The 115,343-nt window shown below is 64.3% G+C and carries 95 protein-coding genes and 1 pseudogene (1 of these 96 running past the window's edge); 39 read left to right on the forward strand and 57 right to left on the reverse strand.

The features are described from left to right. Positions 1-201 precede the first annotated feature (201 nt). On the forward strand, positions 202-1,566 hold the full coding sequence (locus tag ELEN_RS13455; RefSeq protein WP_015761349.1) for a PFL family protein: 1,365 nt from the start codon (positions 202-204) through the stop codon (positions 1,564-1,566). Positions 1,567-1,630: 64 nt separating this feature from the next. On the opposite strand, the gene ELEN_RS13460 is transcribed toward ELEN_RS13455, so the two are convergent. Beyond that, positions 1,631-2,086: a type II toxin-antitoxin system VapC family toxin gene (locus ELEN_RS13460; protein WP_015761350.1), complete on the reverse strand. Its 456-nt coding sequence runs from the start codon at positions 2,084-2,086 to the stop codon at positions 1,631-1,633. Further along, positions 2,083-2,394 (reverse strand): type II toxin-antitoxin system RelB/DinJ family antitoxin, encoded by a 312-nt coding sequence (locus ELEN_RS13465; protein WP_015761351.1) that lies wholly within the window; start codon positions 2,392-2,394, stop codon positions 2,083-2,085. Before ELEN_RS13465 ends, ELEN_RS13460 begins: the two co-directional genes overlap by 4 nt. A gap of 286 nt (positions 2,395-2,680) precedes the next feature. Here ELEN_RS13465 and ELEN_RS13470 point away from each other — a divergent pair, with 286 nt between their 5' ends. Next, positions 2,681-4,093: a helix-turn-helix transcriptional regulator gene (locus tag ELEN_RS13470; protein ID WP_015761352.1), complete on the forward strand. Its 1,413-nt coding sequence runs from the start codon at positions 2,681-2,683 to the stop codon at positions 4,091-4,093. 111 nt (positions 4,094-4,204) lie between these two features. Here the strand turns inward: ELEN_RS13470 and ELEN_RS13475 are convergent, their stop codons facing one another. Together ELEN_RS13475 and ELEN_RS13480 are read right to left on the reverse strand one after the other, a co-directional pair. Then, positions 4,205-4,828 carry a hypothetical protein gene (locus ELEN_RS13475; protein ID WP_015761353.1) on the reverse strand — a complete coding sequence of 208 codons (624 nt, stop codon included), beginning with the start codon at positions 4,826-4,828 and terminating at the stop codon, positions 4,205-4,207. An 8-nt stretch (positions 4,829-4,836) separates the two neighbouring features. Further along, a complete protein-coding gene (locus tag ELEN_RS13480; RefSeq protein ID WP_015761354.1) occupies positions 4,837-6,510 on the reverse strand; it encodes an FAD-binding protein in 1,674 nt (557 codons plus the stop codon). Between the two features lie 325 nt (positions 6,511-6,835). Here ELEN_RS13480 and ELEN_RS13485 point away from each other — a divergent pair, with 325 nt between their 5' ends. The 3 genes from ELEN_RS13485 (at position 6,836) to ELEN_RS16375 (ending at position 10,243) form a co-directional block, all read left to right on the forward strand. Beyond that, the gene (locus ELEN_RS13485; protein WP_035585673.1) at positions 6,836-8,689 is read left to right on the forward strand and encodes an FAD-binding protein; all 1,854 of its coding nucleotides are present in this window, start codon (positions 6,836-6,838) and stop codon (positions 8,687-8,689) included. Positions 8,690-8,855: 166 nt separating this feature from the next. After that, complete coding sequence (locus ELEN_RS16370; RefSeq protein ID WP_015761356.1) at positions 8,856-10,004, forward strand: hypothetical protein; 1,149 nt, start codon at positions 8,856-8,858, stop codon at positions 10,002-10,004. Beyond that, on the forward strand, positions 9,902-10,243 hold the full coding sequence (locus tag ELEN_RS16375) for a response regulator transcription factor (protein ID WP_041691672.1): 342 nt from the start codon (positions 9,902-9,904) through the stop codon (positions 10,241-10,243). Before ELEN_RS16370 ends, ELEN_RS16375 begins: the two co-directional genes overlap by 103 nt. 25 nt (positions 10,244-10,268) lie before the next feature. Here the strand turns inward: ELEN_RS16375 and ELEN_RS13500 are convergent, their stop codons facing one another. Further along, the gene (locus ELEN_RS13500) at positions 10,269-10,634 is read right to left on the reverse strand and encodes a YccF domain-containing protein (protein ID WP_015761358.1); all 366 of its coding nucleotides are present in this window, start codon (positions 10,632-10,634) and stop codon (positions 10,269-10,271) included. Between the two features lie 267 nt (positions 10,635-10,901). On the opposite strand from ELEN_RS13500, the gene ELEN_RS13505 reads away from it, so the two are divergent. After that, the gene (locus ELEN_RS13505) at positions 10,902-12,551 is read left to right on the forward strand and encodes an FAD-dependent oxidoreductase (protein WP_015761359.1); all 1,650 of its coding nucleotides are present in this window, start codon (positions 10,902-10,904) and stop codon (positions 12,549-12,551) included. Positions 12,552-12,732: 181 nt separating this feature from the next. On the opposite strand, the gene ELEN_RS13510 is transcribed toward ELEN_RS13505, so the two are convergent. The 3 genes from ELEN_RS13510 to ELEN_RS13520 all read right to left on the reverse strand — a co-directional run bounded on the left by ELEN_RS13510 (position 12,733) and on the right by ELEN_RS13520 (position 17,311). Continuing rightward, positions 12,733-14,340 carry a helix-turn-helix transcriptional regulator gene (locus ELEN_RS13510; RefSeq protein WP_015761360.1) on the reverse strand — a complete coding sequence of 536 codons (1,608 nt, stop codon included), beginning with the start codon at positions 14,338-14,340 and terminating at the stop codon, positions 12,733-12,735. After that, positions 14,337-15,083: a TlyA family RNA methyltransferase gene (locus ELEN_RS13515; protein WP_015761361.1), complete on the reverse strand. Its 747-nt coding sequence runs from the start codon at positions 15,081-15,083 to the stop codon at positions 14,337-14,339. Before ELEN_RS13515 ends, ELEN_RS13510 begins: the two co-directional genes overlap by 4 nt. A 452-nt stretch (positions 15,084-15,535) precedes the next feature. Further along, positions 15,536-17,311: an FAD-dependent oxidoreductase gene (locus ELEN_RS13520; protein ID WP_015761362.1), complete on the reverse strand. Its 1,776-nt coding sequence runs from the start codon at positions 17,309-17,311 to the stop codon at positions 15,536-15,538. Positions 17,312-17,523: 212 nt separating this feature from the next. Between ELEN_RS13520 and ELEN_RS13525 the strand changes: the two genes are divergently transcribed. Together ELEN_RS13525 and ELEN_RS16590 are read left to right on the forward strand one after the other, a co-directional pair. After that, positions 17,524-18,960: a helix-turn-helix domain-containing protein gene (locus tag ELEN_RS13525; protein WP_015761363.1), complete on the forward strand. Its 1,437-nt coding sequence runs from the start codon at positions 17,524-17,526 to the stop codon at positions 18,958-18,960. Between the two features lie 111 nt (positions 18,961-19,071). Then, positions 19,072-19,203 carry a hypothetical protein gene (locus ELEN_RS16590; RefSeq protein WP_015761364.1) on the forward strand — a complete coding sequence of 44 codons (132 nt, stop codon included), beginning with the start codon at positions 19,072-19,074 and terminating at the stop codon, positions 19,201-19,203. A 69-nt stretch (positions 19,204-19,272) separates the two neighbouring features. On the opposite strand, the gene ELEN_RS13530 is transcribed toward ELEN_RS16590, so the two are convergent. The 8 genes from ELEN_RS13530 to argF all read right to left on the reverse strand — a co-directional run bounded on the left by ELEN_RS13530 (position 19,273) and on the right by argF (position 28,549). Continuing rightward, positions 19,273-20,322, reverse strand: a complete 1,050-nt coding sequence (locus ELEN_RS13530; protein WP_035585668.1) for an aspartate-semialdehyde dehydrogenase — start codon at positions 20,320-20,322, stop codon at positions 19,273-19,275. A gap of 10 nt (positions 20,323-20,332) precedes the next feature. Beyond that, positions 20,333-21,613, reverse strand: a complete 1,281-nt coding sequence (locus tag ELEN_RS13535; RefSeq protein WP_015761366.1) for an aspartate kinase — start codon at positions 21,611-21,613, stop codon at positions 20,333-20,335. A gap of 209 nt (positions 21,614-21,822) precedes the next feature. Next, positions 21,823-22,008, reverse strand: a complete 186-nt coding sequence (locus tag ELEN_RS13540; RefSeq protein WP_009306798.1) for a hypothetical protein — start codon at positions 22,006-22,008, stop codon at positions 21,823-21,825. Positions 22,009-22,411: 403 nt separating this feature from the next. Continuing rightward, complete coding sequence (locus tag ELEN_RS13545) at positions 22,412-23,590, reverse strand: PucR family transcriptional regulator (RefSeq protein ID WP_021410797.1); 1,179 nt, start codon at positions 23,588-23,590, stop codon at positions 22,412-22,414. Between the two features lie 330 nt (positions 23,591-23,920). After that, a complete protein-coding gene (locus tag ELEN_RS13550; protein ID WP_015761368.1) occupies positions 23,921-24,910 on the reverse strand; it encodes a hydroxyacid dehydrogenase in 990 nt (329 codons plus the stop codon). Between the two features lie 27 nt (positions 24,911-24,937). Beyond that, positions 24,938-25,798: a dimethylarginine dimethylaminohydrolase family protein gene (locus ELEN_RS13555; RefSeq protein WP_009306805.1), complete on the reverse strand. Its 861-nt coding sequence runs from the start codon at positions 25,796-25,798 to the stop codon at positions 24,938-24,940. Positions 25,799-25,884: 86 nt separating this feature from the next. Then, positions 25,885-27,399 carry a YfcC family protein gene (locus ELEN_RS13560; protein WP_009609389.1) on the reverse strand — a complete coding sequence of 505 codons (1,515 nt, stop codon included), beginning with the start codon at positions 27,397-27,399 and terminating at the stop codon, positions 25,885-25,887. Positions 27,400-27,532: 133 nt separating this feature from the next. Next, on the reverse strand, positions 27,533-28,549 hold the full coding sequence (gene argF, locus ELEN_RS13565) for an ornithine carbamoyltransferase (protein WP_015761369.1): 1,017 nt from the start codon (positions 28,547-28,549) through the stop codon (positions 27,533-27,535). Between the two features lie 246 nt (positions 28,550-28,795). On the opposite strand from argF, the gene ELEN_RS13570 reads away from it, so the two are divergent. Continuing rightward, positions 28,796-30,202: a sodium:solute symporter family protein gene (locus ELEN_RS13570; RefSeq protein ID WP_009609381.1), complete on the forward strand. Its 1,407-nt coding sequence runs from the start codon at positions 28,796-28,798 to the stop codon at positions 30,200-30,202. A 22-nt stretch (positions 30,203-30,224) separates the two neighbouring features. Here the strand turns inward: ELEN_RS13570 and ELEN_RS16595 are convergent, their stop codons facing one another. Both ELEN_RS16595 and ELEN_RS16600 read right to left on the reverse strand, forming a co-directional pair. After that, the gene (locus ELEN_RS16595) at positions 30,225-30,761 is read right to left on the reverse strand and encodes a helix-turn-helix domain-containing protein (protein WP_233946839.1); all 537 of its coding nucleotides are present in this window, start codon (positions 30,759-30,761) and stop codon (positions 30,225-30,227) included. After that, positions 30,703-31,383, reverse strand: a complete 681-nt coding sequence (locus tag ELEN_RS16600; protein WP_233946842.1) for a PucR family transcriptional regulator ligand-binding domain-containing protein — start codon at positions 31,381-31,383, stop codon at positions 30,703-30,705. The genes ELEN_RS16595 and ELEN_RS16600 overlap by 59 nt, the downstream gene beginning before the upstream one ends. Positions 31,384-31,964: 581 nt before the next feature. Here ELEN_RS16600 and ELEN_RS16605 point away from each other — a divergent pair. After that, entirely contained in the window at positions 31,965-32,093 is a 129-nt protein-coding gene (locus tag ELEN_RS16605; RefSeq protein ID WP_009609324.1) for a hypothetical protein, read from the forward strand. An 85-nt stretch (positions 32,094-32,178) separates the two neighbouring features. On the opposite strand, the gene ELEN_RS13580 is transcribed toward ELEN_RS16605, so the two are convergent. Beyond that, positions 32,179-33,405, reverse strand: coding sequence for an MFS transporter (locus ELEN_RS13580; protein WP_041691673.1), 1,227 nt, complete (start codon positions 33,403-33,405; stop codon positions 32,179-32,181). 144 nt (positions 33,406-33,549) lie between these two features. On the opposite strand from ELEN_RS13580, the gene ELEN_RS13585 reads away from it, so the two are divergent. Both ELEN_RS13585 and ELEN_RS13590 read left to right on the forward strand, forming a co-directional pair. Then, positions 33,550-34,548, forward strand: coding sequence for a zinc dependent phospholipase C family protein (locus ELEN_RS13585; RefSeq protein WP_015761373.1), 999 nt, complete (start codon positions 33,550-33,552; stop codon positions 34,546-34,548). Positions 34,549-34,555: 7 nt separating this feature from the next. Further along, complete coding sequence (locus ELEN_RS13590; protein ID WP_009306820.1) at positions 34,556-35,509, forward strand: trimeric intracellular cation channel family protein; 954 nt, start codon at positions 34,556-34,558, stop codon at positions 35,507-35,509. A 125-nt stretch (positions 35,510-35,634) separates the two neighbouring features. On the opposite strand, the gene ELEN_RS13595 is transcribed toward ELEN_RS13590, so the two are convergent. Further along, positions 35,635-36,264, reverse strand: coding sequence for a DUF47 domain-containing protein (locus ELEN_RS13595; RefSeq protein WP_009306822.1), 630 nt, complete (start codon positions 36,262-36,264; stop codon positions 35,635-35,637). 11 nt (positions 36,265-36,275) lie between these two features. Then, a complete protein-coding gene (locus ELEN_RS13600; protein ID WP_015761374.1) occupies positions 36,276-37,328 on the reverse strand; it encodes an inorganic phosphate transporter in 1,053 nt (350 codons plus the stop codon). 288 nt (positions 37,329-37,616) lie between these two features. On the opposite strand from ELEN_RS13600, the gene ELEN_RS13605 reads away from it, so the two are divergent. Next, a complete protein-coding gene (locus tag ELEN_RS13605) occupies positions 37,617-38,765 on the forward strand; it encodes a nitrate/nitrite transporter (protein WP_009609314.1) in 1,149 nt (382 codons plus the stop codon). A 46-nt stretch (positions 38,766-38,811) separates the two neighbouring features. Here ELEN_RS13605 and ELEN_RS13610 read toward each other — a convergent pair whose 3' ends face one another. The 3 genes from ELEN_RS13610 to recJ are packed head-to-tail and all read right to left on the reverse strand — an operon-like array spanning position 38,812 to position 45,263. After that, positions 38,812-39,468 carry an MBL fold metallo-hydrolase gene (locus ELEN_RS13610; protein WP_009306829.1) on the reverse strand — a complete coding sequence of 219 codons (657 nt, stop codon included), beginning with the start codon at positions 39,466-39,468 and terminating at the stop codon, positions 38,812-38,814. Then, positions 39,465-41,873, reverse strand: coding sequence for a RelA/SpoT family protein (locus ELEN_RS13615; protein WP_009306831.1), 2,409 nt, complete (start codon positions 41,871-41,873; stop codon positions 39,465-39,467). The genes ELEN_RS13610 and ELEN_RS13615 overlap by 4 nt, the downstream gene beginning before the upstream one ends. A gap of 21 nt (positions 41,874-41,894) precedes the next feature. Beyond that, positions 41,895-45,263 carry a single-stranded-DNA-specific exonuclease RecJ gene (gene recJ, locus ELEN_RS13620; protein WP_015761375.1) on the reverse strand — a complete coding sequence of 1,123 codons (3,369 nt, stop codon included), beginning with the start codon at positions 45,261-45,263 and terminating at the stop codon, positions 41,895-41,897. Positions 45,264-46,133: 870 nt separating this feature from the next. On the opposite strand from recJ, the gene ELEN_RS13625 reads away from it, so the two are divergent. Next, positions 46,134-46,856, forward strand: coding sequence for a hypothetical protein (locus tag ELEN_RS13625; protein ID WP_226844191.1), 723 nt, complete (start codon positions 46,134-46,136; stop codon positions 46,854-46,856). A gap of 168 nt (positions 46,857-47,024) precedes the next feature. On the opposite strand, the gene ELEN_RS13630 is transcribed toward ELEN_RS13625, so the two are convergent. After that, positions 47,025-48,524 (reverse strand): helix-turn-helix transcriptional regulator, encoded by a 1,500-nt coding sequence (locus ELEN_RS13630; protein WP_227110054.1) that lies wholly within the window; start codon positions 48,522-48,524, stop codon positions 47,025-47,027. Positions 48,525-48,778: 254 nt separating this feature from the next. Between ELEN_RS13630 and ELEN_RS13635 the strand changes: the two genes are divergently transcribed. From ELEN_RS13635 to ELEN_RS13660, 6 genes are all read left to right on the forward strand, one after another. After that, entirely contained in the window at positions 48,779-49,165 is a 387-nt protein-coding gene (locus ELEN_RS13635) for a hypothetical protein (RefSeq protein WP_015761378.1), read from the forward strand. A 126-nt stretch (positions 49,166-49,291) separates the two neighbouring features. Then, on the forward strand, positions 49,292-49,717 hold the full coding sequence (locus tag ELEN_RS13640) for a TOBE domain-containing protein (RefSeq protein WP_015761379.1): 426 nt from the start codon (positions 49,292-49,294) through the stop codon (positions 49,715-49,717). 236 nt (positions 49,718-49,953) lie between these two features. Then, positions 49,954-50,550 (forward strand): RNA polymerase sigma factor, encoded by a 597-nt coding sequence (locus ELEN_RS13645; RefSeq protein WP_015761380.1) that lies wholly within the window; start codon positions 49,954-49,956, stop codon positions 50,548-50,550. Further along, positions 50,543-52,366 carry a hypothetical protein gene (locus ELEN_RS13650; RefSeq protein WP_015761381.1) on the forward strand — a complete coding sequence of 608 codons (1,824 nt, stop codon included), beginning with the start codon at positions 50,543-50,545 and terminating at the stop codon, positions 52,364-52,366. The genes ELEN_RS13645 and ELEN_RS13650 overlap by 8 nt, the downstream gene beginning before the upstream one ends. A gap of 195 nt (positions 52,367-52,561) precedes the next feature. Next, complete coding sequence (locus ELEN_RS13655; protein WP_015761382.1) at positions 52,562-53,200, forward strand: RNA polymerase sigma factor; 639 nt, start codon at positions 52,562-52,564, stop codon at positions 53,198-53,200. Continuing rightward, positions 53,157-54,125: a hypothetical protein gene (locus ELEN_RS13660; protein ID WP_114518157.1), complete on the forward strand. Its 969-nt coding sequence runs from the start codon at positions 53,157-53,159 to the stop codon at positions 54,123-54,125. Before ELEN_RS13655 ends, ELEN_RS13660 begins: the two co-directional genes overlap by 44 nt. A gap of 501 nt (positions 54,126-54,626) precedes the next feature. Here ELEN_RS13660 and ELEN_RS13665 read toward each other — a convergent pair. Continuing rightward, positions 54,627-57,068 (reverse strand): ribonucleoside triphosphate reductase, encoded by a 2,442-nt coding sequence (locus ELEN_RS13665; RefSeq protein ID WP_009306844.1) that lies wholly within the window; start codon positions 57,066-57,068, stop codon positions 54,627-54,629. Positions 57,069-57,430: 362 nt separating this feature from the next. On the opposite strand from ELEN_RS13665, the gene ELEN_RS13670 reads away from it, so the two are divergent. Further along, positions 57,431-58,048 carry a pyridoxamine 5'-phosphate oxidase family protein gene (locus tag ELEN_RS13670; RefSeq protein ID WP_009609416.1) on the forward strand — a complete coding sequence of 206 codons (618 nt, stop codon included), beginning with the start codon at positions 57,431-57,433 and terminating at the stop codon, positions 58,046-58,048. A gap of 3 nt (positions 58,049-58,051) precedes the next feature. Next, entirely contained in the window at positions 58,052-58,774 is a 723-nt protein-coding gene (locus tag ELEN_RS13675) for an anaerobic ribonucleoside-triphosphate reductase activating protein (RefSeq protein ID WP_009306846.1), read from the forward strand. Between the two features lie 314 nt (positions 58,775-59,088). On the opposite strand, the gene ELEN_RS13680 is transcribed toward ELEN_RS13675, so the two are convergent. Both ELEN_RS13680 and ELEN_RS13685 read right to left on the reverse strand, forming a co-directional pair. Next, positions 59,089-60,363 carry an MFS transporter gene (locus ELEN_RS13680; protein WP_009306847.1) on the reverse strand — a complete coding sequence of 425 codons (1,275 nt, stop codon included), beginning with the start codon at positions 60,361-60,363 and terminating at the stop codon, positions 59,089-59,091. Between the two features lie 245 nt (positions 60,364-60,608). Next, on the reverse strand, positions 60,609-61,286 hold the full coding sequence (locus tag ELEN_RS13685) for a TetR/AcrR family transcriptional regulator (RefSeq protein WP_009306848.1): 678 nt from the start codon (positions 61,284-61,286) through the stop codon (positions 60,609-60,611). A 151-nt stretch (positions 61,287-61,437) separates the two neighbouring features. Here ELEN_RS13685 and ELEN_RS13690 point away from each other — a divergent pair, with 151 nt between their 5' ends. Then, positions 61,438-62,652 carry a diphosphate--fructose-6-phosphate 1-phosphotransferase gene (locus ELEN_RS13690; RefSeq protein WP_009306849.1) on the forward strand — a complete coding sequence of 405 codons (1,215 nt, stop codon included), beginning with the start codon at positions 61,438-61,440 and terminating at the stop codon, positions 62,650-62,652. A gap of 152 nt (positions 62,653-62,804) precedes the next feature. On the opposite strand, the gene ELEN_RS13695 is transcribed toward ELEN_RS13690, so the two are convergent. Together ELEN_RS13695 and ELEN_RS13700 are read right to left on the reverse strand one after the other, a co-directional pair. Next, on the reverse strand, positions 62,805-64,163 hold the full coding sequence (locus tag ELEN_RS13695; protein WP_009609364.1) for an MATE family efflux transporter: 1,359 nt from the start codon (positions 64,161-64,163) through the stop codon (positions 62,805-62,807). Between the two features lie 302 nt (positions 64,164-64,465). Beyond that, complete coding sequence (locus ELEN_RS13700) at positions 64,466-64,831, reverse strand: winged helix-turn-helix transcriptional regulator (RefSeq protein WP_009306852.1); 366 nt, start codon at positions 64,829-64,831, stop codon at positions 64,466-64,468. A 132-nt stretch (positions 64,832-64,963) separates the two neighbouring features. Between ELEN_RS13700 and ELEN_RS13705 the strand changes: the two genes are divergently transcribed. Next, entirely contained in the window at positions 64,964-65,476 is a 513-nt protein-coding gene (locus tag ELEN_RS13705) for a nitroreductase family protein (RefSeq protein ID WP_009306853.1), read from the forward strand. A 121-nt stretch (positions 65,477-65,597) separates the two neighbouring features. Here ELEN_RS13705 and ELEN_RS13710 read toward each other — a convergent pair whose 3' ends face one another. After that, complete coding sequence (locus tag ELEN_RS13710) at positions 65,598-66,389, reverse strand: HAD family hydrolase (RefSeq protein WP_009306854.1); 792 nt, start codon at positions 66,387-66,389, stop codon at positions 65,598-65,600. A gap of 281 nt (positions 66,390-66,670) precedes the next feature. On the opposite strand from ELEN_RS13710, the gene ELEN_RS13715 reads away from it, so the two are divergent. Together ELEN_RS13715 and ELEN_RS13720 are read left to right on the forward strand one after the other, a co-directional pair. Continuing rightward, the gene (locus tag ELEN_RS13715; protein WP_015761384.1) at positions 66,671-67,858 is read left to right on the forward strand and encodes a helix-turn-helix domain-containing protein; all 1,188 of its coding nucleotides are present in this window, start codon (positions 66,671-66,673) and stop codon (positions 67,856-67,858) included. 125 nt (positions 67,859-67,983) lie between these two features. Next, on the forward strand, positions 67,984-69,897 hold the full coding sequence (locus ELEN_RS13720; RefSeq protein ID WP_015761385.1) for a flavocytochrome c: 1,914 nt from the start codon (positions 67,984-67,986) through the stop codon (positions 69,895-69,897). 78 nt (positions 69,898-69,975) lie between these two features. Here the strand turns inward: ELEN_RS13720 and ELEN_RS13725 are convergent, their stop codons facing one another. Further along, complete coding sequence (locus ELEN_RS13725) at positions 69,976-71,670, reverse strand: helix-turn-helix transcriptional regulator (RefSeq protein WP_231566111.1); 1,695 nt, start codon at positions 71,668-71,670, stop codon at positions 69,976-69,978. A 129-nt stretch (positions 71,671-71,799) separates the two neighbouring features. Between ELEN_RS13725 and ELEN_RS16380 the strand changes: the two genes are divergently transcribed. Further along, positions 71,800-72,003 (forward strand): hypothetical protein, encoded by a 204-nt coding sequence (locus ELEN_RS16380; RefSeq protein ID WP_015761387.1) that lies wholly within the window; start codon positions 71,800-71,802, stop codon positions 72,001-72,003. Here the strand turns inward: ELEN_RS16380 and ELEN_RS13735 are convergent, their stop codons facing one another. Next, complete coding sequence (locus ELEN_RS13735) at positions 72,004-73,833, reverse strand: ABC-F family ATP-binding cassette domain-containing protein (RefSeq protein WP_009306856.1); 1,830 nt, start codon at positions 73,831-73,833, stop codon at positions 72,004-72,006. Between the two features lie 228 nt (positions 73,834-74,061). Here ELEN_RS13735 and ELEN_RS13740 point away from each other — a divergent pair, with 228 nt between their 5' ends. Further along, entirely contained in the window at positions 74,062-76,065 is a 2,004-nt protein-coding gene (locus ELEN_RS13740; RefSeq protein ID WP_009609424.1) for a cation:proton antiporter, read from the forward strand. Between the two features lie 100 nt (positions 76,066-76,165). Here ELEN_RS13740 and ELEN_RS13745 read toward each other — a convergent pair whose 3' ends face one another. The 4 genes from ELEN_RS13745 to ELEN_RS13760 form a co-directional block, all read right to left on the reverse strand. Next, a complete protein-coding gene (locus ELEN_RS13745; RefSeq protein ID WP_009609321.1) occupies positions 76,166-77,281 on the reverse strand; it encodes a DUF1648 domain-containing protein in 1,116 nt (371 codons plus the stop codon). Then, complete coding sequence (locus ELEN_RS13750) at positions 77,281-77,778, reverse strand: GntR family transcriptional regulator (RefSeq protein ID WP_009609402.1); 498 nt, start codon at positions 77,776-77,778, stop codon at positions 77,281-77,283. The genes ELEN_RS13745 and ELEN_RS13750 overlap by 1 nt, the downstream gene beginning before the upstream one ends. A gap of 116 nt (positions 77,779-77,894) precedes the next feature. Continuing rightward, positions 77,895-79,484, reverse strand: a complete 1,590-nt coding sequence (locus ELEN_RS13755; protein WP_015761388.1) for a putative ABC transporter permease subunit — start codon at positions 79,482-79,484, stop codon at positions 77,895-77,897. Positions 79,485-79,494: 10 nt separating this feature from the next. Beyond that, positions 79,495-80,238, reverse strand: coding sequence for an ABC transporter ATP-binding protein (locus ELEN_RS13760; protein WP_009306861.1), 744 nt, complete (start codon positions 80,236-80,238; stop codon positions 79,495-79,497). Positions 80,239-80,380: 142 nt separating this feature from the next. On the opposite strand from ELEN_RS13760, the gene ELEN_RS13765 reads away from it, so the two are divergent. Beyond that, positions 80,381-80,896 carry a hypothetical protein gene (locus tag ELEN_RS13765; protein ID WP_009306862.1) on the forward strand — a complete coding sequence of 172 codons (516 nt, stop codon included), beginning with the start codon at positions 80,381-80,383 and terminating at the stop codon, positions 80,894-80,896. Here ELEN_RS13765 and ELEN_RS13770 read toward each other — a convergent pair. Then, entirely contained in the window at positions 80,893-82,011 is a 1,119-nt protein-coding gene (locus ELEN_RS13770; protein WP_009307321.1) for an IS256-like element ISEle1 family transposase, read from the reverse strand. The genes ELEN_RS13765 and ELEN_RS13770 overlap by 4 nt on opposite strands. Before the next feature lie 200 nt (positions 82,012-82,211). On the opposite strand from ELEN_RS13770, the pseudogene ELEN_RS13775 reads away from it, so the two are divergent. Then, positions 82,212-82,697: pseudogene (locus tag ELEN_RS13775) on the forward strand (CPBP family intramembrane glutamic endopeptidase); the annotation flags it as partial. A gap of 9 nt (positions 82,698-82,706) precedes the next feature. Here the strand turns inward: ELEN_RS13775 and ELEN_RS13780 are convergent. The 3 genes from ELEN_RS13780 to ELEN_RS13790 form a co-directional block, all read right to left on the reverse strand. Further along, positions 82,707-82,847 carry a hypothetical protein gene (locus tag ELEN_RS13780; protein WP_226844200.1) on the reverse strand — a complete coding sequence of 47 codons (141 nt, stop codon included), beginning with the start codon at positions 82,845-82,847 and terminating at the stop codon, positions 82,707-82,709. 593 nt (positions 82,848-83,440) lie between these two features. Next, complete coding sequence (locus tag ELEN_RS13785; protein WP_009306867.1) at positions 83,441-85,690, reverse strand: molybdopterin-containing oxidoreductase family protein; 2,250 nt, start codon at positions 85,688-85,690, stop codon at positions 83,441-83,443. A gap of 9 nt (positions 85,691-85,699) precedes the next feature. Further along, positions 85,700-86,353, reverse strand: a complete 654-nt coding sequence (locus ELEN_RS13790) for a 4Fe-4S dicluster domain-containing protein (RefSeq protein WP_015761389.1) — start codon at positions 86,351-86,353, stop codon at positions 85,700-85,702. 365 nt (positions 86,354-86,718) lie between these two features. On the opposite strand from ELEN_RS13790, the gene ELEN_RS13795 reads away from it, so the two are divergent. Beyond that, positions 86,719-87,435: a Crp/Fnr family transcriptional regulator gene (locus tag ELEN_RS13795; protein ID WP_009306869.1), complete on the forward strand. Its 717-nt coding sequence runs from the start codon at positions 86,719-86,721 to the stop codon at positions 87,433-87,435. Between the two features lie 235 nt (positions 87,436-87,670). On the opposite strand, the gene ELEN_RS13800 is transcribed toward ELEN_RS13795, so the two are convergent. Together ELEN_RS13800 and ELEN_RS13805 are read right to left on the reverse strand one after the other, a co-directional pair. Then, complete coding sequence (locus ELEN_RS13800; RefSeq protein WP_009306870.1) at positions 87,671-89,047, reverse strand: DHA2 family efflux MFS transporter permease subunit; 1,377 nt, start codon at positions 89,045-89,047, stop codon at positions 87,671-87,673. A gap of 214 nt (positions 89,048-89,261) precedes the next feature. Then, on the reverse strand, positions 89,262-90,872 hold the full coding sequence (locus tag ELEN_RS13805) for an FAD-dependent oxidoreductase (protein WP_009306871.1): 1,611 nt from the start codon (positions 90,870-90,872) through the stop codon (positions 89,262-89,264). A 414-nt stretch (positions 90,873-91,286) separates the two neighbouring features. On the opposite strand from ELEN_RS13805, the gene ELEN_RS13810 reads away from it, so the two are divergent. Then, positions 91,287-92,858, forward strand: a complete 1,572-nt coding sequence (locus ELEN_RS13810) for a helix-turn-helix transcriptional regulator (protein ID WP_015761392.1) — start codon at positions 91,287-91,289, stop codon at positions 92,856-92,858. 323 nt (positions 92,859-93,181) lie between these two features. Next, entirely contained in the window at positions 93,182-93,865 is a 684-nt protein-coding gene (locus ELEN_RS13815; protein ID WP_015761393.1) for a DUF1648 domain-containing protein, read from the forward strand. A 31-nt stretch (positions 93,866-93,896) separates the two neighbouring features. Here the strand turns inward: ELEN_RS13815 and pth are convergent, their stop codons facing one another. From pth to ELEN_RS13865, 10 genes are all read right to left on the reverse strand, one after another. After that, positions 93,897-94,454: an aminoacyl-tRNA hydrolase gene (gene pth, locus ELEN_RS13820; RefSeq protein WP_015761394.1), complete on the reverse strand. Its 558-nt coding sequence runs from the start codon at positions 94,452-94,454 to the stop codon at positions 93,897-93,899. Positions 94,455-94,461: 7 nt separating this feature from the next. Next, on the reverse strand, positions 94,462-95,427 hold the full coding sequence (locus ELEN_RS13825; RefSeq protein WP_015761395.1) for a ribose-phosphate diphosphokinase: 966 nt from the start codon (positions 95,425-95,427) through the stop codon (positions 94,462-94,464). A gap of 177 nt (positions 95,428-95,604) precedes the next feature. Then, positions 95,605-97,170, reverse strand: coding sequence for a helix-turn-helix transcriptional regulator (locus ELEN_RS13830; protein ID WP_229033353.1), 1,566 nt, complete (start codon positions 97,168-97,170; stop codon positions 95,605-95,607). A 55-nt stretch (positions 97,171-97,225) separates the two neighbouring features. Next, positions 97,226-98,110, reverse strand: coding sequence for a 4Fe-4S binding protein (locus tag ELEN_RS13835; protein ID WP_009306877.1), 885 nt, complete (start codon positions 98,108-98,110; stop codon positions 97,226-97,228). Beyond that, positions 98,110-98,745, reverse strand: coding sequence for a 4Fe-4S dicluster domain-containing protein (locus ELEN_RS13840; protein WP_009306878.1), 636 nt, complete (start codon positions 98,743-98,745; stop codon positions 98,110-98,112). Before ELEN_RS13840 ends, ELEN_RS13835 begins: the two co-directional genes overlap by 1 nt. Before the next feature lie 3 nt (positions 98,746-98,748). After that, positions 98,749-99,417, reverse strand: coding sequence for a TorD/DmsD family molecular chaperone (locus ELEN_RS13845; RefSeq protein WP_009306879.1), 669 nt, complete (start codon positions 99,415-99,417; stop codon positions 98,749-98,751). 165 nt (positions 99,418-99,582) lie between these two features. Next, a complete protein-coding gene (locus tag ELEN_RS13850) occupies positions 99,583-100,392 on the reverse strand; it encodes a dimethyl sulfoxide reductase anchor subunit family protein (protein WP_009306880.1) in 810 nt (269 codons plus the stop codon). Position 100,393: 1 nt separating this feature from the next. Beyond that, complete coding sequence (locus ELEN_RS13855; protein WP_009306881.1) at positions 100,394-100,978, reverse strand: 4Fe-4S dicluster domain-containing protein; 585 nt, start codon at positions 100,976-100,978, stop codon at positions 100,394-100,396. After that, positions 100,968-103,664 (reverse strand): molybdopterin-containing oxidoreductase family protein, encoded by a 2,697-nt coding sequence (locus tag ELEN_RS13860; protein ID WP_015761397.1) that lies wholly within the window; start codon positions 103,662-103,664, stop codon positions 100,968-100,970. The genes ELEN_RS13855 and ELEN_RS13860 overlap by 11 nt, the downstream gene beginning before the upstream one ends. Before the next feature lie 99 nt (positions 103,665-103,763). Then, positions 103,764-104,411, reverse strand: a complete 648-nt coding sequence (locus ELEN_RS13865) for a hypothetical protein (RefSeq protein WP_015761398.1) — start codon at positions 104,409-104,411, stop codon at positions 103,764-103,766. A 624-nt stretch (positions 104,412-105,035) separates the two neighbouring features. On the opposite strand from ELEN_RS13865, the gene ELEN_RS13870 reads away from it, so the two are divergent. Beyond that, positions 105,036-105,410 (forward strand): type II toxin-antitoxin system RelB/DinJ family antitoxin, encoded by a 375-nt coding sequence (locus tag ELEN_RS13870; RefSeq protein WP_015761399.1) that lies wholly within the window; start codon positions 105,036-105,038, stop codon positions 105,408-105,410. After that, complete coding sequence (locus ELEN_RS13875) at positions 105,403-105,900, forward strand: type II toxin-antitoxin system VapC family toxin (RefSeq protein WP_015761400.1); 498 nt, start codon at positions 105,403-105,405, stop codon at positions 105,898-105,900. Before ELEN_RS13870 ends, ELEN_RS13875 begins: the two co-directional genes overlap by 8 nt. Positions 105,901-105,935: 35 nt before the next feature. Here the strand turns inward: ELEN_RS13875 and glmU are convergent, their stop codons facing one another. Further along, the gene (gene glmU, locus ELEN_RS13880; RefSeq protein ID WP_015761401.1) at positions 105,936-107,306 is read right to left on the reverse strand and encodes a bifunctional UDP-N-acetylglucosamine diphosphorylase/glucosamine-1-phosphate N-acetyltransferase GlmU; all 1,371 of its coding nucleotides are present in this window, start codon (positions 107,304-107,306) and stop codon (positions 105,936-105,938) included. 59 nt (positions 107,307-107,365) lie between these two features. Continuing rightward, positions 107,366-109,204, reverse strand: a complete 1,839-nt coding sequence (gene nhaA, locus ELEN_RS13885) for a Na+/H+ antiporter NhaA (protein WP_015761402.1) — start codon at positions 109,202-109,204, stop codon at positions 107,366-107,368. A gap of 272 nt (positions 109,205-109,476) precedes the next feature. On the opposite strand from nhaA, the gene hpf reads away from it, so the two are divergent. Then, positions 109,477-110,052 (forward strand): ribosome hibernation-promoting factor, HPF/YfiA family, encoded by a 576-nt coding sequence (gene hpf / locus ELEN_RS13890; RefSeq protein WP_015761403.1) that lies wholly within the window; start codon positions 109,477-109,479, stop codon positions 110,050-110,052. Between the two features lie 84 nt (positions 110,053-110,136). Here the strand turns inward: hpf and ELEN_RS13895 are convergent, their stop codons facing one another. Beyond that, entirely contained in the window at positions 110,137-111,582 is a 1,446-nt protein-coding gene (locus ELEN_RS13895) for a response regulator transcription factor (RefSeq protein WP_015761404.1), read from the reverse strand. Between the two features lie 233 nt (positions 111,583-111,815). Here ELEN_RS13895 and ELEN_RS13900 point away from each other — a divergent pair, with 233 nt between their 5' ends. Then, positions 111,816-112,418, forward strand: a complete 603-nt coding sequence (locus tag ELEN_RS13900; RefSeq protein ID WP_009609440.1) for a Tat pathway signal protein — start codon at positions 111,816-111,818, stop codon at positions 112,416-112,418. 57 nt (positions 112,419-112,475) lie between these two features. Beyond that, positions 112,476-112,694, forward strand: a complete 219-nt coding sequence (locus ELEN_RS13905; RefSeq protein WP_009609420.1) for an acyl carrier protein — start codon at positions 112,476-112,478, stop codon at positions 112,692-112,694. Between the two features lie 97 nt (positions 112,695-112,791). Here the strand turns inward: ELEN_RS13905 and ELEN_RS13910 are convergent, their stop codons facing one another. After that, entirely contained in the window at positions 112,792-114,324 is a 1,533-nt protein-coding gene (locus ELEN_RS13910; protein WP_009609399.1) for an FAD-dependent oxidoreductase, read from the reverse strand. Positions 114,325-114,573: 249 nt separating this feature from the next. Here ELEN_RS13910 and ELEN_RS13920 point away from each other — a divergent pair, with 249 nt between their 5' ends. Beyond that, on the forward strand, positions 114,574-115,343 hold the 5' portion of the coding sequence (locus tag ELEN_RS13920; protein WP_009609331.1) for a helix-turn-helix transcriptional regulator. Its footprint extends 712 nt past the window's final position; only the first 770 of its 1,482 coding nucleotides appear in the window; it begins with the start codon at positions 114,574-114,576; the stop codon falls past the right edge of the window.

Consider the following 115,343-nt stretch of genomic DNA (forward strand, 5'->3'; position numbering starts at 1 on the left):
GCCCGCACGGATGGCCGCGCGCCGTGCGCAACCCGCACGCCACTCGATCGCGCCGATGTTTCACGTGAAACATCCGTTCCCTTCCTCGGGCTGCCCTTGAGAAGAAACGTCGAAATCGAGCGAACCGCGACGCCGCCGACCACGGGGTTTGCTATGCTGTTCCGCACGATCACACAACGCTTGAGAGAAAGACGGGGCATCATGCAGATCACGCCTGCTGAAATCGCCGAGACGCTTGCCATGGTGAGCAATCAGCACCTCGACATCCGCACGATCACGCTGGGGCTGAACCTGCGAGGTTGCACGGACGCCGACATCGACGTCATGGCACGCAAGGTGTACGACCGCATGACCACCGCCGCCGAGCACCTCGTGCCCACGGCCGAGCAGCTCGAGCGCGAGTACGGCATCCCCATCGTGAACAAGCGCATCTCCGTCACGCCCATCGCCGAGATCTGCGCCGCCACGAGCGCGCACGACCTCACCCCCATCGCCGTGGCCATGGACAAGGCCGGAAAAGAGGTGGGCGTCGACTTCGTGGGCGGCTTCAGCGCGCTCGTGCACAAGGGCGCCTCGAAAGCCGACAACAAGCTGATGGAGTCCATTCCCCACGCGCTGTCCGTCACCGACAACGTGTGCTCGTCGGTGAACGTGGGCTCCACGCGCGCGGGCATCAACATGGACGCCGTGCTCAAGATGGCCGGCATCATCAAGGCTACCGCCGAGGCCACGGCCGATCGCCAGTGCATCGGCGCCGGAAAGCTGGTCGTGTTCTGCAACGCCGTGGAGGACAACCCCTTCATGGCCGGCGCGTTCCACGGATCGGGCGAGGCCGACGAAGTGGTGAACGTGGGCGTGTCGGGTCCCGGCGTGGTGCGCGCCGTGCTGGCCGACCTGCCGAAAGACGCCGACATCACGTCGGTGGCCGAAGCCATCAAAGCCACCGCGTTCAAGATCACGCGCGCCGGCGAGCTCATGGCGCGCGAGGCGTCCAAGCGCCTGGGCGTGCAGCAGGGCATCCTCGACTTGTCGCTGGCCCCCACTCCGGCCGAGGGCGACTCGGTGGCCGAGATCCTCGAGGCCATCGGCGTGGGCCAGTGCGGCGGCCCCGGCACCACGGCGGCGCTCGCCATGCTCAACGACGCGGTGAAGAAGGGCGGCGTCATGGCGTCCTCGTCCGTCGGCGGCCTGTCCGGCGCGTTCATCCCCGTGTCCGAGGACGCCGGCATGATCCGCGCGGCCGAGGACGGCGCGCTGTCGCTCGAGAAGCTGGAAGCCATGACCTGCGTGTGCTCCGTGGGCCTCGACATGATCGCCGTCCCCGGCGACACGAGCGTCGAGACCATCTTCGGCATCATCGCCGACGAATGCGCCATCGGCATGATCAACAGCAAGACCACCGCGGTCCGCCTCATCCCCGCCATCGGCAAGACGGTGGGCGACCAGCTCGACTTCGGCGGCCTGCTGGGTTACGCCCCGGTCATGCCCGTGAACCAGTACGCCGGCACCACGTTCGCCCACCGCGGCGGCCGTATGCCCGCCCCCCTGAACTCCCTGAAGAACTAGCGCGGCGGCCGCGCTTGCGTCCAGCACGCTCTTCGAAGGCGGCCCTGCGGGGGCCGCCTTCTCGTTACCAGGGTATTTCCTCGTAGGTGAAACCCTTTTCCTCGGCCAAGTAGGCGAACAGCTCGTCGCAGTCGAACACTTTGATGGTCGACTTCTCGAAATCCTTTTGGTTGCGCGTGATGATGGCGTCGGCCTTCAACCTGAGCGCGCACTGGTACACGCACGCATCCTCCAGATCGACCCACGACGAATCGAGCGCTGCGTCAAATTGAACTTCGTTAACACCGCAGATGCGCATCCCTTGTCGCATCTTCTTGAGATCCTGCTTCAGCTGGGCAGCTTGCGAAGGCCTCCCTCCGCCAGTCAGGGTATAGAAGACGTCATTCGCTTGCGCCGAGCTGAACCAGAGTTCGTGCTCCGCGAGAAACCCCAGCATCACTAGCTTTCGAGCACTCGCATAAAAGGGCTCTCGCATTTTGATATAGTCAATCACGATATTCGAATCGAGCATCAGCCTCATGAGAAATCCTTACTCGTCGCAAGACCACGCGATATCAAGCGCTCCCGCCTGATTTCATCGTCGGTCATGGTGGAGAAGCGATCCCTCCGCGGAATACTATCCACCCAGGCGATCGCCTGCGCGATTTCCTCCTGCGTGTACTTCCGTCGCCCCTGCTGCTCGGGGAACGGCAGCTGCTTCTTCTCCAGCACGTAGTCGTACAGGCGATTCACCGCCTGCGAGGCGTTCGTGCCCAACTGCTCGAGCATGCGGTTGCCCGCCTCTTTCTTCTCCGCCGACATGCGCGCCGTCACCATCGCATCAGCCATGTTGCACCTCCAATGTTGTACGTACAACATATGATAGCATGGAGAGCAGCGGATCTCAAGGCGTGCCGAAACCGCGATCGTCTGCGCCCCACCCGATCGGGGTGGACTTTGCGCGCGCGTTGGCACAATGCACGGTATTCCCAGGTCATCGGCATAATTCCAAAAAACCTGCGCCATCGCATCATCCTTGTTCGGATCGAGTTCACCTGATAAGCTCGAAACGAGGGCGCGGCGCGGGGGAGAAACGCGAAGCGCGCGGCGCCCCTTCAAGCAGGAGGGGATATCGATGATCGACCAGCTGACGCGCGTCTACCGACCGAAACGCAATGCGCTGTTCTTGGGCCTCTGCTTCCCGCAAGCCTGGATGTTCGTGGTGAGCCAACGCGTGGTGTTCGACACGCTTGCCTTTCAACTCGCCTTCCATCTGGGCATGCTGGCGGCCCTGCTCGCCATAGCCCTGCTGTTTCGACCCGGTGCCGAACGCGACCCGCACGTCCTCTTCCATCCGCTCAGCGCCGTCGCCCTCTGCGTCACGCCGCTGCTCGGCATCGCTTCGGTGGCGCTGCCCGTTTTCGCCCAGGTCGCTGCGGGAGCAATAAGCGGGCTCGGCATCGCCTTCTGCTTCTCGTCGTGGTTCCTCATCTACAGCAGCATGAAAACCAAAGACGCCTGCGGATTCATCTTGCTGGGGTTCTCGTTCGGGGCCCTCATCTGCCTCGTCATGAGCATCTTCTCCCTGACCGGCACCGCTCCCGTCCTCGCCGTCGCCTGCGTCCTGCCGTTCGGCTCCATCATCTGCGCGCGCCGCGCTTGGGATGGGACGTCGAACCTCCTGGTCAATCGACCGGGTGCTACCACGCTTCGCAAGCAGCCGCGCCGATCGTCCTCCCTTTTCCTCGTCGTCCAGGTCATCGTGTACGCCGTGATTTTCGGCAACGGCATCATATTCAGCATTCTGCAGGGGGCCATTCCCAGCTCGTCGCACGAGCACGCGATCGCCTTCGCCAATTATGCGCTGCGCGCCCTGCTGCCCTTCCTCCTCTTCATGTGGCTCGTCGCCCGAGAGGACAACGCACGGGCGAAGGCGCTGGCCAACTCGATGCTGCTGGCGCTGACGTTCCTGCTGCTCATGCTCTGGTTCGTAGCCGGCGCCTCGTCCGCCATCGACTACATCTCGCTTTCCCTGGCGCGCAACCTCGTGCTCGTGCTGTTGTACCTCGTGCTGATCAAGCTCGCCCAGCGAAGCGCGCAGCACCCCTGCTTCGTGTTCGGCATCGGTCGCGGACTGTACGAAGCATCCGTCGCCGGCGGCATCGCAGCGTACAGCGCCCTCGCAAGCGCCTACGGGACGCTCCCCATCGAGGAGCACATCGTGCAAGCGACGGCCATCTGCGTGTTCGTGTTCCTGGCCAGCTGTTTTTTCATGACCGCCCAGAACCTGCACGACGAGCAGCCTGCACCCTCGTATCCCGTGGACGACCCCGACAGGGGATGGGGCCAGGTGAAGCATGAATTCTCTCTGTCCGATCGCGAAAGCGAGATCATGCAGCTGCTCTACCGCGGACACACTAAGAAGGGAATCGCCGACATTCTCGTCCTGTCGGAGAACACCGTGCGCTGGTACACGAAGCAGTTGTACGCAAAGCTCGACGTGCACAGCAAGGAAGAGCTCATCCGCCTGGTGAACGAGCGCCGATAGCGCATGCGGACGGCCAAGATCGCCGAGGGAAGGGCGATCTTGGCCGTCAGGCCGTACCGCGCCGCCGGGAGGGAGAGCGGCGGGCACGCGGGGTCGTTCAGCGAGACTCGCTTACTCGTGGCAGGTGTAGCACTCGTACACGTTCTGATGGTGACACTGCGTGCACGCTGCGGCCGCCGTCTCTTCAAGCGGTTTCTCATCGTGCATCGTATGGCAGCTTCCGCAGGTCAACGTGTCGTGGCTTGCGCTCTGCGGCAGGTCGTGCGGGTTCACCGTCGTGCCTTGGTCGTCGGTGAGCGCCGTCGAGGACGCGGCGGCCTCGGGTGCGCCCGCGTCGGCGTGGCAGCTCACGCACGCATCCTGCTCGACCGAAGTCTTCGACAGCTTCTTCGCTCCCTTCGTATCGGCCAGCGTGACGCCGTCATGGGCTGCGGCAAGGCCGTTTTCATCGGTGTGGCATTGCACGCATTGCAGGTTGGCATGGTTGGCCGAAACCTGGCACGACGAGTCCGTCAGCGACGACGACTGCGTCGCATGGCACAGACCGCAATCGGCATCGGCCGACCAGGAGAACGGAGCGTCGCTCGCCGCCGCCTGGGCCGTATCGCCCGCCTTGCCCGCCTCACCGCCCGCTTGCTGCGGCGTGCCGCCGCACCCGGCAAGCGACGCGCACAGCGCGAGCAAGATCGCCGCGGGAGCCAACGCGCGCATTCCTTTCTTCGCGGATACGTTCATGAGCGCTCCTACTTTCCGTCGCTCGCATCCCACGGCTCGAGATCGCCTGCATGCAGCATGGCGAAATGGCCTGTGGTCAGCGCCTCGGCTATGTTGCCCAGGTTGTAGTTGCCGCCGTTCAGCGACCCGAACTCGCCCACGTTGTACAGGCGGGGAATCACCTCGTCGTTCGTGTCGAGCGTCTGGTTGTGCTCGTTATGCTTGGGGCCGCCCTGGGTGTTGATCATGCCCATGCCCATCTCGATGGCGTAGAACGGCCCGTCGCCGAACGCCGCCATCGTCTCGGGATCGCGTTTGAAATCGGGATCGGCGCCCGCCTCGCAGCTGGCGTTCCAACGCTCCACCGTCGCCGCCAGCGCCGCGGCGTCGACGCCTTCGTACTTCGTGCCCGAAGGAGACGTGCCCACCATCGACGCAGCGAGCCCTTCGATGGTGTCGGCTTTCACGATCCACCCCTGCTCGAGCGCCCAGGCGTTCGTCCATTCCTGGCCGAGCAGCTGGTGAACGCCCGCGTACGACACGAGCGACTTCGGCTTCGTCGACTGGATGTACAGCGGTGCGGCGTCGAACGTCGCCTGGTCGAACACCATCCAGTACGGCAGGTTGGAGAACTCGTACGTGTCGGTGTCCATGTCGTACCACACCGTGCGCTTGCGCGTGTGCTGCGGTGCATGGGAAAGGTTCTTCGTCTCGTTCACGAAACGCTCGCCTTTGTAGTTGACGAAGAGCCACGACGAGGCGTCGGGGAAATGCCCCGCCGACTGCATGCTCACCGAGCACCCTACCTGCTCGGACGGCAGACGGTAGCACGGCGATCCTATCTCGGAGCAGTCCATGTGCCACAGTTGCGCCCCCGCTTCGACGCACATGCGGTGGCCGTCGCCCGTGTTGTGCGGCGTGCCCCACGGGAACAGGTGGATGCCCCATCCGGTGTACCACTGCTGCATCATGGGATTGCCCTCGAACCCGCCACACGCCATGATGACGCCTTTTTTGGCCTTGATGGCGATGTCGCCGCCGGAGCCTTCGGCGACGACGCCGAGGATTTCCTTCGTCTCGGGATTCTGCACGAGGCGTTTCGCCGGCGTGGCGAGCCGGATATCGGCCCCTTTGTCGACCGCGATTTCGTGGAAGTTCCCGAACAGCTCAGAACCGCCCGCATCGCCGCGTTCGGACCAGGCCACTTCGCCGGTCATGCGCGAGGGATCGCCGTAATCGCGCCAAACCCAGTAGATTTCGAGGTCCTCGAGGGAGTCGAGCCACGCGCCCGCCTCGATCTCCTGCTCGACGATGGCGGGATACAGCACGTCGCCGTCCTCCTTGCTCACCGACCCCTGGTTGAAATGCCGCAGCATCTCCACCATGCCGTCGGCATCGTCGGGCTTCATGCAGGTTTGGATGCAGCCCGTCGCGCATCCCAGGTTGCCGCCGTCGGGCTCGCTCGACTTCTCCAGCGTGATCACGCCCAGGCCGGCGTCCAGACCGGTGATGGTGGCGGCCACGCCAGCCGCGCCGTACCCCACCACGACGACGTCGGTTTCCTCGTCCCACGCCTCGGGCATCCACCAATCCTTTTGCTCCTGCGCGGCAGCCGACCCGCATCCGACCAGCCCGACCGCAGCGGTTCCCACTGCCGCCAGCCCTGCGCCTTTCAAAAAACTCCGCCTGCTGAACTGTTCCATCGTTCCTCCTTCGATCCGCACGGCTCATGCCGCCCTTACGCTTTCGATAGTAGGCTCGACGCGTTCGCGACAGTCCCCCCGTTGCGGGTGGAACCGCCACCCGTTCAGCAGTGACTTGCGCGCGCCCACCCTGACGAAGCGGGTGGTTGACGCGAAAATCCGCGTCATTCCTCAGGGGTGATTTTTCTTTTTTGCCGGTCGTTCGCACATTCACCTCTGAGGAATGACGCGCGATCCCACGTTGCCGGGCATGATGCACGACGAACCTTGGCAGCGCCGAGCGGCGCACAGGAGGGCCAAGATGGGGAATGAAAGGATCACGACCATGAAGCACAACGAGAACGGAACGAACGGACAGAACAAAGCGAACCGCGGCCTCTCGCGCCGCACCTTCCTCACGGGCGCAGCCGTCACCGGCCTGGCCGCGGCAGGGGCGCTGGCCGGGTGCAGCCCGAAGTCGGCCGTCGCCGAGGCCGACGCGGCCGACGGCAGCGCGAAGCCCGAGCATCGCTGGCAAAGCCAGGCGGCGGCCGACTGGCGCACCCCGCCCGAGCCGGTCGACGAGGCGAAGATCGCCGACGGCGGCACCTTCGACGTCGTGGTGGTGGGCGGCGGCCAGGCGGGAACCTGGACGGCGCGCTCGGCAACCATGAACGGGGCGAGCGTCTGCGTCGTGGAAGCGCAGCCCGAGGACAGCTTCTTCTACATCGGCGGCGAGGTGGCCATCATCAACAGCGAGTGGGCGATCGAGCACGGTGCCGACCGCATCGACAAGGTCAATTTCATGACGAACTGGCTCGTGCGCAACGCGAACCGCAGCAACCAGCGTCTCATCCGCAACTTCGTCGACTACTCCGGACAGATCATGGACTGGAGCATCTCCGAGATCGACGAGGTGGACCCCGACTTCTACCACAACACCGACCGCGTGAACATCTACTCGGCCGAAGCCGACGACCGCATGGTCATGGACCCCTCCGGCTACCAGTTCTACAAGTCCACCATCGTCCACCGTCCCGTCACGGGCGGCGGCTCCGATTGGGAATGGGGCCCGGTGGTCATGACGCATCACCGCGAGCAGGCCATCAAAGAAGGCGCCGCGTGGCACTTCAACACGTACGCCGAGTACCTCGAGAAGGACGACTCCGGGCGCGTGGTGGCGGTCGTGGCGCGCAACCAGGACGACGACAGCTACGTGCGCTACACGGGCACGCGCGGCGTGGTGCTGACCGCCGGCGACTTCCAGGCGAACGAGGACATGATCCGCGACATCAACGACGAGTACCGCCACCTGGCCGAGAACTACGGCAACATCGAGCTGGCCACCTCCGGCGGCATGGGCGTCAAGGACGGCGCGGGCATCAAGCTGGGCGTGTGGGCAGGCGGCCACGTGGAGGCCGGCCCGCGCACGGGCATGAACACGGGCCAGTCGGGTCCCTGGGAAACCGCGCCGTGGGGCCCGGGCTTCATGCTGCTCAACCAGCGCGGACTGCGCTTCTGCAACGAGTGCGCAGGCGGCACCGAGGGTTCGGGCTACCAGTCCAGCCGCCAGCCGAAGGGCGCCATCGTCTCGGTGGCCGACGCCGGCTATCTCGACACCATCGCGTGCATGCCGCCGGCGCACGGCGCCATCAACCTCACGTCGAAGGTGACCTTCCACGGCATCGACCCGCTGCAGGAGCAGATGGCCGCCCTCGACCCCTCGTCGACCGAGCCCAGCAAGGACGGCGTGTACTGCGCCAACACCTTCGAGGAGCTGCTCGACAAGATCGGCTGCTACAACGAGGAGCAGAAGGCCAACGCCCTGTCCGAGCTGGAGAAGTGGAACCAGTACGCCGAAGCCGGCCTCGACGAGGACTTCGCCGTGGACGCGCGCATCATGAAGCCGCTCACCACGCCGCCGTTCTACGCCGTCACCGGCAACGCCGAGGACATCTACGTCGGCCTCTGCCAGACCACCGGCCTCGACACCGACTTCAACGGCTGCGTGCTCGACTCCGACCTGTTCCCCATCCCCGGCCTGTACTCCGCCGGCAACAACTCGGGCAACCGCTACATCGTGAACTACTGCACGCCCATCAGCGGCATGAGCCTGGGGCTGTGCATGACCGAGGGCATGCTGCTGGGCAAGCGCCTGGCCACCACCGCGCCCGAGGACATCGAGCAGCGGAAAGCGTAGGACGGCCGGCCGCCCCTCCGCCCCACCGATCGCCATCCCTCCCCTGAATGCTCGGGCGCGCCCTCCCCTCCCCGCGCCCGAGCCACCGAACGCGGCCCCTCCGGGCCGCGTTTTGGCTATAATGGAAGCTCCGAGAAGCAGCGAAGCAGCAAGCGAGGAGGGGCGTTTGACGCGCACACCAGGGGCATCGGGAACCGCAGCATCGTGGCTGTACCTCGGCAGGGGCCTGTACTTGGCAACCCTGCTGCTCGTGCTGTCGCCCACGCCATCGCTGGGAGGCGGCTTCTCCGACACCGGCGCTCTCGTGAGCACGCGCTTCGCGTTCTTCTGCGCCTTCGCCGTATCGGCCCTCGTCACCACCGCGCTGTGGAAACGGCTGTCGCCCGCACGCCTGCATTCCGGCTTCATCGCGGCCGCCATGATCGTCCAGATCGTTGGCGGCCTCGGCTACCCGCTGACCGCCGCAGGCGTGCTGCCCCAGCAGTTCCTCACCGTCGACCTGCTGCTGTCGGCGCTCGTGCTGCCCATCATCGACCTCGCCTGGGGCGAGGCGTACGCCCAGCTTCCCCTGCGCTCCATCATCGCCCGCACCGCCGGCTCGCTCGCCCTGGCCGTCGCCGTGCTCGCGCTCATCCAGGTGCTGCCCGGCACGTGGTCGGTCTCGTTCATGAAGCTGCTGCCGCTCGGATCCATCCTGCTCATCGTCGTGCTGCGCCGCTCGCCGTCCTCCCCGCCCTACGTGGCGCTCACGGGCGGCCTAGGCACCATGCAGCCTTCGTGGAAGCTGCTGGCCGGCATCTGCTGCGCGATGGCGGCCAGCGCCATCCTGCCGGGGTCGGCCGAGACGGGCGGCTTCATCTCGTGGTGGTCCATCATCGCCGGCAACGCGTTGGCCGCGGTGCTCATCGTGGCGCTGCTCGTATCGAGGCGCCAGGGAGACTTCCAGAAAGCGCTCGTGGTGTTCGCGGGCATCATGGCCGTATGCTACGCGCTGTCGGGGCTGCTCATCGGCGCCGATTCGGGCGCGTCGTCCGAGCCGTACAAAATCGCGCAGCACTGCATCATCCTGGCCACGCAGCAGTGCCTGTCCATCGCGCTGTGGTTCATCCTGCTCGACATCGCGCAGAAGACGCGCACCAGCCCGTTTCTCGTATGCGGGCTCGGCCTGATCGCCACCGAGCTGTGGGGCGCGCGATCGGCACGGGCGTCGGCATGCTCGCGCCGCTCGACCCGGCGGCACTGTCCATCCTCGCGCTGCTCATCCTCGTGCCCGGCATGTACTTCTTCGCCACGAGCGATCATCCGACCGAGGTGATCGTCGATGCGGAGGACGTGCTGCAACGCCGTCTCGACCGCATCGTCGAAACGACCGGCCTCACGGCGCGCGAGCGCGAGATCCTCGAGCTGTGGGTGACGGGACACCGCCTCGACTACGTGGCCGAATCGCTGTTCATCTCGAAGAACACGGTGAAGACGCACCTGCGGCACATCTACCAGAAAACGCAGACCGGCAACAAGGAAGAGCTGCTCGTGCTGTTCGAGCAGCAGGCGTAAGGCGGGCGCGGCGCGCTCGCAACGCCTACTTCCCGCGCACCACCGCGCCGAAGGGCAGCAGCGCCAGCTTCGCCTGCTTGAAGCACTGCATGCCGAAGGGGATGCCGATAATCGTGATGCACAGCAGCACGCCGTTGAGCAGCGCCTCGAGCGCCAAGAACACGCCGCCGAAGATGAACCACAGCACGTTGAGGACGGCCGACCCCGCGCCGCCGCCGTACTCGACCTCCTTGCCGAACGGGAAGAACGCGAGCCCCGCCATCTTGAAGCACTGGGTGCCCACCGGGATGCCCACGATAGTGATGCACCACAGCAGCCCGACGAGGCACCAGCTCACGCCCTGCCAGAACCCCGCGAAGACGAACCACAGTATGTTGCCGATCACGCTCATGAAGCATCCTTTCGCGCCGCGGTGCCCGATCTAACGTTTTCCCAGTTCGAAAGCATACCACCCCCTGCCCCCGCATTTTGCGGGGTGCGCGCATTCCCTACCAAAACGCTGCACTTAGGGGGTGCCGCCGTAACGGCGGGCGGGATAGCATGCTCCTCGTCCGATGCGCGGGAACCATCGCAGCATCCCGGCAGCGACGGGAGGGCCGGTGGATGCGCACGGACCGGAAAGCTGCATCGCAGCACCACGGAGACAGGGAGGACCATCATGAAAGAAAGCACCCCATTCGAGCAGAGCCGTCGCACGTTCCTGAAGACCGCCGGCGTCGCCCTCGCCGGCGCCGCCGGCCTCGGCATCGTCGGCTGCGCGCCGCAGGGCTCCGCCAGCACCGGAGACGGCGGCACGGCCGCCGCGGCTGCCGGCACCGATACGAAGTGGGACGAGGAGTTCGACGTCGTGGTCATCGGCGCGGGCTGCGCCGGCCAGGCCGCCGCCATCACGGTGGCGCTCGAGGGCAACGGCGCGACGTGCCTGCTGGCCGAGAAGGGCACGATGCCCGGCGGCAACAGCCCGTACTGCAAGGGCACCGTCGTGTACGCCGAGGACGAGGAAGCGTTCAACCAGTACATGCTGGAGATGCGCGGCGAGGAGGGCACCACGCCCGACGACGTGATCGCCGCCTACGCCAAGGGCGCCGCCGAGAACTACAGCTGGGTGTTCGACACGCTGGGCGGCGTGGTCGAGGAAGCGTCGATCATCGCCCCCACCACCAAGGACGACCCGCTCAAGTCCACGCCCGAGTGGCCCGAGTTCGAGCACTGCTACGCGTTGGGCAAGCTGACCGTCGCCGGCAAGAAGGACGTGGAGATCAAGGGCGACAAGCACATCACGAAGCTGCTCGACCGCGTCATCGCCGACCACTCCGACGTCATCGAGTACCGCACGGGCGCCCCGATGAGCGAGCTCATCCAAGACCCCGGCACCAAGCAGATCCTCGGCGCGGTCATCGACGGCAAGAACGTCAAGGCCAACAAGGGCGTCATCATGTGCACGGGCGGCTTCGAGGCCAACCCCACGATGCGCCAGGACTTCATCGGCCAAGGCGGAGCCCATCCCGCCGTCGAGGAGGGCAACACGGGCGACGGCCACAAGGCCTGCATGAAGATCGGCGCCGACTTCTGGCACATGGAGCACGTGGCGGGCTTCTGGATGGCCGGCCGCGACCTCGAGAACACGAAGTTCACGAACAACCAGATCATCTCGCCGTGCCCGAAGCAGTACGGCATCACCGTGGGCGTGAACGGCCGCCGCTACTACATGGACTGGGACGGCTACAGCAACAAGTCCGACATCGCCTACATGGACGACCCGTCCGTCTCCGTCGGCAGCCGCCACGGCCATATGCAGATCGGCGGCGAGTGGCCGCACCTGGCCCAGCCGCGCAAGGCATGGTTCGTGTTCGACCAGGCAGGCCTCGAGGCCGGCGCCATCCCCGCCGACACCACGAGCGACCCCGTGGCCGACAAGCTGGCCTATTCCGCCGACACCATCGAAGACCTCGCCAGCCAGATGGGCGTGCCGGCAGACGAGCTGACCGCCACGGTGGACCAGTGGAACGAGTGCTGCGCCAACGGCAAGGACGTGTACTTCCATCGTCCCGAGAAGACGCTGACGCCCATCTCCACGCCTCCGTTTTACGCGCAGCTGTGCTGCCCGTCGTTCCTCAACACCGACGGCGGCCCCGTGCGCAGTGCCCAGGGCGAGATCCTCGATCCCGACGGCAAGCCCATTCCCAACCTGTACTCCGCCGGCGAGTTCGGCTCGGTGTGGAGCGGCGTGTACCAGGGCGGCGGCAACATCGCCGAGTGCCTCATCTTCGGCCGCATCTCCGCTCGCAGCGCCCTCGCGAACGCCTAGCGCCTCGCGCCGCACGCCACTCTCGACGACGTCCCTTCCCTCCCGCGCGCCCCGGCTGCCTCCCAGCCGGGGCGCGGTGCGTTTCGGTCGGATGCCCCGCACGGGGACAGCCCCCGTCCCCCTGGGGGACATTCACGGCGCGAGGGAGCAACGGGCGCGAGATTCCGCGACGCGCGAGCGCCTACAGCGCCTTCACGAAGTCGATGACGTCCTGCTTGGAGTGCACGTCGAGCTTCTGGTAGATGTTCTTCACGTAGCTGCGCACCGTGTTGTCGGACAGCACCAGCTCGCCGGCGATGTAGGACGAGCTGCGGCCCTCGGCCAGCAGCATGAGCACCTCGGCCTCGCGGTTCGTCAGGCCGTAGCGCTCGCGCACGTACGCCTCGCGGTCGAAGGGCGGCTCGATCGCAGCTGCCGGGGCCGTCGGGACCCGCGAGGCCGCCGAGGCTGTCGCCGCCACCGGAGCCGCGGCGGCCAGCGGGGCCGCCCCGTGCTCCTCCGGGCGCCACACGCGCTCGTCCACGCTGGTCAGACGACCTTCGCGCAGCGCCGTCTCCGTCTCGGCACGGAACCGGCAGCGCCCGCACACCTCGGCGAACAGCGGCCGAACGCGCGGGATGGAATCGGTCAGCAAGAAGCCCACGCTCACGGCCAGCAGGCAGATCATGGTGGCCACGATGAGCATCTGCTCGGCCCCGCCCGCATCGCCGAGCCACCACATCGCCAACCGACCGCTCTCGCGGAAGAACAGGTGCAGGAACCAGAAGAATCCCAGGATGAGATACGGCGGCAGCGCGCGATGGCGCGCCACGTCGTACGACACGAACCACAAGAACCCCACCTGGAACAGGTTCGTGATGGCGATGAGGGTGGCACCCACCTCGCTGACCAGCGGATCGAGCGTCGACAGCAAGATCACGCCCACCGCCAGCGCGGCAAGCTGCGCCTGCCACAGCACGGCGAACTTGAACCCGCGCCCCTTCACGAGCGTCCACCAGATGATGCCGAGGCCGGCGGCCGTCACCCCGAGGTGCTGCACGAGGTGGAACACGGGCGACAGCTTGATGGATTCGCCGAACGGGAACCCGCGCGACACGCCCAGCACGAAGCTGAACAGGGCGATGCCCACCACGAGCCGCACGATGGTGGAACGCGGCTCGGCGGCGTACACGTCGTCGGGCGGCGGCGCCACGATGCCGCGCCGCTCGCGCTCGTCGAGCGTCTTCTGCGCCTGGAAGTACATGACCAGCGTCACCATCGGCAGCAGCATGCTGACGAAGAACGCCGTGCTCTCCTCCACGATGCCGATGAAGATGCCGATGACGGTGGACAGCGCCAGCGACGCGAAGGCCGCCAGCAGCGCCTCGCGCAACCCCAGCCGGATGTAGAACGTGATCCACATGCCGCCGCCCCATGCGAGCCCCACGCCCGAGCACACGGCCGCCACCAGGGTGAACGGCAACGACGGGAACAGCGATTGCACGAAGAACAGCAGGCTGCCCAGCGTCATGAGCCCGGCCGAGATCCAGCCGAGCACGTTCTCGAACCTCGGCGAGAACGCACGGTGCAGCGCCACGGCGCCCAGCACGACGATGCACCCGCAGCGCGCGAAGTTGATGGCGACCGTCGTCAGCCCGGAATCGACCCAGATGTAGCGCGCGTACAGGATGCACTGTATCCACACGAGCACGAGGCCCGTTCCCAGAAACGAGAACGAGAAGCCCGGCAGGTACCGTGCCGCGAACGATTTGAAATCCCAAGAAGGCACCTGCTGCTCGGTCGCGCTCAATCCGCCACCCCGCTCCCCTCGAACACCGCGCGCACGAGGTATTCCACGTTGCCCTCGGGCCCCGTGATGGGCGATTCCACCACGCCTGCCACGCCGAACCCCGCAGCGACCAGCGCCGCACGCACCTCGTCCACCGTGCGCCGCCGCACGGCCTCGTCGCGCACCACGCCGTGCTCCGTCTCGTCGGGCCGCGACTCGAACTGGGGTTTCACGAGGCCGATGAACACGGTGCCCGGCTGTGAGAACCGCGCGAACGTGGGCGCGAGCGCCGCGAGGCCGATGAAGCTGAGGTCGGCCACGAGCACGTCGAAGGGCGCGCCCAGTTCGGCCGGGTCGGCCAGCTTGATGTTCACGCGCTCGAACACCGCCACGCGCGGGTCCTGCCGCAGCTTCCACGCCAGCTGCCCGTAGTTCACGTCGACGCACGCCACGCTGGCCGCGCCGGCCTGCAGCAGGCAATCGCTGAAACCGCCGGTTGACGAGCCGATATCCAGGCAGCGCAGGCCTTCGACGCGCTGTCCGAACGCGTCGAGCGCGCCCTGCAGCTTGTGGCCGCCGCGCGACACGAAGCGCTTGCGGTTCTTCACCACGACCTCCGCGTCGGGCGCCACCTTGAGCGCCGCGCTCGTGGCATACACGTCGTCCACCTTCACCTCGTGGGCGAGCACCGCGCGCAGCGCCGCGCCGGCGTCCGCGAAGTACCCCTGCTCAACCAGCAGCGTATCAAGTCTGATCTTCTTCATGGGAAACAGTATAGAGCAAACCACGTCCGCACCGACGAAGGCGGCGCATCGCCCCGGCTATCGTTTTGCGCAGGAAATATCAAGATTCGTCGCGCCCTTCGGGACCAGCTCCATCACCCGCTCCACGAGCACGTCCTCCTCGACCGTCAGCCCCTTGTCCACGAATAGCGCGGCGAGGGGGATGCGCTCTGCGTCGGCATCCGACGGCGGTGTCAGCCATCGATGCCGATTGTGGCAGAAAAATCGAGGTAGGTAAATAATTCGACCATTTTCTGCGCGCTCATATCAGAAAATCCCAGGTCGCGATTTTTCCAATGCGCATATTATTTACCTACCTCGGTTTTTCTGCCAGATTATCGAACAAGGACGACGAGAAGTCGCCGTCCTCACCGAGCCGCGGCCGCCCGAAGGCGGCCGCATGGAGGGAGGAACAGCAGGAGTTCGAGCTGCGCTTACAATGCAGCCAGGTCGCGACCCAGCAGGTAGGACAGGGTGCCGCACACGGCGCCGAGGTTCTGACCGGGCATGACGAAGTTGTAGGTGTTGGCGTAGAAGTCGCCGGTCATGATGCCCGTGTTGTACAGACCCTCGATGGGCGTGTCGTTCTCGTCGCACACCTGCATGTTCTCGTCGGTGCGCAAGCCGCCGCACACGGTGAGGAACGTGGCGCCCGTGATCTTCGTGGCGTAGAACGGCGGCGTGGAGATGGGGAACAGGATTTCGGGATTCACGTGGAACTGCTCGTCGAGCCCCTGTTCGGCGTATTCGTTGTACTGCTTGATGGTGGCCAGCGCCTGCTCCTGGTCGATGCCGTCCATCTGCTTCACCAGCTCTTCGATGGTGTCCGCCTTGTAGTACGTGGCGCCCGTGCCGATGGACTCCTTGCCGCCCTCGGCGTTCTTGTCCCACGACGCGATCACCTCGTCGGGCGTGAGCGGCATGATGCCGTTCTCGTGGTCGATGCAGCATCCGAACTGCTCCCACTCGTCCTGCGTGTAGGCGTACGCCTTATCCCACACGGCGTAGGCGGTCTTCTGCGGAAGTTGCAGCACCGAGATGGCGCCGTACGCGAAGTTCGTGCACTCGTTCTGGTAGCGCTCGCCGTGGATGTCCATGTTGAGCCCCCAGAAGTTGGAGATCACGCCGTGGGCCGGGCCCGACGCGCCGCCGTTGATCATGGGCGGCACCGGGTACGTCTTCTGCCAGGCGGCACCCACCCACAGGCCCATCTTCTGGCCGTCGCCGGGCATGAGGCCCGAGTACACGAGCTCGGCATCGTAATCCACGTCGCCGAACGAGAGCGCGTCCTTGAAGTGCTCCCACGCCCACGGGCTGTACTTCGCCATCATGTCGGGGTTCTTCGAGAAGTCGCCCGTGGCCAGCACCACGGCCTTGTTCGCCACGTACTTGACGTACGAGCCGTCCTCGCGCTGCGCCACGACGCCCGACACGCGCCCGGTGTTGTCATCCTCGCGGATGAGGTACTGCGCGACGGTTTTGTAGTGTATCTCGCCGCCGAAATCGCCCGTGAAGATATCGGCGTACGCCTGCGCTTCGAGCGGCGCGCCGTACAGGGCGCCGAAAGGCTGCTCATCGGTGTAGAAGTTGTGCGACGCGGGCGGGACGGTGATGGTGCCGTCGGGATCGTAGTAGCCCGGCTCGAGGCAGCACTTGAGGCCTTGCTTCTCCATATGGTCGATGGTCCAGTCGATGGACTCGCCCGAGTGGTTGATCCAGCGCTCCCACTTCTTCTTGTCCATGAGGTACGTGCCGGCGGTCTGCTCGGCCTTCACGATCTCGCGCGCGGTTTCGGGCGAATAATCGATGCCCTTCGCCTTCTGGTACTTCGACCCGATGGCGTGGTTCGAGCCACCGCGGCTGATGGGCTTGCTGCTAGCCGAGAACACGATGACGTCGGCGCCCTGCTCGGCGGCCGACACCGCCGTGCACAATCCGGCCATGCCCGCGCCCACCACCACGATGTCGTGCGTGATGGTCTCGGCGATGTCGGCATCGGCCACCGGCTCGGGCGGAATCTCGAAGCTCCACTTCATCTGCTGGTAGCTGTCGGCCGTCAGCACGTCGGACGCGCCCGCTGCCGAGCCCGCGCTGGCCGCGCCGGACGCAGCGCCGCCCGAAGGCGAACATGCCGCGAGCGCGCTTCCCGTAGCCGCCAACGCGCCTGTTGCCAAAGCCCCTTTGAGAAAATCTCGGCGATTCAGTTCCATGCGATTTCCCTCCTTGCGATCGGTTGCGGAACACGGGCTCAGTCTTGCACGAACGCGGGCGGCGCGCGTTCACCCGCGCTTGGTGTTTCGCTCGAAAAGGGGTCACATAGATCAGGTGAATTGGCAAATTCGCTGATCATCGGCACGCCTTTTTGGGCGTCGGCCATCGAAGCGTCCCCTGATTTCGCCTACAATATGCCTGGGGAGGGGTTATGGCGCATACGAAGAAAACTCAGCTGTTCTTGGTGGCCACGGGGTTCGCCTGCTTTTTGGCGATGAACTCGTTCTCGCTGTGGGGCTTCTCGTTCCTGCCGCAGTTCGCGTTCGGCGCGAGCGCGCAGGACAGCTGGAGCACGCCGGTGTCGCTCAGCAACATCGTCGCGTTCTTCGTCTACTTCCTGGGATCGACGCGCTTTCCGCGGCTGTTCGACCGCGCGCCGTTCTTCGAGGCCGTGCTGCTCATCGCGGCGGGCATGATCTTCCTGCTGGGGTTCTTCGTCACGTCGTCGGCCGTCATGCTCACCGTGTCGGCCGTGCTCGTGGGCGTGGGAACCACGTGCTGCTTCATCTGCTGGGAGACGGTGCTGTCGCTCAGCGAGCCGCGCGAGACGAAGAAGCAGATCATCCTGGGATCGGTGCTGTCGCTGCTCCCCTTCGGGCTGTTCTTCGCGTTCGGCCAGGCCGGGCTGCTGTTCACCGAGTCGCTGCTGGCGTTCTGCAACCTCGTGCTGCTGTTCTTCACCCTGCGGTTCGAGGGCGGCGCGCCCGCTACGGCGCCCGTCGCCACGCCCCCTGCAGGCGCAGCGCCGCGCGTGCCGCTGCTCATCCGCAGCCGCTTCTGGAAGCCCCTGCTGTGCATCGTCATGATCGGCGTGATCTCGCCCGTCATCGGATCGGTGGCGTTCTCCGACGACCTCGCGTTCTTCGAGAGCTGCGCCATCGTGTTCGCGGCGAACCTCGTATCGGCGGCGATCCTGGCCGTCGTCTGGCTGGCGCTCGACAAGGAAACGACCATCTCGAAGGCGTACGTCGTGTTGTTCCCCGTGCTCATCACCGCGTTCCTGGCGTTCCCCTTCGTGGCCGAGCAGTACCGCACCCTCGTGCTGTTCGTGGGCAGCTTCGGATTCACGCTGTTCTCCATCGTCATGATGGTGTCGTGCATCTCCATCGCGAGCGAGCGCGGCCTCGGACTCGTGTTCGTGTACGCGCTGTTCGCGGGCGTCACATACGCGTCGCGCCTGATCGGGCAAGGTTTGGCGGCCGTGATCGGACGCAGTTCGCTGTCGCAGGAGACACAGATCGTCACCAGCGTGTTCGTGCTGCTGTACGGCTGCTCGCTGGTCATGTTCATCCTCGTGCGGAAGAGCGCCGCGCGCCCGAAGGAGGCCGCCCCCAGCGGCGTCGACGTGCTGCAGCAGGCGTGCGCGCAGCTGGCCGCCGAGCGCGGGCTGTCGGCGCGCCAGACCGAGGTGCTCGACCTGCTGGCGCACGGCTACGACGTGCCGTCCATCGCGAAAAAGCTGTTCATCTCGGAAAACACCGTGCGCACCCACACGAAGAAGATCTACGCCCTGCTCGACGTGCACGCGAAGCAGGAGATCGTCGACCTGGTGAACGCCCGCTGCGGAAAGGACGCGCAGGACGAGTAGGGCGTCCGGGATGTGCGGCGTCTTTGCGCAATGTTAACGTGCGGGGCGCGTCTTTCGCATCCTCTTAACGCGCGCGTCCGTATGCTGCTTCTCGAACGGAAAGGAGCATGCATGGACGCAATCGGGATAGCATCCCTCGTCATCGCCGGGTGCGGGTACACGGCCGCGGCGCTGTTCTTGCTGGGGCTGCTGTTCGTCGACGTGACGGAAACCGGCTGGCGCATCAGGGCGCCGTGGCGTTGAAACCCTCCCGCAACGCACGGCGGCCGCCCAAGGGCGGCCGCCGGAGCAAGCTCGCTGCGCGCTCTCGCGCTACGGCAACAGCAGCTGCGCGATCTGCACGGCGTTGAGGGCCGCGCCCTTGCGGATCTGGTCGGCAACCACCCACATGGCCAGGCCGTGGTCCACCGTGTCGTCGCGGCGCAGGCGGCCGACGTACGTCTCGTTCGTGCCGGCCAGCAGGCCCGGCATGGGGTACGTGTTCGTGGCGCAGTCGTCCATGACCACGATGCCGGGGAACGCCTCGAGGGCCGCACGCGCGGCCTCCACGCTCACCTCGTCGGCGAACTCCACGTACACGGCCTCGGCGTGGCAGCGCAGCACGGGCACGCGCACGCACGTGGCGGCCACGCGGATGCCCTGGTCGCCCATGATCTTCTTCGTCTCGACGACCATCTTCCACTCTTCCTTGGTGGAATCGTCCTCGAGGAATTTGTCGATGTGCGGGATGCAGTTGAACGCGATGCGATGCTGGAACACCTCGACGGTCAGCTCGTCGTCGGGCGTGCCGCCGAGGAACTCGCGCGTCTGGTCGTACAGCTCGGCCATGGCCGGCGCGCCGCCGCCGCTGGCCGCCTGGTACGTGGACACCACCACGCGCTTGATGGGCGACAGGTCGTAGAGCGGCTTCAAAGCCACCACCATCTGGATGGTGGAGCAGTTCGGGTTCGCGATCACGCCGTTGTGCCACGCCACGTCGCCCGGGTTCACCTCGGGCACCACGAGCGGCACGTCCTCGTCCATGCGGAACGCGCTGGAGTTGTCGATCATCACGGCGCCGGCCGCGGCTACGGCTTCGCGCATCTCCTTCGACACGCCCGCGCCGCACGAGAATAGCGCGATGTCCACGCCTTCGAACGACTCCGGCGTCATTTCCTGCACCGTGAGGTCGCCCGCCGGCACCTGGCCGCAGCCCAAGAACGGCAGCGCCTTGCCCGCCGAGCGGGCGGACGCGAGCGCGCGCACCTCGGCCGCCGGGAAGTCGACGTCGTGCAGCACCTGCAAGAACTCGGCGCCCACCGCGCCCGTGGCGCCCGCCACGGCCACCACCGGGTTCGCCGGCATCCTCTTTGTCCAAGTCATCGTCAGTCCCCTATCTACCCTTGTTCATCTTCGCGGCGATTTCCTCGGCGCTCAGCTGCGTCTCCTCGAACACGCTGTCGGAATCGAGGTCGAACGCCTTGTGCAGGCAGCGCACGGCCGCCGCGGCCTGCGCGCCGTCCACCACGACGGACAGCCGGATGGGCGACGTCGAGATGGCCAGGATGTTGATCTGGTTCTCGCCGAGCGTCGAGAACGCGCGCGCCGCCACGCCGGGCGACGACTTCATGCCCGTGCCCACGAGGCTCACCTTCGCGATGTCCTCGTCCACGTCGTAGTCGCGGGCGTTGATGTCGGGTAAGATGCGCTCCACCGTCTCCTTCGCGCGGGGCAGGTCGGCACCGGGGCACGTGAAGCTGATGTCGGTGATGCCGTCCTCCGAGATGTTCTGGATGATCATGTCCACGCTCACCGTGTTGCCCGCCAGCGCCGAGAACACCTTCGCGGCCACGCCGGTCATGTCGGGCACGCCGCGGATGGTGAACTTCACCTCGGACGTGTCGTGGGCGATGCCGGTGATGACGGCTTCCTCCATCATGTCGGTCTCCTCCTTGATATAGGTGCCTTCGGCGTCGGAGAACGCCGAGCGGGAATGAATGACGACCTGGTACTTGCGCGCGAACTCCACGGCGCGCATCTGCAGCACGCCGGCGCCCGAGCTGGACAGCTCCAGCATGTCGTCGTACGAGATGACGTCGAGCTTCTTGGCGCGCGGGCACACGCGCGGGTCGGCCGTGTACACGCCGTCCACATCGGAGTAGATCTCGCACACGTCGGCGCCCAGACCGTGCGCCACCGCCACCGCCGTGGTGTCGGAGCCGCCGCGGCCGAGCGTGGTGATGTCGCCGTTGGCGTCGATGCCCTGGAACCCGGCCACCACCGCGATCACGCCCTTGTTCAGGGCTTCCATGATGCGCTCGTTGTGCACCTTCACGATTTTGGCCTTGGCGTGCATGCCGTCCGTCTCGATGCCGGCCTGACGGCCCGTGAAGCTCATGGCCTTGTAGCCGCGCGCCTCGATGGCCATCGCCAGCAGCGTCATGGACACCTGCTCGCCCGTGGACAGCAGACGGTCCATCTCGCGCGCCGGCGGGTTGTCGTTGAGCGAGGCGGCGAGGCCTACGAGCTCGTCGGTGGTCTTGCCCATGGCGGACACGACGGCAACCACCTGGTGCCCTGCCTGCTTCTTCGCAATGAGCTTCTTCGCGACCATCTGGATGCGCTCAGGCGAAGCGACGGACGTGCCCCCGAATTTTGCTACGATTAGCGACATGGTGCTCTTTCTCGTCAGGTTGAACCCAATCGGCTGTCCACTATACCAAACGGTCGCATCGTCGCCTATAGAAAGCCCGTTAACAGGAGCTTTTTACATGGGGAAAACGAAGAGAACGAGCAGTCGCCCGCATGATGCGCTCGAAACCGAGCAGATCATGCGGGCGACGTCCCGAACCGAAGACAGCTTCGACGTTGCTCTGCATACGCTTACCCCGCCTGGTAGATCGTCTCCAGCTCGCCGCTCTCAACGAGCGTGCACAACGCATTGCTCGCCTGATCGCTCTCGATGCCCATGTGCTCGAAGCGCTTCGCCAGCTTAAGGCAATACGACAGGTCGCCGGGCTCCAAAGACAGCAGGGCGGACGCAGCTTGCTCGTTCAGTTTTCCAAACATGAGATGCTCCTTTCCTTTTCGATGCATCCAGCGTACTGCACCAAGGAAAGATGGCTTTTGGACGAATGGAGAACCTCGCCGGTCGGTTTTGGCCGATCGTACAAACAAGCGTCCCGACAGCTTCAAAGCGCCTCCGTTGCCTCGTGAGACAGCGGCGCGCTGCGACTTGATTCATTACCAAAACCATCATGGACAAAATATGCCGTTTTTCTTTATTCTCATTTTGGAATAGCTTTTCATCACCTGGGGTTTCTTCGACCTCTCTTTCCTGCTCGCTCCCATTACGCGTCGAAAACTACTGAAAAGTAGTGCTTTTTGTCCATGATGATTTAAATCATATTATTGCAGGCGGACTGGCCGAGAAAGCATCGAGCGCCGCGTAGCGAGCCGCCGCCCCCTGCCCTTACGGCTGCAGCAAGGGGTTCGTGTAGTCCAGATACACGAGGCCCAGCAGGAACGCGAACTCGCGATCGGGGGAATCGGGCATGCCGAGCACGTCCTTAGCTTTGCGCAGGCGGTAGCGAACGGTGTTCGGATGCTGATGCAACGCCTCGGCCGCCAGACGCAGGTCGCCGTAGGCGCGCGCGACCGCCTCGGCAGTCGCGGCAAGCTCGGTGCCGTGAAGATCGTCGTGCTCTTCCAGCAAGGCCCTGTGCAGCGCGGCCGTGCGCCAGAACAAGCGCCCCTCGTTGGCGGCCGCACGAAACGCATCGTGATGCAGATCGGCCCAGCACACCACGCGATCGCCCTCAACCTGCGCCGTCTTCAACGCGGCAAGCGCCTCGCGCACGCTCATGTCGCCGTCGGAAAGCGGCGTCTCCTCGCCCACTCCCAGATGCACCTGGCCCGCAGCCAAAAGGCGCATCGTCAGGTCGCTTTCGGAGCGAGTTCGCACGCCGGCAGGAGGCTGCGCGTACGACACCAGCGCAAGCAACGCGCCATGGTAGCGGAAGGCGAACACCGCCTCCACCACATCGTCCCAATCGCGCTTGAACTCGGCCAACACGACGGTCATCGCGTCGAGCATGGCGTATAGGGAGCATTCGTCGTCCGCTTTCGGGGACGCCGCTATGCATTGGACGGTCGATCCGGTCGCCCCCGCCAGCTCGTACAACGCCGCACGGGCAGCATGCGGATCGTGCCCAGAAAGCAAGCCGTCCATGATGCGTCCCTTATCGGATTGCTCGCTGTCGCGCCGAATCAGATCGAGCGCCTGATATGCCACCACTTCGTGGTAGCCGCCGTCGTACAAGTACATTGGCACGCCCGCCGCCTCGCTGGCAGCCCGCACGCGGTCGCTGACGATGGGGCGATACGCTTTCTTCAGCGCAATACCCGAAACGCCGCGCGCTATCAGGACCAGAAGCGATCGCTCGGACAATTCCGGATCGTCGTGCGCGAACCCCAGGTTCGTCACGATGAACTCGCCGGGAATGTACGATTCGTAGCCGCCGTCCTTATCGGGAGCGCAATCGAGGATGCCCACGTTGTGAACTTCTCGCAACTCGGCTCCTTCGCACAGCACCAGCGGCTGCACCTGTTCGAACGCCGGCAACGCAAGTATGTCCGCAACCGTGATCACGAGGAGCTCCTTCCGAAACCTGTCACGGACATGATACGACGAGTCGCCGTCCTGCGCCACTTGGCGCATCCTGCCGTTCGACACGAAGCATCCAACCCGACTCGCGAGAAAAATGGACGCGAAAGCGCACCCATGACAATTCCCGAGGCGTTTTCATGCCGCTCGCGCCGACCGACCCGGATGACGTTCGGCATAATGCCTGGTGGCGATTTTCCGCTTCGGAAAATCGGCGGTTCGCCATGGCGAACTTTGTCACAGGGGGCCGTTTGCGCCCAGAACGCGCGCAGCGAGGGAGGGCCGTACTTGCGACGGCCCTCCCCCCGTTTCGCCCTACACCTCGTTGACCAGCTTGAATACCTTCTCCTTCTCGCCTTTCAGGAAATGGACGATGTTCTCGCAGCTCAAACGCTCTAGATCTTCGATAGCCGTGGTCGAGTAAAACGCAGAATGGGGCGTGATGATGACGTTGTCGCGTCCTACCAGCTTGTTCGAAGCCAGATCCGGAGTCTCGTCGTACAGCACGTCCGCGCCGAACGCACGGAGCTTGCCCGCATCGAGCGCGTCCACAAGCGCTTCCTCATCAACGCACAGGCCGCGGCCCAGGTTGATGAAGATAGGACGTCGCGCCATCAAGTCGAACGCCGCCTCGTCGAAAAAGCGCACGTTGTCATCGGTCAAGCACATGTGGTTCACGATGATGTCGGCATGGGTCAGCAGCTCTTCCTTGCTCACGCGCGTCACTCCCCGTTCGGCGAACGCAGCGTCGTCAGCGTGCGGATCGCAGGCTATCACGCGCTTCACGAGGCCCATCGCCTTCTCGGCCGTGCATTTGCCGATCTTGCCGAACCCGACGATGCCCAGCACCTGATCCTCCAGACGCGGCCACTGGGGTGCCGCGGCGTAATCCCACTTGTGCCGCTCGTCGATCTCCCTCTGGTAGAACTTGAAGTGCTTGTTGAGCGCGCCCATGTACGCGATGGCGCTCTCGGCCACGTCCCACGTGCAGTACTCGCCCACCGGGCAGACCCCGATGCCCCGCTTCGTGGCCTCGTCCAGGTCAACCTGGTCGAACCCGGTAGAGTTCAGCGAAACCACCTTGAGCTTCGGCGCGCGATCCATAGCCTCGGCATCCACCGTGACGAACGCCGTCAGCAACGCATCGGCATCGGCCACATGCTCGTAGAATTCATCACGCTTATCGTCCTCGTACTCGAGAACCTCGACCTCCACGTCCTCGCCCAGGCCCGCGCGCAGGGTTTCGATCTCCAGCGCGTGGTCGGGCATCATGCAATCGGCGTGATCGCAGATGAGAACCTTCATGGCAACCCTTCTTTCGTCTCGACGAAGTTACGGACGCTCGATGGGCTGGGTCAGGCAGTGAGGACCGCCGCCCGCATGCAGGATCTGGTCGAGCGGCACGTCGATCACGTCCAAGCCCAGCGCGCGCATCTTGTCGTTGATGTGCTTGTTCTTCTCGATTGCCACCACTTTGCCGTTGCCGATGCACTGCACGTTGCAGCCGTGCTTGTACATATCTTCGCTGGCCACGGGGATCAGCTCGAAATTGCGACGCTTCAGCATTTGCAGGAAGTTGTAGGGCAGCTGGTCGATGCAAGCCAGCGCCACCTGCGGGGCCACGATGTTGAAGATCATATCGAGATGCAGGTTGTCCGGCGGGCACGGCACGCCCACCACGGTGTAGCCGAACTTCTGCAGCTGGTCGCGCAGGTTGTCCACGCCGGCTTGGTCGGTACGATCCACCTGGCCGAACGCCAGCGTGTGCTCGTCGATCATCCAGAAGTCGCCGCCTTCCATGCAGCCCGCGTTCACGCGCGCCACGATGGGAACGCCCATCTCCTTCAGCTTCTCCTCGTACGCCACGGCCTCCACCTGACGGACCGGGTGGCGGAAGTGGCCGATCACGGCGCCTTCCTTGATCATGCAACCGTAGTCGCGGGCGAACGTCATCACCTCGAACTCGGGGCGCGCCTCCACTTCGACCACTTCGATACCGTTGTCTTTGAACGCATCCACCAGCATCTGCCACTCGGCAACCATGACGTCGTTCTTTTCCTGGTCGCCCTTCTTCATCCACTCGGCGGTGATCACGTTGATGCCGTTGAACTGGTAGTACCGCGGCGAGCACATCATCACTTTCTTCAGCGGGTTCGTTGCGTTGGACACGTAGACCTTCTCTTCTTCAGCCATGATAGGCTCCTTTCGTTTGACAGGTTGTTTGGGAAGCAGTTTGAGAAACCGGGGCGCGCGGGGCGCCCCGGGGGCAGCGCGGAGGGTTACAGCATCACGGCCACGGTGAGGAACACGCAGCACACCAGGAACAGGAAGCCCACGATGGGTGCGGCGCGCTTCACCCAGTCGCCGTAGCTCATGTGGGCAGCCGAAGTACAGGTCATCACCACGATGGACGTAGGCGAGATCATCTTGGCCAGACCCAGCGCCATGCAGTAGATGGTCACCATGATGGCCACGTCCACGCCGGCGAACTGCGACAGCGCCGCCATGATGCCCATGGTCGCGGCCGCCAGCCCCGTCGACGAGGGAATGAGGCACGCGATGAGGAAGTAGCAGATCAGCGCCACAATCACGAACGCGACGGGAGGCAGGGCCGACAGCGTGCTCTCGCACATGTGCAAGATAGTGGGCGTGATCTGCCCGCCGTCCATCACCACTTGGATGCCTCGCGCCAGCGGCACGACGAACGCGGTGGACACGAGCCCGGCAGCGCCCTTGATCAGCGTGTCGATGATCTTATCGGCCTTGTAGCGCATGACGATGCCCGCGAGCAACGTCATCACCATCACGAGCATGGCGATCTCGGGGAAGTACCACGAACCGAACGGCGTGATGTCGCTGCCCAGCACCTCGCGCAGCACCGGCGTGACGCCGATCCACGACACGAACTGCTCGAAGAACGTCCAATCAGGGTTGATGGAAGTCCACGGCACGCACCCCACCACCATGATGGCGAACGTGAGGACGAAGATGGCCAGCACGCCCTTCTGACGGCCGGACAGCTCCAAGTTCTCGTCAGCCGAAACCGGGAACTCGATAAGATCGAGCTTGCGACGGAAGAACTGGACCGACTTCTCGGGATGAGCCTTCACCTTGTCGGCGTAGCGGTTGATGATGAAGATGACGAGTCCCGTGAACACCACCAGCATCAGCACGCGCATGCCCATGCCGTCGCCGGCCGAGATGCCCGCGATACCCGACGCGATACCCGTGGCGAACGGGTTCACCGTCGAGGCCAGGCAGCCGGCCTGCGTGCCCAGCACCACGATCATGATGGCCACCACGGTGTCCAGCCCCAGCGCCAGGATCACCGGCACGAACATGAGGAAGTACACGATTCCTTCCTCGTAGGCACCCTCCAAGGTGCCGAGGAACGACATGAGGCATACAAGGATGGCGATAAGCAGGTGCATATTGTTCTGGTTCTTCATGGTGATGCGCTTGAGCGCCGTCTTCACCGCACCGGTTTCCTCCATCATCTCGAGGAAGCTGCCGAACAGCAAGATGGTCAGCGAGATGGCGATGGCGCCGCTGATGGCGCCCGAACCCAGCATGCCCGTGATGGGCGCCATGAACACGTCCCACAACCCTTGCGGGTTGGACTCCACGATGTGGTACGTCCCCGAAATAGCGTCGCCGTTGGCGTTCAGCTCGTACGCGCCGCCCGGCACGAACCAGCTGAGCACGGCGATGAAGCAGATGACCCCGAACAGGATGACGTAGGTGTTCGGCATCTTGAATTTCTTCTTGCCCTTCTCGGGCTCGTTGTCTGACATGGATGCTCCTCTCCTCGACGCTTCCGGCACAGCGGGGCGCAGCTGCCCAAGGGTGCCGCAGAAGCGGCATCCTCGCAGACAGAGCCTGCCGTGCGACCCTGCGCAGAGCCGCACGGCGTACCGGGAAGCGTGTTTAGACGCAGGGGATGTACAGATCGCCCAGGGTGGCCGCCATGATGGCCTTGATGGTGTGCATGCGGTTCTCAGCCTGCTGGAACTGGCGGCCGTGGTCGGAATAGAACACCTCGTCGGTAACTTCCATCTCCTTCACGCCGAAGCGCTCGGCCATATCGGCGGCGTACTCGGTCTCCGCATTATGGAAGGCCGGCAGGCAGTGCAGGAAGATGTAGTCCGGGTTCTTCACGTGCGACAGCAGCTCGGCGTTCACCTGGTAGGGCGACATGAGCTTCACGCGCTCGGCGAACTGGGACTCCTCGCCCATGGCCGCCCACACGTTCGTGTAGATGGCGTCGGCGTTCGCAACGGCCTCCACCGGGTCGTTCGTCACCGTGATGGTAGCGCCGCTCTCGGCGGCGAAGGCCCGCGCCACCTCGACGATGGCCGGGTCGGGCTCGAGTTCGGCCGGCGTGGCGTTCACGTAGTTCACGCCCAGGATGGCGCTGGTGATCATGAGGGAGTTCTGCACGTTGTTGCGTCCCTGGCCGCAGTAGGCCAGCGTGAGGCCCTCCAGCGTGCCGAAGTTCTCCTTCATGGTCATGAAGTCGGCCAGCATCTGGGTGGGATGCTCCTTGTCGGTGAGGCCGTTCCACACCGGCACGCCGCTGTACTTCGCCAGATCCTCGACGTGCTCCTGCTTGAAGCCGCGGAACTCGATGCCGTCGAACATGCTGCCCAGCACCAGCGCGGTGTCGCGCACCGTCTCCTTCTTGCCCAGCTGGATGTCGTTCTTGCCCAGATACTCGGGGTGCGCGCCCAGGTCGATGCACGCGGTGGTGAACGCGGCGCGGGTGCGGGTGGACGTCTTCTCGAACAAGAGCGCGATGTTCTTGCCTGCGAGGTAGCGATGCTCGACGCCCCACTTCTTCAGGTCTTTGAGATGTTCGGCGAACCCGATGAGGTACATCAGCTCGTCTTTCGTGTAGTCCCTCGTGGAGAGGAGGCTGCGTCCCTGGAATACCGACTCGGTCATGTGAAGCTCCTTTCGATGGATGCTCTTGCGCCCTAATCCCCGACGGACGCCGCGCCCGATGGTGCGACCCCTCCTGGCAGGCCAGGTTACGAGAAGCATCATACGCAGCGGCGAGAGGGAGCCCCTCTGGACAGTCGGACAAAACCCGAGCCGCGCGCTTTGTCCGACCGAACAAGGGACACAGGGCAACAGGAATCTAGGATGAAAGCGCGCAAGCGGGTTCTTCCAACGGAGCGGGGGTCGCAGATGGTTCTATCGCCTATCGACTACGTCATCATCGCGTTGTACTTCATCGTCATCGTGGCCATCGGCTTCATCGCGGCGCGGTTCGCGAAAACGAAGGAAGATTACCTCGTGGCCGGCAGGCGGCTGTCGTTTCCCCTGTTCTTCGGCTGCATGGCCGCGCTCACGCTGGGCGGCGGCTCCACTATCGGCAGCGCCCAGCTGGGCTACGAGTTCGGGCTCGGCGGCATCTGGCTCAACCTGAGCATCGGACTGGGGCTCGTCGCGGCCGGCTTCCTGGTTACCAGCAAGCTTTCGAAGCTGCGCGCTCTCAGCGTGAACGAGGTGGTGGAGAGCAGCTACGGCCCCATCGCCCGCGTGTTCAGCTCGGCGCTCACGCTCATCTACACGCTCACGCTGAGCGTGGTGCAGGTCATCTCCATCGGCACCATCATCAACGGCGTGACGGGCATCGACGCCACGCTGTCCATGCTGGTAGGAGGCGGCATCGTCATCCTGTACACGTTCGTGGGAGGCATGTGGTCGGTCACCATGACCGACATCGTGCAGTTCGTGGTGAAAACGGTGGGCATCCTCATCCTGGCCCCCATCTTCTGCATCTCGGCGGCGGGCGGCTGGGACGCGCTCGTCAGCAAGGTGCCCGAGGCGTACCTGTCGGTGGGCAGCATGGGCTTCGACAAGAGCTTCGCCTACCTCGTGCTGTACGTGCCGGGGCTCATCATCGGCCAGGACATCTGGCAGCGCATCTTCACCGCGAAGAACGAGAAGGTGTCGAAAACGGGCACCGTCTGCGCGGGCGTGTACAGCGTATTCTACGCGCTGGCCACCGTCGTCATCGGCATGAGCGTGTTCGTGCTGCTGCCCCACCTGGACAACCCTCAGAACGCGTTCGTGGTGGGCGTGTCCACGTTCTTGCCGGTCGGGGTGCGCGGGCTGATCTTGGCGGCGGCGATGGCGGCCACGATGTCGGTGTCGAGCGGCACCATCCTGGCGTCGTCCACCATCCTGTACAACGACCTGTACCTGCGGTTCGTCCGCAAAGGAGCGGCCCAGGGCACGGCGCACCTCAAGGAAGTGACCATCACGCGTCTGTTCGCCCTGCTCATCGGCGTGGTGGTGATGGTGTGCTCGCTGTGGATCAACGATGTGCTGGTGGGGATCGACATCTGCTACGGGTACCTGTCGGGCTGCGTGTTCGTGCCGCTGGTGGCCAGTTTCGTGCTCAAGCGGTTCAGCCCGAAAGCGGGGCTGTACGCGCTGGGCGCGAGCACCGTGGCGGTGACGGGCTGCTTCGTCGTCGTGGGAACAGCAAGCTCAGTCCCCATCGTCGCAGGCATGGCATCGGGGCTCGTAGCGTACGCAGCGGCGAACCTTCTCAGCAAGCAGAAGGTGCCCTCGCCGTTTGAATGAGGCGTTAACCCGTTCCCTTGCCTCACCCCAACTCGGGCAGGAACACCAGGCTGAGCAGGTTGATGAACACCTTGTCGTCCTCATGGGGAATGCCCAACACGGCCTTCATCTTGCGCATGCGGTAACGCACGGTGTTCGGATGCTGGTGAAGCTCCTCGGCGATAGCCTTCACGTCGCCGTGCCAGTTCACCAGCGCCTCAGCCGTACGCACGAGCTCAGTGCCGTGCTCGTCGTCATAGCCGGCCAGCATCGAGCGGTACAGCTCGCTCGCGCTCATGAACAGGCGGTCGTAGCGCGCGGCGCTGGCGAATGCCGACAGATGCAGGCCCGACCAGCGCGCCAGCTGCTCGCCGTGGCGCTGCGCACTCGCGGCTGCGGCAAGCGCCTGGCGGATAGCCAGGTCGCCATCGCACAGGTGCACCGCCTCGCTCACGCCGCAGTGCAGGCTGCCTTCCACCGAGGTCACGGCGATGCAGCGGCGCTCGGCGGCCGCCCGCTCCTCATCGCTGGCCGAGCCGTAGGATACGAACGCCAGGATATGATCGCGGTAGCGGCACACGCTGGCCGACTCGACGATCGCGCACCCGTCCCTCACCGTCCCCAGCCCAGAGGACACCGAGTCGAGCATGGCGTAGAACGAGCACGGGTCGCCCGCGCGCAGGGCGAACGCGAAGCACTGCAGCTTCGAGCCCGTCACGCCCACGAGCGCGCTCAGCCTCGTACGCACCCGGTCGCCGTCGTGGGCGGTTCAGCAGCTCGTCGAGGGCCTTGCCCTTGTCCAGCTCGTCGCGATCGCGCTGCAGCAGATCGAGCGATTGGTACGCCACCGTCTCGTGGTAAGCGCCGTCGTACAGATAAAGCGGCACCCCGCGCGCCGTGCTTTCCTTGCGCACGGCGTCGCTGATGGGAGGCTCGTAGACGGTTTTGACGGCGATGGCGGCCACGTCGCGGCGCAGCATCGTCAGCAGCGACTTCTCGGCCATGCCAGGGTTGCCGAACGCGAACCCGAGGTTCGTGAGGATGAGTTCGCCCGCCACGTATACACTGTATTCGTTGTAGTCGGGAGGACAGTCGAGGATGCCCACGTTGCGCACCTCGCGCCGCTCCGCTCCCTCGCAGGGAGCGACCAGCTCCACGTTCTTGAACGCCGGCAATGCGATAATGTCCGCAACGGTAACCAACAGCCCCTCCGTCCCATCGCGCATGAGAAGCGATCTTCCAAGAAGATGCAATACGGTACGCATGATACCGCATCGCGAGGAGCGCGTTCGGACGACCGGCCGCGCTTGACGAGAATTACGCGTGCGAACCGAAAAGCCCCCCCCGGCCTCGATCTCGAAGAGGCGACCCTCCAGGAGCTAGGTCATCCTGCCGACGTGGCCGCAAAATGCTTCCCATGACAATTTCGCAAGCGTTTTCGAGCTGCTCGCACCCGCAAACACGGGCGTCACCCACCATAATGCCTGGTCGCAACTTCGCTGATTCGAGAATTCGCCAGTTCGTGACGGCAAACTTTGCCATGGGTGCCGCTTTGCGCCCAGCTCCGCACACAGTCCGCAACCGCCCCGAGCGAGAGGCACCTGAACGGGAATCCTTTCGACAGAGGGCGGAAACGTCGCTTCCCCACGCGACCTCACACCTGCGCTTTGCCGGGAACCCTCGTCTTACGAAGACGTAAGCTGAGTGTAAGCGGCGGTCAAGGTGTCCGTCATGCGCTCACGGTATAGTTGAACCCGTGAACGCACGATACGAGGAGATCGCCATGAGCAAACCGTTGAGCATCGCCTGCAAAGCCGTCGGCGCAACCGTCATCATAGGAGCATTCGTGCTGGTGGCCTGTCTGTTCTCGGAGAGCAGCCGCACCATGTATCCGATCAGCCGCACCCGCTGAGCCCCAACCGGCGACCAGCCGCCCGCGCCGCGGAGGCCGTAAAACCCGCGCGCCGCATGCTGCGCGAACCCGCGCGCCGCGCGCTCTACTCCTGCTTTTCAGGCATCCTCCACAGCAGCACGAAGCCCAGCACGAACAGCACGGCGATGGACAGCACGCCCAACGACGAGTTGCCCGACAGCTGGGTGAAGAAGCTGACCAGGAACGTGCCCATGACGGCAGCGTACTTGCCGAAGATGTCGAAGAAGCCGTAGTACTCGTTGGCGTGCTCCTTCGGAATGAGCTTGCCGAACTCGCTGCGCGACAGCGCCTGGATGCCGCCCTGGAACAACCCCACGCAGATGGCCAGCATCCAGAACTCCGCGGCCTCGCGCAGGAAGAACGCCGCGAACAGCGTGATGCAGAAGTACGCGCCGATAGCTACCAGCAGCATGCGCTTCGTGCCGAATCTTGTGGACAGACGCCCGTAGGCGATGGCCGACGGGAACGCCACGAACTGCGTCACCAACAGCGCCAAAACCAGCTGCGTCGCATCGATGCCGAGGTCGGTGCCGTAGCTTGTGGACATCTTTATAATGGTGTGCACGCCGTCGATGTAGCAAAAGAACGCTAGCATGAAGTAGCGCAGGCGACGATCCTTCCAAATACGTTTCAGCGTGCGGAAGAGGCCGGCGAACGTGTCGCGGATCAAGCGAGGAGCACGTTCCTTGTAGTGCGTCTGATGCACATCGCGGATAAGGGGCACGCTGAACGCCACCCACCAAACGGCCGTGATCAGAAACGCGATCTTCATCCCGATGTCCATAGGGATGCCCACGCTGGGCCCTGCCAACACCACGATCAGGCACAGGATGAACGGCACGCACGAGCCGATATAGCCCCAGGCGTAACCCTGCGACGACACCTCGTCGTAACGCTCGTCGGTGGTGGCGTCCACGAGGAACGCATCGTAGAACACCATCGAGCCGTTCAGCATGATGGACGCGACGACGTAGATCACGAGGAAAGCCAGCGCAGCCGACGGGATGCCCAGCGCCGCCAAGGCGATGGCGCCCGTGCCCACGGTTCCGATGAAGAACTTCTTCTTGTTGCCCTTGAGGTCGGCCAGGCTGCCCAGAACCGGCATGAGCAGCGCCAGCAGAAGCGACGCCACCGTCTCGGCATAGCCCCACGCCACCACAACCGACGAACCCGGTTCGGCCAGCGTCTTGAAATACACGGGGATCAGCGCCGTCGCAAGCAGCACGAAGGCCGAATTGCCCACATCGTAGAGGATCCAGCTTTTCTCCTGCTTGGTCAGCTTGCCTGCCATGGCCTTGCCTCTCGTCTCGTTTGCGTCAACTTGGGATTCCTTCTTCACAAGTGCGAAACCGAAGGTTAACAAGTCCCCGCTCATTGTATATGATAGCGCGTAGCGTCACCGGTAAAATTCAAGTCAGAACGGAGCGTCATCCCCATGCCCGCACTCATCACCCACGACTTCTTCGGGCGCGACGTCTACGACCGCCTGTACACCTTCATAGGCGGCTCGCGCGACGAAGCCGACGCCTTCCTGTTGGGCAACCAAGGCCCCGACCCTCTGTTTTACCTGGTGCTCAGTCCGCAGTTGCGCGCGCACAACCGACTGGGCTCGACTATGCACAATAAAAAGCCCAGCGAGCTTCTAACCGCGCTCAAAAACTCCCTCGGCATCCTCAACAGCGCCGAGCGTGAAGTAGGTCGCGCCTATGCGTTGGGTTTCCTCTGCCACTACACGCTGGACTCCACGATGCACCCGTTCGTGTACTTCCACGAGTACCGGTTGTGCGACGCCGGCGTTCCAGGCCTGACGCGCGCCGACGGAAGCGAAGTGCACGGCACGATCGAGAGCGAACTGGACGAACTCGTTCTGTTTGAGAAGCGCGGCGAGACCATCGCCACGTTCAACCCCTCCGCCGAAATCCTCAACGCCAGCAACTTCACGCTGCACGTCATCTCGAAGATGTACGCCTACGTCGCCCTCACCGTGTACGGCGAGATCGTCCCCGCCGACCTGTTCGAGACGGCCGTCAAGGACTTCCGCGTGGCGCAGCGCGTGTTCTACTCGCCCTCCGGCCGCAAGCGCGCCCTCTTCGGGCGCGTCGAAGAACTGCTGCGCCCCTTCTCGTTCTACAAGTCGATGAGCCACCGCCCCGTCGCGCTTATCGAAAGCCAGTTCGACAACCGTGCCCGCGAGACGTGGGAGAACCCGTTCACGGGAGACATGAGCACCGCAAGCTTCTGGGATCTCTTCGGCGAGGCGCTGGGAAAAGCGCAAGACAACCTGTTCGCATTCGACGAGGACGGATTCGATCTCGCAGCAGCGCGCGCCATCACCAACGAGCGAGACTTCTCGGGCGAACCCGTTGTGGCGCTCGTGGTGTCGGTCGAGGACGGCGCTGCCGACGCGCAGCCGCAGCCCGCCGACGAAGCGTAAGCGCCCCATGCTGGACGTCGCCCTCACCATCCCCTTCTGGCTGGAGCTTGCCGCTGCGCTGACCGGCGGTTTGTCCGGCGCCATGAGCGCAGTGCGCGCACGCTACGATATATTCGGCGTGGCGTGCATCGCCATTATCACCGGTTTGGCCGGCGGCATCATGCGCGACATCCTGCTGCAGAACTACGGTATCTACGCGTTCCAGAAGCCTACGCTGATCATCGCCTGCGCCATCGCGGGCGTGGTGGTGTTCTACTTCGGTAAGCTGGCCACCTATCTCGACCCCATCGTCGACTTGCTGGACAACCTGTCGGTAGCGCTGTGGGCCGTGATCAGCGTGAGCAAGAGCCTGTCGGCGGGGCTCGACATCATCCCGTCCATCATCCTGGGCACCATCACCGCCGTGGGCGGCGGCATCCTGCGCGACATCTGCATGAACCGCGAGCCCGAGGCGTTCCAGGCCGGCGCACTGTACGGCAGCGCCGCGCTGGTGGGCTGCATCGTGTACGCGTTGATGAGCCAGAACCACATCCTGGACAACTACGCCGCGCTGTCCTGCGTGGTGCTGGTGCTGGGGCTGCGCTACGCGTCGCTGTTCTTCGGCTGGCGCACGAAGCCGCCGCGCGACTACTCCGACGTGGTGACCCGCGCGGTATCGAAGCCGGTACGCTCGGTGGCGAATCGCGTGCGGCCGCCCAAGGGCAAGGTGGAGCGCGACAAGGAGCGGCACGGTTACGAGAAGCTGCGTGCGTTCTGGGCGCGCATGAACGGCGAGTACGTGGCCGAGCGCAGCAAGGACGACAAGCTTGCCGCATCCGACTCGCAAGCGGCCAGATCGTCGGCCGGCACCGCCGCAGCCAGCGACCCCAGCGACCGCATCATCGTGGACCGCGAGGAGCTCCACCGCATCATGGGCGGCGAGGAAGAGAAACCTCGCGACCCCTTCGAGCCAAGAAGCTAAAACCAAGCCACCGTGTCCAGCGCGTGTCGAAAGGACGGGGGATCTGACACGCTCGCGACACCGCGCCTCGCAAAACGGGAAAAAGCGTGTCAAACCCCCCGTCCCTTCGACACGCTTTCCTTCGGTTACACGTTCTTCAGCAGGATGGAGTTCATCGTGTCGGCGGCGTGCTCGCACGAGTCGCAGCACTTCTCCATGCGGTCGAATATCTGCGACCACACCAGCACGCGCATGGGGTTCTCGCGGTCGTGCGTATGCAGTTTGCGAATGACCGTCATGTACAGCTGATCGGCCTCTTCCTCGTAATCGTTCACGTCGATGATGAGCTGCTTGAACATCTTGGACTTCTTGAAATTGCGGAAATCCTCCATGGCCTTGTCCAGCGCCACGCAGCTCTTCTTGATGAGGTGCGCGAACTCCAGCGCATCATGATGGATGAAATGCACGTCGTACATGTAGAAGCGTTGCATGACGTCTTCGATGTAGTCGATGATGTTGTCGAGGTACTGGGACATGTTGATGATGTCCTCGCGCTCGATAGGCGTGATGAAATCGGTAGCAACCGTCTTGAAGATGGCGTGGTTGATCTCGTCGCCCTTGTGCTCCAGCTCGTGCGCGCGCTCCATGACCTCTTTGAGATGCTCCGCCTCGGTGAAGCTTTCGATGGCCTCGATCAGCAGCTCGGCTTCCTGAACGGCAACTTCCGTCTGTTTCTCGAACGCATCGAAATAATCGAACTTGTCCCTCTTGCCCACAGGGTCCTCCTTTACGAGAACATTAAGAACAGGTGGGCGAACGCGAATCCGAGCAGACCGCACCCCGGAAACGTCAGCACCCACGTTTTCACCATATCGATTGCAATTCCCCACTTCACCGCGCTTTTCCGCTTCGCTGCGCCCACGCCCATGATGGCGGTCGTATTCGTGTGCGTCGTGGAAACCGGCAAGCCGGCGAAGGTGGAGAGCATAAGGCAGAAAAACGTTGCCACGCTGGCGGCGAATCCTTGGAACGGCTCGAGCTTCACCATATCCAGGCCGACGCTTTTTATGATGCGCTCGCCGCCGACGGCGGTGCCCAACCCCATGTTGAGCGCGCAGAAGAACATGAGCCAGATGGGCAGGATCATTTGATCGGCCTGCCCCACGCCCGTGGCCAACGTGATGGCCAGCACGAAGATGCTCATGAATTTCTGGCCGTCCTGCGCGCCGTGCATGAACGCCACGCCCGCGCCCGAGGCCACCTGAGCCCAACGGAAGAAGCGCGAAGTCTTCTTGCGATCCATGTTGCGGCAGACGCGTCCAAGCGCCTTGGAGTTCAGCCAACCCAGAAAGAAGCCCAGCAGCGTGGACAAAAGAATGCCGTACACCACCTTGATCCACTCCGCGCCGTTGATGGCGTCGAAGCTGCCCTGCAGCGCGATGGCCGCGCCCGTGAGGCCGGCGATCAGCGAATGGCTTTGGCTGGTGGGAATGCCGAAATACCAGGCCACGGTGCCCCACACGATGATGGCCACCATGGCGGCCATGAGAGCGATGAGCGACTGCTGGGAGTCGCCTCCGAAATCGACCATATTGAATATGGTGTGTGCGACGGCGGCGGTAAACAGAGAAACCACCAGCAGCCCCAGGAAGTTGCAGACAGCCGCCATGACGATGGCGGGCTTCGGCTTCATAGCCCTTGTCGATACGACGGTTGCGATCGCGTTCGGAGCGTCCGTCGCCCCATTCACGACGATGACGCCGATGTTGAGCAGGGTCACAACCACGAGGATCGGGTTGGACGCGAGCCCAGCGATGAACGAAGCCCACTCTATGGTCACGAAATCCCTCTCGACAACAACAGCAAAAAGGTTCAGCATTCCCCAGTTTAACGTAAATCTAACAAAGCGAAAGGGGCTCTTTTCTCTTTTCACGTTGGATTACGGGCGAAACGGCAAAATACAGGTAAAGTCACGCCCCGGCACCGCCTACGGGTAAAACCCCTGCAATCGGTAGGAGTTAACCCCCGCTCTATCGATACGTGATAAAGTAACCGTTACGCAAGAAGAGGTTTCCGCGTCGCCGCGTCGCAAGCACGGCTCGACGACGCCTGGGGGGAGGAAATCGAAATGAGAAGGCGCTTCCAGCTGCCCTTGCAGACCGCGGATCTGATCGCCGGATTCATGGTGTGGGTCATCCTGTCGTCGCTGCTTCCGTACATCAAGCAGGACGTCTATATCCCTCCCGACCAGATAGCCCTCGTCACCGCCATTCCCGTGGTGTTGGGATCGGTGCTGCGCGTACCCTTCGGCTACTGTGCGAACCTGTTCGGCGCTCGTGCCGTGTTCCTGGCCAGCTTCATCGTGCTCGTGGTGCCCGTATGGTTTTTGAGCGAGGCCACCACGTATCAGGGATTGCTCATAGGCGGGACGTTTCTGGGCATCGCCGGCGCAGTGTTCTCGGTGGGCGTCACCTCGCTGCCGAAGTACTACCCGAAGGAGCGCCACGGCTTCGTGAACGGGGTATACGGCTTCGGCAATATGGGAACGGCGCTGACCACCTGGTTGGCGCCCGTGGCCGCGGTTGCCTTCGGTTGGCGCATGGCCGTCAAGCTGTACCTCGTGCTGCTGGCGGCGTTCATCGTGCTGAACTTCGTGCTGGGCGATCGCGACGAACCGCGTGTGAAGACGCCGGTCATGGAGCAGCTGCGCGCCGTCTGGAGCGACGCGCGCCTGTGGTTCCTGTCGCTGTTCTACTTCGTGACATTCGGCGCTTTCGTAGCCTTGACCGTGTACCTGCCGAACTTTCTCACGTCGCACTACGGGATGGACGGCGTGTCGGCAGGCGTGGCCACCTCGGTGTTTATCGTGGCGGCGGCCGCCATCCGCGTGCTGGGCGGCTGGCTGGGCGACCGGTTCGACTGTTATCGGCTGCTGGCCCTCGTGTTCGCAGGCCTCGCCGCAGGCGCCGCGGTGCTGGCCACGGCACCGGGGCTGCCCGTGTACCTGGCGGGCATCTATCTGGTCAGCATCGCATGCGGCATCGGCAACGGCGTGGTGTTCAAGTTGGTGCCTGCGTACTTCACGAAGCAAGCCGGGATTGCCAACGGCATCGTGGCCATGATGGGCGGCCTGGGCGGCTTCTTTCCGCCGCTCGTGCTGTCGGCATCGACGCTGCTGTTCAGCACGAGCGTCCCCGGATTTGCCGCCTTCGGCGCCTTCGCCCTCGCCTGCCTGGCGATTTCGCTGGTCATGAGGAGGAAGACTCGGTCATCCTGAGGGCACGGAGCGCGCAATCCGTCTCCTGAGCGTAAGCCGCGACCCCCTACGCGTAGTAAGCGAACACCCTTTTGCGTTCGTTGCCGATCTTGGTGGTGCTGTTGTGGCCGGGCAGGACCACCGTCTCGTCGGGCAGCACGGCCAGGCGCTTCAGCGAGCGGCGCATAGCGTTCATGTCGCCTCCCTGGAAATCCGTACGGCCAATGGAGCCGCAGAACAGCGTGTCGCCCGAAATCAGCACCGGCGCGCCTTCAGGGTTCGTGCCGAAGCGCGGGTCGATGAACAGGCAGATACCGCCCTCGGTGTGACCCGGCGTCAGGATCACCTTCCACGGCATGTCGCCGATCTTGAGAATGTCGCCGTCGTTCACTACATGATCCACCGGGCACGGCGTGAAGCGCATGTCGTCGCGCGGCAGCTTCTTCTCGCCCGAAATGATGGGCGCGTCGATGGCCGAGGCGATGACCGTGGCGCCGGTCTTGTCGCGCAGCTCCTTCGCAGCGCCCACGTGGTCCGAATGGCGATGCGTGAGGATGATGGCGTCGACCGAGCCCCCCGCCGCCTTGATGATCTCGTCGGGCTTGCACGTGGGATCCACCACGATGGTGGCCTTGCCGTCGGAAATGATGTACACGTTGTTCTCCAGCATGCCGAGCACGAGGTACTCGACGGGCACGCACGTGCCCTTCACCTTATTGGTCATGCGTCGCTCCTAGTCTTTTTCTTGCCGCCGCCGGCCTTGGGAACCATGCGGCGCGCGTCGAACACTCCTTCGATGCCGCGCAGTTTGCTCAGTACGATATCGATATGGTTGATATCGGACACCTGGAACAAAAACCGCATCTCCACCATGCCGTCGCGATGCGACGTGGTGGAGCTGGACAGCACGTTCGCCCCTTGCTCCGACAGGATGATGGCCACGTCGCGCAGCAGGTTCATGCGGTCGAGCGCGTCCAAGAACACCTCCACCTTGAACGACGTGTTCTTCGGCAGATCGTTCTCCCAGGCCACCTCGATGATACGCTCGGGGGTTTGCTTGAGATCCTGAGCGTTCGGGCAGTCGGCGCGGTGCACCGACACGCCGCGGCCGCGCGTCACGAAGCCGAGAATCTCGTCGCCCGGCACCGGGTTGCAGCACCGCGACAGGCGCACCAGCACGTCGTCCACGCCCTTCACCACCACGCCGTTCGACGTGTGCGCCTCGTGCTTCTTCGGCGCCTTCACGCTGGTCAGCATCGGCGGCATCTTGCCGGTGGACATGTCGCCTGCCACGTAGTCCATGGCGGTCTCGGCCTCGTGGCCCTTGTCCACGAGGATCTTCAGCAGACGGTTCGCCACGTGCTGGGCGCTTTCCTTGCCGGTGCCGATGTGCACGAGCATGTCGTCGGCGTCCTTGTAGCCCATGTGGTCGGCCACCGACTTGAGGGCGCGCATCGACTGGGCGCTGGATATGCCCAGACCGTGCTTGCGCATCTCGCGGGTCAGCTTGTCGCGGCCGAATTGCAAATCGTCGCTGCGGCTGACCTTGCTGAAGTACGAGCGGATCTTGCTGCGCGCGCTGGGCGTTTTCACGATGCCCAGCCAGTCGCGCGAAGGGCTGGCGCTTTTCTGCGTGAGGATGTCCACGCGGTCGCCCAGCTGCAGCTCGTAGGTCAGCGGCACGATGGCGCCGTTCACCTTCGCGCCCACGCAGTGGTTGCCCACCTCGGTGTGGATGGCGTAGGCGAAATCGACCGGCGTCGAACCAGCGCGCAGGCTCATGACCTCGCCTTTCGGCGTGAACACGAACACCTCGGTGGGCGCGAGATCCACTTTCAGGTCCTTCAGGAACTCGCGCGAATCCTGCGACTCGTCCTGCCAGTCCACCATCTGGCGCAGCCACGCCAGCTGCTGGTCCAGCGCGTCGCCGCTCTTGCCGCCCTTCTCCTTGTAGCGCCAGTGCGCCGCCACGCCGTACTCGCTTTGCCGGTGCATGTCTTCGGTGCGGATCTGGACCTCCAGCGGACGGCCCGCCGGCCCGATGACCGTGGTGTGCAGGCTCTGGTACATGTTGAACTTCGGCATGGCGATGTAATCTTTGAAACGGCCGGGCATCGGATGCCACAGCGTGTGCACCGCGCCCAGAGCCGAGTAGCAGTCCTTCACCGACTTCACGATAACGCGCACGGCGATGAGGTCGTATATCTCCGAAAAGCCCTTGCCCTTCTTCGTCATCTTCTGGTAGATGGAGTAGAGGTGCTTCGGGCGGCCCATGATCTGCGCCTGGATGTTCACCTTTTCCATCTCGTCGTGCAAGATGGAGATGATCTGGTCGAGATAGCCCTCGCGCTCAGAGCGGCTTTCAGTCACCATGCGGCTGATCTGCTTGAACTTGTTCGGTTCCAGATAGTAGAACGACAGGTCCTCGAGCTCCCACTTGATGTTGTTGATGCCGAGACGGTGCGCGATGGGCGCGTAAATCTCCAGCGTCTCGCGCGCCTTGAAGATGCGGCGGTCTTCACGCAGCGCGCCCAGCGTGCGCATGTTGTGCAGGCGGTCGGCCAGCTTGATGACGATGACGCGGATGTCCTTGCTCATGGCTACGAACATCTTGCGGATGGTGGCGGCCTGCTCGTCGGTGAGGCTTTCCACCTCGATGCGCGTGATCTTCGTCACGCCCTCCACCAGCTGTGCCACCTGGGGATTGAACTCCGCTTCCACCTGGTCGCGCGTCACGCTGGTGTCCTCCACGGTGTCGTGCAGCAGCGCTGCACACAGCGTTTCCACGTCCATGCGCAAGTCGGCCAGGATGATGGCCACCTCCACGGGATGTGCCACGAACGGCTCGCCGCTTTTGCGGCACTGGCCCTCGTGCGCCTCGCTTGCGAATCGGAAGGCCTTCGCCAGCATGGCCTCGTCGTCCTCGGACAGGTACACCGAGGTCAGGCGCTGCAGCTCGGCGAATCGCTCCTCGGGAGTCTTCGGCGCGAGGGCGTCCTTCTTGGCTTCGGGCGCGAACGATTTCTCGGCCACGTGCGGCCGGCCCAGCAGGTTGTCCTCCACGGTCTGCTTGTTCGACGTCGCCTCGGGCGCGCCGCCCAGCAGCTCCTCATGGTTGCTCTTGCCCATTTTGGTCGTCCTCCCTATGCCCTAGCGCTCGCGCGCGTCGCCTGCCGCGTCACCCGGCAAAATGGGCCGCGACACGCGTATATGGAGGGTAGCAGAATCGCTCTTCATCGCCCAGTCCCGGAACGCGTGGAACACCTCGCGCTCCCCCAAACCTTCACGGTAGCGTACGCTGTCCGTCAACTCCACCTTGTCCTGCGTCTCCACCACGTGGATGGAGCGCGCCATGCCGTCGGCGCCGAACGCGGTGTGCGTCTCGATAAGCCCGAGCTCGCGAAACACCGCCACGCCGCACGCTGCCGAGGCGGGGCTGATAGGGAATGCATCGGTGCTGGCCGCCGCGGCCAGATCGGCGTTGCCCATGGTGAAGAAGCACTCGCCCATCTCTCGCTGCAGACTGCGCAGGCGGCGGTACACCTGGGCCAGGCAGTCGTGGTCGGGCGTCATGTCGCGCAGGATGCGCTCGTTGAGCGAGCAGTCGCCGCGGTTGAACAGTAGGTGGATGCCCGCGGGCTTGCCGTCGCGGCCCGCCCGGCCGCTCATCTGGTTGAACTCGATCTCGTTGAACGGCAGGTGGTACAGCACCACGTGGCGGATGTTGGGGATGTCCACGCCCTCGCCGAAAGCGGACGTGGCCACCAGCACCGACAGCGCGTCGGTGCGGAACAGCTCTTCGATGCGCTTGCGCTCGGCGCGTGCGAGGCCCGCGTTGTAGAAGCCGATGAGCGGCGCCAGCTGGGGCACCCGCTTGCGCAGAGCGCGCGCCACGGCAACCGACTGCTCGCGCGAGTTCACGTAGATGACCGTCTTGCCGCCCGACGCGATGAGATTCGCCAGGTAGTCGTCGCGGTTCTTGAGGTTGCGCTGGTCGTCCACCTCGAGGTTGGGACGCGAAGCCGGGTCGTACACGCAGGCGTCCACCGGCAGCTCGCGCTTGATGGCGGCCGCCACCTCGTCGTCGGCCGTGGCCGTAAGCGCCAGCACCGCGGGAGCCTCGCCGCCGGGCCCAGCCAGCTTCGCAATGGCGGCGCCGATGGTGGCGTAGGCCACGCGCTGGCCCGCCTTCGCCAGGCCGATATGGTGCGCCTCGTCCACCACGACGAAGCGCACGCGGCCCGCGGCCGCGAACTCGTCAGCGTGCCACGCAAGGAACTCGGGCGTGGTCAGCACGATGTCGTAGGTGCCGTCGGCCAGGCCCGCGAAGCCCTGGCGGCGCTCGTCGGGCGTGCTCTCGCCCGTCAGCGTGATCACGCCGATACCGAACGCGTCCAGCGCCTCGCGCAGGTGGAACGCCTGATCGGCGATCAGCGCGCGCAGCGGGTACACGAACAGGCTGGCCTCGTGGTTCGCCAGCGCGCGCTCGGCGGCGTGCACCTGGAAGGTCAGCGATTTGCCGCGCCCCGTGGCCATGATGCCCAGCGTGGAGCGCCCGGCGCGCAGATGCGCGAGGATCTCGCGCTGCGCGTCGTGCAGCGGCTTGTCGCCGATGATGGCGCGCACGACGGCCTGCTCGAGCGCCGCGGGGTCTTCCGCGGCCTTGCGCTCCCAGCAGGCGCGGTTCGCCGCGCGGGCCGCCTCGTAGGCCTCCACGTCCTCGGGGCGATGCGGCGCGTTCGCGCACAGCTCGGCGTCGCTCGTGGCGTACAGGTCGGCCACGAAGCTGAGGTTCTCGGGGTTGAGGCAGGCCTCCAGGGCGCCGCAGGTGCGCGCGGGAGCCAGCGACTGCAGCATGGCCTTCACCGACTTGCGGCCGCGCCATTCGTCGATCTGCACCTCGAACGCGGCGTTCACCACGCTGTCGGTGCGCATGAGCGATTCGATGTCCGAGCAGTGGAACATGATGCCCGACACCGTGGCGCGCCCGTCGGACAGCGAGCACGAGAAGTGGTTCTTCTCGGCGCCCACCGCGCGGCAGTTCGCCAGCATCACGTCGCGCGCCAGGTACACGGGCACGGGATGCTCCTGGCCGAACGGCGCCAGCTTGTCCAGTTGCGCCACGTTGTCCAGCGTCAGCTCATCGAGGCTGACGCACGAGTCGATTTCCACGAGCGGATGGAACGCGCCCTCGGGCAGCGCGTCCATGTAGGCGCACAGGCGCCGCTCGAACTCCGGCAGCTTGTCGGCCGGCAGCGTGACGCCCACGGCCGCATCGTGCCCGCCGAAGCGCGTGAGCAGGTCGGATGCGCTTTCCACAGCCGAGAACAGGCTGACCTGGCCCACGCTGCGGCCGCTGCCGCGCGCTTCGTCGCCGTCGATGGTGAACAGCAGGCTGGGCACGCCGTACGTGTTCACCAGGCGGCTTGCCACGATGCCCTTCACGCCCTCGTGCCAGCTCTCGCCCGACACCACCAGCGCGCGCTGGCCGTGGTAGATCTCGGCGGCCTGCGCCTTCGCGATCTCGGACAGCTCGGCTTCGATGGCGCGGCGCTGATCGTTCACCGATTCCAGCTTCGTGGCCAGGCGGTTCGCCTCCTCGAAGTCGTCGGTCATCAGCAGGTCGAGCGCCAGCTGCGCGTCGCCCATGCGGCCGGCGGCGTTGAGGCGCGGGATGACGGAGAAGCTGAGGTTCGTGGCGCTGACGGGCTTGTCGGCCGCGCCGCTGGTGGCCAGCAGCGCGGCGATGCACGGGCGCGGCGCGGCGTTCATGCGCGCGATGCCGTCGGACACGAGGGCGCGGTTCTCGTCGCGCATGGGCATGAGGTCGGCCACCGTGCCCAGCGTGGCGAAGTCGGTGAAGTCGCGCCATAGGTGCGGCTGGCCCAGACGGCCGCCCAGCACCTGCACCAGCTTCAGGGCCACGCCCACGCCCGCCAGGATGGAGCTGGGGCAGTTCGCGTCGCACTTCGGATCGGCCACGGGCACGCCTTCAGGCACAAGGTCCACCGGCTCGTGGTGGTCGGTGATAGCCAGGCCCAGACCCGCCTCCACCACGGCCGCGGCCTCCGCCTTGCAGGCGATGCCGCAGTCCACCGTGACGATGAAGTCGGGGCCGAACGAGCACGCGCGCGTGATGGCGGCCTGCGACAGCGCGTAGCCCTCTTCGAAGCGCAGCGGGATGAACGGCGTGGCCTGCGCGCCGAGGGCGCGCAAACCGCGGGTGAGCACGGTGGTGGCCGAGATGCCGTCGAGATCGAAGTCGCCGAACACGAGGATGTGGTCGCCGCGCTTGACGGCGGCTTCCAGGGCATCGGCCACGTCGGACAGGCCGGGGATGATGTAGGGGTCCAGCCAGTCGCGCTCGAGCGACGGCGCGAGGAAACGGTGAACCGCAGCGGGGTTGTCGATGCCGCGGGCGACCAGCGTCGCTGCGATGAAGCGGGGCAGACCGAGTTCGCGCTCCAGGCGCACGACGGACGCGGGGTCGGCCGCTTTGATCTTGAACTGGGCAGACATGGCTCTCATACCTCACATGCGCGAATTCGAATAGTTCACGTCCCATTGTCCCACAATCGCACGGCGAAGTCACCGGCAAAGGAGCGGGCGGCGCGGGCGGGATCCCGCGATCCCGCATCCCAACCCCAGGATCCCGCGATCCCGCTGCGAACGCACATCTCCGCGACCCCCGCCGACCATACTTCGCCGTTGTGGGCGCAAAACGGCACCCATGACAATTTCCAGCGCGATTCTTCGACGCTTCAACGCCTACAGCTAGCAAAACCCCAGGTGGTGAACAACCCGCATGCCCGTCCTTCGGTAAAATCGCCATCAGAATTGCCATGGGTGGCCTTTTGCGCCCACGAACACCGGGGCGCTCCAATCGAATCGCCCGCATGACGGCATGCAGGCGCCTGGGCGAGCGGCGCGCCGATCTAGCGGAAACCTCGCACGGCCCTAGCGCGAATCTAACGGAAATTCCACGCGGATCTAGCGCCGATCTAGCGCGCTTCTCACGTGAATCTAACGTATAACGCCTGATCAAACATCATTTTTGCTCTTCCATTACCCGGCTTGCCATGGTACGCTGGACGCATGGAAATCGTTCTCGGACATACCTCGTCGATGGAGTTCTGGCGCGCCAAGCGCTCGCATTCCCAAACGCGCGCGCTGCTCGCTCGCCGCGGCGAGCCTCGGAGCTTTCGCTCGGATTCGCCTGACGTAGCCAAGCCGAGCGCAGGCGATTTGGAACGGCTCGAGCGCATCGGGCTCGCGCAACACGCGAACCCCGCGCACTTTATCGTCCCCAACGCGCTTTCACGCGTGCGCACTGCACGCATAACCTGCAGCGTGTTCGACCGAAGGATTCCCTCATCGGCTTTCGTCAACGTGGGCGACGGGGTGTTCGTCGCCTCGCCCGAACTGTGCCTGCTGCTCGAAGCCCGCACGGCCGCTTTAGCGAACCTCGTCGAAACGGGCTACGAGTTCTGCGGACGATACCGGCTGCCTGCCCTGCCAGACGGCAACATGGCACCCGACCAGCTCCCCCTGACCTCCGTGCCGAAGCTGCAGTCGCTCCTCTCCCGCACGCAAGATGTCAACGGCGTCGGCGCGGCGAGAAAAGCCGTTCCGCACATACTCCAGAATTCGGAATCGCCCAAAGAATCGCAGCTTTCCATGCTCAGCAGCTTTCCGGGACGCCTCGGCGGCTACGGGTTTCCCCCGGCAACGCTGAACCACCCTGTGCGCATCTCGGAGAACGCGCGCGGACGGGACGTGGGCCGAATATGCCGCTGCGACCTGTTCTGGCCCGACGCGAAACTCGATGTCGAGTACGACAGCCGGCTGCACCATGCAGGGGAGGCCGAGCAGGAGAAGGACTCGGCTCGCAGAACCGCGTTGGCGTACGCGGGCATCCTCGTCATCACCGTTTCAAGCGACCAACTGCACACGAGGTCGGAAATGGACAAGGTCGCCCATGCGATGGCGAAACGGCTGGGAACGAGATGTCGCTCCCGAGCGCACGATTGGGAACTCAAGCAGATCAGACTACGATCTCAGCTGCTTGGCACCACGCGACCGGAAATGCTGGGCGCAAAACGGCACCCATGACAATAATCGGACGCTTAAAGCGCGCTCGCCCGACGCGCCGTCGGCAAAAGGCCTGGTCGCGTTTCGCAACGAAGCCGAAGCGACGCGCCAACCGCCACCAAAATTGCCATGGGAAGCCATTTGCGCCCACGAAGCAAGCATCCTCCCAGCTCGGACGTCGCGCTTCCCCTACATCTGGTCGATCAGGACCAGCAGCTCCTGCTTCTTGTGGATGTCGAGCTTGGCGTAGATGCGCTTCGAGTGGGTCCGCATGGTGTTCTCGGAAATGAACAGCATCTCGGCGATGGCCGGGCCCGAGTAGCCGCGCACGAGCAACTCCATGACCTCGGCCTCGCGGCTGGACAGACCGTACAGCTCGCTCAGGCGCTTGCAGCGCTTCGACACGCGATCGGCAAGCTGCGGCCCCGTGGCAGCGCCGGCCGGCGCTGCCACGTCGCGGGAGCGCACCGCCTGCGTCACGGCGATCTCGGCCGACGTCTCCTTCTGCGGCGCCTTCGGCGTGAGCATGAGGAACTCCAGGCGGTTCGTGTGCAGCTTGCCCACCTTGCGCCCCACCAGCGCGATCAGCAGCATCACGTACAGGGCCACCAACGCCACGAACGACAGCTGCTCCACGCCAAGCGCCGCCGCACTGCCCGAGGCGTAGCCCACCAGGTAGCCGCACATCTGCATGAAGTAGGTGATGGTGCCGTAGAACGCGAAGATGAACACCGGGTTGATGCCGCTATCGCGCGAGATCTGGCCGCAATGCATCATCATGAGCACGCACGCCAGCATGAAGCACGCGTACGTCACGCCGCTTCCCACCGTGGTGAACTCGCCTCCCGCGAACGGCAGCACGATGAGGCACGTCGCCGCGATGGGAAACAGCACGCGGAACACGCTCATGAGGTCCACGTGGATGGTGCGCCGCCTCCATGCCCCGTAAAACACGGCCACCACAGCCAGCAGCGCGGACATCGAGAAGATGTTGATGGTGCTGAGCAGCTCCTGGTGCGTGACCGCGATGAAGCGGATGGCGCCCGAGCAGAACCCGAGCGCGCCCACCGACAGCGCCGGCAGGAAGCTTTCGCACAGCGCGTTCTTGTACACCACCGCGTGCTCGCGCGGCACGTCGTCGAACATGGGCTGCTGCGCGTCCGTCGCGTGCGCGGCGATCCACAGGCACAGCCCCGCCAGCGGCACCAGCACCAGGGGTATAAGGTAAGCGGTGAGAGCCGTGGGGATGAAGCACAGGAAGAAGTACAGCAGCGCCGAGAACCCGGTGCCCTTGATGAGCGCGAGGTTGCCGCGCGCGCTGTCGAGCGAGGCGAACACGCGCTGCCAGCTCATGAGGTAGCCCGCCGACCCCACGCCGATGAGCGCCGCCGCGCCCACCACCAACGCCAGCGCAAGCGATTCCAGGTACATGGCCCCCACCAGCATGAGCGGCCCGAACGCAAGCGGCGCCGAGAACGCCAGCACATGCGCCCCGCGGGAGAGGCCGGGACGCGCCCACGTGAAGGCCATGGCCGCGCAGAACGCCAACCAGAACACGGCGATCTGCACCGTGTAGAATACGATGGTGGTGAGCGACGTCTGGCAGAACGCAGGCAAGTAGGGGTAGATGCCGCCCCAGATGGACGTTGCGTTGATGGACAGAAACGTCGCGTACCCGAAGCTTGGCACGTCCGGTTTCAATGCTGATGGAGCGCGCATGTGCGAGTGTCCCCCTCCGTTTGCCGTAGGGTCATTCTAGCAGACGCACCGGGGACGGCCGGCGGACATGGTGACACGGTGATGCATTTGAACTGGGAAAATAGAAATATCACAACATTCTGGTGACAACATCGCGAGCGGCGAGCACCTATAGTTCACCGCAGACGGAGAGGCCGCGCCACCGCATGAGCGGCCTCGCATGAAACGAGAATGGAGGGGGTTGCATGTCAACAGATCGCACTGCGCTGACCCGCCGCACGTTCGTCGCATCGGCCGGAGCGCTGGGAGCGCTGGCCGCCTGCGGCACCGCGGCGAACACGCTGTACGCGTCGGCGCCGCAGGCGTTCGGCGACGAGAGCGGCGACGGCGAGAGCATCGATGAGCTGCGCGAGGACAAGCCCGAGCTGCCCACGCCCGCTCGTCGCGGGATCGCGCTTTGTCACGTTGCGGCCATCCACGAGATACCGCACGGTCGCCCATTCTCGAAATCATCCTCATGCACATATAATCTTCGTCTTAGTATAAACCCTATCGGGCGTGGCGCAACGCACAAGCTTCATGACCCCTCCACGGATTCGCATGGTTTCGTACACGAGAATGCACGAGCTTGAACGAAATGACACGAACCGGAGTCATTTCCCACGGACTTCTTCCACACCGCGTCCGAACCCGCGACACTGTGACCATGTCGAACGGGCTCCGCAGAAGCCGGAAGCCCCCAACGAAAGGAACCTGCTATGAAGATATCCGCTCGCAACCAGCTCAAGGGCACCGTCTCCGCCATCGCCGAGGGCGCCGTGAACGGCGTCGTTTCCATCGACCTGGGATCTACCGTGGTCAAAGCCGACATCACCATGGAAGCCATCAACGATCTGGGTCTCAAAGAGGGCACCGACGCCATGGCCATCATCAAGGCCAGCAACGTGATGTTCGCCGCCGGCTCCGAGCGCATCCAGGGCATCTCGGCCCGCAACCAGATCGCCGGAACGGTCGCGTCCGTGAAGAAGGGCGCCGTGAACGGTCATGTGGCCATCGAGACCCCCGAGGGCGCACGCATCATGGGCTCCATCACGAACGAGGCCATCGAGGATCTGGGTCTCGCCGAGGGTGCTACCGCGCTCGCCATCGTGAAGTCCACCGATGTCATCGTGGGCGTGGAGTAACCGCTTCCATAGCATCTGCGAGCAACGCTCGCACCAGCAAGGCCGCGTCCTGCACGCGGCCTTGCTGCATTTCCGGATCTCCTTTCCGTTCTGCGCTTTACGCAGTCCGCCACTCGAGCGCGAGGCGCGGCCGGCGGATCCGTCCCGGCGAGGCTCTCGCGTAGATTCCGCAAACTCCGAAATCGTTGAAACAATCGCGCCCTCCCACTCGTATGCTTGGGTAAGGGGGTGGATCGATGACCGCAGAGAACGACGCGCAGCCGGATCGCACGGAGGCCTTCATGGCGCGCGCCATGGCCGATTGGGGCGATGCCGTGTACCGCCTGGCGCTGAGCCAAACGCGCTCGAAGGCCGATGCCGAGGACGTGTACCAGGACGTGTTCATGCGGCTGTACGGCGACGCCACCGAGTTCACCAGCTCCGAGCACCTCAAGGCGTGGCTGCTGCGCGTGACCATCAACCGCTGCCGCGACCTGGCGAAATCGAACTGGAACCGCCACACCGTGGCGTTCGATCCCGTACGAGACGACATCGCCGAGCTCGTGCGCGACCCGCGCGACGCCGACGTCTGGGACGCGGTGGGCCAGCTGCCCGACAACCTGCGCTCGTCCGTGCACCTGCACTACGTCGAGGGCTACACCACCGACGAGATCGCCCGCATGCTGCACAGCCAGCCCGCCACTGTGCGCACCTGGCTGTCCCGCGCCCGCGCGCGGGTGAAAGACCTGTTGACGCGCGAAAGCGAGCGGACGGGAGCGCATGCCGCGCTTCCGTCCGTCGTACCCGACCCTCGCACGCACCGCGACCAGCGAAAGGAGGTGCCCCATGACTGACGACCCTTTGACCCGATACGCCGCTTTGATGAACAGGGCCAACGCACCGCGCGAGCTTTCGCGCGCCGTCCTCGACCGCATCGAGAGCCAGCAGAGCGAGCAAACCAGACCGACCGGAGCAACCGGGTCCGCCGCGCCCCGCCATCAGGCGGGTCCTGCGCCGACGCCGTTCTCCGTCAAGAGACACCGCTTCCGGGGCTTCGCGGTTGCGGCATGCCTACTGTTACTCGCCGTGCTCGTCGGGCTGTCGCTGGCCGTTCCCCGCTTCGCCAAGAACGCGGGGCCCTTGGGCTTCGCCATCAACGCCTACGGCGCCTCGGGCAACTCGCTGCTGGCCATGGGCGAGGACGGGCGCATCCTGTTCGAGGCCGACATCCTGTTCCGCGTGCCGCCCGACGACCGCTACGCCGAAGAAGGCGTGTACACCGGTTGCATGTTCCGCATCGAGGGCGACGACATCGTGCGCGTGCAGGCGCACATCGACAAAGGCGAGCTGTACCGCTACACCTACGATGAGTTCCAGGCGGCGAGCAACCCCGATCGCTGGGCCGAAGCGCAGCAATGGAGCACGGCATCCATCGGCGAAGGGGCATTCTTCGGCGCCTACGACCTGGTACAACCCGTCAGCTCCCTCAGCGAAAGCGAGCAGCCCGACAACCAGACCGTCGGCGTGAAGTGCTACCAACGGCTGGGAAGCACCGTCGATCTGCCCGTGAACGACGAGATCGGCTCGCGCCTGTCCGACTACTGCTTCGGGCTGTGGACGAACGAAGACGCCGGCGCGGTCACCGGCTACCAGGATTACATCGACACGCTGGACGGCGCGACGCTCACCGTCACCATCGAAAAGGCCGACGGCAGCCACGCCACGAAGTCCATCGAGCTGACCGCCGCCGACGTGAAGGCGAAGCTCGTGCCGTCCGAGACGAACGGCACGCCCGCACTCGAGCTGATCCCGCAGATCGTCGACCCGTTCGAAGGCGACGTGCAGGAGAGGCTGAACAAGCGCAGCGAGGGATACACCTGGATCCACACCCTGTACGGCACGGTGGCCGAGGAGAACTGCGAGCCCTTCCCGTTCGAAGGCGAGCAGCTGCAAAGCCTCGACCGCCCGCTCACCGAACCGGCCTCCCAGCCCGCCGTCGAACCCGCGTCCGCCGAGCCGGACGAGGCGGTCACGCCCCAGGACACGTGGGTGGTATGCAAGAACCCGCTGCGCCTGGGAGAGGCGATCGACGTGCGGTTCCCCGTCAACGTTATCGACGATCAACAGGCATCGGGCGGATCAACCGAAGGCTTGCTGACCTGCACGAACGGTACCGTCGCCACGCAGCTTCCCACAGAGGTGCGCTTGGAGAACCTCGCCCTCCCCAATCCGGGCGACCTCGACGACTCCAACAAGTTCTTCAAAGCGAACGGTGGATTCACCCTCGACGAGAATGGCGCGCCGAGCGACGGATACGCGTACGCGGCCATAGACATCACGGTGCGCAACACGTCGGACAAGACGCTGTACGCCGACGCAACGCAAGGTTGGTTCGGCACCGTCAAGAAGATGGGCGGAGAGCAGTTCTTCGCCCAAAGCGAGCCTTCTTGGCCGCTGTGGACAAGCGGCATCGAACATCCGATAGACAGCTGGAACGGGAACCCGTTCTTCGTGCCGATCCAGCCCGGCGAGACGAAGACGTTCACGGTGCTGCACGTCGTCGCCGCCAGCGACCTCGCCGACCCCACGTTCTCGTACCACTACCGCAACACCTCTTACGGCGGTCGCACCACGGCAACGTACCGCATCGGCGCTTTGACCCTTCCCTAGGAAGAAGCGCCGCGCAGCCACCCCTCCCCTGCGCGGAGCTCTCTTTCCTTCCCGTTCTGGGCCATCGGCGCAGCCTTCGCGGCTTCGAGGCTGCGCGCACGCCGCCCGCGAAGCGCATTCGCTCAAACGAACTTTTTCGCCTTCCTCAGAACAATCCCGCACCCTAGCCCGTATTGTTACCAGAGAGGTGAATGCATGCGCTTGCCGTTCCAGCGAAAAAACCAGCCCGCCGCAGCCCGCGACAGCCCGAAACCGCTTCGATCCGACGCGTTCTTGCTCGAAGCCATGGACGCGTGGGGCGATGTCGTGTATCGCGTCGCGCTGGCGCAGACCGGCTCGCCCAGCGACGCCGACGACGTGTTCCAGGACGTGTTCATGCGCCTGCTGGAACACGACACCGCGTTCGAAAGCGACGAGCACCTGAAAGCCTGGCTGCTGCGCGTCACGGTGAACCGCTGCCGCGACTTGGCGCGTTTGACCTGGAACCGCCGCACGGAAGGCTTCACGCGGGAGCATGCCGACATCCCCGCCCCCGACACGTTCGACGCCGACATCTGGGAGGTCGTGGGCGCGTTGCCGCCCGACCTGCGCATCCCGGTGCACCTGTTCTACGTCGAGGGCTACGCCACCGAAGAGATCGCGCGCATCACGGGATGCCGACCCAGCACCGTGCGAACCCGCCTCCACCGCGCCCGCGAGCAGTTGCGGAACATGCTGGAAGACGACCGCGGCCAACGCGAGTCGAGCCTTGCAAGCTGCCGCGACCCCCTGTGCCGAAAGGAGCCGAACCGTGACCGATCCCCGCAACCCCGGCCCACGCCCAACCGTGGATGAGTACCGCACCATGATGCGAGGAACGCACGTCCCGGACCAGCTGAAGCAAGCGACCCTGAGCGAAGCGGGCAGGCGCCGGGGCCGCAGCGCTAAAACCGTGCGGACAACCGTCCGAACAGGCGCGTCGGTCAGGCGACGCTCGGCGCTCGGGTTCGCCGTCGCCGCCTGCCTCGTGCTGGTCGCGGGAATCGGCGCAACGGCTTTCGCGATCAACGGCCCCGGCGGGTTCGGACCGGGGAAAACCGTAGAGCTGGAGTCCCAAGACTTCACGGGAGGCGGCGGCTACAGCGGTCCCTGGTACAACCCAGCCGACGACACGTTCTGGAGCTACGAATGGGCTGGATACAAGTATCATTTCCCTGTGCGGTGCGTCGGGAACAACATCGAATCCGTCACCTACGAAATCGAAGGCGAGCGCAGCTACTTCGAGATCATCGATAACACCGTCACCGCCGAGCAGCACGACAACGGCAAGCACGTGTTCAATTACACCAAGTCCGTTACGTTCGACTACGACCATCAGGAGTCGATCGACGACCAGCGTATCGTAGAAATCTACATCGGCTTCCCCCTTCCCGAAGAGGGGAAGGAAGCGTACGAATTGGCCCTTGCCGGCAAAAACTCGCTCGAAGCGAGCAGGCAGCTGAATACCGCCATCGAAAAAGGCGCGGCTCGGGAAATCTCGACCTCCCGATTGAAGCTCACCGCCACGTTCGCCGACGGCTCCATGCAAACGAAAACGTACCGCATCGCTCCGGTGCCCGATTTCGACGAACGATACGAGGCCTATTCCGATGCCCGTGCCGCATTTCAGAGCATCGAGCCTCCTTCAAGCGACGCCTCCCAGCAGGAGATCGACGATTACCTCGGCAAGATGCCTCAAATGCCCAAGCTTTACAACATCACCGAGCTCAACGAAGGGTGAACGCCGCGTTGGAACCCGCGCGCCGCAGTATCTTTTTATAACCAATATAGTCATGGACAAAAAGTGCCGATTTTCTTTATCCTCTATGAAGATAAGGCAAAGCGGTGCGCTTCTCACCAGGCATGATGGGAATTGCCTGATGCTCGATCCCTCTCTTTTAGGTCAAAAAACTACAGAATACTATAGCTTTTTGTCCATGATGAATTGACTTATATTATTTTGCTGCGACCCAAACGCTCGCATTACCAGTCGCATGCTAGCATTGAGGAAGCGGTCGCCCCACCCGCAGGAAAGACTCGCGAAACAAACCGCGTCGACACGGTGCGCAGCAAAGCACCCGCAAGCTTTGCCATCCCCATACTGCACCTCCCCGCATGCAAAAGGGCCGGATCCTTCGATCCGGCCCGGAAGTTGCTGGGCGCTTGCTGCTGGTATGCTGATGCCGCGTTCGCGAATGTGGTGACGGGTACGCCCTGGTTTCAAACCGACCGAAGCCGGCGGTTAGGCGGTCACCTGCGCTTTCATCGCATTGACGTGCTGGAACACGGCGGCGGCGCCCGGGATCACGTCCACGGAGCCGTCGGCGGCCACGGACAGCAGCGTGGGCGCCTGCATGATGCGGTAGCGCTGCGCCAGCTCCACGTTCTCTTCGGCCAGCAGCTCCTCGTAGACGATGCCGGCGGCATCCATTTCAGCTGCGGCGAATTTGCAGTTCGGGCACGTCCGCGTGGCAATGAGGTAGAGGCCTGCGGGAAGCGTGCTGTGGTCGGGCGCAGAGGCTTTCTCGATGCCCGGAACCGTCACGTGCGAGCCCGCCTGCCCGACGGTCTCGGCCGCGGCCGTCACGGCTACGGCGCCGTCTCGCGTCAAATGCGAATGCCCCAAGTCGTACTCCACACGGTCGGCGAACTCCTGCGACTTGCCGTCGTTCCAGTTCTTCACCGGGCGGTAGTAGCCGGTGATGCGCGAGTACACCTCGGTCTCCTCGTGGCAGCACGGGCACTCGTACACCTCGCCGGCGATGTAGCCGTGGTTCTTGCACACCGAATACGTGGGTGACATGGTGTAATACGGCAGCTTGTAGTTCTCGGCGATCTTGCGCACCAGCGTGGCGGCCGCCTTCCAGTCGGGCAGCTTCTCGCCCAAGAAGGCATGGAACACGGTGCCGGACGTGTACAGCGTCTGCAGCTCATCCTGCACGTCCAACGCGCTGAAGATGTCGTCGGTGAAGCCCACCGGCAGATGCGACGAGTTCGTGTAGTACGGCTTGCCCTGCTCGTTGGCCGTGATGATGTCGGGGAACTGCTCCTTGTCGTGCTTGGCGAAGCGGTACGTGGTGCTCTCGGCCGGCGTGGCCTCGAGGTTGTACAGGTCGCCGTACTGCTCCTGGTAGTCGGCCAAACGGGCGCGCATGTGGTTGAGCACGTCCTTCGTGAACGCCTGCGCCGGCTCCTGCGTCATGTCAGCGCGCAGCCACTGCGCGTTCAGGCACGCCTCGTTCATGCCCACCAGGCCGATCGTGGAGAAGTGGTTCTCGAACGTGCCCAGGTAGCGCTTGGTGTACGGGTACAAGCCCGCATCCAGCAGGCGCGTGACCACTTCGCGCTTCGTGTGCAGCGAGCGCGCGGAAACGTCCATGAGATGGTCGAGTCGACGGTAGAAGTCGGCTTCGTCGGCGGACAGATAGGCCAGGCGCGGCATGTTGATGGTGACCACGCCGATGGAGCCCGTGGACTCGCCGCTGCCGAAGAAACCGCCCGACTTCTTGCGCAGCTCGCGCAGGTCGAGGCGCAGGCGGCAGCACATGGAGCGCACGTCGGACGGTTCCATGTCGGAGTTGATGTAGTTGGAGAAGTACGGAGTGCCGTACTTCGAGGTCATTTCGAACAGCAGCCGGTTGTTCTCGGTTTCGCTCCAGTCGAAGTCGCGCGTGATGGAGTAGGTGGGGATTGGGTACTGGAAGCCGCGACCGTTCGCATCGCCTTCGATCATGATCTCGATGAAGGCCTTGTTCACCATATCCATTTCGACCTTGCAGTCGCCGTAGGTGAAGTCCATCTCCTTGCCGCCCACGATGGCCGGCTGATCGCGCAGGTCGGCCGGGCACACCCAGTCCAGCGTGATGTTGCTGAACGGCGCCTGCGTGCCCCAGCGCGAAGGCGTGTTCACGCCGAACACGAACGACTCGACGCACTGCTTCGTCTCTTCGTAGGTCAGGTTGTCGGCCTTCACGAACGGCGCGAGATACGTGTCGAAGCTGGAGAACGCCTGGGCGCCCGCCCATTCGTTCTGCATGATGCCCAGGAAGTTCACCATCTGGTTGCACAGGCTGGACAGATGGCTGGCCGGCTTCGACGTGATCTTGCCCGGCACGCCGCCGAGACCCTCCTGGATGAGCTGCTTGAGCGACCAGCCCGCGCAGTAACCCGTCAGCATGGACAGGTCGTGCAGGTGGATGTCGGCGTTGCGGTGAGCCTTCGCCACCTCGTCGTCGTAGATCTCGCTAAGCCAGTAGTTCGCCGTGATGGCGCCCGAGTTCGACAGGATCAGGCCGCCGACGGAGTACGTGACCGTGGAGTTCTCCTTCACGCGCCAGTCTTCCACCTTGACGTACTGGTCCACGAGATCCTTATAGTCCAGCAGCGTGGCGTTGGCGTTGCGCACCTTCTCGCGCTGCTTGCGGTACAGAATGTAGGACTTCGCCACGTCGGCGTACCCGGCCGTGGACAGCACCTCCTCCACGCTGTCTTGCACGTCCTCGACGCTGATGATGCCGTTTTTGATGCGCGGCTCGAAATGGGCGGTCACGTTGAGGGCCAGAAGGTCGATCGTGGAGGGATGGTACTGCTTCTCCAGCGCGTCGAACGCCTTGGAGATGGCGCTTGAGATTTTGGCTATATCGAATTCCGCGATCTTTCCGTCGCGCTTCTGGACCTCGTACATGCTTGCTCCTTTTGCTGTGGATTCGCTTCGTTTGCGCGGCGACTGCCAACCGTTCCGCGCCTCGCATGCGGTTTCAAACACCCTAGCAGCGTCCACCGGGCCAGTCAATGATTGTAATCCATATGTTGAATATGCCTCCACAATACACAACTATATATGGTAGATTTTGCCATCTGGGGTTTTGCGCGAGCGCTCGATGGAGCTCTTCGAAAAGCGACCTGCGGGTTTAGAACAAAGCACCGCGCGGGCCGTTTTGCAGATGCCCGACGCCGAAGCTTTCGGCGAGCGGCAACGCGTTTGATCGCAGGGCGCAGCGGGATTATGATAGACCCCTGCGCAACCAACTAGAAGGAGCATCCGCCATGACCCGCTTCCCCCTGCGCCGAGCCGAGCGCGCGATGCCGCGCGACGAGGCGCTGGCCGTACTCGACGCCGCCGAGTTCGCCATCGTGTCCACCGTGGACGATGACGGCATGCCCTACGGCGTGCCGCTCTCCTTCGTGCGGCGAGGCGATACGCTGTACTTCCACGCCACAAACGAGGGCGGGCACAAGACGGTCGATTTTCGTCGCGACGATCGCGTGTGCGCGACAGCGGTGACGGGCGTCGAAGCGTTCTTCGAAGACGGCGATTTCTCGACCAGCTTCCGGTCGGCCATAACATTCGGCCGCGTCCGCGAGGTCGTCGAAGCGACCGAGTTCAAACATGCGCTGGTGGATCTCTGCATGAAGTACGTGCCGGAGGCAAAGCGCAGCATCGGGAAAGCGATGGAGAAGGAAGGGCCGCACACGTCCGTGTGGGCCATCGACATCGAAGAGATAAGCGGCAAAGCGCATCCGGGACCACGTGGCGATGCGAGCGGGGACGGGCGCACGGATGCCGCGGACGACGGCGGATGCGCCGGCACGGATGCCGGCAGGCAGACGGACCCGGTCGCGGGCGCGGAACCAGTCGCCGCCCTCGGCGGCGAAGGAGCCTGAGCCATGCGCATCGCCGGCTTGCAGAAGCTCACGCTGCTCGATTTCCCGGGCAAGACCGCGGCCACGGTATTCACGCCGGGCTGCAACTTCCGTTGCCCGTTCTGCCACAACGCCGACTTGGTGACGGGCGAGGCGGGGCGCGATGGCGCGGCCGCGGACAGCAGCGCCCTATCGATCGACGAGCTCTTCGCGTTCCTCGGCAAACGCCAGGGGCTGCTCGACGGCGTGTGCATCACAGGCGGTGAACCGTTGCTGCAGTCCGGTATCGATGAGTTCTGCACTCGCGTGCACGAGCTGGGGTTCGCCGTGAAGCTGGACACGAACGGCAGCTTCCCCGGCCGCTTGCGCGCGCTTGTTGAGGAAGGCCTTGTGGATTATGTGGCCACGGACGTGAAGAACGCGCCAGAGCGTTACGCCGAAACCGTCGGCGTCCCCGCGTTCGACCTCGCGCCGGTGCAGGAGTCTCTCGACTTCCTGCGTTCGGGCGCGGTCCCCTACGAGGTGCGCACCACCGTGGTGCGCGAGCTGCACACCGCCGACGACCTGCGCGCGCTGGCTGCGTGGATCGAAGGCGTACAAGCGTGGCACCTGCAAAGCTTCATCGACGCGGACAGCGTGCTGGGCGGCGAAGGTCGCTTCCACGCATGGGACCCCGACGACCTGCGGGCACTGCTGCCCGAGCTGCAGGCCGTCGTGCCGGGCGCTCAGCTGCGCGGGGTGGACTAGAGCCGCGAGGGTCCGCGCCCTCGCATGCCGCAAGCACGCGCCTCTTGCGGATCCCGAATTCCGGCCAATCGAGGAACCCGCGGCACACGAACCGCTCAACACCCCGCGAAACCAGGCAGCGCATAGGAAACGGGAAATTCCGGCAGGAATCGACGCGATTCTGTCATCGAGAAAGCCCGCGCCCTTCGGCCTTTCCGCGTCCGGCCCCCTAACCAGACCCGATACATCCAGGCAAAAGCTCTGTCTCGGCATAAAGCAACGAGTTCAGAAAGAGACGGCAGAATCCCGTCGAAAACTGCCAAAAATCAGGGTTTTCACCGCGCATCTGCGGCCCCCGGCACGGCTGCTTGCAGCTCGGCCAAGCCCTTCCTCAGCACGCGGAACGTAACCAAACCGATGACGAATGCGATGGCCGCCGTGCCCAGCGCCACCGGCACGAGGTTGCCGCGCAGCGCGTCGAACAGGCCGCCGTAGATGAGCTGCCCCACGGGTTGCGCGCAGTTCGCCAGCGACATGGTAAGCGCGATCACCTTCCCCACCAGGTGGCCGGGCGTCTCGAGCTGCACGAACGAGATGGCTTGGATGCTGAACATCGTGGCGCACGCCATGGATGCGAACAGGCCCGCTACCACGATGCCGTACGCCAGCATCGCGTCCATCGGCACGCCCAGCACCACGGCGATGGGCAGCAACCCCAAGGCCGCCACCAGCAGGAACAGCGGCGCGCGGCTGAGACGCAAACGCCCGGCGAACACGCCCACCGAGACGCCGCCCGCCAAACCGCCCAACGCCAGCGCACCCTCGGCGAAGCCCATGTACTGGTTCGGCAGACCCAGGATCTGCGTGATCACAACCGGCGCGCCGATGAGGATGAACGCCGTCAGCGTGACGTTGATGCCCGCCACCAGGAAGATCACCTTGAGGATGACCGTGCGTTCGTGGCGCAGAAACGCGAAGCTCTCGACGATGTCGTTCGCCACCGTGCGCACCACGCCCACGCCGCTGCGCTCGATGGCGTCGCGCGGGATGCGCACCACGGTGACGATGAGCACGGCAGAAACCGCGAACGCCGCTCCCGACACGAACACCACCGGCTCGATGCCGAACAGGCCGAACAGCAAGCCGCCCAGCACCGGGCCCACGAGGCCCGAAAGCGCGCTGATCTGGCTGACGATGGCGGTGGCGCGCACGATGCCGTCGCGCGGGACGATGAACGGCACCGCCGCCTGCACGGTGGGCTGGTACACGCTCTGCGCGGCGTACAGGACGATGAGCGCGCAGATGCACAGGCCGACGAGGTCGATGACGCCGTCGAGTGCGAGAAACGCCGCACACGTCGCAGCCAGAAGGATATCGAGCGCCGCCATGATGCGCCGCTTGTTCACGCGGTCGGCCGCAACCCCTCCGATGGGCGTCAGCACGATGTAGGGGATCCACGCGCAAGCCGACACCGCGCCCATGAGCGCCGCCGAGCCCGTTTGGTTCAGCACGTACAGCGGCAGGGCGAAGCGCAGCACGGCATCGCCGAACAACGAAGCAATCTGCGCGAAGATCACCGAAACGAACGATCGGTTGAGCAGGGTGTTCATGATTGTTCCTTTCTTTTACATACATTCAGTCGGTATGTATATTGGGTAAAAAAGAAGGTTGCCAGGCAACCAGGGTTCGCTAAGACATCGCAAGAGGAAACCGCAAGCACGCGCCGTCATCCCGAGCGGGGCCCTTCGACTCGCCGCGCTCGCTCACAACGACAGCCGGGAACATCCGCTCGCTCGACCTTCCCTTGCCCGCTTTCGTGCTGCCGGAATGTTTCACGTGAAACATTCGTACGTATTTACGAGCTCATAGCATCAAGCCTTTCGTGAAATTGGCTGCGATACCCCTCGAGGATGGTCGCCAGCCCGCCTACTTCCAGGGACAGGCCGCCCAGCGCCTTCACGATATCGAGGTAGTAATCGACGCGCGCACGCAGCTCCTCGGCGGTGGCGGAACGGAACATGGGGCTGACCCAAAGGTTCGCCAACAGCACGATGACCTCGCTGAACTCGCGCGGACGATCGGTTTGGATGCTGCCGTCGCGCACCCCCTGCTCCACGATGGGCAACACGAAATCGGGTACCGTCTCCTGGAGCACCGCCTGGTACTGCAGGCCCAGCAAACGCGCGTTCTTCACCGGATCCACGTCGGGGGCCGCCTTGGCCCACATGTCCATCTGCGGCCCGGTGATGGATGCCGCGAACAGCGCCTGCAGCTTCTCGGCACCGGTCATGCGGCCGTCGTCGCGGATGCGGCGAAGCTCGTCGAACAGCGCTTGGTTGTCGCGGTCGAGCGCAGCCGACAGGATGTCTTCCTTCGACTTGAAGTGGTGGTACACCGCCCCCTTCGTCAAGCCGCCCAGCCCATCGATGATGTCCTGAATGCTGGTATTGTCGTACCCTTTCTCGAAGAACAGGGCCAAGGCCACGTCGAGGATGAGGTTCACCGTCTCCTCGGGATGCTTGTTGCGGGCCATCGGCCTTCCTCTCCATCACGTTACATACCAACGGTATGTATCCTACGCTCCTCCAATGGAGAAGGCAAGAAAAAGTTTGCCGCACGTCCTGGGCAGCATCATACTGGTGCGCATGCGTCAAAGCGATCAGAGAGAACAGGAGCATCGACCCATGAGCACCTGCCTTGTTGCACAATCCGGCGGGCCCACCGCCGTTATCAACGCCAGCCTGGCCGGCGTCATCCGCGCGAACCAGCTGAACCCGCTCTACGACCGCGTGCTGGGCGGCATCCACGGCATCGAGGGCGTGCTGGCCGACCAGCTGTACGACCTCACCGACCTTTCCGAGCACGACCTGGAGCTGCTGAGGCAGACGCCCTCGTCGGCGCTGGGCACGTGCCGCTACAAGCTGAAGCGCGACGACGAGGCCGATTTCCGCCGCCTCGCCGACGTGATGGACGCGCACGACATCGAAACCATGTTCTACATCGGCGGCAACGACTCCATGGACACCGTGGACGCGCTGGCCGAATGGGCGGCCGAGAACGCGCCGAGCAAGCGCTTCATCGGCATTCCGAAAACCGTGGACAACGACCTGGTACCGGTGGACCACTGCCCCGGCTTCCCCAGCGCGGCGAAGGTGGCCTGCCAGATCACGCACGCGACGCGCCTCGACTACGACGCGTACACGCGCCCCGAGGTGTTCGTGCTGGAAGTGATGGGGCGCGACGCGGGCTGGCTGGCGGCGAGCTGCTGCATCACCGGCGACGTCGATTTGTTGGTGCTGCCCGAGGTCGCCTTCGACCGCGACGCGTTTCTCGCCGAAGTGCGCGCGAAGTTCGAGGCGACCGGCTCGTGCTACATCGTAGTGTCCGAGGGTGCGCGCTACGCCGACGGCACCTACCTGTCCGCCGGCGATACTGCGCACGACGGGTTCGCCCACGCCGTGCTGGGCGGGGCGGCGCAAACGGTCAAGCAAATGATTGTCGACACGGGCATCGTGCCGCGCGGCGTGGTGCAGGATTTGTCGCGCGCGGCGCGCTCCAGCAACTTCGCGCAGAGCCTCGTGGACGTGACCGAGGCCTACGACCTGGGAATGAGCGCCCACATGCGCAGCGCCGACCCCGCCTTCACCGGCCAGGTGGTGGGCATCCGCCGCAACCCGGAGGCCGCAGCCGAGGGCCGCTACGAGGCCGAGCTGTTCGCCGGTCCCGCAAGCGAGTTCGCCAATTTCGTCAAACGCTTCCCCGCCGAGTGGATCCTGCCGAACTACCAGGGCATTACGCCGGAAGCGGTCGCGTACTTCCGGCCGCTCATCGAAGGCGAGCCGAAACTCGTCATGAAGGGCGGCATCCCCGCCACCATCGTGCCGTTCAACAAGCGCTGACGAAGCCGGCCCTCGGCGCCGCCCAGCCAGCACGCCGAGGGATCGACTAACGCGTCGCGCCCTGCTCCCGATTGCCGTTGTCGCCCGAAACGTGCGTTTTTTCGCTCAAAAGCGCACGTTTCGGGCGACAACGGTTTCGAGTTACCTCCCCCCTACACGTCCCGTGTGCGCGTCCAGTGGCGCAGGTAGAGGGCGCCGATGAGCGCCGGCATCACGGGCGACGCCGCCTGGGCGACGAAGATGCCCACGTAGCCGAAGCCCAGCACGCCGCTCAGCAGAAACGCCAGGCCGAAGCGCACGACGAACGCGTCGATCAGCGAGTTCGCCAACACGAGCCGCGGCGTGCCCGCCCCCAATGCGAACGAGTCGAAGCTGTACATGGCCGCGTAGAACAGCCCGTTCACGCTGCACGTGATGCGAAGGTACAGCACGGCCGTATCCATCGTTAACGGCTCGGTCAGGCCGTACGCGACCACCAGCGCCGGCGCCAGCAACTGCACCGCGATCTGCACGCCCACGATCACGCTCACGTTGAACGTGGCGCCGATGCGCGCCACGTCGCGGGCCCGGCGCAGCTCGCCCGCGCCTGCGTTCTGCGCCGCCGCCGTGGTGATGGCCTGGCCGATGGCCCAGCACGGCAGTCCCGCGATGGTGCTGATCTGCAGGCCGACGCCGGCAGCGGCGGCCACGTCGGTGCCGTAGCGGTTCAGCAACCCGGTGACCAGCGCGTACGACAGGTTCACCACCGCCATCTGCACGGCAGAGGGAACGCCCACGCGCAGCACCTCGATCACGCTCGCTCCAACCGGCACGTCGCCGCTACGCGAAAACGCGCCGGCCAGGCGCCCGCCGGGGAAACGCCGCCGCACCACGACGAGCGCGCCGACGGCCGCCACGCTCTGCGCGACCACCGTCGCCCAGGCGGCGCCCACCACGCCGAGGCCCGCCGGTCCCACCAGCACCAGGTCGAGCGCCACGTTCACCAGCGCCGATACGCCCACCAGCTGAAGCGGCGTGCGCGCGTCGCCCTGCGCCTTGAGGAAGGCCGCTGCGGCGTTCATGAGGAACGGCCCCGCGCAGCCGCAGCACAGCACCACGGTGTAGCCGACGGCGCCTTCGAGCGATGCCGCAGGCACGGCGTTCGCCGTGAAGGCTGGGCGCGCCAACGCCACGCCCAGCACGGCGATGGCCGCCGACCCCGCCAGGGCCACCGCCAACGTGGCCGCGTACGCGCGCCGCTGGCCGGCCACGTCGCGCGCGCCCACGAACCGCGCGACGACCACGCCGCCGCCCGCCGTGAGGCCGATGACGAACGCGTTCACGATATAGGCGGCGTTCGTCGCGTTGCTGATGGACACGAGCCCCACCGGCCCCACCACCTGGCCGACCACCACCATGTCCACAGCCTGGTACACGTACTGCAGCAGGTTCACCGCCATGAGCGGCAACGCGAACGCCAGCAACCGCCTGAACAGCGGCCCTTCGGTAAAGGAAAGAGAAGCATCTGACACGATAGGTTCACCTCTGAGAATTCGGAATGCGGAAACGTAACGAAGCGCCCGAGGGCGCAAAAAAACGCCGCAGATGAATCATCACCTGCGGCGCTGAACGAGTCCGTCATGCCGGCATCAAAGGAAACGCGCGCCCGGGTTTCGCGCGGCGCGTCTATCGATGCCGATGAATATGCCCCTCGGCTCCGTGCGATGCTTCATCGGCGATCATGCGCGGAGCCGCTACTCTGCAAAGCTTCATGTGTGCCTTCTCGTTGAGGCGGATACAGCGTCGCCCAGCATACTGCGCGATGCCGAAGCGGTCAACCCGCCAGAACCTCCGAAGTTTCGGGCGACGGCTTCCCCACCTCGTCCAGCACGTCCTTTCCCCAGGCGCACATGGCGTTGAGGACGGGGACGAAGCTGACGCCGCGCTGGGTGAGCGAGTACTCGGTTTTGGGCGGCACCTGGTGGTACAGCTCGCGATGCACCATGCCGTCGGCCTCCAGCTCGCGCAGCTGCTGGGTGAGCATCTTGGGCGTGGCCTGCGACATGCGGCGTTGCAGCTCGCCGAAACGCAGCACGCCGGCCTTGCTCAGGTGCCACAGGATGAGCACCTTGTGCTTGCCGCCCACGATGTCGATGGTTGCCTCGACCGGGCAATGGTACGCGTCGGGACAGGTTTTCATGCGCAGCCTCTTCCGTCCAATACTTTCTTTTCGGGTAGTATATTCCAAAAAAGTATCTACTTGCCCCGCAGAAACCGAAGAGTAGTATGGAGGAAGAACGAACCGTCGCTCGCCTCAGAGATAGGAGCACCCATGTCGTTTCTCGATCTCGCCAAAAAGCGCTGCTCGACCCGCGCCTACCAGCCCGTCCCCGTCAGCCAGGAGCACATCGACGCCATCGTCGAAGCGGCCCGCGTCGCGCCGACCGCCGCGAACCGCCAACCTGTGCGCATCCTCCAGGTGACCAGCGAGGAAGGGCTCGCCAGCCTGGCGAAAGCCGCGAACGTGTTCGACGCGCCGCTCGCATTCGTCGTGTGCGCCGACGGCGAGAAGGCGTGGAAGCGTCCGCTCGACGGCATGAGCACCGTCCATGTGGACGCGTCCATCCTCACCGACCACATGATGCTGGCCGCCACCGACTTGGGCCTGGGAAGCGTCTGGATCTGCCGCTTCGACCCTACGGTCATCCGAGAGGAATTCGGGCTGCCGGAAACTTTGGTCCCGGTGAACATCCTGGCCGTCGGGCATCCCGCCGGCGAGCTGAAGAGCCCCGACCGCCACGCCACCGAGCGCATCCCGACAAGCGAGCTGGTAATCCACGCGTAACGAAGCGCCTTTCGAAGAGCGCAGGCCTTCTGCAGCACGGATTTTACGTCCCACCCAAAAGGATGCCATTGCAGAGCGAACCCATTTGTGCAGACACCGTCTGCACAAATTCAAAACCGTCCTACCGCGCGCCCTCCAGCAGGGCGTGAAGCTCGCGCTGGACGCTGCGGTCGACGTTCGTGCCGATCACCTTCGTGGCGATCTGCTTGATGGCCGACCGAGCGTTGCCCATGGCGACGCTCGTTCCCGCCATGCGCAGGATTTCGTAGTCGTTCATAGAGTCGCCGAACGCCATCATCTCGCTCGCCTGGATGCCGTGCGCGTCCAGCACCTGCTGGATGCCCGTCGCCTTGCTCACGCCGCGCTGCATGACGTCGATCCATTTACGGCCCGACGGCGCGAACACGAAGTCGTCGTCCAGCTCGCGCGTGAGGATGTAGGCCATGTCCATGACGGCATCGTCGCAATACACGGATGCTTTCAGGATGCTCGTCTGCGGCGAGGGCACGTCGAACACGCGCACGGGGTTCGGCAGGTTCTTGTCCACCTCTCGCTCGAAGCGCGCTTCGTCGTCCAACAAGTAGCTGCGCGTCTCGTCGAACAGCGCAAGGTGCATGGTGTCGAACATATCAACGACACGGGCCAACCGCTTCACGGCCGCATGCGAGAACACCTCCAAGTCGACCAGCTCGCCGGCGACCATCACCTGCGCGCCGTTCGACGCGACGAAGTCCATGCAGTCGACCACCGGTTCGAACAGCTCGTGCAGCGTGTCGAAGCGCCGACCCGACGATGCTACGAACTGGATCCCCGCATCGCGCAAACGCATAACGAGGTCGTACGAGCCTTCCGGCACGCACTCGTTTCCGTCGAGGAACGTGCCGTCCATATCGCTGGCGATAAGCTTGATCATCAGAAAGCCCTCCTTGAAATAACCGCGTGTTCCGATCATTGTACGACGCTCGCGTCAACCTGCGTGACCCTACACGACTACTTTGCACGAACTTGATACCTGTTTTACAAAACCCCAGTTCAAAATGCTTCGCACCCTGAGCGTGCGGAGAAAATCCCAAAACGCAACACCAGATTGGTAGAGCGGGCGGCTCTGCAACCGCATGATGGTAAACGCAGAAGCGCGGCCGCTCAGCTCCGCGCTTCGGGTATCATGCAATCGACCACGAAGAAGGGACCGCCATGAGTTTCGCCGACAACCTCGTGTACCTGCGCCAGCATTACGGCATCACGCAGGAAGGGCTTGCCGAGCAGTTAAGCGTGTCGCGCCAGACCGTCAGCAAATGGAAAGCCGGCACGAACTACCCTGAAATGGACAAGCTGCTGCAATTATGCGACCTGTTTCATACCAGCCTCGACGACCTCATGCGCGGCAGCGTGCATGTCGTCAAAGAAAACGACACCGAGCGCTACGACGAGCACATGAACCGCTTCGACCTGTCCATCGCGGCCGGCGTCGCCTGCATCCTGGTCGGCGTGGGTCTGAACGCGCTGCTTGAAGCCTTCGGCTGGCCGGATAACCTGCAGACCGTCGCCCTGCTTTCCTGCATCGTCATCGGCGTGGTAATCCTGGTCGTCGGCAGTCTCAACCACAGCGAATTCAAGCGTCGCAACCCTTCCATCGAGCCGCGGTACTCCTCCGACACGCTCGATCGGTTCGGGCAACGCTACCCGACGCTCATCGCCGTCGGCGTGGGTCTCATCCTCATCGACGTCATCATGCTAATCGGCCTCGTACCCGACAACAGTAGCTCCATGATCAACGGCGCATACGTGGAGGAGCTCGTCATGTTCCCCTTCATGCTCATCCTCGCCATCGCCATTGGCATTCTCATCTGGGCCTGCATGCAAAAGTCGAAGTACGACCTCTCCGAGCTCACCTACATCGCGCATCGCCGCAACCTGGGTGCCGACATGCCCTCTACCGCCGTCGTCAAGTCACCCGAGCAGATTCGCGCCGAACGCGTGATGGGCGTCATCTGCGGCTGCATCATGCTGCTGGCCACCATCGTGTTCCTGGTGTGGGGCTTCGTGCCGCTGTTCGACCAGATCGGCGGCTGGGACGGCATCGACAAGTTCGCGCTCAAAGACGCCATCCGCCGCGGCGCGGGCGGTTTCGCCATCAGCTGGATCGCCTTCGTGGTGGGCGGCATCCTGTGCGGCATCGTGTGGATGATCGGCAGCGTGGTGTCGAAGACCCAGGAAGACTGGATCGCCGAAGCGCGCCAGGAGGACGCCTGGGTGAAGTACGCGCAGCAAGATGATCCCTGGTCCCGGGGACCCGAAGACCCCGCGTCGTCCCAAACGCCGGCCCCGTCGTCCGCCCCGCGCGAAGCCAACGACCCCGCGGGACGCACGTGGAAGCACTAGGAAAGTACCTTTTGGACACCAGCGTGTACTCTTTGTGCCTAGCACCTTCCCTCTCTCTCGCCCTACGATTTCGACCCGTAGGGAAAACCGAATGCCCGCACGTGGCGGGCGAAGGAGGGGTACGCATGAAAGATTCGCGCTACGACGATCTGATCGAAGCGACCACGAAACGAGGTGCCGCAAACAGCGCGTCCTTGTTTCGCAAGAGCGTCGTCGATCGACGCACGTTTTTGCAGGGAGCCGCGTTTCTCGGCGCCTGCGGCGGACTGATGGGATTCGGTCTAACCGGATGCACGCCAGCGAATACCGGCGGCGCGGCCGCGCAAGGGTGGAAAGCAGGCACTTATTCTGCCAATGTGACCGGCCATAACGCCCCGTTCACCGTCGACGTAACATTCTCGGAGAACGCCATTACCGCCATCGACACCAGCACGAACCAGGAGTCGCTGGGCGTCGGCGCATCGGCTCTTGAAGATCTGTCGAACAAGATCATGGAATATCAGACGCTGAACGTGGATTCCGTCACCGGCGCCACCCTATCTAGCATGAGCCTCCAGCAAGGTGTGAAGGATTGCGCCGAGCAAGCAAACGCAGCGAAAACCCTCGCAAAGGCTCCCGGCCCGGACGACTCCGTAGAATCGTCCTACAATGCCGACGTATGCGTTGTCGGCGGCGGCGGTGCGGGCCTCACAGCCGCCATCTCTGCCGTGCAAGCCGGAGCCAACGTTGTGGTTGTCGAGAAATGCGGCATCACGGGCGGATCGACGAACGTCTCCGAAGGCGCGCTCAACGCAGTCGATCCGGAACGTCAGCAGAAGCAGGGAATCGAAGACTCTGTCGAGCAGTTCTACGAAGTCACCTATGAAGGAGGACACGAACAGGGCACGCCCGAACTCATACACTACCTGACCGACAACGCGCTCGATTCGGTTCATTGGCTCGAATCGCTCGGTGTGAAGTTCAAGGACGAAACGGGATCGGCCACCGGATCGCTGGGCGAGCGAAGCCACTATCCAGCCACGCCGTCGGGAAACACCTACATCCGCGCTTTCGAAGCGTTCGCGGCAGACCACGCTGACCAACTCGTCGTTTTGCACGAGACTCAAGCGAAAGAGCTCATCCTAGAAAACGGCTCCGTCGCTGGTCTGACGGCCGTGCACCGCGGAAGCCAAGAGATCACCGTGAACGCGAAATCGATTGTCGTAGCCACCGGCGGATTCGGCGCCAACGTCGAATACCGACAGCAAGTCAACGACGGCGTATGGGCCGACGTGAAGCTCGACGACACCATCGGCTGCACGAACATCAAGCCGTGCGCGCAAGGGGAAGGCCTCAAGCTTGCCGAGGGAGCCGGCGCGGAGCTCATCGGGCTGTCGGACATCCAGCTGCATCCGTGCGGCACGCCCGGCACCGGCCTCATGGAAGACATCCGCACCTCAGGACGCAACCGCATCTTCGTCAACAAGAGCGGGGAGAGATTCGTCAACGAAGGCGCCGAACGTGACACCCTGTGCAAAGCCATCTTCGCACAGCCTGAATCGACGTACTGGATCGTTGTCAACAAGGTTCGCTACCCCTCGGAGACCGAGCCCGACGCGAACGGCGCGACCATCGAGAACATGCTGGCGCTCGGCCATATCGTGAAAGGCGAAACCGTTGAAGACTTGGCAGAGCAGACGCAGATGGACGCCACGAAGCTGCAAGCATCCATCGACGGTTACAACCAGGTCGTTGCCGGCGCAACCGAGGATCCTTTCGGCTTCAAAGCAAACAATACCGCCGACCGGCAGTTGACCGAGGGACCGTGGTATGCATGCCGCAAGGTACCGACGGTTCATCACACCATGGGCGGCATCCGCATCAACGTCAACACGGAGGCCGTGAGCGCGGATGGCGAAGTCGTTCCCGGTCTTTACGCTTGCGGCGAATGCACCGGCGGCATTCACGGAAGCAACCGTTTGGGCGGTAACGCCATTGCCGACTGCATCACGTTCGGACGCCAAGCCGGTACGCAGGCGGCACAGCACGCGACAAGCTAAGCCTACCCCTCCCCGACGCACCTTCCTTACGCCCTGGCCGTATATTCCTTCTGCGGTCAGGGCGATCTTTTGCTGATATTATTCTCGCGCGTCGGCAACTTTGTCGAGCAGCTCTTGCTTGGAATGCACCCCGACTTTACGGTACACCGTCCTCGTATAATTCCGGATGGTGTTTTCCGAGTAATTAAGCGTTTGAGCGATGAAGGATCGACTTCGACCTTGGGAAATAAGCGACACGATATCCCTCTCGACGTCGCTCAAGCCGTACAACCCTGCGAATGCCGCAACAGGATCGACGACCCCGACCTCGGCGGCCCCTTCGGACGCTTCGTTTCGCATAGTCCCAAGCTCGAAGCCGATTGGGTAATCGCCCATGAAACGCGGCCTCATAATGAGCGTCGCTTCGACCAGCACCACGATCGCCATCACGATGAGCAGCCACAAACTATGATCGAGCGTCGGGCCTACCGCGTACACAATAATGCGTCCAACGGCCATGCACAGAAGCGAACCGCCGTAAACCACCGCGTATACCAACGTCGTCTGATAGTGGACGTGGCGGCCGATGAGACAAATGAAGAACACGAGGGGGATATAGAAGCACGTCACCGCATTGGTCAGAAGAAACGTGCTGGCTTCTTCGGATCCGCTCGATCCGCTCATCAAAAAGCATATGCTGGCCATCATGAGCGCATTCTGAAACAGCCAGTATCCGGACAACTTGAACGAACGTCCCCGCACCAGCACGAGCCACACGACGAACGCGATCAGCAGCACCACGAGCACCTGATGAATCGAACGAACCGTTTGCGACAATTCTCGATGACGTCCATCGGGGTATCCAAGCGCCATGCCCAGCAGCAGCGCGTACAGGAAGAACGCGATCAGCGCATGCACGGCTCCTGTACGAAACGGATCCGATTCGTACAGCGCATCGACCCCCGGAGCCTTCCCCATGCCGTCTTCCCGACCCGCCCGCGTCGTTTTGGCGCGCTCGTCAAGGCGCGTCATCGCCTGCCAGTACGCGAACACCGACAGGGCGGGAATGAACAGGTTGATCATGCCCGAAACGACAGGATCCAAATACCCCATGACGAGCGAGAGCGCGCATGAAAGAGCCAAGCCGCCGGCAGCGTAGAAGAATACTTCGCCAGGACGAAGCCGTTCGAGAAAGAAAATCCAGATGATCTCGCCGCCGACCAGACCTATTCCTCCGACGATGACGCGTAGCGCCTCGAATCGGGTCGCGTCGAAAAAGAGATCGAGCAAGTAAAGCAAGCTGGAAACCGTCATAAGCACGAAGCCGGACCATACGAACACACCGCGCGTCGCACGCGTGAAACCGGCCTTGTACACTAGCAAAACCAGCAGCGCGATCACCACCACCCGAGCGACGTTCGCACCCACCGTCACCATGCCCACGTCGGCGGAAAAATGCAGGTTGTAGAAGTTGAACTGGTACCAGAGCCGGTAGAAGCCTATGCCGAAAAAAGCAAGAACCAAACCGGATAGGAATGTCGATCTGAACGCCTCGAAAGAACCAGTATGAAGATACCGGTCAACCGCCCGGGCGCGCTCACCACTTCCGTTTTCCTCCCCTTGCTTCATGGCGGAATTGTACCATAGCCGATTCCGCACGCAGCAGAGGCGATGGAGCCCGAAAGCACCGTGTCCATCCCAATCGCCCGCTTGCACGAAGCTCTTCCCACCCATAAACGAGGCGCTCACGCAAGCAGCGCAGGAACCCGTATCAGTGGCCTTGCTGAAAACCATTCATCGGGCACTGCTTGCCGACACGAGGCTCTCGGGAAACGCACGCCTGCGCTCGGCGCACTGGCCGATGCCATGGCAGGTCGGCCTATTTTCACTGCGGCGAGCATGGCTCGCGCCATCGGAAGATCAATGCCGACGGCAAACACAGTCATCGAGCGATTTGCAGAAGCCGGCATCGTCAGACAAATCAACATCGGCAAGCGCAATCGGGCGTTCGAGGCCCAAGGCATCATCGAGGCCTTCATCGGCTTCGAACGCGCGGCCGCATCACCAGCCAACGACACGCTCGTCAGCAAACCCGTCCGTCCGGTTCCGTTCAAAGAGGTACGGTAGCTACTCCCCCAGCTTCTCGGCGGCTTCCATCCATTCTTCCTCAAGGGCATCGATCTGCTGTTGGAGATCGGAAATCTGGGCTTGGAAGTCGCCGAGCGCGGTGAAGTCGGTGGGGTCGGCGGCGGCCATGCTCGCGCGCACGTCCTCGATCTTGCCGTTGAGCGTTTCCACCTTGCGCTCGTTGGATTGCATGAGCTTGCGCAGGGTACGCTGCTCGCCGCCGGAGAGGCGGGAGCTTTCGGGCGATGCTTCGGTCCCAGATAAGCCCGAATCGGCGGCGTGCGCAGGGCGTTGACGTGCGGGACTGCCGGCCGCCATGGAAGAGGGGGAAGCGTCGGACAACCTCAAATACTCGTCCACCCCACCCGGCAGATGACGGATCTTCCCGTTCACCAGGGCGAACTGGTGGTCGGTGACGCGCTCCATGAGGTAGCGGTCGTGCGTGACCAGAAGCAGCGTGCCCGGCCAGGCGTCCAACAGGTCCTCCACCACGGCCAGCATGTCGGTGTCCAGGTCGTTGCCGGGCTCGTCGAGGATCAGCACGTTCGGCTCGTCCAGCAGGATCAACATGAGGGCCAGACGGCGCTTCTGCCCGCCGGACAAGTCCTTCACCGGCTCGTTGAGGTCGGCGCGCTTGAAGCCCAGCTTCTCCAGCAGCTGGGCGGGCGTCATCTCCTTGCCGTCCAGCATCGTGCGACGGCTGTAGCGGCCGATGACCTGGCGCACACGGTCGTCGCCCAGTTCGGACAGATCGTCCAGATGCTGCGACAGCACGGCGAAACGCACGGTCTTGCCGATCTTCACCTCGCCGGCGTTCGGGCGCTGCAGACCCTGGATCACGCGCAGCAGCGTGGTCTTGCCCGTGCCGTTCTCGCCGACGATGCCGTAGCGGTCGCCCGGGCCGATGATCCAGTCCACGTCGTCGAGGATCGTCTTGTCGTCGAAGCGCACGCTCACGTGCTCGAGGTCGACCACCTGCTTGCCCAGGCGCGCCATGGCCATGCGCTTGAGCTCCAGCTCGTCGCGCAAAGGCGGCACGTCGGCGATGAGTTCCTGGGCGGCGGCCACGTGGAACTTCGGCTTCGTCGCACGCGCCCGTGCGCCGCGCGAGAGCCACGCCAGCTCGCGGCGCAGCTCGTTCTGGCGTTTCTGCTCGGCTAGCGCGGCCACGCGATCGCGCTCCACGCGCTGCATGATGTAGGCCGAGAATCCGCCCTCGAACGGCTCCACCCGTTTATCGTGCACCTCCCACATACGCAGGCACACCTCGTCGAGGAACCAACGGTCGTGCGTGACCACCAACAGCGCGCCCGCGCCCTTTTTCCAGCGGGTTTTCAGATGGTCCGCCAGCCACGTGATAGCGCGCACATCCAGATGGTTCGTGGGCTCGTCCAGCGCCAGCACGTCCCAGTCGCCGATGAGCAGCCGCACGAGGTCCACTCGACGGCGCTGCCCGCCCGACAGCGTTCCCACCTGCGCGTCCCAAGGGATATCGCCGGCCAACCCGGCAATGATGTCGCGGATGCGCGCGTCGCCGGCCCACTCGTATTCAGGCAGATCGCCCACCACGGCTTGCCCCACCGTGGCAGCGGGATCGAGCGAGTCGGCCTGTCCCAGCACGCCCACGCGCACGGCGCCGTTGCGCAGCACGCGGCCTTCGTCTGGCTCCAGCGTGCCTGCCAACAGGTTCAGCAGCGTCGACTTGCCGTCGCCGTTGCGCCCGACGATGCCCACCCGGTCGCCCTCGTCAACGCCCAGCGACACCTCGGAGAACACCTCTTTCGTGGGGAAATCGACCCGCACCTTTTCGCATCCAAGCAGAAACGCCATCGCCCGCCATCCTTCTTCACGTAGTTCGGAAGGCCGATTATAGCGCATGGCGGGAAAGCGAGCCGCCGATCCACGAGAAGGCCGCCCTCATCTTGCGCCTCATGCCCATACGAAACCTCGTCTCGAATCCCGACCCCAAGCAGGAAGACCGACTCGCAACGCCCCGCCAGCTAGCGATTGCGTTACAATGGGGTCAAGCCCTGATCATCATGCAAAAGGAGGCGCCGCGTGGAACTCCTTGAATTCTCGCTGCTCATGCTGGCCGCCGTGCTGCTCTCATCCGTCATCGACCAGCTGGTTCCCAAAGTGTCATCGCCCCTCATCCAGATAGGGCTGGGCCTGCTCATCGCGCTGGTCATGGGCACGCAGATCAGCATCGCCTTCGATCCCAACCTGTTCCTAGTGCTGTTCATAGCCCCGCTTCTGTACGACGAGGCCAAAAACCTCGACAAGAAGGCGCTGTGGGAGAACAAACGCCCGGTGCTGTCGCTGGCCGTCGGGCTGGTCATCGCCTCGGCCCTGATCATCGGGTTCGCCGTCAACTGGCTGGTTCCATCCATCCCCTTGGCCGCGGCGTTCGCCTTGGGCGCCGCGCTCGGACCCACCGACGCGGTGTCGGTCGCCTCGCTGTCGAAGCAGGTGAAGATCCCCGCACGTTCGCGCAATATCTTGGAAAGCGAATCCATCATCAACGACGCCTCGGGCATCGTGTCGTTCCAATTCGCCATAGCCGCAGCCGTCACCGGTACATTCTCGCTGGTCGGCGCCACGGCGAACTTCTTCTTCGCATTCCTCGGCGGCGTACTCGTGGGCGTAGCGTTGGGGCTCACGGGCAACTTCATCGTGCGCCGCGTGCGCTCGTGGGGCCTCGAGAACACCACGTTCCATGTGCTGTTCGAGGTGTTCGTGCCGTTCATCGTGTACCTGGTGGCCAACGCGCTGGGCACCAGCGGTATCATCGCAGTCGTCGCCGCCGGCATTTTGAACGTCGTATCGCCGCGCGCCATCGGCCCGTCCGTCTCGCGCATGAATATCGTGTCCGCCAGCGTGTGGCGCGTGCTGACGTTCGCCCTCAACGGCATCGTATTCGTGCTTCTGGGTACTCAGCTGCCGCGCGCCATGCAGCGTACCTGGGAAAACGTCACCATCGATAACGACGTTCTCATCGGCTACATCCTGGGCATCACCGTGCTCATGCTGGCCGCCCGCTTCCTTTGGGTGCTTATCATGGAACGCGTCCATCGCCAGCGCAGAGGCCGGATGACGTTGGACGAGCTTCGCTCGACGGCCATCATGACCTTGGCCGGCCCGAAGGGAACCATCACGCTTGCCGTGGCGTTCACTATTCCTTTCTCCATCCCGCAGCGCGAGCTGCTGCTGTTCCTAGCATGCGGCGTCATCGTGGTCACCATGCTGTTGGCCACGTTTGCCGTGCCGCTGATCGCGCCGAAGAAAGATACCGACGACGAGGATTGCTTCGACGAGGAGCAAGCCAATATCGAGATACTCCGATCGGTCATCGAAGAGCTGGCGGCACGTCAAACCGGCGAGAACCGCGCGGCCACGCAAGCGGTCGTCCACGGCTACAACGAGCGCATAGCCCGCCTGAAGAACAGAAGCGAACTGCCCGACGAGTCCATGGCGCCCTTGCGCCTGAAAGCGAACCGGTGGGAACGCGATTTCACGCTCGACCTCCTTGAACGCGAGGAAGTGGATCAGCTGATAGGGTACCGGCACATCAAGCGCCTCTCGCGCACGGAAAATCTGCTGCGCCATCATGCCGACCGCGTGTCGCTGCAAATCGCCTACCTGCGCGTGCGCACGCTCGCTCACGCAGGATGGCATCGTATCGTGGAGGCGCTGCCCGGCGACGATCTCTCCGAGCGCGTGCAGGCCGAGCGCGACCTGCGCCTCCGCAGCAACGAGCACGTCATCGAAAAGTTGCAGGCGGAGCTCGCCTCTCCCACTTCGGAAGAGCCTACCGAGAACCTGAGCAAGCTGCTACTGGAATACCAAAGCCTCGTGCAAACCATTCACAGCGCCGCAAGCCCGTCCATCACCGTGCTGACCAGCACTGCGAACAAAGCCGTGGACATCCAGCGCCAAGGACTGCGGCTTGAGCTGGAAGCCATTCAGGCGCGCTACGAGGAGGGGGCGCTGCCCCGCTCCTCGTACAAACGGCTGCGCGAGAACGTGATGCTCATGCAAATCGATCTGGAGGACAACGTGTAGAACAAGACAAAAGGACGGAGTCAATGTCTCATTTTCAGGGGGACTTCGCCTCGGCTGCCCAGCTTGCGCATGCAACCCGCGCACGTAGCACGCGCCTCGCCTAGAACAGAAGCATCACCGCGACCACGAAAGCAGCCGTCACCACGAAACCGCCTGCGACGATGGCCCACACAGCAGGGCGCGCCCAGTTCAGCGTCCAACCGACGCCGAAACGCTCGGGCAGGAACAGGCTGGCATCGTCGGGGTTGCAGTAGAACACGCCGAACTTCCAATAACGGTCGTCGTCCACATGCAGCCGATCGGATGTCTGCATGTTCTTGAACACGCGCGAACCCGCCTGGCCGTACACGAGGCTGATGGCCATGGCGCCGACGCACAGCACGATAGCCGCGATCATGATGAAGACGGCTGCCTGACCCAGGTCGATCACGTTCATGAACGACAGCGGCATGGCGATCATGGCCACCGCTATCACCACGCCTCCCGCCACCAGATAGATGCTCTGCGCGCGGGCGAACAGGCCGTAGGCCAGCGCCGACGTGGCCGGCGCGCCGGGTTCGGCCCACTTCTTCGAACGAGCGATGGTCCAGTGGGAGAACACGAAACACGCGGCCATGAACCCCTGGATGAGTACCGGCATCCACAGGATGAGCGGGGTTTTCTCAGCCCAATCGTTCACGGTGCCGTCGAAGCCCATATGCATGGGAATCATGTCGGGCATATGCACGTAACCCACCGCGCCCACGGCGAAGGTGATGGCCATGATGGGCAGGTACAACAGGTTCCATTTGAGAGAGATGGCTCGCGGCACGGGCTGCTCGCCCACCACCGCGACAGACTCCTGCGCGTCAGCCGTCCAACCGCGCTTGGCTTTGTATGCGGACATCTTGGCGCGGAACGCCAGCATGAGCGCGTAGCCGCCTGCGGTCACCGCCAGCGACCCGACGATCAGCGCGCCCAGCACGCCGCCTGCGTTGCCCATGGCGGCGCTCGCGAAGCCGATGACCGTGAACACCGCCGTAGCCGACCCGACGATGGCGGCGTAGCGGCGCTTGAGTCCTACGACGTACGGATCGTGCTGCTCGGAGGTGGGAACGGTGACCGTGAACACCTCGCCGCGGCGCATGAGGTACGGGGTGATGGCCATGAACGCGCCGATGACCGGCATGAGCAATGCCGTAACGGCCATTATGACGGTCGGGTCGAACCCTTCCACTACAGCGCACCCCCTTTGAACGCCGGTTCGCACGAGGCGGCGCGCTCGATGTTCTCGCCCTGCGCGTCGCGGCTCGCTTGCGCAGTTCGGGCATCGGATCGTTCGCCCGCCCCGTAGGCGCGCGCGGCCTGGCGCTGCGCGCACTCCAGGAACTCGCCCCACGTGCCGCCGCGCGCCCGGTGCGCCAACGCCAGCTCGAACAGGCCGTCCTCCATCTTCGCCAGCTCGATTTGGGCGCGGTCGGCCCGATCGTCCTCGCACGGGTCGGCGATGTAGGCGCCCGATCGGCCGCGCATCAGCACGTAGCCCTCGTCGCGCAGCACGGCGTACGCCTTGTTCACCGTGTGCAGGTTGATGCCCAAGTCGCTAGCCAGCGCGCGAACGGATGGCAACGCCGTGCCGGGCACCAGCTCGCCCGTGGCGATGGCCGCGATGATCTGGCTGCGTATCTGCAGGTACAGCGGTTCTTCCGACTTCTGATCGATGCGAATAACCATACGCACGCCTTCTCCCTTTCGTTTCCTCGTCGTATTGTAGCGCGCGCAACCGAGAGGCGGCGATCGCGCAGGCGATTATCGTCTCGCACATTCGTCCTCCGCGCCGCCTTGAGCGACTACGCCCTCAGCCCCCGCTTCACCGCGCCGCGGTACGCCGCGACGGAGACCGCGGCCGCCAGAAGCGCCAGCACGAGCGACGCGCCCACGCCTAGCAACGTCGTGACGCCCATGCCGAGGACGCAGAACACCATGCCGATCATGATCACGGCGAACACCGGAACGCCGCGCTTCACCGGCTCGTACACGCTGGTCCAGTCGTACTTCGGGCTGCGCGCGTCAAGCGCCAGTCCCAGACATGCCGCCAGCATGCTGGCCGCAAGCGGCACCGCGAACAGCGCTGCGACAGACAGGGCGTCCAGCGGCAGCGACACCGCCATGAGCACGGCCGACACCGCGAGGCACTGCACGGCGATGGCCAAGTTGACGGCCACCTTCGCTCCCAGCACCGTCGCCGGCGACACGGGAGCCGTCAGCATGAGCCAACGCGCCGAGCCCTCGAGCGAAACCGACGCGGCCGTCGTGGACGAGATAGCGCAGAAGAACGCGAGCGCCCACGGAAGCAGCGCGCCGACGAACGGCGCGTACGCGGGCGGCAGCAAATCGAGCGACAGCATCCCCGTGGCAGAGCCCACCGCCACCGCGACGGCTGCAACCAGCACCAGCACGTAGCCTATGCACGCGTTCATGAAGTAGATGGGCGTGGCGGCCAAAAGCCGCAGCTCCTTCACCATGAGCGCGCGGAAGGGCGTGGACGACTTCGCACCCGCGCCCTTATCGCCGTCGAACGAGAACGTCCCGCGCGGCCTGGACGACATGAGCAGCGAGTTCACCGGCACGAATAGGCGCACGACCAGCGCAAACACTGCCGCCGCAGCCGCGATGTTGACCGCAGCGAAGGCGGCGAACTGCACGAGGTCGCCCTGCACGATGCCTGCAGTCGCCCATGCGGCCGGCGGGAAGATGGCCGCGAGCTGCCCCGTCAGCTGGGCGCCGAGCGCACTCAACGCCGCCAGGTCGTCGGATTGGCCGGACAGCGCGAACGAGCCGAACACCGCCGCCAGCGTGGCGGCCAGCGTCAGCACGATGACCGCGACGTTCGCGTGCTTGAAGCGCGAGGACACCGCAGCGATCAGCACCGCCAGCACGACGGCCGCGGCCAGGGGCAGAAGCGGCGCCAGCACGATGGACAGCGCCATGCACGCGACCCCGACCGCCGACACCCCGGCAGCCGACGCGTACACGGCGAAAGCCGGCACCATCACCAGCACGCCGAACAGCAGGCTCATGGCGTACAGCGATGCGATACGCGACAACACCACCGACGACGTGGGCACGGGAAGCGACATCACCAGGTCGTAGTCCTTGAAGCCGAACAGCACGCCGTTCGTTTTGAGGAACGCCGCAACCGCGCCGGCGATCGCGCCCACCAGCACCGCGACCAGGGGAACGGCTTCGGCCAAGCCGATTTGGACGAGCCCCTGCGCCACGCCCGCCGAGTACGCCGAAGCGAACAGCACCACGGCCGCCACGACCAGCGCCGCAAGCGCCAGCGTGCGCTTCGCCTTCGCGGGGTCGGCGTGCAGCGTCTTGTTGATGCCGAACAGCCCTAGCAGCTGTATCTTCAGCAGCAGAATGAACGGTTTCATGGCAAACCCCCTACGCGTTCCGGTCGATCATGTCGAGGAACACGTCCTCCAGGCTCTCGTCGCCCACCACGTCGGCCGTCGGGCCGCATGCGCGCAGCGTGCCCTGCTTGATGATGGCCACCTTGTTGCACAGCTTCTCCACCACTTCCAGCACGTGGCTGGAGAAGAACACGGCCGAGCCGCCATCGGCCAGCTCGCGCAGCATCTCCTTCACGTGGAAGGACGCCTCGGGGTCGAGACCGACGAACGGCTCGTCCAGCACCAGCAGTGTCGGTTGGTGCACGAGCGCGCCGATGAGCACCAGCTTCTGGCGCATGCCGTGCGAGTACGAGGAGATGAGGTCGCCCAGCGCCGAGGTGAGGCTCAGCCGGTCCGCGTACGCCCGGATGCGGCGTTCACGCACGTCGGCGGGCACCTCGAAGATGTCCGAAAGGTAGTTGAGATACTGAATGCCCGTGAGGAACTCGTAGATGTCGGGGTTGTCGGGCACGTAGGCGGTCATGCGCTTGCAGGCCAGCGCGTCGGTTTTCACCGACTGACCTGCGATGCGGATGTCGCCCTCGTCGAAGCCCGTCACGCCCACGATAGCGCGGATGAGCGTGGTTTTGCCGGCGCCGTTGTGGCCGACGAATCCGAAAATGTCGCCCGGCATGACGTCGAGCGTCACATCGTCCACCGCCCGTTTCGCGCCGAACGCCTTCACCACATGGTTGACCGAAAGCACCGGAGCGGCCTTCTTCTGTTCTGCCGTCATGCGCGTTTCCTTCCCTATCCGCGATCCGTTCGCGGTTGTTGACCTTCCCGCGGTTGTTTGTTATATTTATGCTATAACAGATGGAACAAAGATGCAAGAGCCGTGCTGGGGATCGGATTCAGGAGAGACAAGGGGCGCTAGCATGAAGCGGATTTCTATTTTCTTGGCGATCACGTTCATATTGACCTGGGCGTACGAGTTCGGGGTGGTGTATCCGATATCGTCGGGAGCGCTCGTGGGCGTTCCTCCGGTCGCCGCGCAGTTCGCCACCGGCGCCGCCATGTTCTTCCCCGCCCTGGGCGTGCTCATCACGCGCCTCGTCACGCGCGAGGGATTCAAGAACAGCCTCATCAAGCCGCGCGGGTTCAAGAAATCCCTGCCGTGGTTCGTCGTCGCCTGGTTCGGTCCCGCCCTGCTGGCCGCCATCGGCGCGGCGGTGTACTTTCTGGCGTTCCCGCAGGATTTCGACCCCAGCATGTCGACCATCGTCGCCACGCAACAGCAGGCCGCAGCGGCGGCGGGCGCGGGCGACGTCTCCGCCGACCAAGTGCGCGCCATGCTGCTGGCCCAGCTGCCTTTCGCCGTGTTCCTGGGCCCCGCGCTCAACATCTTCACGACGTTCGGGGGTTATAGGCAAGAAAGTGTGTCCAGAGCCTAATCGTAATCCATGCGATAAGGGCCGCTTGCATGCAGGTCATTCCATTGCACAGCAGTGCCCCAGCGCCCCACCGCTTCATCTTTTTCGCTAGCTTCGGCAGCTGCTCGATAAAACTCAGCAATCAGGACGTCCGTCGGCATTTCCTTCAGGATCTCTTTCGGGCTTGCACGGGCTTCAAGGTCCATATAGCACCACCAGAACGCCGCCTTGACGCGCCTCGTCAGCCTCAATCCCCGATGCTCTCGCAGCATGTGGCGGATCTGGGCGTTCACGCCGCCTTCGATCCTGTTCGTAGTCGCCGGAACAGGTCCTCCCTCGAGCAAGCCTTCGTCGAGATAGGTGAATAGGGTACCGGCCCTACAAAGCTTCAGAAGCCCGCCGCGCGCAGTGCGCAGCCTCTCGTGCTTGTAGCGGATCCGCCCGTCAACCACCTCTTTTTCCTTTAGGAATCCTTCCCATGCCGTGCACCAATTAGAGAAGCCCGCAAGCCACTCCGCAGCTTCGTTGAGGCTACCTATGCGCATGAGCTTCTTGGCGATGCCATAGAGCTCAACGCCCGCCTGGAGCCGCGGCCTGGTCGTGGTCTGGCGCTTCACCTGACAGAACGCATGGAAGACGCAGCGCTGCACGCGTGTGTTCGGCCACACGGCGCGTCTCGCCTTCTCGAACCCCTTTCCGCCATCGGTAATCACGACGTCGGGAGGGGCTATGCGCGCCATGAGCGCCGCCCACGCCTGCGCGTTCTCGCTTCTCGCTAGATGCCAGCCGATCACGTGCTTCTCGGTGCAGGCGATCATAATCACGACGTCGCGCCCCAGCCAAAGGCCATCCACCTCCACCACGTGGTGGACCTCGTCACAGACAGGAGCCACGGGCCACAGGTCCCAGAACTTATTCGTGAGATGCCGGAAGGTGCGTCCGGGCATGCCGAACTCGCCTTGGGTCTTTTTCGAGAGCAGCCACCTCAGGAACAGCTCTAGCAGTTTAGGCTCGTTGTCGTAACGTTGCGTGGTGGATGCGCCGCATGCCTTGCAGCGCCAACGAGTCGCCCCCGACGAGGTCTTCCCGTTGCGTTTCGTGTCGCCCCCGCACGCAGGGCACAGTATCTTCTTCATCCCGTGATTGAACCACGGAATTTAAGAGGGCGGTTTACGGCCTCTGACCTGCGGTGTCAAGTCGAAAGCGGACACACATTCTTGCCAGGCACTTAAACCTGCCTCCGAAATTTAAACGATGGTTTATCGAGGGTTTGACCTGCCCTTACACCCCTAAAACGGACACACTTTCTTGCCTATAACCCACGTTCGGCGAGGAGTGGGGCTGGCGCGGCTACCTGGTGCCGAAGACGGCTGCGCGCCTGCGCATCGTGCCGACGCTGCTGGTCACGGGCGTGATCTGGGGTTTGTGGCACGCGCCGCTCACCATCATCGGGCACAACTACGGCGTGGGGTATCCCGGCTGGCCATTCGCCGGCATCGCTGCCATGTGCGTGTTCTGCACGGCGCTTGGAATCTTCCTCACCTACGTCACTGTGCGCACGGGCAGCTGCTTGGCGGCGGCTGTCGGCCACGGTGCGATCAACGCGTTCGTCAGCGCGGGTATCATGTTCTCGCTCACGGGCGGCAACCCCTTCGTGGGACCCATGCCCGTGGGCATCGTCGGCGGCAGCGCGTTCATCGTGGTCGCGGCCCTCATGCTGTGGGATATGCACCGCCGCGAGAAAGCCGGCACCCTCGCTATGCCGCAGGCGGGCCTGCCCGACGACATGACGAAAGCCGACCTCGCCCGCACGGCAAGCTAGCATACGCGCCTACCGCTTGATCACCGGGCAGACGACGGCGCTGACGGCGGGCAGCGCCGCGCACAGGTAGAGGGCGGACAGCGCCGAGGCCGATGCGTCGACGAGCGCGCCCGCCAACCCGTCACCCCAAGAAAGCGAACCGGAACCCAAACCCCCTTGCTCAGCATCGAACGGGATAACAAGAACGGATGTTTCACGTGAAACATCCCGCCGCACTTGGTGCGGTCGCCGCGCACCAAGAAGAAGTGAGGGCGGGGTCGAGCTCGCGCTTTGCTCTTCGAACGCTACGGCCGGCGCCCTCCTCCCCTGCGCCTGCGCGGGATCCGCGGACGCAAAGGGCGTCGGCGCAGTACGCACCCATTCATCTGCGCAAGCACAGCCTCGCATCATTTCGCGTCGCGAGGCTCGAACCGATTTCAAGGACCCCTCTGCAACTTTTTCGACTTCGTGGCAGGCTTCAGGGTCGAAAACGATCTTCCGGATGATCGATCGACTGCAACCAATCGAGAAGCTCTTGGAAAACCCCTGGTCGGCGCTTTCGGCGGCTTCCTCAACCTGCCACGAAGTCGAAAAAGTTGCAGAGAAGCTCGATTTTTCTACTCGAGCTGCACGAGCGGGAGGCTGGCAGAAGGACCCCTGCCATCCGAGTACGCTTCACATGAAACACCCCGCCGTCGTTGCAGGCGGCACGCGGCGTAGGAGGGACGCCCCGAAACGGAACGCCCCTCCTCAAGATCGCCGCGCTATACGGTGATCTTGCCCTTGCCCGTACGCTCGACCTCGCACAAGCCGGATCGGAAGGGAGGGAATCCGGTGATGGGGTCGAAGTCGCGCGTGGTCAGCAAGTTGATATCGGCCTGGTGCCAACCGTGGAAGACGTCCACGACACCGGGCAGCACGAGGTTCGTGATCTCGGCTTTCATCGTCACTTCACCGAACTGGTTGAACACGCGCACCTGCGCGCCGTCCGTGATGCCGCGCGCCTCGGCGTCGTCGGGGTGCAGGCGCACCACCGGGTCGGGCATGAACTGGTTGAGCCACGGCAGATCGCGCAGCTTCGAGTGGGTGTAGTACGGCACGCGCGAGCCGCTGTTCAGCACCAGCGAGTAGTCCTTCGCCTCGTCGGGCGTGCTCACCGGGCTATGCACCGGCTCCTCGTACACCGGCAGCCCCTCGAAGCCGTACTGCTTCAGAATCTCGCTCACCAGCTCGATCTTGCCCGTCGGCGTGTTGAAGCCGGGCTGGCCGTCCTTGCGCAGGCCGCCGGTCTCGTACTTCTTCTCGTCCTTCGAGCCGCCCGGCACCTCGTAACCCTCGGGATGCTCCCGCAGCAGCTCCAGCGAGATGTCGATGCCCGCACCCCGGTACATATCGTCGAGCGCCGCCTCCACGCTGCCGCCGTAGCACTCCTCCTCGAAGCCCAGCGCGCAGCCGATCTCCAGGATGATCTGCCAATCCTCGCGGCACTGGCCCATCGGCTTCACCACCGGGTCGCGATGGAAGATCTTGCGGCCGAAGATGGCTGGCGGGGCCATGCGCTCGTAGCACATGGCGGCCGGCAGCAGCATGTCCACCAGGTCGTGCGTCCAAGGACGCATATAGTAGTCGATGGCCACGGTGAACTCCATGTCCTTAATGGCCCTCTGGTACTCAGGCGTCTGCGGCCACATCATGGAGTTCACGCCCAGCAGCACGCCGGCGCGGATCTTGCCGTCGGCCACCAGCTCGGGCAGGTGCGCGGTCTGGATCATCTTGAAATAGTGCGCCCACACCGGGAAGTCATCCTTGTCGTAGCGGATATCCTGCAGGCCCTTCTCGGCGTACATGTCCTCGAGTCGAAACGCCGCAGTGGACGCCGAGTAATCGAACGGCAGCCCCGGCCCCATGGCCAGGCCGCCCGCCACGTCCAAATCGCCCGTCAGCGCGATGATCGAGTACACCGCGCGCTGGAAGTTGCCCACGTTGGTGGCGTGGCACGCGCCGGCCGAGCTGGACACCAGCGTCGCGGGCGCGTTCTCGCAGATGATGCGCACGGCCTCCTCGAGCTTCGCAGCGGGAACCCAGGTGATCTCCTCCACGCGCTCGGGCGTGAACTCCTGCACGTAACCGGACAGCTCGTCGAAGCCGTGCGTCCACTTCTCCACGAAGTCCTTGTCGTACAGACCGTCGCGCAGCATGACGTGGATGAACCCGAGCGCAAGCGCGCCGTCGGTGCCGGGGCGCAGCTGCAGATGCACGTCGGCCAAGCCGGTCACCGTGGGCGTGATGCGCGGGTCGACGACGACGAACTTGCAGCCGCGCTCCTTCTGCTTCATCATGTCGCCGAAACGGTAGGGCTGCGACCATGCCGGGTTGAGCGACCACACCAGGCAGCTGGCCGTGGCGTCGGTAGGATCGGAACCCATGGTCAGCTGGCCGGTCACCAGCTGCGAGCAGATCCACGTGGCCGCCGCGCAGGTGGAGCTTTCTGTGCCGTACGTGGGCGAGCCGAACAGCGTGGCCAGGCGCTGCATAGCGCCGCGCGGCTCCTTCGGGTCGCCGCAGTAGAACAGCACCGCTTCGGGACCGCTCTCTTCTTTGATGCGGTTGAGCTCGCTGGCGATGCGCGCGTACGCGTCGTCCCAGGAGATGGGCTCCCATTCGGGCGCACCCGTGCCCTTCGGGTTCGTGCGCACCATGGGATACGTGATGCGATGCGGATCGTACAACTCCTGCAAGCTGGAAATGCCCTTCGCGCAAATGGGGTCGGCCGGGTACTTGTCGCGCGCCTCCACGCGCACCACCTTGCCGTCCTTCACCGACGCGGCGATGCCGCACTTCGGCACGTGGTTGCACATGTCGCAATAGGTGTTCTTCACCTCGATGGGCGCCTCTTCCGCAACGGCCCCTTCGGGATGCACGATCTCGTACGCCCCACCGGCCAGCGCGGCACCCGCAACGGCCGCCGTCCCCTTGAGGAACGTGCGGCGCGAAACATTGATATACTCGCTCATAGTATCCCCCTACCTTCCCTTCTTCGACGAGGCCAGCGCGTTGGACGGCAGCACGTCAAGCGGCATGCCATCGACCGGGCGGTAGTAGAACGAAGTCTCGTCCACGCGCAGCACCGCCTCGTCGCCGGCGATGAACTTCGACACCGGGCTCTCCGGGTCGTCCAGGTCGCCGAAGTAGCGCGCGCGGCCCGGGCAGTTCACCACGCATGCCGGCTGCTTGCCCTCGGCCAGCCGGGCCTCGCAGAAGATGCACTTCTCGGCCACCAGCTCGCGCTGCACGCCGTAGGACTCGTAGGGCGCGGGCACGTCGGCGCCGAACATGTTCTCGCTCGTGCGGTTGAGCTTGCGCGCGCCGTACGGGCACGCCGCCAGGCACAGCCCGCACGCGATGCACTTCTCGTAGTCGATGACGGTGATGCCGTCGTCGCGCCGCACGCTGGCTCCCGTGGGGCAGGCGTCCACACACGCGGGCTTCTCGCACTGCACGCACGCGTTCGGCACGTACGCCCGACCGCTCTCCCCTGCCTGCGTGCCCCATTCGTACACGTCCAGGTTGTTCCACGACACCCCCGGCCGCTGGTTGTTCTGCATCTGGCACGCCACCACGCATGCGCCGCATCCTGCGCATCGGCGCAGGTCGATGGCCATTCCGTACCTTGTCATCCCCTCGTCCTTTCTCCCTGGCGCGGCCGTTTCGGCTCGCACATCTCCTGGTGCGAACTCTACGCGGGACCGAGGGCCTCTTCCAGAAGCGCCCGCAACAACCGATTTCCGTATTTCGCCCTCCCGCGCGGCTGGCAGCGGCATCATCGGTTTCTGGCGTACGCCAGGTTTAAGCACGTCAAAGGGACGGGCGACTTGACACACCTCAACCTTGTCGGTGACGAGCGGCATGTGTGTCAAATCGCCCGTCCCTTTGACACACGACACACGCTCTTCGGCGTTGGCGGCAAACCCCCACAAGTGATAGTATTGTCCTGGGGATTCACCATGCAGCGCGGCTGGCCGAGCCGCAGGGAGAGGGAACCATGGCAACCGAGCAAGAGTATCGATCCATCCTGATACCGAACCAGCCGTTCCGCCGGCTGAAGATCGCCGACTACATTTCGCAGGGGAAGAAGAAAAAGCTCTTCAAGGGCGAGTACATCCGCACGAGCGCCAAGACCATCGACGACTTGTACTATTACTACATCGACGAAGGCCAGATCGTGGCCACGTTCGAGCAGGAATCGGGCGAGGTGGCGCCGCTGTACTGGCGCAACGCGGGCAACGCCTTCTCCGCCGAGTACAACGACTACGCGTCCATCGGCCGCTACAAAGCGCGCTTCATCGCCGCGCAGAACACCGTGCTGTTCGCGTTCACGCAGCGCCAGCTCTACGAGCTGAGCCAGGACGACCCCGAGCTGTTCTACGAGTTCATCAACGTGTGCCACATGTCGTTCGCGCAGATGGGACACCGCATCAGCAACACGGGCTACCAATCGTCGACGAAGCGCATGATCATGTGGCTGCAGAAGCTGTGCGCCACGCAGGAATGCGACGAGCACGGCGTGTACGACATCGAGTGCAAGCTGACGCTGCAACAGCTGTCCGAGCTGCTGTCCATCCACATTACCACCTGCACGAAGATCGTGGCGGCGCTGGAGAACGAGGGCGTCATCGAGCGCACGCGCACGCGCATCCGCATCTTCGATGCCCAGCGCCTCGCCCAATACGGCCTCGAGGACACCCCGCTGGCGTACTGATCGCTCCTATGGCGCGAAGTCGCGCTTGCGATCTGAAGGAGCGCGTTCCGCGCCGATTCGTGACGGACGCGGCGCGCGAACGACATGGCGAAAGACGCTCACCTTCCCCAGCCTTATGCAAAGCGAGACAACGCATCATCGCCCGTAAAACACGGTTTTCGCACCTGAGACGTGTTTTTCGGGCGATGATGGGCCGCGCACGGCTCCGCTCGCTGCGATCGCGCATGTTTCGCAGCTAGCGTACCTTCGCCACGATGAAGCCCAGGGTGGCCACGGCCATGACGGCGGAGAAGCCGAAGGCCAGCTGGTAGGCCAGCGCGGGGTTCGCGAGCCCCGCCGCAGACGCGCCTGCCACCGCGATGAGGAACACCATGACCGACGTGCCCAGCGACGCGCACGCTTGGCGGGCCGAGATGCAGAACGACGAGCCGTCGGCCACGATAGGCCGCGGCAGCTGCGCGAGGCTCCACGACGTGAGCGGCCCCACCAGCCCCGACACGCCCACCGCACGCACGGCCTGGCACAACGTGGTCACATACAACGGCGTGTCCGCATCGAGAAACGACATGAGCACCGCGCCGGTCGCCAGAAACGCGCCCGACACGAGCGCGACGGGACGCACCCCCACTTTGTCGGTGAGCACGCCCGCCAGCGGGTTCAGCACGAGCGCGGCCACGGTGCCGGGCAGCAGCACAACCCCGGCTTCGAGCGCGGTTCCGCCGCACAGCCCTTCCACGTACAGCGGCACGATCAGCGTCACGCCCATGAAGGAGGCGTTCAGCAGGTTCTGCGCAATGAAGCCCGCGCGATACTGGCGCGATGAGAAGATATCCATGCTGATCAGCGGGTCGTCCACCCGCTTCTGCCGCCGCACGAACAGCACGAGGAACAGCGCGCCCAGCACAAGCGGAGCCCAGATGAACGGGCTTTCGAACGAGAAGCTGCTCGCGTTCGAGAACGCCAGCAGCAGCCCGCCGAACCCGAGCGTCGACTGCGCGAGCGACACCACGTCGAGGCGCGCGCTCTTGTCGGGAGCCGCCGAGGGTTTGATGGCGACGGCCGCCGCAGCGGCAAGCGCCAACATGATGACCACGAGCAGCACGAAGAAGCTGCGCCATCCCAGCGAGAAGCTCATCGCCCCGCCGATGGTGGGACCGATGTTCGGCGCGAAGCCCATCGCGATGCCTGCCACGCCCATGGCCGTGGCCTGACGACCGCGCGGGAAGCGCGTCATGGCGATGGTCTGCATGAGGGGCATGAGCATGCCCGTGGAGATAGCCTGGAACACGCGGCCCGCCAGCAGCACGCCGAAGTTGGGAGCGAACAGGTCGGCCAGCGCCCCCACCAGGAAGAACGCAAGCGCGATGAACACGTGCTGGCGCACCGAGAAGCGTCGCGAGAGGAACGTGGCCACCGGAACGGTGATGCCCAGCACCAGCATGTAGCTGGTAGTCAGCCATTGTCCCAAGTCCACCGTCAGGCCGAACTGCAGCATGATGTCGCCCAGCATGGCGTTGACCGCAGTCTGCGAGAGGTTCCCCGACGCCGACGCCAGCACGACGATGGCGAACAGCGCGTACACGCCCATCCGCTCGCTCTTCACTCGTTTCATGCCCGCATGTCGCCTACCCTCCGTTTCCCACCAGCGCATTCCAGTATATCCCAAATATGCGCGAACGCAGGAGGAGCCTCTCGCGCTTCGCGATGCAAAATCGCTAAAGCGCACGAGGCTCCTCCTTGGACGGGTCGCTTGAAAGACATGCGTGCGGCCATCGGATCATCTTAGCGAACAACCCGAAAGCAATCGACTCCGGAAACGCCTATCGCTACGAACGAGCGAGTGCGCTTCTAGCCGATATCCTCCCGAACGCACCGCACTCCCCCACGTTTCCACCTCCTTGGTACAGATGGCCCCAAATCGAGCCGAACTCACCGGCAGAATACAATCCCGGAATAGCCTGCCCGAACGGGTCGAGAATCTCGCCCTTTTCGTTGCGAACCGGACCGCCATCGGTATTGAGCAGTGCAGGGACGCAAAGCATCGCGTAGTAAGGAGGCTGGTTCAAACCGGTGAGCGTGTCAGAAGGACGGTAGAAAGCGAGATCCTCTCCCTTGTCCACAAACTCGTTCCATTGCTTGACCGTTTTCAGCAGCTCGTCTTCGGGAACTTCGATAACCTTGGCAAGCTCCTCGAGAGTGTCCGCTGAAACCGCCCATCCGTCACCGACGGGATCGGTCGAAGTCTCTTCCGGACACGCACCCGCGTCAAGACCCGCCTGATCGAATACGAACCAACCCTTTTCCGGCAAGGGAAGGTGCGCCATATCTCCACCGAACTGCGTGATGCCGTGTCGGTAGCCGACGTTGCGAGTTATGTCGGTATCGGGCAGCGCATATTTTTTGAAATTGCTGCATGCGTCGAAGTCCTGGTAGAACCTTCGTCCGTTCACGCCGACGGTGATGCCGTGCTGCTTCACCGTAAACGAGTACAACGTCGAAACGAACCGGGTGTTCTCTATGTTGCGCAAAGAGAGCCAGTATTGGGCGCCTCCGTGCATATGCCAGAAGTCGGCACCCGCTTTCATGCAGATACGATGCCCGTCGCCAGTGTTCGCCTTGCCTGCATACGGATAGCCTTTGACGCCCGTATAGTCGCGAAGCATATCCGGGTCGCTTTCGAAGCCCCCCGTGCACATGATGACGCCTCGCTTCGCACGGTACGATTTGCCGCCCGCCACAACGCCCGTCACTTCGCCCGTTGAGGCATCGCGAACAAGCGACTCCAAAGGCGTGGAAGCCTTGTACTCTATCGTGTCGTTGCGCTTCTTCATTTCGGAAAACAAGAACTCATGGATATGATGGGGCTGATCGCCCTCCGTTTTGAAGAGAAGGAAGCCCACCGTGTTGTCGTCGGGGTACTCGGCGTATTCGTTCGTCTCCTCCCCCGATGGGTCGGGTTCGTAGATGTTCAGCCACTCTTCCTTAGCCCCCAAACCCAAAATCCAGTTCAGGTTTTCCTTCGATTCTTCCACGAACGCCCTGATGGTTGCTTCCGGAGTGCTTTCCCCTATAAGGTGTCCCAAGTAGTTCATCGGGCCGTCGGTTTCGTCGAAATACAGCTGCCAACCCGCGCAGAACGGGCTGTTCCCGTTCGGAAGCGAGTCCTTTTCCACGACAAGACAGGAAGCCCCGTCACCCTCGTCCGCCACCGTTATCGCAGCAGTAAGCCCCGCAATGCCGGCACCCGCCACTATGACGTCGTACTCTCCGTCCCATTTCTCATTGGAAGAAGCCGAATCGGCTTCCCCGCTGGCGCACCCCGCAAGACCGAAAGCGGTAGCCCCGGCCAAAGCCAGACCTGCCCCCTTCAAGAAATTGCGGCGCGTTGTCTTGGTTCCCTGCTGATTCTCATTCGTCATCGCGCATTCCCCCTCCATATCTCATCCCTTTCTGCATCGATCGCTAGCCTGCCGAAGCCAGCGCCTCGACAGACGGCAAGGCTCGCTTCCGCAACCTGCCGCTTCCACTTTTACCCTTCCTCCCGAGCCCGTTCATCCGACAAACTGTCCGAACGAGGTTGAAACGTATCCCCGAACCGGATGATTTTCGTCCCGGACGCACTATGCGAGGCAATATCGCTATCTGCGCGCTTACCGCGAGAACCTCGATGTTTTATAGTGGATCGAACCAGAAACTGCACCGTCTCGAACCAGGCACGACCAAGAAGAGCGGCACGCGTTTTCGCGCGCTAGCGTAAGGCCTGAATCGGACGCGACGCGATAAACGGTCAACGGTTGGTCGTTCGAATGAAATCAGGCTTCCAAATCTCTCTGGAATGCAGAAAGGCACCCATGAAGAACGTCATGCCCTATTCGCTCGATGACGAAGCTGTTCGTTCGGATGCAGCCGTCTCCGTCATATCTTCGATCGGATTGACTGCCGTGATAGTATGGGCCGACCTCTTGGGGCACGGATTCGGATTCGCACCGTCTTCGTCGATTATTCAACAGCTGGGAAATGCCCGTCTTTTCTTTCTCGCAGGATTCACCCTCTGTGCCATAGGATCCGTGCTTTTAGCGAGAGCTCCACAAAGAAAAACGCAGGTGCTGACAAAGGTGGCTCCGACAGCCGCTTTCCTTGGAACAGGACTATACGGCTTCGCCTACCTGCAAACGGCGCTGCCGTCGGAGATCATCGCGCTTCTGGGACTCGTCTGCTGCGGCGCCGGATACTACGCGACGACTTTGCTCATATATTGCGAACTCGCAAAAACGAAACGCCTCGTCATGGCAATAGGAGCCTTATCAGCGAGCTTGATTCTCAAAACGATCGTCGGCTCGGAGTTAAGCACGGCTCTGACCTCGTCGGCACAAGTGGTTTTGGCTTCGATTCTGCCTTGGGTCTCCTTCGTGTGCCTGGAGGCGCTCAAGCGCTTCGGCACATCACGCTATCTCGAAGCATACCGCTCTCGCCCACTTTTGACGAAAAGAGGTATGTACGACCTCGTGTTTCTGCTAGTAGCCGTATCGTTGATACTGGCGGCTCTGAGAGGCACCAGCCATCTTGGACTCTGGGGAAGCAACCATTTGGGATCGCCCGTCTCAACTCCGGCAGGCTACCTCACAGTCGCCCTCGCTTTGACTGCTTGCGCATACCTCACCCTGCTTCGCAACAGCAATAATCAGATGCTTGTTCGATACCAGCCTGCGTTCCTTGTCCTAGCCGGAGGCTTTCTCATCTACGTTCTTCAGAATGAGTACGTTTTCGCACGGATCGCAGATCCCGTGTTCGACTGGCTCTACCTGACCGTAGAGTTGTTCGGGCACCTGCTCTCGGGAACCATGATCATCACCGCCATCCGCTCGACATCGGCGCCGGCCTGGTTGTTCCAAGGAATAAGCGATTCAGCTTTCGGCTTAGTCGCTGTACCATGGCTGTTCCTCGTTCAGGAAGCTCATGTCGATATCAGAATCCTGATGGCCGTAGCCATCTTCCTCGTGATGGTAGTCGCCATACGTCCCATGAGCACGCGCCCCATGGAAATCGAGCGCTCGTTCTCTTTGTCATCTTGCGAAGGCGTAGCGGAGCTTCAAGGCGATCGTTCGACAAGCGCAAGCGAGCCAACAGAGCGCAACGAAGCCTCGATAGAGCAACGCGTCAGCGAAACCCTGACGAAATACCATCTGGAAATCGCGAAGCGGCACAATCTTTCCTCCCGCGAAAGCGAGGTATTCCTCCTTTTGGCTCAAGGCAGAAGCCGTCCTTATATTTGCGAGGTATTCTGCTTGTCCGATGGCACCGTCAAAACGCATATCACGCATATCTACCGCAAATTCGATGTCCACAATCGACAAGCTTTCATCGACCAAGTTCAGAAAGAGATCGCGGAGCTCGACATGCGCAATGGACACCAAAGCGCATAGCGCCAAAACTCAAACAAGCAGCAGGCACGGGCGCCAAACGCTGTCCCCAAATTGGCAGCCATGGCAAAGTCAGCCCGAGCGAACTCGTTTCAGGTTCCACGCGACCTGGCCTTACGTCGTGCATCCGCCCGGGCATTCGACCCAACCCGTCCGAAACCGCCTCCAAAATTGCCACAGCTTGCCATTTGGGGACAGCCAACGAGGGCGTCCTCCCACGCAATTACGCCGCTGCTTTGGCGCGCGCCGACATCTTAGCCACCTTGCATGATAATACCAGTTCAGCTATATTTAGTATTGCTAGGCTACAGAGAAGGGGAGCGCGCATGGCGGAAAACGAGACCGACCGAAACGAACCATGCGAGCCCGACATCGACGAGGTAGCCGTCGCGCCCGCCTACCGCATGAGCCGCGGACGCGTTGCGCTGCTGGCTGTGCTGGCCATCCTGCCGGTTGTGCTGACCGCGCTCGCCCAGCCGTTTCTGCCGGATAGCGTCCCCCTGCACTACGGAGCAAGCGGCCCGGATCGATGGGGATCGAAAGGCGAGCTGTTCGTTGCCGCCGGCATCATCACCGTCATCGCGTTCGTCCTCGTGGCGGTATACGCCGTGGTCGAACATCAACGAGAAACGGGGCGGGAGGACTGGCTCGTCGTAGACGGCCCCGTCACCAGCATGTTTCCCGTCTTCTCCATCTGCCTTGCGATCATTGATTGCCTCGACGCCGCCTACGTCTTCGCCGCCTTCCAGCTGGGAGGCTTCTCGATGCCAGAGAACATGGGCTCGCTCATCGGAGGGATCGTCTGCCTCGTCGTGGCGCTCTCCCTACTCACGCCAGCCTTGTACATGCTGATCACGGGCAAGGGCCTCTCGCTCGTGAACTTCCATCCCGGAACGAGCGACCTCGAGAAACGCACCGGAGCCGACAAACAGCAGGCGCGCGCCATCGGCGGTTTGCTGCTATTCCTCACCGTCATCGTCCTCGTGGAATTACTCGTAACGGTGAAATGAAAACGCACCCGCCACTTTCGACGGGTGCGCGCTAGTTGAACGCTTGCTGGGTCTTCTCCAACCCTACCTGCACCAGGGACAACGCTGCCTGTGCGCCGCGGTCGGTGGCTTGGACGAAGTCGTCGGCCGCGTCCTTCTTCGGCTTCGACAGCACCCAGTCCACCACGGGCATGCGTCCCGGCGGGCGCCCGATGCCCACGCGCACGCGATGCCAGTCGCGCGTGCCCAGCTTGTCGCAGATGGCACGCAGGCCGTTGTGCCCCGCGTGCCCGCCGCCGAACTTCACGCGCACGGTACCGGGGTCGATGTCCAGCTCGTCATGCACGACGATCAGGTGCTCGGCATCCACGCCGTACGCGTTCATCAGCTGCTTCACCGGGCCGCCCGACGTGTTCATGTAGCTTTGCGGCTTGGCCAGCACCAGGTCGTGGTCGCGATACGCGCCCTTCGCGGTCAGCGCGCCACACTCCGTCTTCCAGTAGCGCGCGCCCACCTCCTCGGCGATCAGGTCCACGGCGTCGAACCCGGCGTTGTGCCGCGTATGCTCGTACTCCTCGCCCGGATTTCCCAGGCCAACGATCAAAAACATCGGACCCCTACTCGAACAGCGAGGCGACGGAGCCGTTGTTGTAGACGTTGCTGATGGTCTTCGCGAACAGCGGGCCCACGGACAGCACCTTCACCTTGCCGGTCTGGCGCTCCAGCGGCACGGGCACAGCGTTCGTCACCACCACTTCCTCGATGGACGAGTTCGCAATGCGCTCGTACGCCGGGCCGCTAAACAGGCCGTGCGTCGCGCACGCGTACACTTTCTCGGCGCCTTTCGCCTTCAGCGTGGTGGCGGCGGCAACCAGCGAGCCGGCCGTGTCGATCATGTCGTCGTTCAGGATGCACACCTTGCCGTGCACGTCGCCGATGAGCGCCGTGATCTCGGCCTGGTTGTGCTTCGGACGATCCTTGTGCATGATGGCGATGTCGCAATCCAGCATGGTGGAGAACTTCTTCGCGGCCTTCGCGCGGCCCACGTCGGGCGACACGACGCACAGCTTGTCCTTGTCCAGCCCCATGCTCTGGAAGTAGTCGACGAAGATGGGCATGGCCGTCATATGGTTCACCGGCAGGTCGAAGAAGCCCTGGATGGCATCCTGGTGCAGGTCGATGGTGATGACGTTGTCCACGCCCGACGCGGCCATGAGATCGGCCACGAGCTTGGCGGTGATAGGCTCGCGCGGGGCGGCCTTGCGATCCTGGCGCGCGTAGCCGTAATGAGCCACCACCGCCGACACCGAGCGGGCCGAAGCGCGCTTGGCGGCGTCCACCATGATGAGCAACTCCATGAGCGCGTCGTTCACGTCGTAGCCCGCGCCGCTGCACACCGACTGGACGAGGAACACGTCCGCACCGCGCACGCTTTCCTGGTAGCGCGCGTAGATCTCGCCGTTGGCGAACTTCTCAAGCTTGACGTTGCCGAGCGACACGTTCAGATCCTTCGCGATCTCCTCGGCAAGCTCGGGGTTGACCGACCCCGAGAACAAGGCCATGCTCTTCTGCACTTCCGTCATGTGCGCGCTCCTTCGCTTCACCCTCAGGGCCGCCGCACCGCGCAGCCGTCGCCCCCTGTCTCATCGGCACTATTGTATCCGCACGCGTCGCGCACGCACAGGGTGAACTTCGGCATCTTCGCAGATTGACCGCAAGGTCTGACAAGAGGCAAGCGCCCAACTCCGGACGGAGAACGCTCAGCGCACGATCTTCCCGTCTTCGATGAGGCTTTGCAGCTCCTGCTTGGAATGCACGCCCGCCTTCGCATAGACGTTGCGGATGTGGCTTTTCGCCGTGTTGAACGAGATGCCCAGCTCGCCTGCGATGTACTCGATGGTGTAGCCCTTCCCCAGCAGGAACAGCACGTCGCGCTCGCGCAGCGACAGGCCCGCCTGCTCGGCCAGCGCGTTGCAGCTTTTCGTCCAGGCGCCCTCGCGCGGCGCGCGGTCGCCGTCGCTGGCGCCCCCAGCGCTCTCCGGCCCCCTGCCGTTAGGGAAGAAATCGCCCGTTCCCTGGTCGGTCTGGGCGTTGCGAGTCTTCCTGAGCGCCATGCCGATGGTGCGCTCGTTGAGGATGACCATCGACACCACCAGCAGCACGAACACCATGCCCATGGCAAGCGCCACCATGTTGCTGGGGTTCTCCACCAGCACGGGCGCCAGCGACGCCCCGGCGAACCAGCCCACGGTGGTGCCCGCCGCCGACGCGCCGCGGCCCCACCCGAACACGCGCACGTACGACAGGTCGGTGCGGTTCGCCACGTTGGCCAGCAGGCACCACACCATGAGGATGAACAGGTTGTACGCGATGCTCACAAGCTCGCCCTGGATGACGCCCAGGCCGCCGAACAACGGCACCACGAGGTTGCCCAAACACGTGAGGATGATGATGGGATAGTACAGCTGGCTGATGTCGAACTCGCGCACCAGCAGCCCCACCAGCACGAACAGCAGCACGGCCGCGCACGCCGTGGCAAACACGATGATCACGCCCTGGTCCGTGGCCGCCGACAGCGGCTGCTGCAGCGCCATGAACCCCTTGATCACGCCCGCGATCACCGAGAACACCGACACCGCCACCACGAGGCGGATGAAGTAGCCGCGCGGAAGCTCGCGCACGGGAACGACGTCCTCCGCCGGCTCGCTCGGCGCGCGCACCGCGGCCATGGTGAACACCACCGCCAGAAGCGGCAAGCTGGCCGCCATCAGCAGCCCCACCGGCTGGGGCAGCCCGATGCAGACGAAGTACAGCATGCCCGCGAAGATGAACGACCCCGCCGTGTACATGAAAGCTTGGCGCGCGCCCACCGTGCTGTACACCGAACCCAGGCGCAAGGCGACGAACGCGGTGCCCACCCCGGTGAGCGAGCAACCCGCCACGTACAGCGCCTCGCCGGCCTGGGCAGGCGCCGACCAGGCCACCACCAGCGTGGCCAGCGTCGCCATTCCCGCCAGCACCGTCACCGACAGCCGCGACTCCACGATGCGCGCCGTGACCTTCTGGAACGCCCCGGCCACGATGAGCACGAGGCCCAGCGCCGTCGTGGAAGCCAGGTACATCACCGACATGGCGTTGCCCCCGACGGAAGCCCCCGACCAGCCGAACAGCACGTCGCTGTTGTAGCTGAGGAAAATCCACGCGTAATAAGCTCCGAAGCCCAGGAACTTCATGCTGGGCCACTGCTCGTCCAGGTCCTCGAGCAGCCGCGTCGCCGAAAACCGCGCGCGATCCCGCTCTTCGCCAGCCTTCATCTCACGCATCATGTTCCTCCCCTTTACGCGGCCTCGCAACAGCCCGCGCTCCCCGTACCGCAAAGGCCTATTCTAACACCCGCTCGTCCTCCCCCGCTTCGACCCCGTCGCCGTCCTCGCCGACGCGTTTCGGAAGAAACGGAAACGAGATGGCATGCATCGGGCATGCGTCGGCGCACGCACGGCATTTCGTGCACTCGTGCATCGGCGCCGAGCCGGATGCGTCGTGCAGGTCGATGCCCTCGGGACACACGTCGGCGCACTGATGGCAGGGCTCGCCTTTGGACGAGCGCAAACACGTCGCCTCGTTGCTGACGGGACGAAACGTCTTGTTCAGCCGCGACACCAGCGACAACAGCGCGCCCAGCGGGCAGAAGCGGCTGCACCACTTGCGCAGCACCAGCACCTCCAGGGCGAGCATGGCCGGAAACACCAGCAACGACAGGGCCACCTCGTTGAACTGGAACAAGCGCCACACCGCGATGAGCGTGGCGAACGTGAGGCCCACCGGGCAGATGAGACAGAACACCGGGAACCCGAACACCGCCGTGGACAGCAGCGCGCCGCCCAGCACCCAGTTGCGCGAATCGGCCGCGCCGCCGCGCTGGGCGGCGGGCACGTCGAGCGCATCGGACGCACGACGCTTGCGCTTCGGCTCCTTCAAGCCGAAGATACGCCTCAGCAGGGGGATCGGGCAGCCCCAGGCGCAGAACGCACGGCCGAACAGCACCACCAGCGCAATACCGATGGCCAGCGCGATGAGCATCGGCGGCACCACGGTCTTGCTGGCCAGCGCCGCCTCCGCCGCGCCGAGCGGACAGATGGCCGCGATGTCGTAGATGCCCCAGGCCGACGGCGTGCCCGTACCGGTGTGCAGGGCCAGCCCCAGGCACACGAGCGCAATCACCGCCAAGACGGACAGCGTGCGCAGCAGTTTGGAGTTCCGTTTCATCACGCGCTCATCTCGCTCTCGTCCTCCACCACCGTCTTCCCCAGTCGCGCGTACGCGCTGGGACTCACCACCACGATGCCGCGCCGCGTGCCGCCCGAGAAGCTGCGGTACACAAGCGCCGGGCACACGTCCTCGCACACGCCGCAGCCGTTGCATCGGTCGGCGTCCACCACGGGATGGCCGTCTCCATCAAGCGCGATCGCCTCGAACGGGCAGGCCTTCTGGCACTCGACGCACCCCTGGTAGTAGGCCACGCAGCGGTCCTTCTGCACCACCGCCATGCCCATCTTGTCGGCCTCCGGGTCGAACGCCCCGATGGCTCCCGTGGGGCATACGCGCTGGCAGTCGCCGCAGAAGTCGCAGCTTCCCCGATGGAAGTTCAGCTTGGGCGTGCGGGCGCGTAGAAAGCCGTCGCCAACCTCCGCCACGCCGATCACCCCGGTGTGGCACACGCTGCGGCAGCGGTCGCACTTCACGCACGAGGCCAGCAGATGCAGCTCGTCCTGCGCCCCCGGCGGCCGCACGAGCGCGGTTTCGGACGCGCCGTCGGCCGCCTTCACCGCCCCGCCGAACGCGGCGAATACGGCCGCTGCGCCGCAGAACCCTGCGAACGCCCGTCGCGTGTACGCGGCCATGGCTTACGCCGCCTGGGCGCTCTGGCCGATCATCTGGTCTTCCAACTGCAGAAAGCCCTCGGTGATGTCGGCGACGCCCCGATAGAACGCGGTTTGCGCGTACGCGCGCACGTCAGCGCACAAACGCGGCACCCAGTTGGCCAGGTGCTCGTCGAAGAACGCGCGTTGCTTCGCGCACAGCTCGGCGTAGCGCGCCTCGTCGCCAGCATCGAGCGCCGCGCCCGCGCGCTCGATCAGCTTCGCCATGAACTGGAACTCGAACGACAGATGATCCTCCGGCGTGGTGTTGTCGGCCGGCAGGCCCAGCTCCTCGCCCAGGTAGAACGCCACCGCGGAATCGCGCGCATCCTGCATGAGCAGGTGCTCCTCGCTCGTGTACACCGACTCGTACGGCGGCGCCATCAGCTGCTCGTACATGCCCGCGCACAAGAACACGCGCGCGTAGTCCACGGCAAGCTCCTGGCGCGTGCCCGAATCGCGATGGCGCAGGTACTCCTTCACCGTCGCGTATCCCGCGCCCACGTACTCGGCATCCGTCGGCAGGTCCTGCTTCGTCAGCGTCCCTATCTGCTCGTCGGTCAGTTCCAGCTTGTACATGCTTGCCAGGAATTCGTAAAAGCCCTTGCGCGCGGCGTTCACCTCGGCAAGCTCTTCGCGATCATGCTGTTCCATGGTGCTCTCCTTGCATTCCCCGTTGGTTACCGGTTCCGTTGTCGACCGATCGAGCCATACGCATGAGGGGAGGGGGGGGGGGGTTGCGTATGGCTTGATCGAGCGGCCCGGTCGGGGGCCGTCCTCCGCACGCGCGCAGGACGGCCCCTTCCCCGCCGGCATCGTCTACAGGACGATGCCGAAGTAGTTGGCCACCGCGGTGCCCACCATCCACATGACGGCGCGGAACGCGATGGATCCGATGATGCCGCCGGCGAACGCGACGGTCGCCATGGTCACGGCCGACGCGGGCTTGCTGCGCGCCAGCCATCCGCACACGAGGGGCGCGAGACCGCCGCACACGAGTGCGACCCAGAAGATGGCCGCGGCATCGCCCGTCGCCGCGCCGGACGCGAAGCCGAAGGCCAAACCGGACACGAGCGCCAGAACGCCGCCGATCACGGTTTCCAAGCCGGCCAGCTTCACGGCCTCGGCGCTCTCTTTCTTGCAGGCGACCAGCAGCAGGTACAGGCTCAAGCCGCTCGCCGCGCCGAAGCCCAGATAGCCCAACGGCAGCGTGATGGTGTTCCACGTGGTGCGCGCCTCCATCATGTAGGAGTAGCCGCTGGCGAAGCTGAACACGATGCCGATGACGGCGGCCAGCACGGCAACCGCTTTGCGGGCTCCGGCCGACGCATCGCGCTTCAGCAGGATCACGTACACGGCCACCGCCGCGATGAACAGACCGATGAGCAGCGCTTCCAGGAAGATGCCCGCCGTGGGATGGCTCAGCACGGCCATGATGCGGTCGGGGTGCGACAGGTGCGTGACCGACGCGATGCCGCCCACGACGGCCAGCACGAGCGCCAGAACGGAAGCCACCAGGTTGGTGCGCTGCGTCAATCCACGCAGCTCGTCAACGGCCACGCCGACCGACACCCATGTGCCGCAGCTGGCGATCGCCGTGAACAGAACGAGGGACCATTGGATGTCCATGCTACTCAGCCCCTTCCATCCACTCGCCGTGCATGCTGGTCATGATGTACTTCGTGCAGGGGTTGTTGCCCACGTTCGGCAGCTCGTGGATGTCCGCCGCATCGTACTTCGCCAGCTCCTTGGACACGTCGGAGTTCGGATCGTCCAAGTCGCCGTAGAAACGGGCGCCGGCGCTGCAGCTCTTCACGCACGCGGGAAGCTCGCCGTTCGCCGTCAGGTGGCCGCACAGCGTGCACTTCTCCACCGTCTTGGACGCCTTGTTCCAATCGCGCACGCCGTAGGGGCAGGCCATCATGCAGTACTTGCAGCCGATGCACTTCTCGCGGTCGATGAGCACCACGTTGTTGCCATCGCGGTAGCTGGCGCCGGTGGGGCACACGTGCACGCACGGGGCATCGGCGCACTGCTGGCACATGGTGGGCAGCGGGTAGCGCGTCATGTTCGGGTAGTCGCCGAAGGGCCCGCGCTGCAGCATCTTGTTCCAATGCTCGCCCAGGGCGATGTCGTTCTCCATCTTGCACGTGATCTCGCAGGAATAGCAGCCCGTGCAGCGATCGAGGTTCACCACGATGCAGTTATGCGCCATAATCGAACACCTCCTCGGTAGGATCGCTCGGCTGCGGCATCCAGGGCTCGAACTGCTCGGGCTCGGTCCACACGCCTTCCGGAGCAGCGGCGTCAGGCGTGACCTTCACCTGGAAGCCGCGCAGGGTATAGGTGCCGTACTCGGGGTTGTACGGCTCGTCGTTCTTGGTCAGCACGTTGATGTTCATCACGCGGTAAGCGCGCTCGGGGTCGGTGTCCAGCAGCTCGGGCGCCCAGAAGCGCTCCTGGTAGATGACGCCCTTGGCGATGGCCGTGGTAACGCGCGCCTTGCCGTGCGTCTCGCCGCGGCGGCTGGCGATGGTGCACCACTGGCCGTCCTCCACGCCGTAGGTCGCCGCGTCGTCGGGATGGATCCACATCTCGGGCACGGGGTAGATCTCGCGCAGATACGGGATGTTGCGTAGCGTGCCGTGGTGGTACATGGGCAGACGGCCCTCGGTCAGCACCAGCGGGTACTCGGTGTCCGTGAGCGGGCTTTCGGCCGGCTCCTTGTAGTAGCACAGCGGCTCGTAGTCCTTCGACGCCGGCTCCAGCACCAGGTTCTTCTCCTCGAAGCACTGCGACCAGGGGAAGCCCGTGCGGCCCAGGATGGTATTGGACTCGCAGTACACCTCGCACTTCTTGGAAGGCGTCCCGAAGCCCTTGGCTTTGCCGGTGGCCTCGTCAACCGCCTTATAGCCGTAGTACGTGCGGTACTCCTCTTCGGTGCACCACTCGAACACGCCCTTCTCGGCCGCTTCCTCCCAGCTCATCTTCAGGTTGTTGAGGTGCAGCTTCTGCTTCTCGTACTCGTTCTTGTACATCGGGATGCCGTTCGTGCCCTCGGCCGTGAAGGCCTCCTGCGCATGCACGTTGCCCATCTCGGCCATCTTCTGCACGATCTGCGTCCAGATGAGGCCTTCCTCCACCGTCTCGAACAGGTGGGTGACCGCCTGGCGTATGACGATGGCGTTGAGCTGCGGGATGACCAGGTTGGTTTCCAGCCATTCCGCGGAGGGGAGCAGCATGTCGGCGCACAGCACGGAAAACGCCGTCGGGTACATGAAGATGTGGCAGACGAAGTCGAGGTTCGGCACGATCTCGTCGAGGCACGTTGCATTGCCCAGCACCACGTGCTTGTTGCCGGAGCGCTCGAACCACGCGTGGATCTGGTAGGGATCGCCGTCCTTCATGGCCTTGAACACCGCGGGGATGAACGCCATGTCCCAGTCGAGCAGGCCCTTGTGCTCCTGCACGCCCAGCCGCTTGAGCATCTTCTCCTTCTTGAGGAAGCGCGGCGTGTTGGGAATCTGGTCGCGGGCCGGGCAGGGCTTGAAGCTTTGCAGCATGGCCCCGGGCTTCTGCACGTTGCCCATGAGGTACTCGAGGTTGAGGGCGCCGAGCGCGCACTGCTGCGACTGCTCGTACTGGTCGATGGGCACGCCCTGCATGATACCGGACTGGCCCGACGTGTAGATTTCCAGCGCCTTCTCGATCTGACCCTCGTCGAGCCAGCAGATCTCGGCGGCTTTCGCCAGCGTGAACTCGTCCACGCTCTCCTTGAGCAGCTGGCCGCCCGTGGGATACTGCTTGCCGTCGATCTCGTACGTGCCGAACAGCGGCGGGGTGACGCCTTCGTTCATGGGGTACTCCAACACGACGGGCTTGCCCTCGGCCGGATCCCAGATGACGTAGTCCTTGTCGGTGCCCTCGAGGCCGCATTCGGTGGGCTTGAGGGTCAGGCGCGTCTCGGGGTTCACGATATAGGGCATGTTGGTCCAGTTCGTGCAGAAGTCCTCGTCGTACTTCTCGTTGTCGATGATCCACTTCGTCCACGCCATGAGCAGCGCGGCATCGGTGCCGGGGCGGATGGGCAGCCACACTTCGGCTTTGGCGGCGTCCATCGTCATGCGCGGGTCGATGACCACGGTCTTCAAGCCCTGCTCGCGGGCGCGCAGCTCGGCCAACGCGCGGCCGCCCGTGGCAACCGAGCTGTTCGACGGGTCGGTGCCCCACAGCACGAGGGAGTCGACCGGCGAGTCGGTGAAGTAGTAGTCCCAGCCGTTGGAGTCGGCGAACGAGAGGTTGTTCGGCTTGCCCATGCCGTTCGACAGCTGCGAGGCGCCCATGCGCGGCAGGTAGCACTGCGCGCAGCCGGGCTCCCACACGTTGGGCGTGTTGACGGCCTCGCCGAAGCGCTTCACGTTGCTGAAGTGCGGGTTGCCGCCACCGCCGGTGGACACGGCCACGCATTCCGAGCCGTACTTCTCGTCGATCTCGATGAGCTTCTCGGCGATCTCGGTGATGGCCTCGTCCCAGGTGATGCGCTCCCACTGGTTCTGACCGCGCTCGCCCACGCGCCGCATGGGGTACTTGTTGCGGTTGGGATGGTACAGCGCCTGGATGCCGGCCATGCCCTTCGCGCACAGGCCGCCTTGGCTCATGGGGCTTTCAGGATTGCCCTCGATCTTGATGACGCGACCGTTCTTCACATGCGCCAGCACGGCGCAGCTTGCGATGCAGGCGCGACAGGCCGTCTTCACGATCTTCACGTCGCCGCCCGTATCGGCATGTGCCGGGTCGACGTGCACGAGGTCGTCGCTCACGGCGACGCCCAGGCCGCATGCAGCGCCGAGCGCCGCCGCCGACTTCACGAAACTGCGTCGCGTGATGGTAGGCTGTGTCATGTTCCCTCCTCCTTGTATCTCGTCTTTGCTGATGGTGCTTGGGGTTATCTCAAATGGGACGCTCGCGCGCGGGCGGAGCCGGGGCGGTCGGGCAGCGCTTTACCCGACCATGGCCAGCATCTGCCGGCCGGCATCCGTCGTCTTCCACGAGCCGTCCCATGCAAGACCGCCTACGGTCTCCAATTTGGAGATGAAATAGCTGGGATACACCTGCTTGGGGTCGCTGAGCGCGGGGTCGCCTTCGAGCGCTCGCTCGATGGCGGCCTTCGTCGCGCCGCCCTCGCAGAGGGCGAGCACGGTGGCGTACGTTTGCGCGTAGGCCGCAGGTTCGTCGCGCAGGGTTTCACCGAACCGCCTCGTGGGCTCGAATTGCGCGAGCGCGGCGAGGCCGGCTGCGGTCGTTTGCACGGTGTAGTCGATGGGCCGATCCTGCTTCTCCTCGCCCGGCGCGTACGCGGGCTCGGGAACCTCGACGGCATCCACGCCGCCGCAGTCCACCATGATGCGCAGCAGCGCGTGGGCGTTCTGCGTACTGAGGCTCAGTTCGGGCCGCTCGTCGATGAGCGCCTCGGCATCGCGATAGGGCATGCGCTGCTCGCACACGGACAGCACGGCGCACAGCGCCAGCGTGTTGGCGCGATTGGCGTTGAGTCGCTTGACGATGGCGTCGACGGTTGCGGCGGCCTCGTCGGCGGCCGACGCGGCTGTAGATGCGGATGTGGCCGCGGCCTGCGTGTCGTTGCTCATGGTTCCCCCGTTTCTGCTCGTCTCGTCTGACTTCGAGCAGCTTCACCTTACGGCCGGGCGAGCGGAGGGGAAACGTCCGTTGTTCGTGAAAAAACGCGATGAGCCCGGATATTTATGGGTGAACGAGGGTGCGAAAACGCCACCAATAATGGATGACCGATGGCGCTGAGCTGGGGGTATCGCAGTCTCGCTCACAGGTTCCGCACCAATCCCCGCGACGAGTCGCTCACAGGCTCCGCACCAATCCCGCGCCGAGAGGATTGTCGCACGGATGCTTTCAGCAGCTCGGTTCGTCGATGCGCTCGAAGCTCCCCATCAGTTCGAAGTGTTCGAAACAGCAGTGCTATAGGTGGCGAAATCGGGTTTTTGGCAGCCTCCGCACTCCCTTTTGGGATTCTTTCGGACAAAACCCCAGGTCACCAATTTTCGCGACTGCGGAGCAGCGCCTCCGATCGTCTCCGAATTGCCAAAAGCCCGATTTTGCAACACATCGAACCGCATCCGAGGAACCCGGGAATCGGAATCGCCCCTCCGGTGCTCTTCGCCAAAGCCCCAACTGCAGACGAGCCCCAAACGAGCACCCATGCTATACTATACGTATAGCAACGAATGAGGAGGTACGCGATGACGACGGATATGGTGCAGATGAACACGCGCATCAGCCGCTCGCTCAAGGAGCGCGGCGATGCGGCGCTGGAGCGCGCCGGTTACTCGCCGTCGCAGGCGGTTCGCAAGCTGTGGGACTACGCCGCGAAGAACGCGCACAACCCGCGCGCCATACAAAACCTGTTCGACGCAGAAGACGAAGCGGAGAAACGAGAAGCTGAAGAGGAGCGCGCGCGGAGGCGGGAAATCACGATCAGGGGTGCGAACATCGTCGCCGATGCGTACGAGCGGCACGGAATCAAGCCTTCCGACTGGACGATGAACGCATCGTACGAAGAGATGCGCGACTACGCCCTGCTCGAGCGCCTTCGGGAACGGGGCCTCGATGCCTAGCCAGCAAACTTCCCTCCTGGTCGACACGAACATCTGGCTCGACTACTTTCTTGCCAACCGTCCAGCGCATGCCGCAGCGATGTCCTTCATGCTATTCGCGCATGAGCACGGCTATCCGCTGCTGTACCCCACCGCCATCGTCAAGGACGTGTTCTACCTGACCGCGAACGCCTTCAAGCGAGACATGTGCAACGAGAACGGCAGGCTCACCGAACGCGATGCGGCGGCAGCGACCGAAATCGCTTGGGGATGCGTGGGCAACATGCGGGAACAGGCCACCGCCGTAGGATCAGACGAGTCGGACTTGTGGACGGCATGCGGCCTCTGCAACCTCCACAACGACCTCGAGGACAACCTGATCGTCGCTGCGGCGCAACGGTCGAACGCGACGTACCTGATCACCAGCGACGAGCTGCTCATCAAGCACGCCCCCGTGGCCGCGCTCACGCCCAGCGACGCGCTCACGCTGCTGCAAGCCGATATGGCGTAGATGTCCCAATGGGGACTGTCCCCATTGGGACAATGCTATTCTTGTTGACTGCGCTTCTTGGCGGCCCAGCCGGGGATCTCGCGCTGCTCGGGGCGCGTGAGGGCCAGGGCGTCGGGCGCGACGTCTTTCGTAATGCACGAGCCCGCGCCGATGATGGCACCCGCGCCGATGCTCACCGGGGCCACCATCATGGTGTCGCTGCCGACGAACGCGCCGTCGCCGATAGTGGTGGCATGCTTCTTCTTGCCATCGTAGTTGCAGGTGATGGAGCCGGCGCCGATGTTCACGTCCTCGCCGATGGTGGTGTCGCCGATGTAGGACAGATGCGGCACCTTCGAGCCCTTCCCCACCGTGGACTTCTTGATCTCCACGTGGGTGCCGGCCTTCGCGCCCTCGCACAGGTGCGCCGCCGGACGCAGGTACGCGCGCGGGCCGCACGTGGCGCCGTCGTCCACCTGCGCCTCCACGGCCACCGTCTCGTCCACGACGCAGCCTCGTCCCACCGCGGTGTCGGTCAGGCGCGAATCGGGGCCGATGACGCTGTCCTCGCCGATGCTCGTTTCGCCCATGAGCATGACGTTCGGCAGCAGCTCCACGTCCTGCGCGATGGTCACGTCGGGCCCGATCCACACGAGCTCGGGGTCCACCATGGTCACGCCGGCGGCCATATGCGCGCGGTTGATGCGTCGCTGCGCGAACTTCGTGGCCTCGGCCAACTGGATGCGCGAGTTCACCCCGAGGCACTCGGCAGGGTCCTCGCAGACGAGCGCCAGCACTGGACGGCCGGCGTTACGGCAGATCTCAAGCACGTCGGTCAGGTAGAACTCGCCCTGGGCGTTGTCGTTGCTCACCTGCTCGAGCGCCGCGAACAGCGCGCGGGCGTCGAAACAGTAGAACCCGGAGTTGCACTCGCAGATGGCGGCTTCCTCGGGCGCGGCGTCCTTCTGCTCCACGATGCGCGCCACCGCGCCCTGCTCGTCGCGCACGATGCGCCCGTAGCCGAACGGGTCGTCCAGCTCCATCGTGAGCACCACCACAGCAGCGTCCGCCTCCTCGCGCACGGCGACGAGGCGCGCGATAGTCTCGGACGTGATAAGGGGGCAGTCGCCCGACAGCACCACGAGCGAGCCGTCGAAGTCGGCCAGCGCGTCCTTGCACACGGCCACGGCGCCCGCCGTGCCGTTCTGCTCCGCCTGCACCACCGTCTGCGTGTCGGCGACGAGCGGCTCCACCTGCTCGCGCGCGTGCCCGACCACGGACACCACCCGCTCGACGCCCGCGTCGCGCGCGGCGTCCACCACCCAGCGAACGAGCGGCTTGCCCAGCACTTCGTGAGCCACCTTCGGCTTCTTGGACTTCATCCGGGTGCCCGCACCCGCGGCCAACACGATAGCGGCAGCTTCCATATCGCTCCTTCGCAACGCAGTTCCCATCGTCAACTAAAAAGTATAGCGCAACGGCGCGATCACCGTTTGCCTGCGGGGTCGGAATCGCCGGGGACGCCCGCGTCGCCAGCTCCGCCCGACATGCCCGTCGCGTCCTCGCCCTCGCGGCGCAGCGCGCGCTGGCGTGCTTCCTCGCCGCCTTCGCGCAGCAGGGCCTCCTCCACGCTGAGCAGCGGCGGCTTGCCCTCGTCGTCGAAGTCCTTCTGCATCTGCTCCAGCAGCTCGTCCTTGCCCTCCTCCTTGAGCACGCGCACCACCTCGTTGCGCACCGCTTCGCGCACATCGCCGATGGAGCCGCCGCCCAGCAGGCCCGTCGGTCCCAGGTCGACGACGATCTCGAACACGCCGCCGCGCTTCTTCGCCTCTTCGAGCTCGCTCTTGAGCTCGGGGTCCTCGATTTCGCGCAGCAGCTCCTCAGACTCGCGCGCCGCTTCGCTGCCCGCCGTCTGGCGCGTCACGTCGTCGCCGCTGGCCGACAGGTACGCCACCCCGCGCTTCTGCGCCGCCTTCGCCTGCAGCAGCAGGAACACGAAGCCCAGCACGCCTGCGATCAGCGACGCCGCCAGGATGGCCAGCTTCGCCGTGGCGATGTGCATCTCGTCGGTGAACGCGAGGTTCGCCACGAAGATGGCCATCGTGAAGCCCACGCCGCCCAGGATGCTGGCGCCCAGCATATGGAACCAGTTCACGTTCTCGGGCAGCGAGGCCAGCTTGCTCTTCACGATGATGAAGCTCATGAGCATGATGCCCAGCGGCTTGCCCAGCAGCAGGCCCAGCATGACGCCGTACAGCACCGGGTCGGCGAGCATGGCGCCCACGTCCATGCCGATGAAGCTGACGTCGGCGTTCGTCAACGCGAACAGCGGCAGGATGCCGAAGTACACCCACGGGTACAGCTTGTGCTCGAGACGCGTCGCCGGCGGCACCACCTGGCCCGCCACGCGGCTGAGGGCCGTCACGGTCTTGATGTAGTCGCCCTGCGCGATAACCGGCGTTTCAGGCTGGAACGCATCGCGCGCCTCGCGCACCTTGTCGCCCGACCAGGTAATGAAGCTCTTAAGATTCACGCGCGACCCCGAGGGGATGACGAACGCCAGCAGCACGCCCGCGATGGTGGAGTGCACGCCCGACATGAACACGCAGTACCACAGCACGGCGCCCACCAGCAGGTACGGCACGAGCGAGTAGATGTGGTTGCGGTTCATCAGCACGAGCACCACCAGCACGACGGCGGCCATGGCCAGCCAGAACATCGACGGGCTGTGGCCGTAGAAGATGGCGATGACCAGGATGGCGATGATGTCGTCGGCCACGGCCAGCGTGCTGAGGAACACGCGCACGCCGCTGGGGACGCGGTTGCCCAGCAGGGCGAGGATGCCCAGCGCGAACGCGATATCGGTGGCGGTGGGAACGCCCCAACCTTGGGCGGTTTCGGGGTTCGTCGCGTTGAACACCAGGTAGATGCCGATGGGGGCCAGCACGCCGCCGATGGCAGCCATGATGGGCAGCAGCGCCTGGCGGATGTTCGTCAGCTCGCCCACCGTCAGCTCGTATTTCACTTCCAAGCCCACCAGCAGGAAGAACACGGCCATGAAGATATCGTTGATCACGTGCGCCAGCGACATGCCCGCGAACGCATCGCCGAAGAAGAAGCCCGCCTCGGTGTGCCAGAACTCCAAGAACGCCTCGTACGCGCCCGTGTTCGCCACGATGAGCGCCACGACGGCCGCCAGCAGCATGACGCCGGCCGCCTTCGTCGACGAGTGGGTGAATTGGATGAGTTTCCTGTATCGTGCCTGATGACGTTGCACTTCGTTGATGAAAATGCGCTGCGCTCCGTCTTGATTCTGTTCGGTCATGTCGCCCTTTCGGCTTCGTCGTTTGCCGTATTATCCCCCAATTACCTGGTGCGTCCGCTCGATTGTTACCCGTTTTTAGATCGATTTCACAACAAAGTAAAATGCCCGGCCAAAATATCATGAATTGCGCTATTCTGTACTCATCAGCTTAGGCGTTAGGAGTCGGCTTGGGATTCGCGTGGAGGGCATATCACCCATTCGCTCGTATGACCAGGTGCGATGACAACGACCGAGCTGTTTTTTTATTCGCCACGAGGTAAGAGGTGATCGCTATGAGCATTACCGTCACCGGACGCAAAATGCCTGTAACCGACGCGCTGCGCGAGTACGCCGAGGAGAAGATCGGCAATTCCATGAAGGTCATGGACATCGATCCGCTCGTAGCCGAAATCGTGCTGTTCGTTGAGAAGAACCCCGCCAATCCTCGCCCTGCCGTCTGCGAAGTCACGCTGCGCACGAAGGGCCACATCATTCGCGTCGAAGAACACGAAGAGGATATGTACGCCGCCATCGACGTGGCCGCCGCCAAGGTCGTCCGCCAGCTGCGCAAGTACAAGACGAAGGTGGTCGACCGCAAGCTGCGCGCCGCCGACGAGACCATCCGCATCGAGCCTTCCGCCGCCGGCGAGCTGGACGTTGACGGGCTCATGCAGGAACTGTCCGACGACGAAGTGGTGCGCGTGAAGACGATCGAGTTCGAGCCGCTGACCGAGGAGGAAGCGCTCGTGAAGATCGACCTCTTGGGCCACGACTTCTTCGCCTACACCGACCGCGACAGCGGCCTCGTGAACGTGCTGTACCGTCGCGACGACGGCGGATACGGCCTGCTGAAGCAGGCGGAGGAGTAAGCGGTTTCGCCTCCTCAACCTCGCACGAACGAACGCCGGCGGATTCCACATCGCCGGCGTTTTCCTTTGCCGTGCGCGCCGCCCTCAGTCGGCGAACAGGTCGATGAGCTCCTGCTTCGAATGCACGCCGAGCTTCGCGTAGATGTTCTTCATGTGCGTGCGCACCGTCGCGGGCGAGCACACCAGCTCGTCGGCGATGAACGCGGCCGAGCGGCCCCGCGCAAGCTGCAGCATGATCTCCGACTCGCGCGCCGTGATGCGGTATTCGGCCGCCAGCTCTTCGGCGCGCGCCGCGAAACGATCCTCCTCGGTGACCACGATCACGCGCTTCTCGTCGGTCGACGGTCGCCGCCGCGTCAGGTACAGCAGCAGCATGGAAAGCCCGTACACCGCCGCGATGGTGACGATCCAGTACAAACCCTCGGCCTCGCTGCCCGACGCTCCTCCCAGCCAATAGCCCGCCATGCCGAACAGCAGCTGCGACAGGCGGATGCACGCCGTGGCGAACGCGAACAGCACGTACGTCTTGAGCTTCTTCCACTGTATCTGGCACAGGATGAAGTACAGCGCGCTGAACGAGATGAACTCGTACACGAGCACCAGCAGGCCCTGGAGCGCTTGCGAAGCCCAGCTTCCCAGCGTGAGCGGCAGCAGCACCACCAGCGCCAGCAGTATCGGGAACAGATAGCGGTACAGCCGCTCCACGTCCACCGCGCGGGCGACGACGACCACGACGAAGCAGAACACGAGCGCCGCCGAAATGGCCCCGACGGCGGAGATGATGCCCGACCCGTCGGTGGCGACGCCGAGGAAGAACCCGTTGAGGATGCTCACCGTCGCCTCGAGGACGATCGAGACCACCAACGCGTCGGCGATTCCCATCGCGCCCTGGCGATACGCCTTGAACGTCGCGGGCGCCGCGTCGTCTTCGGAGGAATCGAGCCACGCGCGGCCCCTCGCGCGCAGCAGCAACGCGACCGCGCCGACGAGCAGCACGCCCACCGCGACGACGAACGGCACGCCCATGAGGCTGCCGCACGCCAACGTGATCACGCTTTTCACCAGCATGCCCAGCGCTAGGATGCCCGCGATCCGCGCCGGCGTCTGATGGGCCACCACCTCAAGCCACGAGAGGTTCAAGCACGTCGATGCAACGCCGTACGTCAGCGCCAGGAGCACGAACACCCCCGATGAGCCGGGGGCGATCCAAGGAGCCACGGCGGGGGCGGCAACCAGGAGCAGCAGCAGTGCCGGCAGCACCACGGGCAGGCGGAAGCCGAGAATGAGGCCCTTCCACGCAAGCGCCATCACCGCGAGCGCGCACAGCAGCGACGACAGCGCGGTTGTCATGGAGAACGACATGTCGGCGATGAACAGCGTGGACGTGGGAACCGAAGCGAGCGCCGAAGAGTACAGCAGGGAATTGGCGCCCCGGAACAGCCCGTATCCCAGCGCAAGCGCCAGCGTCCGACCGTTGACGAAGAACCGGCGGTAGTCTGCTGCCTGCGTTGTGTAGCGGCTGTCTTGCATGATCCCCTCTCGCGTCAAGTACCTCCGTATTCTAACCGTTGAACGGCCCCGATGCCCCGCACATCTCGCGCCTCAAACGGCCAAAACGAAAAATACCGCAAAACAGGGCAGAGACGAAACGGGGCGAAATACCGCAAAAGGCGGCAAGGTGAACCGCCGTCTTCGAGGCAGAATCCAGAAAGCAAGGGTACGGGGCGAGCGGATGCGCGCCCCTCTGTCAGAAGGGATGAACCATGGAAGAACAATCTCAGGGCAAGCAGCTCAACCGACGCTCGTTCATTCAGGGTATCGCGGCAACGGGCGCTCTCGGCATCATGGCGGGCGCGGGCCTGTCGGGATGCGCGCCGCAGCAGCAAAGCGCCGCCGCCGAAGCGCCGCAGCAAGAGGCGGGTGCGAGCGCAGGCGAAGTGCACGAGTGGGTCGACGCGGTATCCTCCGCGAGCTTGGCCACGAACAAGTACACCACCTTCACCGAAACGCAGCTGCAAGACGCCGTCATGGCGTACCAGACCGAATGCGTCGTCTCCACCTCGAACGAGGACGGCACGCCGAACATCGCCATCTTCGTGCCCGCAGCCATGATCGACGGAACGTACGTCGCGTTCGCCTGGGCCGAAAACCAGACGAAGGCGAACTTCGAGCGGGCGAAGATCGGCATGATCGCCTTCGACGTGCCGAACCCGACGGCCGAGACGAAGGAGCTGCGCCACCAGGGCTCGGTGGTGAAAGCGACCCTCGTGGAAGACGAATCCGTCATCGGGAAGCTGAAGGATGCCGACGAGCAGCTTGCCGTGTGCACCTTTGTGGAGATTACCGAACTCCTGCCCGTCGGTTAACTCTTCGCGCGTTGTCCGATACAATGGGTGCCACCGAAACCAGACGATAGGAGCGGCATGGCAACCATCGACACCATCAAGACCATCCTCGAGGAGAACCTCGACATCGACCCGAGCACCGTCGAGGAAAGCTCGACGTTCGACTCGCTGGGCATCGACTCGCTCGACATGGTGGAGCTGATCTGCGACCTCGAAGAGGCCTGCGACGTGGACTTCGGCGAACCCGAGGGCCTCGACACCGTGGGCAGCCTCGTGGAGTACATCGACTCGCTGTAAGCGCGACCGCGCACGCAGCGCCATCCAGCAGCACCGCGAAGGCCCGCCGATCGGCGGGCCTTCGCTTGTCCAGGGAGAATCGGGCCAGCAGAAAACCTTACGCGAGCGCCGCCTTGGCCGCGTTGGCGCCCGAGAAGCGGCCGGAGGTGTAGGACCAGTTCAGACCACACCCGCCCGCCGGGTAGTCGTCGTAGATGAACGTGCCGCAGCACACTTCGCCGGCCGCGTACAGGTGCGGGATGGGCTGACCGTCGGTGTCGAGCACCTGGAACTCGGTGTTCACGCGATAGCCGCCGAAGCTGCCGTGCGTGCACACGCCCATCGTCAGCACGTAGAAGGGAGCCTCCGCGAGCGGGACGAGGTTCTCGGCCTTCTTCTTGAACTGGGTGTCCTCGCCGGACGCGGCCAGCTCGTTGTACGCGTCGAGCGCCGTCTGCGCCGCAGCGCCATCGATGCCGAGCGCTGCCGCCGCCTCGGCCACCGTGTCGGCCTTCGCGAACATGCCCTGCTCCAAGCCGAAGTCGAGCTTGCTGCGCAGATCCTCGTCAAGCGCGTCCACCATGGCCTGGTCGTACACCGCGAAAAACTTCTGATCGTCGAAGTGCGCCACGTCGTAGTAGATGTCGTGCGTCTGGCCGGCCTCGTTGGCGAAGCGCTCGCCCTTGGAGTTGATCCACAGCGCCTTGTTGCTGATGAGCTTCGACTGGCCCGGCTCCACGGGACAGGCGAGGATGCCGTTCGTGCCGCCGTGGCCCACGTAGTCCGCGCCGATGTCGAGGCCCATCTGCAGCCCCTCGCCCGTGCAGCCGACGCCCACCTCGGTGTACACGCCCGAATAGTCGGGGCAGTACTCGTCGATCATCTCGACGTTGCGGCAGAACCCGCCCGTGGACACGATCGCGTTCTTCGCGTTGTAGAGCACCGTCGAGCCGTTCCCACGCTTTGCGAGCACGCCGGTCACCGCGCCGCCGTCATCGACCACGAGCGATTCCACCGTGGTGCCGAAGTGGAACTCGGCGCCGTGCTCCTGGGCGTACGCCGTGACGGCGCGCAGCGCGTCCATGGCGTTGTTGGCGCAGTTGTGGCCGCGCGGCACCGGGTCCTTGCCCTTCTTCGACACGGTCTCCTTGAAGAGCACGCCCAGCTCGCCTGTCAACCAGTCGATGGTTTCGCCGAAGTGCTCGGCGCAGAACTTCTGCACGTCGTAGTCCAGCTTGTCGCCGCCGCGCGACAGGAAGTAGTCGAGCAGCCCGGACGGATCGTCTTCGATGCCCGCGGCTTTCTGCAGCTGCGTGCCCGCGCCGTAGAACGTGCCGATGGCCAGCGAGCTGGAACCGGCCAGCCACGCCATCTTCTCCAGCAGCACGGTTTTCGCGCCGGCGGCCGCAGCCTGGCCCGCCGCCGTCACGCCGGCACCGCCGCCGCCCAGAACCACCACGTCGAAGTCCACCGTCTCGTGCGCCTCGGCCGCCGCGGCCTGCTGCGGCGCGCAGCCGAACAGGCTGCCCAGCGCCATCGTGGCCAAACCGCCCGTCAGCGCCTGGGCGAACTGCCGGCGCGTCAGCGGCATGGAAGCCCTCGTCCTCTCCGTGGTAGCGGTGGCGGTGCGTCCCGTCTTGATTCCCGTCATGATTGATCCTTTCCTCCCTGGGGTGATGCTTCATGCCCTGCACTCTACGCACGATGCGCGCACCTCAGAAGCCACCTTCCGGGTGAAAAACACCCGATGCCGCCGGGTTTCACCCGGAAGGTGTGAGGTGTGCTCTACGCGTAGTGCACGCGCTCGGGCGTGCTCGTATATACTGGTTGCCGTACTTCGTCCCCCTGCAAGAATCGAGGATCGATGCCGCACGCGAGCGCAACCGCTCGAACGAATCAGATGCGCGCCCTCATGGGCGGCGCCTTCCTGCCGTCGTTTCTGGGGCTGGCGGCCACGCGTGTCTGGCTGCAGGTGAACCTGTTCGCGTCGTACACGCAAAGCGACGACGGGCTGTTCACGGTGGTCAACAACCTCGCGTACGGCCTGGTGATGGTCATCGGCGCGGCCATCGCGCTGCGCAAGCCGTTCTCGAAGGGCAACCGCACGGCGGTGGCGTGGCTCGGCTTCGCCGTCATGACGTTCTCCACCGTGCTCATCCTGGCGGGCAAGGAAACCGGTGCCGTCGATATCTTGGCGGTGGCCAGCGTGTGCGCCGGCATCGGCGGCGCGCTGGGCGGCGGCATGTGGACGGCGGCGTACGTGCGGCTGGGATTGCGCCAGTCGGTGCTGTACGGGTTCCTGTCGCTGGCCCTCGGATCGCTCGGCGGCCTGGCGCTCAGCTTCCTGCCCGAGGCGCTCAGCTACACGGTGAGCATGTTCATGCCGGCCATCGCCCTCTTGTGCTACCAGCGCGCCATGAAGACCGACGTGGGACCGCAACCCGCGCCCGAGCCGATCTACGACAAAGAGCCGCGCAGTACCATGCTGTTCATCTTCGGCGGCCTGGCCGTGTTCGGGTTGGCGCTGGGCATCTCGCGCGGCTTCCCCGCCGGCGAGCCCGTGCCCATGGACGCGCTGCAACGCGTCGTCCACCAGATGGGCGTCGTGGTGATCAGCCTGTTCATCATCTGGTGGTTCATCGTGAAGCGCAAGCGGCTGAGCTTCTCGTT

Origin of the sequence: Eggerthella lenta DSM 2243 (assembly GCF_000024265.1) — a bacterium.
Lineage (GTDB): Bacteria > Actinomycetota > Coriobacteriia > Coriobacteriales > Eggerthellaceae > Eggerthella > Eggerthella lenta.

What these genes read in the sequence shown, in the direction of transcription:
- ELEN_RS13455 (WP_015761349.1), top strand. Translation starts at nt 202, where the DNA reads ATGCAGATCACGCCTGCTGAAATCGCCGAGACGCTTGCCATGGTGAGC.
- ELEN_RS13460 (WP_015761350.1), bottom strand. Translation starts at nt 2,086, where the DNA reads ATGAGGCTGATGCTCGATTCGAATATCGTGATTGACTATATCAAAATG.
- ELEN_RS13465 (WP_015761351.1), bottom strand. Translation starts at nt 2,394, where the DNA reads ATGGCTGATGCGATGGTGACGGCGCGCATGTCGGCGGAGAAGAAAGAG.
- ELEN_RS13470 (WP_015761352.1), top strand. Translation starts at nt 2,681, where the DNA reads ATGATCGACCAGCTGACGCGCGTCTACCGACCGAAACGCAATGCGCTG.
- ELEN_RS13475 (WP_015761353.1), bottom strand. Translation starts at nt 4,828, where the DNA reads ATGAACGTATCCGCGAAGAAAGGAATGCGCGCGTTGGCTCCCGCGGCG.
- ELEN_RS13480 (WP_015761354.1), bottom strand. Translation starts at nt 6,510, where the DNA reads ATGGAACAGTTCAGCAGGCGGAGTTTTTTGAAAGGCGCAGGGCTGGCG.
- ELEN_RS13485 (WP_035585673.1), top strand. Translation starts at nt 6,836, where the DNA reads ATGAAGCACAACGAGAACGGAACGAACGGACAGAACAAAGCGAACCGC.
- ELEN_RS16375 (WP_041691672.1), top strand. Translation starts at nt 9,902, where the DNA reads ATGCTCGCGCCGCTCGACCCGGCGGCACTGTCCATCCTCGCGCTGCTC.
- ELEN_RS13500 (WP_015761358.1), bottom strand. Translation starts at nt 10,634, where the DNA reads ATGAGCGTGATCGGCAACATACTGTGGTTCGTCTTCGCGGGGTTCTGG.
- ELEN_RS13505 (WP_015761359.1), top strand. Translation starts at nt 10,902, where the DNA reads ATGAAAGAAAGCACCCCATTCGAGCAGAGCCGTCGCACGTTCCTGAAG.
- ELEN_RS13515 (WP_015761361.1), bottom strand. Translation starts at nt 15,083, where the DNA reads ATGAAGAAGATCAGACTTGATACGCTGCTGGTTGAGCAGGGGTACTTC.
- ELEN_RS13520 (WP_015761362.1), bottom strand. Translation starts at nt 17,311, where the DNA reads ATGGAACTGAATCGCCGAGATTTTCTCAAAGGGGCTTTGGCAACAGGC.
- ELEN_RS13525 (WP_015761363.1), top strand. Translation starts at nt 17,524, where the DNA reads ATGGCGCATACGAAGAAAACTCAGCTGTTCTTGGTGGCCACGGGGTTC.
- ELEN_RS16590 (WP_015761364.1), top strand. Translation starts at nt 19,072, where the DNA reads ATGGACGCAATCGGGATAGCATCCCTCGTCATCGCCGGGTGCGGGTAC.
- ELEN_RS13530 (WP_035585668.1), bottom strand. Translation starts at nt 20,322, where the DNA reads ATGACTTGGACAAAGAGGATGCCGGCGAACCCGGTGGTGGCCGTGGCG.
- ELEN_RS13535 (WP_015761366.1), bottom strand. Translation starts at nt 21,613, where the DNA reads ATGTCGCTAATCGTAGCAAAATTCGGGGGCACGTCCGTCGCTTCGCCT.
- ELEN_RS13540 (WP_009306798.1), bottom strand. Translation starts at nt 22,008, where the DNA reads ATGTTTGGAAAACTGAACGAGCAAGCTGCGTCCGCCCTGCTGTCTTTG.
- ELEN_RS13550 (WP_015761368.1), bottom strand. Translation starts at nt 24,910, where the DNA reads ATGAAGGTTCTCATCTGCGATCACGCCGATTGCATGATGCCCGACCAC.
- ELEN_RS13555 (WP_009306805.1), bottom strand. Translation starts at nt 25,798, where the DNA reads ATGGCTGAAGAAGAGAAGGTCTACGTGTCCAACGCAACGAACCCGCTG.
- ELEN_RS13560 (WP_009609389.1), bottom strand. Translation starts at nt 27,399, where the DNA reads ATGTCAGACAACGAGCCCGAGAAGGGCAAGAAGAAATTCAAGATGCCG.
- argF (WP_015761369.1), bottom strand. Translation starts at nt 28,549, where the DNA reads ATGACCGAGTCGGTATTCCAGGGACGCAGCCTCCTCTCCACGAGGGAC.
- ELEN_RS13570 (WP_009609381.1), top strand. Translation starts at nt 28,796, where the DNA reads ATGGTTCTATCGCCTATCGACTACGTCATCATCGCGTTGTACTTCATC.
- ELEN_RS16605 (WP_009609324.1), top strand. Translation starts at nt 31,965, where the DNA reads ATGAGCAAACCGTTGAGCATCGCCTGCAAAGCCGTCGGCGCAACCGTC.
- ELEN_RS13580 (WP_041691673.1), bottom strand. Translation starts at nt 33,405, where the DNA reads ATGGCAGGCAAGCTGACCAAGCAGGAGAAAAGCTGGATCCTCTACGAT.
- ELEN_RS13585 (WP_015761373.1), top strand. Translation starts at nt 33,550, where the DNA reads ATGCCCGCACTCATCACCCACGACTTCTTCGGGCGCGACGTCTACGAC.
- ELEN_RS13590 (WP_009306820.1), top strand. Translation starts at nt 34,556, where the DNA reads ATGCTGGACGTCGCCCTCACCATCCCCTTCTGGCTGGAGCTTGCCGCT.
- ELEN_RS13605 (WP_009609314.1), top strand. Translation starts at nt 37,617, where the DNA reads ATGAGAAGGCGCTTCCAGCTGCCCTTGCAGACCGCGGATCTGATCGCC.
- ELEN_RS13610 (WP_009306829.1), bottom strand. Translation starts at nt 39,468, where the DNA reads ATGACCAATAAGGTGAAGGGCACGTGCGTGCCCGTCGAGTACCTCGTG.
- ELEN_RS13615 (WP_009306831.1), bottom strand. Translation starts at nt 41,873, where the DNA reads ATGGGCAAGAGCAACCATGAGGAGCTGCTGGGCGGCGCGCCCGAGGCG.
- recJ (WP_015761375.1), bottom strand. Translation starts at nt 45,263, where the DNA reads ATGTCTGCCCAGTTCAAGATCAAAGCGGCCGACCCCGCGTCCGTCGTG.
- ELEN_RS13635 (WP_015761378.1), top strand. Translation starts at nt 48,779, where the DNA reads ATGTCAACAGATCGCACTGCGCTGACCCGCCGCACGTTCGTCGCATCG.
- ELEN_RS13640 (WP_015761379.1), top strand. Translation starts at nt 49,292, where the DNA reads ATGAAGATATCCGCTCGCAACCAGCTCAAGGGCACCGTCTCCGCCATC.
- ELEN_RS13645 (WP_015761380.1), top strand. Translation starts at nt 49,954, where the DNA reads ATGACCGCAGAGAACGACGCGCAGCCGGATCGCACGGAGGCCTTCATG.
- ELEN_RS13650 (WP_015761381.1), top strand. Translation starts at nt 50,543, where the DNA reads ATGACTGACGACCCTTTGACCCGATACGCCGCTTTGATGAACAGGGCC.
- ELEN_RS13655 (WP_015761382.1), top strand. Translation starts at nt 52,562, where the DNA reads ATGCGCTTGCCGTTCCAGCGAAAAAACCAGCCCGCCGCAGCCCGCGAC.
- ELEN_RS13665 (WP_009306844.1), bottom strand. Translation starts at nt 57,068, where the DNA reads ATGTACGAGGTCCAGAAGCGCGACGGAAAGATCGCGGAATTCGATATA.
- ELEN_RS13670 (WP_009609416.1), top strand. Translation starts at nt 57,431, where the DNA reads ATGACCCGCTTCCCCCTGCGCCGAGCCGAGCGCGCGATGCCGCGCGAC.
- ELEN_RS13675 (WP_009306846.1), top strand. Translation starts at nt 58,052, where the DNA reads ATGCGCATCGCCGGCTTGCAGAAGCTCACGCTGCTCGATTTCCCGGGC.
- ELEN_RS13680 (WP_009306847.1), bottom strand. Translation starts at nt 60,363, where the DNA reads ATGAACACCCTGCTCAACCGATCGTTCGTTTCGGTGATCTTCGCGCAG.
- ELEN_RS13685 (WP_009306848.1), bottom strand. Translation starts at nt 61,286, where the DNA reads ATGGCCCGCAACAAGCATCCCGAGGAGACGGTGAACCTCATCCTCGAC.
- ELEN_RS13690 (WP_009306849.1), top strand. Translation starts at nt 61,438, where the DNA reads ATGAGCACCTGCCTTGTTGCACAATCCGGCGGGCCCACCGCCGTTATC.
- ELEN_RS13700 (WP_009306852.1), bottom strand. Translation starts at nt 64,831, where the DNA reads ATGAAAACCTGTCCCGACGCGTACCATTGCCCGGTCGAGGCAACCATC.
- ELEN_RS13705 (WP_009306853.1), top strand. Translation starts at nt 64,964, where the DNA reads ATGTCGTTTCTCGATCTCGCCAAAAAGCGCTGCTCGACCCGCGCCTAC.
- ELEN_RS13710 (WP_009306854.1), bottom strand. Translation starts at nt 66,389, where the DNA reads ATGATCAAGCTTATCGCCAGCGATATGGACGGCACGTTCCTCGACGGA.
- ELEN_RS13715 (WP_015761384.1), top strand. Translation starts at nt 66,671, where the DNA reads ATGAGTTTCGCCGACAACCTCGTGTACCTGCGCCAGCATTACGGCATC.
- ELEN_RS13720 (WP_015761385.1), top strand. Translation starts at nt 67,984, where the DNA reads ATGAAAGATTCGCGCTACGACGATCTGATCGAAGCGACCACGAAACGA.
- ELEN_RS13725 (WP_231566111.1), bottom strand. Translation starts at nt 71,670, where the DNA reads ATGGTTTTCAGCAAGGCCACTGATACGGGTTCCTGCGCTGCTTGCGTG.
- ELEN_RS16380 (WP_015761387.1), top strand. Translation starts at nt 71,800, where the DNA reads ATGCCGACGGCAAACACAGTCATCGAGCGATTTGCAGAAGCCGGCATC.
- ELEN_RS13735 (WP_009306856.1), bottom strand. Translation starts at nt 73,833, where the DNA reads ATGGCGTTTCTGCTTGGATGCGAAAAGGTGCGGGTCGATTTCCCCACG.
- ELEN_RS13750 (WP_009609402.1), bottom strand. Translation starts at nt 77,778, where the DNA reads ATGGTTATTCGCATCGATCAGAAGTCGGAAGAACCGCTGTACCTGCAG.
- ELEN_RS13755 (WP_015761388.1), bottom strand. Translation starts at nt 79,484, where the DNA reads ATGAAACCGTTCATTCTGCTGCTGAAGATACAGCTGCTAGGGCTGTTC.
- ELEN_RS13760 (WP_009306861.1), bottom strand. Translation starts at nt 80,238, where the DNA reads ATGACGGCAGAACAGAAGAAGGCCGCTCCGGTGCTTTCGGTCAACCAT.
- ELEN_RS13765 (WP_009306862.1), top strand. Translation starts at nt 80,381, where the DNA reads ATGAAGCGGATTTCTATTTTCTTGGCGATCACGTTCATATTGACCTGG.
- ELEN_RS13770 (WP_009307321.1), bottom strand. Translation starts at nt 82,011, where the DNA reads ATGAAGAAGATACTGTGCCCTGCGTGCGGGGGCGACACGAAACGCAAC.
- ELEN_RS13785 (WP_009306867.1), bottom strand. Translation starts at nt 85,690, where the DNA reads ATGAGCGAGTATATCAATGTTTCGCGCCGCACGTTCCTCAAGGGGACG.
- ELEN_RS13790 (WP_015761389.1), bottom strand. Translation starts at nt 86,353, where the DNA reads ATGACAAGGTACGGAATGGCCATCGACCTGCGCCGATGCGCAGGATGC.
- ELEN_RS13795 (WP_009306869.1), top strand. Translation starts at nt 86,719, where the DNA reads ATGGCAACCGAGCAAGAGTATCGATCCATCCTGATACCGAACCAGCCG.
- ELEN_RS13800 (WP_009306870.1), bottom strand. Translation starts at nt 89,047, where the DNA reads ATGAAACGAGTGAAGAGCGAGCGGATGGGCGTGTACGCGCTGTTCGCC.
- ELEN_RS13805 (WP_009306871.1), bottom strand. Translation starts at nt 90,872, where the DNA reads ATGGAGGGGGAATGCGCGATGACGAATGAGAATCAGCAGGGAACCAAG.
- ELEN_RS13810 (WP_015761392.1), top strand. Translation starts at nt 91,287, where the DNA reads ATGAAGAACGTCATGCCCTATTCGCTCGATGACGAAGCTGTTCGTTCG.
- ELEN_RS13815 (WP_015761393.1), top strand. Translation starts at nt 93,182, where the DNA reads ATGGCGGAAAACGAGACCGACCGAAACGAACCATGCGAGCCCGACATC.
- pth (WP_015761394.1), bottom strand. Translation starts at nt 94,454, where the DNA reads ATGTTTTTGATCGTTGGCCTGGGAAATCCGGGCGAGGAGTACGAGCAT.
- ELEN_RS13825 (WP_015761395.1), bottom strand. Translation starts at nt 95,427, where the DNA reads ATGACGGAAGTGCAGAAGAGCATGGCCTTGTTCTCGGGGTCGGTCAAC.
- ELEN_RS13830 (WP_229033353.1), bottom strand. Translation starts at nt 97,170, where the DNA reads ATGATGCGTGAGATGAAGGCTGGCGAAGAGCGGGATCGCGCGCGGTTT.
- ELEN_RS13835 (WP_009306877.1), bottom strand. Translation starts at nt 98,110, where the DNA reads ATGAAACGGAACTCCAAACTGCTGCGCACGCTGTCCGTCTTGGCGGTG.
- ELEN_RS13840 (WP_009306878.1), bottom strand. Translation starts at nt 98,745, where the DNA reads ATGGCCGCGTACACGCGACGGGCGTTCGCAGGGTTCTGCGGCGCAGCG.
- ELEN_RS13845 (WP_009306879.1), bottom strand. Translation starts at nt 99,417, where the DNA reads ATGGAACAGCATGATCGCGAAGAGCTTGCCGAGGTGAACGCCGCGCGC.
- ELEN_RS13850 (WP_009306880.1), bottom strand. Translation starts at nt 100,392, where the DNA reads ATGGACATCCAATGGTCCCTCGTTCTGTTCACGGCGATCGCCAGCTGC.
- ELEN_RS13855 (WP_009306881.1), bottom strand. Translation starts at nt 100,978, where the DNA reads ATGGCGCATAACTGCATCGTGGTGAACCTCGATCGCTGCACGGGCTGC.
- ELEN_RS13860 (WP_015761397.1), bottom strand. Translation starts at nt 103,664, where the DNA reads ATGACACAGCCTACCATCACGCGACGCAGTTTCGTGAAGTCGGCGGCG.
- ELEN_RS13865 (WP_015761398.1), bottom strand. Translation starts at nt 104,411, where the DNA reads ATGAGCAACGACACGCAGGCCGCGGCCACATCCGCATCTACAGCCGCG.
- ELEN_RS13870 (WP_015761399.1), top strand. Translation starts at nt 105,036, where the DNA reads ATGACGACGGATATGGTGCAGATGAACACGCGCATCAGCCGCTCGCTC.
- ELEN_RS13875 (WP_015761400.1), top strand. Translation starts at nt 105,403, where the DNA reads ATGCCTAGCCAGCAAACTTCCCTCCTGGTCGACACGAACATCTGGCTC.
- glmU (WP_015761401.1), bottom strand. Translation starts at nt 107,306, where the DNA reads ATGGAAGCTGCCGCTATCGTGTTGGCCGCGGGTGCGGGCACCCGGATG.
- nhaA (WP_015761402.1), bottom strand. Translation starts at nt 109,204, where the DNA reads ATGACCGAACAGAATCAAGACGGAGCGCAGCGCATTTTCATCAACGAA.
- hpf (WP_015761403.1), top strand. Translation starts at nt 109,477, where the DNA reads ATGAGCATTACCGTCACCGGACGCAAAATGCCTGTAACCGACGCGCTG.
- ELEN_RS13895 (WP_015761404.1), bottom strand. Translation starts at nt 111,582, where the DNA reads ATGCAAGACAGCCGCTACACAACGCAGGCAGCAGACTACCGCCGGTTC.
- ELEN_RS13900 (WP_009609440.1), top strand. Translation starts at nt 111,816, where the DNA reads ATGGAAGAACAATCTCAGGGCAAGCAGCTCAACCGACGCTCGTTCATT.
- ELEN_RS13905 (WP_009609420.1), top strand. Translation starts at nt 112,476, where the DNA reads ATGGCAACCATCGACACCATCAAGACCATCCTCGAGGAGAACCTCGAC.
- ELEN_RS13910 (WP_009609399.1), bottom strand. Translation starts at nt 114,324, where the DNA reads ATGACGGGAATCAAGACGGGACGCACCGCCACCGCTACCACGGAGAGG.